The organism is Leptospira sp. B5-022 (assembly GCF_000347035.1).
GTDB classification, from domain to species: domain Bacteria; phylum Spirochaetota; class Leptospiria; order Leptospirales; family Leptospiraceae; genus Leptospira_B; species Leptospira_B cinconiae.
Genome location: NZ_ANIJ01000032.1, coordinates 230,686 through 314,135 on the forward strand (window position 1 = coordinate 230,686; position 83,450 = coordinate 314,135).

General features: G+C 42.9%; 76 protein-coding genes (1 of these 76 running past the window's edge). 19 read left to right on the forward strand and 57 right to left on the reverse strand.

From position 1 onward, the window contains the following. Nucleotides 1-277 carry the final stretch of a pyridoxamine 5'-phosphate oxidase gene (gene pdxH, locus LEP1GSC192_RS14870; protein WP_020770805.1) on the forward strand. Its footprint begins 365 nt before the window's first position, so only the last 277 of its 642 coding nucleotides appear in the window; the start codon falls outside the window, past its left edge; the stop codon is at nt 275-277. Here the strand turns inward: pdxH and LEP1GSC192_RS14875 are convergent. The 13 genes from LEP1GSC192_RS14875 to LEP1GSC192_RS14935 form a co-directional block, all read right to left on the reverse strand. After that, on the reverse strand, nt 274-1,479 hold the full coding sequence (locus LEP1GSC192_RS14875) for a bifunctional 3,4-dihydroxy-2-butanone-4-phosphate synthase/GTP cyclohydrolase II (protein WP_020770886.1): 1,206 nt from the start codon (nt 1,477-1,479) through the stop codon (nt 274-276). The two genes, pdxH and LEP1GSC192_RS14875, sit on opposite strands and share 4 nt — an antisense overlap. A 237-nt stretch (nt 1,480-1,716) precedes the next feature. Further along, nucleotides 1,717-2,322: a riboflavin synthase gene (locus LEP1GSC192_RS14880; RefSeq protein WP_020770716.1), complete on the reverse strand. Its 606-nt coding sequence runs from the start codon at nt 2,320-2,322 to the stop codon at nt 1,717-1,719. Next, a complete protein-coding gene (locus LEP1GSC192_RS14885) occupies nt 2,307-3,626 on the reverse strand; it encodes a bifunctional diaminohydroxyphosphoribosylaminopyrimidine deaminase/5-amino-6-(5-phosphoribosylamino)uracil reductase (protein WP_020770646.1) in 1,320 nt (439 codons plus the stop codon). The genes LEP1GSC192_RS14880 and LEP1GSC192_RS14885 overlap by 16 nt, the downstream gene beginning before the upstream one ends. Continuing rightward, the gene (gene secF, locus LEP1GSC192_RS14890) at nt 3,623-4,561 is read right to left on the reverse strand and encodes a protein translocase subunit SecF (RefSeq protein WP_020770734.1); all 939 of its coding nucleotides are present in this window, start codon (nt 4,559-4,561) and stop codon (nt 3,623-3,625) included. The genes LEP1GSC192_RS14885 and secF overlap by 4 nt, the downstream gene beginning before the upstream one ends. Beyond that, on the reverse strand, nt 4,554-6,497 hold the full coding sequence (gene secD, locus LEP1GSC192_RS14895; RefSeq protein ID WP_020770776.1) for a protein translocase subunit SecD: 1,944 nt from the start codon (nt 6,495-6,497) through the stop codon (nt 4,554-4,556). Before secD ends, secF begins: the two co-directional genes overlap by 8 nt. 10 nt (nt 6,498-6,507) lie before the next feature. Further along, on the reverse strand, nt 6,508-7,218 hold the full coding sequence (locus LEP1GSC192_RS14900; protein ID WP_020770643.1) for an SRP-less Sec system protein: 711 nt from the start codon (nt 7,216-7,218) through the stop codon (nt 6,508-6,510). Between the two features lie 41 nt (nt 7,219-7,259). Further along, nucleotides 7,260-7,598 carry a preprotein translocase subunit YajC gene (yajC, locus tag LEP1GSC192_RS14905; RefSeq protein WP_020770750.1) on the reverse strand — a complete coding sequence of 113 codons (339 nt, stop codon included), beginning with the start codon at nt 7,596-7,598 and terminating at the stop codon, nt 7,260-7,262. Nucleotides 7,599-7,652: 54 nt separating this feature from the next. Next, on the reverse strand, nt 7,653-8,663 hold the full coding sequence (gene trpD, locus LEP1GSC192_RS14910) for an anthranilate phosphoribosyltransferase (RefSeq protein ID WP_020770617.1): 1,011 nt from the start codon (nt 8,661-8,663) through the stop codon (nt 7,653-7,655). Further along, the gene (gene pgsA, locus LEP1GSC192_RS14915) at nt 8,653-9,387 is read right to left on the reverse strand and encodes a CDP-diacylglycerol--glycerol-3-phosphate 3-phosphatidyltransferase (protein ID WP_020770675.1); all 735 of its coding nucleotides are present in this window, start codon (nt 9,385-9,387) and stop codon (nt 8,653-8,655) included. The genes trpD and pgsA overlap by 11 nt, the downstream gene beginning before the upstream one ends. Continuing rightward, nucleotides 9,384-10,709: a 30S ribosomal protein S12 methylthiotransferase RimO gene (gene rimO / locus LEP1GSC192_RS14920; RefSeq protein WP_036090359.1), complete on the reverse strand. Its 1,326-nt coding sequence runs from the start codon at nt 10,707-10,709 to the stop codon at nt 9,384-9,386. The genes pgsA and rimO overlap by 4 nt, the downstream gene beginning before the upstream one ends. An 8-nt stretch (nt 10,710-10,717) precedes the next feature. Beyond that, a complete protein-coding gene (locus LEP1GSC192_RS14925) occupies nt 10,718-11,845 on the reverse strand; it encodes a helix-turn-helix domain-containing protein (protein ID WP_020770794.1) in 1,128 nt (375 codons plus the stop codon). Between the two features lie 25 nt (nt 11,846-11,870). Further along, nucleotides 11,871-12,602 (reverse strand): outer membrane lipoprotein carrier protein LolA, encoded by a 732-nt coding sequence (locus LEP1GSC192_RS14930; protein ID WP_020770625.1) that lies wholly within the window; start codon nt 12,600-12,602, stop codon nt 11,871-11,873. Between the two features lie 100 nt (nt 12,603-12,702). Then, nucleotides 12,703-15,576, reverse strand: coding sequence for a DNA translocase FtsK 4TM domain-containing protein (locus tag LEP1GSC192_RS14935; protein ID WP_020770854.1), 2,874 nt, complete (start codon nt 15,574-15,576; stop codon nt 12,703-12,705). Between the two features lie 280 nt (nt 15,577-15,856). Between LEP1GSC192_RS14935 and LEP1GSC192_RS14940 the strand changes: the two genes are divergently transcribed. Then, the gene (locus tag LEP1GSC192_RS14940) at nt 15,857-16,096 is read left to right on the forward strand and encodes a type II toxin-antitoxin system Phd/YefM family antitoxin (RefSeq protein ID WP_020770823.1); all 240 of its coding nucleotides are present in this window, start codon (nt 15,857-15,859) and stop codon (nt 16,094-16,096) included. Further along, nucleotides 16,090-16,509, forward strand: a complete 420-nt coding sequence (locus LEP1GSC192_RS14945) for a type II toxin-antitoxin system VapC family toxin (protein WP_020770784.1) — start codon at nt 16,090-16,092, stop codon at nt 16,507-16,509. Before LEP1GSC192_RS14940 ends, LEP1GSC192_RS14945 begins: the two co-directional genes overlap by 7 nt. A 195-nt stretch (nt 16,510-16,704) precedes the next feature. On the opposite strand, the gene dut is transcribed toward LEP1GSC192_RS14945, so the two are convergent. The 9 genes from dut to rimP all read right to left on the reverse strand — a co-directional run bounded on the left by dut (nt 16,705) and on the right by rimP (nt 26,935). After that, nucleotides 16,705-17,139: a dUTP diphosphatase gene (gene dut / locus LEP1GSC192_RS14950; protein ID WP_020770690.1), complete on the reverse strand. Its 435-nt coding sequence runs from the start codon at nt 17,137-17,139 to the stop codon at nt 16,705-16,707. A 1-nt stretch (nt 17,140) separates the two neighbouring features. After that, nucleotides 17,141-18,433, reverse strand: a complete 1,293-nt coding sequence (locus LEP1GSC192_RS14955) for a pitrilysin family protein (RefSeq protein WP_020770621.1) — start codon at nt 18,431-18,433, stop codon at nt 17,141-17,143. 42 nt (nt 18,434-18,475) lie between these two features. Beyond that, nucleotides 18,476-20,563: a polyribonucleotide nucleotidyltransferase gene (pnp, locus tag LEP1GSC192_RS14960; RefSeq protein WP_020770709.1), complete on the reverse strand. Its 2,088-nt coding sequence runs from the start codon at nt 20,561-20,563 to the stop codon at nt 18,476-18,478. Nucleotides 20,564-20,574: 11 nt separating this feature from the next. Further along, nucleotides 20,575-20,841 carry a 30S ribosomal protein S15 gene (rpsO, locus tag LEP1GSC192_RS14965; protein WP_020770754.1) on the reverse strand — a complete coding sequence of 89 codons (267 nt, stop codon included), beginning with the start codon at nt 20,839-20,841 and terminating at the stop codon, nt 20,575-20,577. Nucleotides 20,842-20,892: 51 nt separating this feature from the next. Then, the gene (truB, locus tag LEP1GSC192_RS14970; protein WP_020770624.1) at nt 20,893-21,819 is read right to left on the reverse strand and encodes a tRNA pseudouridine(55) synthase TruB; all 927 of its coding nucleotides are present in this window, start codon (nt 21,817-21,819) and stop codon (nt 20,893-20,895) included. Then, a complete protein-coding gene (gene rbfA, locus LEP1GSC192_RS14975; protein WP_020770775.1) occupies nt 21,776-22,129 on the reverse strand; it encodes a 30S ribosome-binding factor RbfA in 354 nt (117 codons plus the stop codon). Before rbfA ends, truB begins: the two co-directional genes overlap by 44 nt. A gap of 7 nt (nt 22,130-22,136) precedes the next feature. Then, entirely contained in the window at nt 22,137-25,067 is a 2,931-nt protein-coding gene (gene infB / locus LEP1GSC192_RS14980; protein ID WP_020770733.1) for a translation initiation factor IF-2, read from the reverse strand. A 69-nt stretch (nt 25,068-25,136) separates the two neighbouring features. Next, entirely contained in the window at nt 25,137-26,507 is a 1,371-nt protein-coding gene (nusA, locus tag LEP1GSC192_RS14985; RefSeq protein WP_020770631.1) for a transcription termination factor NusA, read from the reverse strand. Nucleotides 26,508-26,509: 2 nt separating this feature from the next. After that, nucleotides 26,510-26,935 (reverse strand): ribosome maturation factor RimP, encoded by a 426-nt coding sequence (rimP, locus tag LEP1GSC192_RS14990; protein WP_232421038.1) that lies wholly within the window; start codon nt 26,933-26,935, stop codon nt 26,510-26,512. Nucleotides 26,936-27,295: 360 nt separating this feature from the next. Here rimP and LEP1GSC192_RS14995 point away from each other — a divergent pair, with 360 nt between their 5' ends. Together LEP1GSC192_RS14995 and LEP1GSC192_RS15000 are read left to right on the forward strand one after the other, a co-directional pair. Then, nucleotides 27,296-28,450, forward strand: coding sequence for a lipoprotein (locus LEP1GSC192_RS14995; RefSeq protein WP_036090364.1), 1,155 nt, complete (start codon nt 27,296-27,298; stop codon nt 28,448-28,450). A 1-nt stretch (nt 28,451) separates the two neighbouring features. Then, nucleotides 28,452-29,912: an NAD(P)H-hydrate epimerase gene (locus LEP1GSC192_RS15000; RefSeq protein WP_020770660.1), complete on the forward strand. Its 1,461-nt coding sequence runs from the start codon at nt 28,452-28,454 to the stop codon at nt 29,910-29,912. Here the strand turns inward: LEP1GSC192_RS15000 and LEP1GSC192_RS15005 are convergent. Then, nucleotides 29,909-32,632, reverse strand: coding sequence for a TonB-dependent siderophore receptor (locus tag LEP1GSC192_RS15005; protein WP_232421031.1), 2,724 nt, complete (start codon nt 32,630-32,632; stop codon nt 29,909-29,911). The genes LEP1GSC192_RS15000 and LEP1GSC192_RS15005 overlap by 4 nt on opposite strands. A 449-nt stretch (nt 32,633-33,081) precedes the next feature. Between LEP1GSC192_RS15005 and LEP1GSC192_RS15010 the strand changes: the two genes are divergently transcribed. Next, nucleotides 33,082-34,014 (forward strand): hypothetical protein, encoded by a 933-nt coding sequence (locus LEP1GSC192_RS15010; protein ID WP_157186916.1) that lies wholly within the window; start codon nt 33,082-33,084, stop codon nt 34,012-34,014. A 1-nt stretch (nt 34,015) separates the two neighbouring features. On the opposite strand, the gene LEP1GSC192_RS15015 is transcribed toward LEP1GSC192_RS15010, so the two are convergent. Genes LEP1GSC192_RS15015 through LEP1GSC192_RS15025 form a run of 3 tightly spaced genes read right to left on the reverse strand, consistent with a single transcriptional unit; the run spans nt 34,016 to nt 37,892 of the window. Further along, nucleotides 34,016-34,645, reverse strand: a complete 630-nt coding sequence (locus tag LEP1GSC192_RS15015) for a CDGSH iron-sulfur domain-containing protein (RefSeq protein ID WP_020770829.1) — start codon at nt 34,643-34,645, stop codon at nt 34,016-34,018. Between the two features lie 53 nt (nt 34,646-34,698). Beyond that, nucleotides 34,699-35,745, reverse strand: coding sequence for a hypothetical protein (locus tag LEP1GSC192_RS15020; RefSeq protein WP_020770847.1), 1,047 nt, complete (start codon nt 35,743-35,745; stop codon nt 34,699-34,701). Then, nucleotides 35,742-37,892, reverse strand: coding sequence for a carboxy terminal-processing peptidase (locus tag LEP1GSC192_RS15025; protein WP_020770780.1), 2,151 nt, complete (start codon nt 37,890-37,892; stop codon nt 35,742-35,744). Before LEP1GSC192_RS15025 ends, LEP1GSC192_RS15020 begins: the two co-directional genes overlap by 4 nt. A 100-nt stretch (nt 37,893-37,992) precedes the next feature. Here LEP1GSC192_RS15025 and LEP1GSC192_RS15030 point away from each other — a divergent pair, with 100 nt between their 5' ends. After that, nucleotides 37,993-38,586: a hypothetical protein gene (locus tag LEP1GSC192_RS15030; protein WP_020770749.1), complete on the forward strand. Its 594-nt coding sequence runs from the start codon at nt 37,993-37,995 to the stop codon at nt 38,584-38,586. Nucleotides 38,587-38,592: 6 nt separating this feature from the next. Continuing rightward, complete coding sequence (locus tag LEP1GSC192_RS15035) at nt 38,593-38,829, forward strand: hypothetical protein (protein WP_020770642.1); 237 nt, start codon at nt 38,593-38,595, stop codon at nt 38,827-38,829. A 178-nt stretch (nt 38,830-39,007) separates the two neighbouring features. On the opposite strand, the gene LEP1GSC192_RS15040 is transcribed toward LEP1GSC192_RS15035, so the two are convergent. After that, the gene (locus tag LEP1GSC192_RS15040) at nt 39,008-40,144 is read right to left on the reverse strand and encodes a DUF1343 domain-containing protein (RefSeq protein WP_020770860.1); all 1,137 of its coding nucleotides are present in this window, start codon (nt 40,142-40,144) and stop codon (nt 39,008-39,010) included. A gap of 175 nt (nt 40,145-40,319) precedes the next feature. Here LEP1GSC192_RS15040 and LEP1GSC192_RS15045 point away from each other — a divergent pair, with 175 nt between their 5' ends. After that, entirely contained in the window at nt 40,320-42,854 is a 2,535-nt protein-coding gene (locus LEP1GSC192_RS15045; protein WP_020770789.1) for a Crp/Fnr family transcriptional regulator, read from the forward strand. 247 nt (nt 42,855-43,101) lie between these two features. Here the strand turns inward: LEP1GSC192_RS15045 and LEP1GSC192_RS15050 are convergent, their stop codons facing one another. Next, nucleotides 43,102-43,980: an SDR family oxidoreductase gene (locus tag LEP1GSC192_RS15050; RefSeq protein ID WP_020770707.1), complete on the reverse strand. Its 879-nt coding sequence runs from the start codon at nt 43,978-43,980 to the stop codon at nt 43,102-43,104. 437 nt (nt 43,981-44,417) lie between these two features. Further along, nucleotides 44,418-45,104 carry a hypothetical protein gene (locus tag LEP1GSC192_RS15055; protein WP_020770770.1) on the reverse strand — a complete coding sequence of 229 codons (687 nt, stop codon included), beginning with the start codon at nt 45,102-45,104 and terminating at the stop codon, nt 44,418-44,420. Between the two features lie 277 nt (nt 45,105-45,381). Between LEP1GSC192_RS15055 and LEP1GSC192_RS15060 the strand changes: the two genes are divergently transcribed. Further along, a complete protein-coding gene (locus tag LEP1GSC192_RS15060; protein ID WP_232421032.1) occupies nt 45,382-45,750 on the forward strand; it encodes a hypothetical protein in 369 nt (122 codons plus the stop codon). After that, on the forward strand, nt 45,747-46,247 hold the full coding sequence (locus tag LEP1GSC192_RS15065; protein ID WP_020770840.1) for a hypothetical protein: 501 nt from the start codon (nt 45,747-45,749) through the stop codon (nt 46,245-46,247). Before LEP1GSC192_RS15060 ends, LEP1GSC192_RS15065 begins: the two co-directional genes overlap by 4 nt. A gap of 178 nt (nt 46,248-46,425) precedes the next feature. Here LEP1GSC192_RS15065 and LEP1GSC192_RS15070 read toward each other — a convergent pair whose 3' ends face one another. From LEP1GSC192_RS15070 to LEP1GSC192_RS15200, 27 genes are all read right to left on the reverse strand, one after another. Continuing rightward, on the reverse strand, nt 46,426-47,481 hold the full coding sequence (locus LEP1GSC192_RS15070; protein WP_020770714.1) for an alcohol dehydrogenase: 1,056 nt from the start codon (nt 47,479-47,481) through the stop codon (nt 46,426-46,428). A 4-nt stretch (nt 47,482-47,485) separates the two neighbouring features. Further along, nucleotides 47,486-48,427, reverse strand: a complete 942-nt coding sequence (locus LEP1GSC192_RS15075; RefSeq protein WP_020770740.1) for an alpha/beta hydrolase — start codon at nt 48,425-48,427, stop codon at nt 47,486-47,488. A 96-nt stretch (nt 48,428-48,523) separates the two neighbouring features. After that, complete coding sequence (locus tag LEP1GSC192_RS15080) at nt 48,524-49,144, reverse strand: GNAT family N-acetyltransferase (RefSeq protein WP_020770692.1); 621 nt, start codon at nt 49,142-49,144, stop codon at nt 48,524-48,526. A 138-nt stretch (nt 49,145-49,282) separates the two neighbouring features. Beyond that, nucleotides 49,283-49,753 (reverse strand): tetratricopeptide repeat protein, encoded by a 471-nt coding sequence (locus LEP1GSC192_RS15085; RefSeq protein WP_020770601.1) that lies wholly within the window; start codon nt 49,751-49,753, stop codon nt 49,283-49,285. 46 nt (nt 49,754-49,799) lie between these two features. Continuing rightward, a complete protein-coding gene (dxs, locus tag LEP1GSC192_RS15090; RefSeq protein ID WP_020770673.1) occupies nt 49,800-51,713 on the reverse strand; it encodes a 1-deoxy-D-xylulose-5-phosphate synthase in 1,914 nt (637 codons plus the stop codon). A gap of 24 nt (nt 51,714-51,737) precedes the next feature. Beyond that, entirely contained in the window at nt 51,738-54,065 is a 2,328-nt protein-coding gene (locus LEP1GSC192_RS15095; RefSeq protein WP_020770720.1) for an adenylate/guanylate cyclase domain-containing protein, read from the reverse strand. 285 nt (nt 54,066-54,350) lie between these two features. Then, on the reverse strand, nt 54,351-55,157 hold the full coding sequence (gene trpA, locus LEP1GSC192_RS15100) for a tryptophan synthase subunit alpha (RefSeq protein WP_020770814.1): 807 nt from the start codon (nt 55,155-55,157) through the stop codon (nt 54,351-54,353). Next, on the reverse strand, nt 55,154-56,368 hold the full coding sequence (gene trpB / locus LEP1GSC192_RS15105; RefSeq protein WP_020770597.1) for a tryptophan synthase subunit beta: 1,215 nt from the start codon (nt 56,366-56,368) through the stop codon (nt 55,154-55,156). Before trpB ends, trpA begins: the two co-directional genes overlap by 4 nt. A gap of 17 nt (nt 56,369-56,385) precedes the next feature. After that, entirely contained in the window at nt 56,386-58,122 is a 1,737-nt protein-coding gene (locus LEP1GSC192_RS15110) for a proline--tRNA ligase (RefSeq protein WP_020770820.1), read from the reverse strand. A 9-nt stretch (nt 58,123-58,131) separates the two neighbouring features. Further along, nucleotides 58,132-59,823 (reverse strand): site-2 protease family protein, encoded by a 1,692-nt coding sequence (locus tag LEP1GSC192_RS15115; protein WP_020770713.1) that lies wholly within the window; start codon nt 59,821-59,823, stop codon nt 58,132-58,134. After that, the gene (dxr, locus tag LEP1GSC192_RS15120; RefSeq protein WP_020770838.1) at nt 59,817-60,986 is read right to left on the reverse strand and encodes a 1-deoxy-D-xylulose-5-phosphate reductoisomerase; all 1,170 of its coding nucleotides are present in this window, start codon (nt 60,984-60,986) and stop codon (nt 59,817-59,819) included. The genes LEP1GSC192_RS15115 and dxr overlap by 7 nt, the downstream gene beginning before the upstream one ends. 7 nt (nt 60,987-60,993) lie before the next feature. After that, nucleotides 60,994-61,908, reverse strand: a complete 915-nt coding sequence (locus tag LEP1GSC192_RS15125; RefSeq protein ID WP_020770618.1) for a phosphatidate cytidylyltransferase — start codon at nt 61,906-61,908, stop codon at nt 60,994-60,996. Beyond that, a complete protein-coding gene (locus LEP1GSC192_RS15130) occupies nt 61,901-62,626 on the reverse strand; it encodes an isoprenyl transferase (protein WP_020770882.1) in 726 nt (241 codons plus the stop codon). Before LEP1GSC192_RS15130 ends, LEP1GSC192_RS15125 begins: the two co-directional genes overlap by 8 nt. A 2-nt stretch (nt 62,627-62,628) precedes the next feature. Then, nucleotides 62,629-63,183, reverse strand: a complete 555-nt coding sequence (gene frr / locus LEP1GSC192_RS15135; protein ID WP_020770650.1) for a ribosome recycling factor — start codon at nt 63,181-63,183, stop codon at nt 62,629-62,631. Next, nucleotides 63,173-63,925 (reverse strand): UMP kinase, encoded by a 753-nt coding sequence (pyrH, locus tag LEP1GSC192_RS15140; RefSeq protein WP_020770666.1) that lies wholly within the window; start codon nt 63,923-63,925, stop codon nt 63,173-63,175. Before pyrH ends, frr begins: the two co-directional genes overlap by 11 nt. 3 nt (nt 63,926-63,928) lie before the next feature. Then, nucleotides 63,929-64,528: a translation elongation factor Ts gene (gene tsf, locus LEP1GSC192_RS15145; protein WP_020770773.1), complete on the reverse strand. Its 600-nt coding sequence runs from the start codon at nt 64,526-64,528 to the stop codon at nt 63,929-63,931. 11 nt (nt 64,529-64,539) lie between these two features. Further along, nucleotides 64,540-65,409: a 30S ribosomal protein S2 gene (gene rpsB / locus LEP1GSC192_RS15150; RefSeq protein WP_020770855.1), complete on the reverse strand. Its 870-nt coding sequence runs from the start codon at nt 65,407-65,409 to the stop codon at nt 64,540-64,542. Nucleotides 65,410-65,416: 7 nt separating this feature from the next. Next, a complete protein-coding gene (locus LEP1GSC192_RS15155) occupies nt 65,417-65,677 on the reverse strand; it encodes a hypothetical protein (RefSeq protein WP_024864096.1) in 261 nt (86 codons plus the stop codon). A 22-nt stretch (nt 65,678-65,699) separates the two neighbouring features. Beyond that, nucleotides 65,700-66,083, reverse strand: coding sequence for a polymer-forming cytoskeletal protein (locus LEP1GSC192_RS15160; protein WP_020770824.1), 384 nt, complete (start codon nt 66,081-66,083; stop codon nt 65,700-65,702). 9 nt (nt 66,084-66,092) lie between these two features. Further along, nucleotides 66,093-66,314, reverse strand: coding sequence for a tetratricopeptide repeat protein (locus LEP1GSC192_RS15165; protein ID WP_020770751.1), 222 nt, complete (start codon nt 66,312-66,314; stop codon nt 66,093-66,095). Nucleotides 66,315-66,320: 6 nt separating this feature from the next. Next, nucleotides 66,321-66,701: a holo-ACP synthase gene (gene acpS, locus LEP1GSC192_RS15170; protein WP_020770763.1), complete on the reverse strand. Its 381-nt coding sequence runs from the start codon at nt 66,699-66,701 to the stop codon at nt 66,321-66,323. Next, on the reverse strand, nt 66,698-67,762 hold the full coding sequence (locus tag LEP1GSC192_RS15175; protein ID WP_020770691.1) for a hypothetical protein: 1,065 nt from the start codon (nt 67,760-67,762) through the stop codon (nt 66,698-66,700). Before LEP1GSC192_RS15175 ends, acpS begins: the two co-directional genes overlap by 4 nt. Beyond that, the gene (cdaA, locus tag LEP1GSC192_RS15180) at nt 67,755-68,594 is read right to left on the reverse strand and encodes a diadenylate cyclase CdaA (RefSeq protein ID WP_020770781.1); all 840 of its coding nucleotides are present in this window, start codon (nt 68,592-68,594) and stop codon (nt 67,755-67,757) included. Before cdaA ends, LEP1GSC192_RS15175 begins: the two co-directional genes overlap by 8 nt. Before the next feature lie 12 nt (nt 68,595-68,606). Further along, entirely contained in the window at nt 68,607-69,413 is an 807-nt protein-coding gene (dapB, locus tag LEP1GSC192_RS15185) for a 4-hydroxy-tetrahydrodipicolinate reductase (RefSeq protein ID WP_020770701.1), read from the reverse strand. 10 nt (nt 69,414-69,423) lie between these two features. Continuing rightward, nucleotides 69,424-70,308: a 4-hydroxy-tetrahydrodipicolinate synthase gene (gene dapA, locus LEP1GSC192_RS15190; protein ID WP_020770836.1), complete on the reverse strand. Its 885-nt coding sequence runs from the start codon at nt 70,306-70,308 to the stop codon at nt 69,424-69,426. Nucleotides 70,309-70,348: 40 nt separating this feature from the next. Continuing rightward, nucleotides 70,349-71,530, reverse strand: a complete 1,182-nt coding sequence (locus LEP1GSC192_RS15195; RefSeq protein ID WP_036090446.1) for an MFS transporter — start codon at nt 71,528-71,530, stop codon at nt 70,349-70,351. A 109-nt stretch (nt 71,531-71,639) separates the two neighbouring features. Next, nucleotides 71,640-72,491: a hypothetical protein gene (locus LEP1GSC192_RS15200; RefSeq protein ID WP_036090371.1), complete on the reverse strand. Its 852-nt coding sequence runs from the start codon at nt 72,489-72,491 to the stop codon at nt 71,640-71,642. A gap of 579 nt (nt 72,492-73,070) precedes the next feature. Between LEP1GSC192_RS15200 and LEP1GSC192_RS15205 the strand changes: the two genes are divergently transcribed. The 3 genes from LEP1GSC192_RS15205 to LEP1GSC192_RS15215 all read left to right on the forward strand — a co-directional run bounded on the left by LEP1GSC192_RS15205 (nt 73,071) and on the right by LEP1GSC192_RS15215 (nt 76,720). Continuing rightward, entirely contained in the window at nt 73,071-74,345 is a 1,275-nt protein-coding gene (locus LEP1GSC192_RS15205; RefSeq protein WP_020770649.1) for a hypothetical protein, read from the forward strand. Between the two features lie 84 nt (nt 74,346-74,429). After that, nucleotides 74,430-75,110: a hypothetical protein gene (locus LEP1GSC192_RS15210; protein ID WP_020770868.1), complete on the forward strand. Its 681-nt coding sequence runs from the start codon at nt 74,430-74,432 to the stop codon at nt 75,108-75,110. After that, nucleotides 75,107-76,720: a HEAT repeat domain-containing protein gene (locus tag LEP1GSC192_RS15215; RefSeq protein ID WP_020770718.1), complete on the forward strand. Its 1,614-nt coding sequence runs from the start codon at nt 75,107-75,109 to the stop codon at nt 76,718-76,720. The genes LEP1GSC192_RS15210 and LEP1GSC192_RS15215 overlap by 4 nt, the downstream gene beginning before the upstream one ends. Nucleotides 76,721-76,855: 135 nt before the next feature. Here LEP1GSC192_RS15215 and LEP1GSC192_RS15220 read toward each other — a convergent pair whose 3' ends face one another. Further along, nucleotides 76,856-77,242: a DUF1304 domain-containing protein gene (locus tag LEP1GSC192_RS15220; protein ID WP_036090449.1), complete on the reverse strand. Its 387-nt coding sequence runs from the start codon at nt 77,240-77,242 to the stop codon at nt 76,856-76,858. Between the two features lie 392 nt (nt 77,243-77,634). On the opposite strand from LEP1GSC192_RS15220, the gene LEP1GSC192_RS15225 reads away from it, so the two are divergent. From LEP1GSC192_RS15225 to LEP1GSC192_RS15245, 5 genes are all read left to right on the forward strand, one after another. Further along, nucleotides 77,635-78,903 (forward strand): response regulator, encoded by a 1,269-nt coding sequence (locus LEP1GSC192_RS15225; RefSeq protein ID WP_020770799.1) that lies wholly within the window; start codon nt 77,635-77,637, stop codon nt 78,901-78,903. Nucleotides 78,904-79,461: 558 nt separating this feature from the next. Then, nucleotides 79,462-79,824, forward strand: a complete 363-nt coding sequence (locus tag LEP1GSC192_RS15230; RefSeq protein ID WP_020770679.1) for a response regulator — start codon at nt 79,462-79,464, stop codon at nt 79,822-79,824. 29 nt (nt 79,825-79,853) lie between these two features. Continuing rightward, nucleotides 79,854-80,162, forward strand: coding sequence for a lipid asymmetry maintenance protein MlaB (locus LEP1GSC192_RS15235; RefSeq protein ID WP_157186917.1), 309 nt, complete (start codon nt 79,854-79,856; stop codon nt 80,160-80,162). Beyond that, a complete protein-coding gene (locus tag LEP1GSC192_RS15240; protein WP_020770872.1) occupies nt 80,152-82,179 on the forward strand; it encodes a chemotaxis protein CheA in 2,028 nt (675 codons plus the stop codon). The genes LEP1GSC192_RS15235 and LEP1GSC192_RS15240 overlap by 11 nt, the downstream gene beginning before the upstream one ends. Nucleotides 82,180-82,213: 34 nt before the next feature. Further along, nucleotides 82,214-83,450 (forward strand): MCP four helix bundle domain-containing protein (locus LEP1GSC192_RS15245; RefSeq protein ID WP_020770788.1); only part of this gene is annotated, 1,237 nt, incomplete at its 3' end.

Sequence of the window (83,450 nt, forward strand, 5' to 3'; positions counted from 1 at the left end):
AGAATATTTCCACTCTAGACCTTTCGCAAGCCAAATAGGAGCTCTTGCTTCTTCTCAAAGCGATCCGATAGACGACAGATCTATTTTAGATAAACATTATGAAGAACTGAAACTAAAATACGAAGGAAAAACGGTTCCCCTGCCTGAAAACTGGGGGGGATATATATTGGAAGCTTCTGAAATGGAATTTTGGCAAGGGCGAAGAAGTCGCCTACATGATCGGGTCTTATTCCGAAAAGTAGGCGCCGCTTGGACAAAAACCAGACTACAACCTTAGTTTAGTCCGAGTAGATGCCCCATTCTCATTTTTTTAGTGAATAAATAATGGTGATTATTCCCCGTAGGTTTGATCTCGATAGGGATACGATCCGTAACTTCCAGACCGTAACCTTCCAAACCCACGATCTTACGAGGATTGTTGGTTAGAAGTTTCATCTTACCGACGCCAATATCTTTCAAGATCTGAGCGCCCACTCCGTATTCTCGGAGATCGGGAGCAAATCCTAATTTCTCGTTTGCCTCTACAGTATCCAAACCTTGGTCCTGCATATTATAAGCCTTGAGCTTATTGATAAGACCGATCCCTCTACCCTCTTGTCTCATATAAAGAAGGATCCCCTTCCCTTCCTGAGCGATCATAGATAGAGCGGAATGGAGCTGAGGCCCACAATCGCAACGTCCGCTTCCGAAAATATCCCCGGTAAAACACTCGGAATGTACACGGACCATTACAGGTTCGTCTTTATCAATTTTACCTTTTACTAATGCAACATGGACCTTATCGTCTATGATAGTAGAATAAGCTCTGACGGAAAAATCCCCATACTCGGTAGGAAGAGTTGTCTCCACTTCCAGATGGATTAAATTTTCCTTTTTCCTTCTGTAACGGATCAGATCCTCGATGGTGTAAATATTTAGTCCGTGTTTCTCTGCGAATTTTTCCAGATCAGGAAGACGAGACATGGTTCCGTCATCGTTCATAATCTCGCAAATCACCGCGGCAGGATAAAGTCCCGCAAGTTTTGACAGATCCACCGAAGCCTCGGTATGACCTGCTCTTCTGAGCACTCCTCCGGAAACGGCCTGTAAAGGAAATAAATGACCGGGTTTCATCAGGTCGCCCGGAGTAGTATTCGGATCAATCAGGACTTGGATGGTAGTAGCTCTATCCTGGGCGGAAATCCCGGTAGTAGTCCCGTGTTTTGCATCGACGGAAACGGTAAATGCAGTCCCGTGTTTGTCACCTAAACTTAGGTCGTCCACCATTCTGTTCAGGCCGAGTTGCCTGAGTCTGTCCCCCTCCATCGGAAAACAGATGAGCCCCCGTCCGTAGGTGGCCATAAAATTTACCTTTTCTTTGTCGGTGAATTGGGCGGCACAAACCAGATCCCCCTCGTTTTCCCTATCTTCGGAATCAACGAGAATGATCATCTTCCCCGCTTTTATATCTTCGATTGCCTGTTCAATGGAGCCGATCATGATTCCACCTCATCTCTTGGACTGTTTTTTTTCCATGATAAATCCGGGCCAACTCGGAAAAGTGAGACTGATAGTTGGTAAATCGAACCAAGAATACCTGTCGGGGAATAAACTTCCGACCCTCTAATTTCGCACAGAGGTCACGGAGATCACTGAGGGGGAAATCGGAAAGTTCTCGATGTAGGAGTTCCTACAACTCTTTCTCTCCGTGCACTCTGTGTTCTCCGTGCGAACCCCTTAGCTGTATTTCCCGAGTTGCTCTAAGTATCTCGCAATCAGGTCTACTTCTAAGTTTACCTTGGCTCCGACTTTCCAGGCTTCGGAGGCGTTTGTGACATGTAGAGTTTCGGGGATTAAAACCAATTCGAATTCTCCCGGCTTGGAATCCACAATAGTGAGAGAGATCCCGTCCACAGTTACACTACCACGGACCGCAAAATATTTGGTGAATGAAGGATCGTGAGAAATTACAAACCTTCTTACATTGCCTGAATCTTTTTCCTCGGAAAGTAGAATCGTCCCCGTTAAATCCACATGGCCAGTCACAAAATGACCGCCCATTCTTGTATGGGGTTGGACTGACCTTTCTAAATTGATCTTTGTCCCGACTTGAAAACTTCCGAAATTGGTAAGTTCCAAAGTTTTGTAAGAAGAATAAAATTCGAATTTGTTCCCATTCTCTTGGAAAGAAGTTACGGTATGACATGCTCCGTTGACCGAAATAGAATCCCCATTTTTTAGGTCAGGATCTTTCCAAACGGTGGCTACTTTAAAAATTTTACCGTCACCTGTGTCTTGGACGGATTCGATTCTTCCGGTACATTCTATCAGTCCTGTGAACATCTTCCCACCCCCCAAAGATCGGAACCGAGTTCGGTCTTCCATTCCATGGAAAATTTCCCTGTCCATTCCGGCAAGATTCCTTTTGGAAAAGAAACAGTATTCGATTGGATCTCTAAGATCGCATCATCATCGATAAGGGCGGGAGAAAAAAGTCTGTATAGAAAATTTCCCCCTTCTACAAGCGCTGTGTTGATCTCCCAAAAATATAAAACCTCAAAAATCCTGGAAACATCCGAGTAGTCGACCTTCTCCAAAGAAAATTTGGAAAGGGTTTCTAACTTGCCGACAAAACTTGCATCGTACGTTTTTTTCTCATCCATAAAGAAAGCGGCATTCTTCTTTCCAATTCTATCGTTGATCCGATCTTGTTTTTCTAAAAAATTTTCACTGACGGAATTTTGTTCCGGCAAAAAGAAAACTCTTAGAGGTTGGTAATCCTTCTCTTTATCTTTATGGATCTGGAAAATATCCGGATCGGTAGAATGTTCCAAAACCGCTGCGACCAATCCGGAAAATCCTTTGTAGGAGTTCCTACTGAAGCTTTGATCCGCAGCGGCATTTAGGTTAGTATTTACATTTTGATGAATACCGGAATTTTCGGGCCCATACAAAATTTTCGGCGCGAGCTGCGGTAAAGCAGAAGGTATTCTAAAATCCAAACCCGGTTCATCCACTTTTACAGTATTCGGCCCGACCAAGATCGCATCCACCTTAGCTCGGATCATAGAGAGAAATATATCCGACTCAAGCGAGGAAATTTTCTCCCGGAGCCCTTCTCCTGAACTGAAATAACCTTCCTTGCTGAGAGAAGTTTTTAGCAATAGAGCCGGTCTTTTTCTTTCTATCCTGGACTTAAACCCGAATAAAAATCCGGAAGCAATTTCGGCTAACTCAGGATTTTCGAAAACTTGGATACCTATTTCTGCGAGTTTATTCAAACCGGAATGGGTAGAAACCAAAGGATTCGGATCCTTCCATCCGTATTCCAAACGAACCGGTTTTTCTTCTAAGAATAGATCGATACAAGGAGGAGTTTTACCGTAATGAGAACAGGGTTCTAAGGTTACATACGCATTATGAGAAGGTTTTTTTCCGTTCGGAAATTTTTCCCGAAACAGACGATAGGCTTCTCTTTCAGCGTGATTCTGTCCTGTTTTTTGTGTGGAAGCGGAAGCTAAGATCTCTCCGGTGTTGGCATCCTCCAAAACGCATGCCACCGGAGGGTTCGGACTGGAATATCCGGTGGAGACAAAGGAATAACGGATCAGTTCCTCCCGAATTTTTTCCGGGAGGAAAGAGTTCAAGAGCGTTTCCACCTCTTGTACAACGAATCGTAGATGTCAACGAGAGGTGCCGCGATAAATACCGAGGAGAATGTTCCAAGGATGATCCCGAAGGTAAGAACATAAGCAAAGTCATACAACTCCACAGCTCCCCCGATGATAATCGCAACCACGGAGATCAATGTAGCCACGGAAGTATTAAAGGTCCTCGCAAGTGTTTGGTTAATCGAAATATTGATCACTCGGGAGAAAGTATCTCTTAAATTTCCGGCATTTTCGCGGATCCTATCGAATACCACGATCGTATCATTGATCGAATAACCTAATAAGGTAAGAAGCGCCGCAATGATAGGAACGCTAGGTTTGATCTGGAAAAATCCGATAAACGCGATCGTAATCACTAAGTCGTGAATGAGAGCCAAAATCGCACCCAAGGCAAACTTGAATTGGAAACGGAAACTCAAATACAACATGATAAAGAAAAGAGTTAAACTTAATAGAGAAACCCCTGTGGAAGTCAACTCGGCTCCTACTACGGAACCGACTTGATTCGCGGAGAGGATTTTCTTTTTTTCTAATTTAAAGTCTTCTTGTAAAAGTCCGATCAAAGCATCGATCGCGGATGCTTGTTTTGCTTCTATACTGTCTTTCCCTTTTCTTTCGTTATAAAGTTCTTTGATCTGATCTACGGAACCAAGGCCAATATCGATCTGGTAATCGTTCTTTTCCTTATCCATTAGGACCAAAACAGCTTCCAATTTTTTTGAGGAGAAATACTCCTCCAAATTTTTACGTTCCACATTTTCAGGAAACTCTACAACGGCTCTTAAACCGCCGTCAAAATCCAAAGAAGTAGCGAATCCGCCGTATTTTCCGAAAGTAACTCCGAATCCGACTATCATCAGAATAGCAGAGAAAGTAATGGATACGTATTTATATTTTATAAAATCAAACATTTTTGGACTCCAAAGTTCTGAATCCGATCCGGAGATTACGAACTCCGAATTTGTTTACTAATAAATCCATGATCATTCTACTCAAGAACAAGGATGTGAACAAAGAGGTTACGATACCCCAGCAAAGAGTGATCGCAAATCCTTTGATCGGTCCGTTCCCTAGTTTGATCATCAAGATCCCGGAGATCAAAGTGGTTACGTTACTGTCCATGATCGTCCAGAAAGCGTTCTCAAAACCTTGGGCAACCGCGGCCGAAACATGTTTTCCGGATGCCAATTCTTCTTTGATCCTTTCATAAATAATCACGTTCGCGTCCACCGCCATACCCACAGTTAGGATGATCCCTGCAAAACCGGGCAAGGTCAAAGTGAATCCCATCAGTGAAAGTAGAGCCATAAGTATGATAACGTTCACAAGAAGCGCGATATCCGCAACCAAACCGGACAATCTGTAGATGACCAGCATGAACACGATCACAAGAGCAAATCCTAAAAGGACCGCTTTTAATCCTACTTCGATGGATTCGATCCCTAAGGTAGGACCGATAAATCTCATCTCTAAAACGTTTAATGGGATCGGAAGCGCTCCCTCACTGATCACATTTGCGAGATCCGTGGCTTCTTTTTGTCCGAATTCTCCGTCTATCTGAGCGTTACCGCCAGCGATCGGACTACGAATTACAGGATCTGAAATGACCTTGTCTCCCCAAACGATCGCAAGTTGTCTTCCTACGTTTTTAGAAGTGATATCAAAAAACTTTTCCGCACCTTGAGAAGTTAAGGAGAAGGAAACGTAATACGAAAGTCTGTTCTGGTCGTAACTCTCTCGAGCATTTCTCATGTCCTTTCCGTCTAGGGAAATCGCTCTTTCCAAAACCACAAATTCTCTAGGAAGAAGGGATGCCTTAGGATTATTCGCTCTGGACCATTTTACGTACAGTTTATATTTTTCAGGAATATTATACTTCTTCTCCATAGCTACCAGGAATCTGTCCTGCTCGTCTCTTCCTAGTTTCTGTTTTACGATATTCTGGAATTTTACGATCTCGGTTTCTTCCCTTTTTCCCTGGCTCATGAGTTTCATTTCTTCAAACTCAATGGCATCGTGGTACGTACCTCTGGAATTCGGATTATTAGGATCGGAAGGCTCTCTCAATCGGTATTCTACGGTTTCAGTGTTTCGGATAATGTCTAAGATCTGAGAAGAGTTGCTTACTCCCGGTAAAGAAACCTCGATTGAATCTTGGTCCTTTTGGATACGCACCTGAGGTTCGGTCAGGTTTTGGTTGGTTAACCGATTGTCTATGATCAGTTTTGCTTTTTCCAACTCTGCCAGTTTTCTGCTAGGAGTTAATTCGAAATAACTTTCAATCTCCTGCAGTTTGTCCTGAGCTTCTTTTCTTTCTTTTTCGGAAAGACCAGGATCGTCTTTTTTACGAGTAAGTTCTTCGATCTCTTTCGAATAAGAATCTTTTAATTTGGAAGTATAATCGTCGAAATCACCTTTCAGAACGACTCTCATTCCACCTTGTAAATCCAATCCTAAACGGATCGCAAGCGGTCTTCCGCCGAAAATATATTCTTCTACCCAAGTAGGCCTAAGTTTGTTCTTAGGTTCTAAGATCAATTCCTGGTTTTCCTGAGAAAGCTGGTTGATCTTTGCGGAAGTGATAAATCTTCCTTTGACTAAATAATAATCCTGCTCCGGAAATACGCTTGGATCAGGCTCGATCTGCCATGCGCCTTGCGGGTTATAATCGGCTTTCCATCTTTCCGCAAAATTGGAAAGTAATTCTTTGCGGGTATTTTCCGGTAATTGTTTAAATTCTTTTCTTACTGCTAGTTCCAACTCCCTTTCGGCGAAGTTCGGGTAAAGAAGCGTCAATGACGCTGCCACTACCAATATTGGAACGAAAATCCATTGGACAGATTTCAAATTCGGACTCCTAGTCTCTTCTCACTTTGTTGATGGTCACCGGGGAACGCCGAGTGACGCGTGCGCCTTTGGCTCTGAATTGGTATAAAGCAAAAGCAAGTATAATGGCGATGATGATGATCGCTTTTTTATGTTCGGAGAAAAATCCGGCTATGGCTCCCTGCTCTTTTTGTTCCGCAGCCTTTTTTTTCTCTTCTTCTTTTTTCTTATCGTCTCCGAGTTTTAGGATCTCTCCCAACTTCTCACGGATAGAAATATCTTCCTTAGGTAAAGAAGAAACGTTTGCGTTATATCCCGGAAGATTTCTCGGACTTAAAGTTGTTTCTTCATTGAGCCAGTACGGCTTTTGGATCTCCGCGGAAACTTCCGGATTAGAAACTTCTTTGTTTAAATTTCTCTCGGTGGTCTCGTTCGGTCCGTTGGGATCCCCGGAATTTTTTCCCTGAGTCGGATCTTCCGGTGCGATTTCCGGATCTACTTTTTTCTTAGGCTCGGATTCTTTCTGCTCGGTCTCTTTGGACTCTACAGCCTTCTTCTTTTTGCCTGCATTCTTCTTTACTTTTTTCTTTCTAGAAGCTTTTGCAAGAGGAGTTTTTTTGGAAGAAGTGGTTGTCTTCTTAGGTTCGGAAACCTTATCCAAAAAATCGATTTCTTCTCCGTCCTGTCCGAAAATCGGAAAGGCCAAAGAGATGGAAAGAAGGAAGCATAGGATCTTATTCATGATACGCACCGGTTATACTGATACTATCGGAAAGACGGAAATTACGCCTCTTTCTCTTTTTCCTTCTTCCTTAAAATCGTGCTGGAATTGAAGGTAACATTGGTGTCTTTCGCGATTGCCAAAACCACTGACTCGTTATTATCCTTAAATTCCACGACCTTGCCATGAATCCCGGAAGAAGTGATAACCACGTCCCCTTTTTGTAGACCCTCGATCATCGCCTTTCTTTTCTTTTCCTCGTTTCTTTGAGGACGAATCACGATAAAATACAGGATGATAAATAGGATCGGGATAAATAATAGAGTATTAAATCCGCCTCCCTGAGCTCCTGCCGGATCCGCTTGGGCTAATAAGAATACATTTTGAAAATTGCTAAGCATGTTGAAACCTGTGCTTCCTTTTTTGGTCCTTTTTGAGACCAGTATTTTCCTTTATTATCCCTTGGTAATTAAATTTTGAAAGAAGGCGCCCGTTTTTCCGGAAGCCAACTGTTCTAGTGCAATTTTGTATCCATCTAGGATAGATGGGGCCTTTCCCAAGGTAAAAAGCCCTGCTCCCGCATTTAAGGCGACCGCATGAGTGCCGGCAATCTTCTCCCCGGCTAGGATTTTTCGAGCCAAGGACTCCGCTTGGTCCGGGCCGCTCGTAAATACTTCCGCAGGATTTAGATCTTTTAGGCCTAGATCTTTCGGATCAAAGTCTTTTCGCGAGATAATTCCATCTTCCAATAGAGTATAGTCCGTTTTTTCGAAAATGGAAAATTCGTCCAAGCCGTCTCGGGAATGACATACTAAGGCCCTTCTCAAACCTAAACCTTGTAGAACCCGGATAAAAGTTTCCGTCAATTCGGGTTCGTACACTCCAATAATCTGGTATTGAGGTGAGAATGGATTACTTAACGGCCCGATCATATTGAATAAGGTCCGAAACCCCAATTCTTTTCGGACCGGACCTGCAAACTTCATGGACGGATGCCACATCGGAGCGAATAAAAAAGCAAATCCGTTTTCTACTAAGTGGGTCTCCACTTCCTCTTGGGTCTTCTCCGTATTATAACCTAATCTTCCGAGTATATCGCTGGAACCGGTATGAGAAGAAACGGAACGATTTCCATGTTTTGCCACCTTGATCCCTAAAGAGGAAAGAGTGATTGCAGAAAGTGTGGAAATATTCACGGTTCCTTTTCCGTCTCCGCCTGTCCCACAAGTGTCCAGCATATCGAAAGGAAAAACGGTCTTCGGTTTAAGCGCGTTCCTGCGAAGCGCTAGACAAAAACCCAAGAGTTCGTCTACGGTTTCTCCCTTTGCTCTCATTGCGGTCAAAAAGGATGCAAGAAGGATCTCCGACACTTCTCCCTTCATTACGGAATTGATCGAAGTTTCCGCTTCCGAAACTGTAAGATTCTTTTTTTCCAGGACTTTGATGATAGCTTGTCTAATTTCCATTTTTACCGAATGCCCTCCGTATAGAGCTGTAACGGATCACTTCCCTGTTCGAGATCAAATAACGTATTCCGGAAAGTACAGTGATGAGAGTGGTCAAAAGCATTCCGAAATACGGAACAAATCCACCCAATCCGAAAACCAATTCGTTCCAGCCGGGGGCACCGTTTTCCTTCCAAACCTTCACGAATGCAACCGCGTTTTCGGAAGCGATCCCAAAAACGGTCATACCGGCAAGTTTGCCGCTTTGATAGACCTCGTTGATCAGTATTCTTTTATTCGAAGAAACTAATATGAAGAAGATCAAGATCAGAATAATCGCTCCCATCTGGAAGGCGGTTTTTACCTTTCCAAGCATGGTAGTCCGGATGGATTTACCCAAACGGATCGCAAGATATCGTAAAGTGGTAATGAGCATATCCCTTCCGATGATCAGGATAACCATCCATAGTTCGATTTGTTCATGCAGAAAAATGAATGTGGTAAAACAACCTACAACAATGATCTTATCCGCAAGAGGATCCAGGAACTTTCCGAACTCGGTCTCTTGTTTCCATTTTCTGGCCAGATAACCGTCTATAAAATCGGTGATCGATGCCAGAGAAAATAAGACCAAAGCGGCAATATGATACGCCTGTTCCTTCTGGTACAAAAACCAGATAAAAAAAGGAAGAGATGCGACTCTTAGTACGGTAAGAGTGTTGGGTAAGTTTATATTCGGATTCAAGATTCCAACCAAGTTCCCATCATGTCGTATTCGTAGAAGGATTCGATTTTCACTTTTCCGATCGTTCCCGGCTTCAAGGAAGGATCTTCCACATACACCACTTCGTCTATTTCGGGAGCGTCTTGTAAACGTCTGACGATTGCGGTGTTTCCTTCGAGTCCATCCACGATCGCAGTATACGTTTTTCCGATCCTAGATTCATGGATCTCTTGCAGGATTTTCAAATGAGCGTCTCGGATCAGATTGATCCTTTTGGCCTTCTCTTTATCGGAAACCGTTTGGGTTAGATCCGCACCTTTGGTTCCTTCTTGGGGAGAATAAGAGAATAAATTCAGTTTTTCCGGGCGAGTTTCTTCCACAAAACGTAAGATCTCATCCACATCTTCTCCGGTCTCTCCAGGAAAACCTAAAATGAAAGAAGTTCTGATCTCCAAGTCCGGTCTCACTTCTCTTGCAAGAGAATACAGATCCCTGAATTGGGAATATCCACCGCTTCTATTCATGTTTTTTAATACTCTTTCGGAAACATGTTGGAGAGGGGATTCCAGATAAGGAGCGATCTTTGGAGTTTCTCCCATAAGCCTCAGGATCTTTTCCGTCTTCTTGTCAGGATATAGATACAATAATCTTAATATTTCCAGGTTCTCAATATCCGAGACCGCTTTGATCATCTCCAGAAGTTTGTCCGAGTCCTTTCCGTAATAGACAGTATCTTGAGAAACAAGACAAATCTCTTTTGCTCCTGCCGCGATTGCTCTTTTGGTATCTTGGATGATCTCAGCCAAAGGAGAATCCACGAATTTTCCACGAAGAGAAGGAATGATACAGAATGCACAACCTCTATTACATCCGTCGGAAACCTTTACATAAGCGTAAGGTTTGGAGTAATTTTCTATCTCGGGAGAAAGTTTCATTCTCTCAACGATATCCGAATTAAATTCGGTTTTTGCAGGAGAAGAGATTTCTCGGCGGAAAGCTTCTTTGATGATCTTTCCGGCCTGGGAATATTTTCCGGTCCCGAAAACCAGATCCACTTCCGGAATTTCTGCGGAGATATCCTTAGGATATCTTTCCGCAAAACATCCTACAACGACCAGTTTCTGGCCTTCTTGTTTTTTAGCTTGGGCAGCGCCCAAAATTGTTTGGATGGTTTCTTCCGTTGCCGAGCGAATAAAAGTACAGGTATTGATCAGATGGAAGTCGGACTCTTCCGGTTTTGTAGCCGGAAGAAAACCTTCCTCCAAAAGAGAATGGTGCATGCTCATGGAGTCCACGGTATTTTTGGGACATCCAAGAGTGGTGATGTAGAACTTTTTATCCAACCGAAGCCTTACTCGCCCAACTCCTTAATGATAAACTGTGTGCTATCGTAAGGGTTTGGCGTTTTTATATAAACTTTCTTCACTAATTTTCCGGGACGGCCTAAGACAACTTTCGGTTTGCCGTTTTGGATCATCTCCACCGCTGAACCGTCTCCTACCTTGATCTCAAGACGATCTTTCGCTTCTAGGGCTTTGTTCTCTCCACCTTGAACAAGGCCTCTAAATCCCATCTGACCGTCGATGATGAACTCTGCATAACTTGGTTTAGAGAAAAATAATGTGACTTGGATCGGAACATCACCCAAAGTTTTTGTGGAATCCTCCCCCTGAGGGTTGGGCTGAACGGTTGTTCCTTGTCTCTCTTCTTCACTTAAGGAAACTAGGACTTTTGCGGAACTTCCGGTCACACTTTGAGCGGAAATACGGATACTTCTGCGTAAGGAAGAAATTTCCGGAATAGAATAGCTAAGGACTTTTTCCTGTCCTTCGGATAATCTGAATTTATAAACAGTCAATTCAGGATACACATTGAAGGCAAGAACGGCAGTATTCGTATCGGATCCTTGTTCCACGGAGGAAATGAAAAGTTTACATTGTTGGTTGGAAGCGCTAAAGCTCACACCTTGGTTCGCAGTTAAGATAAAACTTTCCGGTCTCGTTTCCGGAACGGAACGATTGATAAAATCTATATTTTCGGGGATCTCCAACTTTCTTCTACTTTCTTCCGTAATCTCGTCATCCGAAGAAGATCCGTCGATAAACGTATAAAGTAAAACCGCGGCAATTGCCACCATCAGGACCGAGATAGCGGTGATCAGTTTGTTCTTATCGAAATTTAGATCATAATAAAAATTAGAAGTAGGTTTGGTTAATTCTTCCAAGGGAGCTTGCGACTCTTCGATCTTTTCCCCTCTGTATAAATTGATCAGCATCCCCGTGTCTAACTTCAAGTAACTACCATAGTTCTTTAGAAAACCGATGGTAAAAGTTTCTCCCGGAAACTGAGCATAGTCCTCTGTTTCCAACGCGAGAATGTATTTAACGGAAATATTCGTATCCTTGGATACGTCCTTTACAGTGAGCTTTTTTTCTTCCCTAGCCTCTCTAAGGATTTGCCCTACTCGTTTCTGATTCAATTTCGCTCTCCTTTCCTAGGAAGATTTATTCTTCCGAAACCAAGGGGTTATTTACGATTTTAGAATTACCATCCGGACGGAAATTAAATACCCCGTCCTCGATATCCGCATTCGGATCTACTCCGAAAAACTCCACAGTGGTGGTCTTACCTCTTCCGTCGCTTGCAACCGCTTTTTTAATGAAAGAAGTCTGGGCATCCACATAAAGAGTCATTGTTTCGTATCCGCCGATCTTTTCTCTTTGCTCCAAAGCCAAAACGAAATATTGGCGATTGTCCTTAGGAGAGATCTGAGGTTGTTCTATGGATTCGAATTTATAATGATATTTTCTGAAAATCCTGGAAAGCCCCTCTTCCGTCATTGGCGAAAAGATAGGACCGGATTTATTAGATTTATTTAATGTAAGGTCCTGTTTACCGGCAGCATTCAATCTTTTTATAAAGATCCAAAGAGTTTTGCCGTCGGAAACGATCTCGTCTCCGGCAGGATCCGAAAATTCGTATTTGATCTTTCCGCCCTTCTTATAATAGCAGATACCTTTTTTAGTGACTACCTTTTTGTTCGCTTCCGTTTGGATCACGAAATCGGCCTTATAGGATTTCAGGTCCGAAAAAGTTTTTCTGACTTTTTTAACCACTTCCGATGGGGAATTCCAATGGTGTTTCGCGGAGGACTGAGCGCCTAGGGAGAAGCTGCCGAATAAAACGACAAGGCCGAGGGCGATAAATATAGAACGATTGCTTCTGTTATCTTTCATTCTCGAATAATGCAGGGATTTTTTTCCAGGGTGGCGGGTATCCGCCCCCCTGTCACTTGGTTTCTTTTCCCGGTCTGGAAATTCCTAAACCGGTCAATTTTTAAGCGGACCTTAAAATTTCCCGTCCCTTAGATCCCAGGATCGGAGAAACGTATCCCCGTTCTTCCATTAATTCCATGATCCGAGCCGCCCGATTATAGCCGATTTTTAAACGTCTTTGCAAATAGCTTGCACTTGCTTTTCTATCCGTTCTTACGATTTCCCAGGCCTTGTCGAATAGCTCCTCGTCCATCTCTTCGCCGGATTCCGATTCGGTTTCTTCTTCCAGATCGAATTCTACGTAGGTAGGAGCTCCGTATTTTTTGGCCTCTTCCACGATCTTCTCGATCTCTTCTTCCGAAATAAACGGAGCCTGGATCCTTGCTAGGTCCGCGGAAGTAGGAGATTTGTACAACATATCTCCTTTTCCTAAAAGGGATTCCGCTCCGTTCATATCCAGGATGATCTTGGAGTCCGTTTTTTGGGCCACATGGAATGCGATCCTGGCAGGACAGTTGGCCTTGATAAGACCTGTAATCACATCCACGGAAGGCCTTTGGGTCGCCATCACTAAGTGGATCCCCACCGCTCTGGACTTCTGGCTGATACGAGTGATCGCATCTTCCAGATCTTTCCCGGATACCATCATCAAATCCGCAAGCTCGTCTATGAACACCACGAGATACGGCATTTTATTATAACCTTCTTTGTGATAATGTTCTTCGACCTTCTCGTTATAAGAACGGAAGTCCCTACATTTTAATTGGGAAACGGCCTCATAACGTGCTTCCATCTCCTGGATCACCCAAGAAAGGGATTTGGTCGCCTTACGGGCATCCTTGATCACAGGCATAAGAAGATGAGGAATATCCTCGAACAGAGTAAGTTCCACCATCTTAGGGTCGATCATGATAAAACGGACTTCTTCCGGAGAAAGATTTAAGACCAGAGAAGCGATCATCGCATTCAAACAAACGGATTTACCCGAACCTGTAGTTCCCGCTACCAGCAAGTGAGGAAGTTTATTCAGATCGATGGAGACAAGTTTACCGGAGATATCCTTACCGATAACTATGTTCAGGTCCTTTTTAGGTTTAGGAGCCAAAGAAGAACGTAAAATATCTCCAAGGAAGACATCCTCTCTATGTTTATTCGGAACTTCTATACCGATCGTGGATTTGCCCGGGATAGGAGCAACGATTCGTATATTTTTAACGGCAAGGTACATCCTAAGCTCGTCCGTCAAAGAAGTGATCCTTCCCAGTTTTACACCTGGAGGAGGAGTGAGTTCGTAACGAGTGATGATCGGACCTCTTTCCCAACCCACAACTTTGGCTTCGTAACCGTACACTTTCAGAGCATTCTCGATCTCGAAAGCCACCTTTTCGGATTCCACTTTAAAAAGTGCATCCTGTACTTTTGTAGGATTACTTTTCAAACGGTTTAAAGGAATATGATATACGGAACGTTTAGAACGGAATATCGGCACCATGGAAACAGGTGCAAAAGGAAGTTCGGATTGTTTTGGTTTCTCCGATTTTTTTTCGAATGCCGTTGTGGGAGCTCCAACAACAGGAGAAGGTAACGTACTTGGGACTACCGCCTCCGGCACGGCGATCACCTCAGGCTTTTCGACCTCCACAATTTCTTGCAATTCGTCGGATCCTTCCGTTTCTTCCTCATCGTCTTCTTCCGAGTCTTCCAGTTCTTCCGAAAAATCTTCCTCTTCGGTCCATTCTTCAAACTCCTCGCCTTCTTCTCGGAAGTCTTCCTCTTCTGCGGAAACTTCTTCTATAATTTCTTTGTTAGAAACGAACGGCTGGACTTCTTCTTCCAACTCTTCTGTCTCCGAAGCGACAGGCAAAACTTCCTCTTTATGGAAAGAAGTAAGAGGAGAAGTTTCACTCCTAAGATCCAGGATCTCCCAGGCTTTTTTAGAAACGGAAGGAACTTCTTCTTTTCTTTCGGGCGCTCCGTACACCTTCTCCACCAGACGAGTGGAAGCGCTTTGGAATTGGAAAATTTTTCTATCTTCTTCAAAAAAGCCTTGGAGAAGACCAGAATTTTTATATTGCACGTTAGCTTCTCTTAAGGAAGCGACCTTAGAGTTCCCTTTTACTTTCTGAATATACGATTCCAAATTAGCAGGAGTTTTCACAGAGTTCTGCTTGTCCGAAGAATGACCCGAAACCTCTCTGCGAAACCAAGGAGGAACATTCTCTTCCGAAATTTCAGAGTCGGTTTGTTTCCATGAATTGATGGAACCCATCATACCGGATAATCCTTTGGACCAATCTGTAGTTTTGGTTTTCGGAAATGTAGATTCGAAATTTTGGATTTCTTCTTCTTTTTTGGTTCTTCCACTCATATAACCGGAAAGCCATTGCTCCTTCCAGTCCCGACCGCTTTGTGCAAGTAGCCTTCCTAAAAAATGGACCGGAGATTCGTTCAGATACACAAGAATGCCGTAAAAATAGACCACAAAATGGATGAGAAGCCTCCCCGTTGAACCGAGAAGATATTCCAGAGCAACAGCTAATGCTTGGCCAAGCACCCCACCGTTAGATGCAAAAGGAACCGTGGAAATATTTCCGAAAACGTTCAGGCTCACCGCGACTGCGAGTAAGAATAAAGGAATCGTAAGAAGTTTGTTCGTAATATCCTGAGCAGGTTTCGCGAGAAGGATCCCACCAGTAAGAATGAGCATGATCCCGGGAACGAAGGATGCATTCCCGAATAGATACAAAAATCCCCAGGAAAGGTAATGACCAAGCCTTCCAAAAAGATTGGCCTGTACCCCATTTTCAGCGATGGTAAAAGAACCCAAGGAAAGGGTCAGAAAAATCCCTGTAAAAAGAAGAAGATACGGCAATGCGGCCCTTCCTTTTTCCCAAATCACAAAATTTTGTCCGACTATTTGGTCCTTTCTATCCATACTCTCTAAGCATCGGCAGAAAATTAAAATCCGAAAAGAGACTTAATCCGTGAAAAAGTAGCTAAATACTCAAAAAAGAAAGCTACGAATTTCGCACAGAGCACACGAAGAACACAGAGCTTTGATTTGTTCAAAAACCCAAAATTACCCCGCTCCGTGGCCTCCGTGCGAAACATTTTTCTCGATTCATCCGGAATCAGTTTTCCGGTCTTGTTTCGGTTTTTTAGTTGAAAATTCGAATCAACCAGTTAATAGACTAGTGTTTACGATGAACGTAAACATGGAATCGGTTTCCGCCTTCCAAGCGAAGACCCATTTATCGGAATTACTCAAAAAAGTCCAAGCAGGAGAGGTTTTTGTGATCACTCATAGAGGCAAACCTATTGCAAAATTGGTCCCCTTTTCGGAAGAGATCGAATTCGATCCCAAAGAGGGGCTTAACACTTTAAAAAAAATCAGAGCTAGCATTTCTTCGAAGGTAAATATTAAAGAATTTATCAACGAAGGCCGCAAATGGTAAAACTTTGGGTATTAGATTGTTCCTTAGCAGCCGCAAGTTTTCTACCGGACGAAAAGTCTCCCAAGGCCGATCAATTTTTACAATCGATCGGTAAGACCGTCCGTGCGGTGGTTCCCAGCCTTTGGTGGTACGAATTCAATAACGTACTGCTAGTTTCTAAAAGAAGAAAAAGACTCACAGGTCCCCAAAGCAAACAGATCGTTTCGATTTTCGAATCGCTTCCGATCGAATTCGATATCAATCTTTCTTTCGAAGTGTTTCGACATATCCAAGAGTTGGCAGTCAACTACGAACTTTCTTCTTACGATGCTTCTTATCTGGAACTTTGTATCCGTAAAGGCGCTGGTTTAGCGACCCTTGACGAAAAAGTTTCTGCGGTAGCTAAAAAATTAAAGATAGAAGTTTTTAAATAAGAGACGTCCGCACAGAGAACACGGAGTTTTTTGGAAAATAAATTCGGGATCTTTTCTTCTTTGCGGCTTCGTGTAAAATAAGATTAGAATAGATTTGGATTCGCGCTAAGATATGAAGGGCTTTAATTAACGTATCCAAAAACTTTCCCCTCTGTGAACCCAGTGGTCTCTGTGCGAAACAGACATTTCTAAGTTTTAGAACCCAGTGCTACCGAAGCCGCCTGCTCCTCTTTCGGATTCAGGTAGTTCAGTTACAAGTTCCCAATCGGTATGCCAGGTACGGCGGATCAAAAGTTGTGCAATCCTAGTTTTATCTTCTAGTAGATATGGCTCTTTTCCCAGATTTAAAAGAGGGACCATCAATTCGCCTCTATAATCGGAGTCGATCGTACCTGGAGTATTCGGGATCAGGATCTTAAACTTAGTGGAAAATCCGGATCGTGGCCTGATCTCAAAATGAAATCCTTCCGGGATCGCGAAAGAAAGCCCGGTAGGAACTAAAACGACTTCCCCCGCCGGGAGCTCCAGAGTGGAATCCAAACAAGCTGCAATATCATAACCTGCGGAACCGGAAGTTTTGATCTCCGGCAGAAGAGCCTTCTCTTTTAGTTTTTTCACCGGAATTTTCATATTAGTACGAGTAGGATCCGAAAATGGATTTTATTTTTTGCTCTTCTTTCGCTTTTAGTTTCGCCAAAACGGAAAGATGTAATTTAGGAAGTGCGAATATTTTTCTGACAGTTTGATTAATTTCCTCTTCCGTAACGGAATGGATCTCTTTGATCCTGTCTTCTAAGGAATTATACTTTCCGTAATATAATTCCTGGAAAGCGATATTGTTCATTCTACTTTCGGTGTGTTCATAACCGATAGAAAGACTACCTTCGTGGTTGGTCTTTGCGTCCTTCAATTCCTGGGAGGTCACGCCCTTATCCACGAATAGCCTCAATTCTTCCAAGATCAGTTCCAAACTTTCCGCAAACCTTTCTTTGGAAGTGGAACAAACAATCGAATTGATCCCCACATCACGATACGAAGAAGGATAACTTGTGATATGATAACAAAGTCCTTTTTCTTCCCGAACTTTTTGGAATAAACGAGAAGACATTCCCCCGCCTAAAACATGCGTGAGAAGGGATAATCTTGTCGCATCATGAAAATTTCGAGGAAAACCTTCTCCGCCTAAAATGAAATAGGCTTGTTCCGTCTCCTTATTCCCTTTGCGAAAATATCCGAACTCTTTTTTAGGAGTTTCGAATGTTCCTTCTTTTCCTTTTTTAACGGATTGAGAGAAGTATTTGGAGACTAGATCGAAGACGAACTCGGGCTCGTAATTTCCGGAAAGAGAAAGTATCATATTTTCCGGATGATAATAGGTCTCGTAAAATTTCCGAAGACTAGAAGGAGTCACTCCTCGGATAGAAGTTTCCGTCCCGATAATATCTCTTCCTAAAGAATTTCCCGAAAATAGATTATTATAATAGAAATCGTGAATCGCGTCTTCCGGAGAATCTTCATAACCTTTCATTTCTTCCAAGACAACTTCCGCTTCGGTACGGATGTCCTGGTCCCTGAACAAAGGACGGAACATCATCTCCGAAAGTAATTCCAATCCTAATTCCAGATCTCTGGAAGCTAAGGTTGCATGAAAGTAAGTGTATTCTCTAGAAGTGGCTGCGTTTGAATAAGCGCCTACTCTTTCCCAATCTTCCGCTTGTTGTTTTGCGGTCCGCTTTTCCGTGTCTTTGAAAAGCATATGTTCCAAGAAATGACAGTAACCTGCAGTTTCCAAAGTTTCTGATCTGGAGCCTACTTTTACGTACACTCCCATAGACACGCTTACCGAATAAGGAGCTCTTTGGAACAGAACAGTAAGTCCGTTCCCTAATTTTATTTTATGATTTTTTTCTTCTAGAAAAACCAATGTACTACCCGGCGAAAAAATTTCGCCGGTCTAATTCGTTTTTTAAACTTCGAGAGCGTCTCTTCTGGAAAGATCGATCTTTCCGGTTTTATCCACGTTCAACACGCGGACACGGATGATCTCACCTTCTTTCACGATGTCTTTAACCGAATTCACACGCTTTGAATCCAGCTTGGAAATATGGCAAAGTCCTTCTTTGCCCGGTAGGATCTCCACAAAGGCGCCGAAATCGGTAATACGTTTTACTTTGCCTTCGTAAATTTTCCCTACTTCCACTTCTGCGAAGAATCCTTCGACCATTCCTGCGGCTTTTTCAGCCTGCTCTTGGTTGACACCCGCGATAGTGACTTTTCCATCATCGTCTATATTGATATCCGCTCCGGAAGCTTCGATGATCCCGCGGATATTTTTACCGCCTGGACCGATCAGTTCCCCGATACGATCTTTCGGTATATATTTTACGATAATTCTCGGCGCTGTGCGAGAGACTGTATCCGCAGCTTTGGAGATGGATTTTTCCATCACATCCAAGATATGGAAACGAGCTTTTTCCGCTTGAGTAAACACCGCTTCTAAAACGTTAAACGCAACACCCGTTACTTTTAAGTCCATCTGGAATGCAGTGATCCCTTTCCTGGTGCCTGCAATCTTACAGTCCATATCGCCGAAATGGTCTTCCAATCCTGCGATATCGGATAATACAGCGAATCTTCCGGATTCGTCCGAAAATAATCCCATTGCGATCCCGGAAACAGCAGACTTGATCGGAACCCCTGCTGCCATAAGAGCCAATGATCCGGAGCATACGGAAGCCATGGAAGAAGATCCATTGGATTCCAAAATTTCGGAAACCACTCTGATCACGTAAGGGAAATCATCTTGCTTAGGAAGTACGAGTTTTAACGCTCTTTCCGCCAGATTTCCGTGACCGATCTCTCTACGCCCCGGCCCGGAAGACCTTCTAACTTCTCCCACTGAGAATGCAGGAAAGTTATAATGAAGCATGAAGTTCTTTTCTTTTTGACCTTCCAATGTTTCGTAACGTTGATTGTCGGCCGCAGTTCCTAAGGTTACAGTTCCAAGGGATTGGGTTTGCCCTCTGGTAAATACCGCAGAACCGTGAACTCCGGGAAGAGGACTCATTTCTACGCTGATATTTCGGATCTCGTCCAACTTTCTTCCGTCGAAACGAACTCCCTCTTTTAATACCTGCTCTCTTACGATCTCGTATTCGAGTTCATGTAAAAAGTTTTTGATGTCCTTGATCTTTTCGGATTCGGTTACGGTCTCTTTGAAGTGTTCAACCACTTCTTTGTTTACATTAGAGATCTCTTTATTGCGAGAAGCTTTGTCGGCAGTTTTATTTGCTGCGGAGATCTTATCGAAAGCGTATTTACGGACTTCGCCTAAAAGAGTTTCGTCTTTAACTTTAAGTTTAACTTCTTTTTTGACTACTTGCAGTTGTGCAGCCCAGGTTTCCTGAAGCTCTACGAATTTTACGATATGTTCGTGGGCAAATTTTAATGCTTCCAACATTTCGGAGTTGGATAATTCCTTCGCCTCACCTTCAATCATTACGATATGGGTTTTAGTACCTGCAACTACCAGATCCAGATCCGAATTCAGGATCTCCTTATTGCCTGGGTTGATTACGAGTTCTCCGTTAATTCTTCCTACTCTGGCTCCTGCAATCGGACCATTGAAAGGAATATTAGAGATCGTTAATGCTGCGGAAGCTGCATTTAACGCATGACCTGCAGTGGAAATTTCATTGTCCGCGGAAAGAACGGTTACCTGCAATTGTACTTCGCAGAAATATCCCTCCGGAAAAAGAGGACGGATCGGTCTATCGATGATCCTGGAATTTAAAACCTCATGCTCATAAGGTTTCGCTTCTCTTTTGAAATACCCGCCAGGAAATCTACCTACAGAATAAACTTTTTCGGAATATTCGCACGTTAGCGGAAAGAAGTCTTGTCCTTCTTTAGGTTCATCGGCGGCACAAACGGTTGCTAATAGAACGAGATTTCCGGTTTTATATACGACGGACCCGTGGGCTTGCTTCGCCCAATCTCCCGTTTCGAGAGTGATGGAATCACGGCCAAATTGGCCATTAATAGTTTTAGCCATGAACGGACCCCTTACTTGCGGAGTCCGAGAGTTTCAATTAGCTTTTTGTAACGTTCTAGATCTTGGCGTTTTAGATATTCCAATAATTTTTTACGTTTGCTTACTAATTTAAGAAGGCCTGTTTTAGAATGAAAATCTTTCTTATGAGTTTTAAAATGCTCGTTCAGATCTTTAATTTGAGCATCTAGGAGGGCGACTTGAACTTCCGTTGAACCGGTGTCCCCCTTTCCTTTTGCAAATGTGGAAATAATTTGCTGCTTTTGTTCCGTAGTTACCATAGTTTGATTGTACCTGTTGCCAATTTTCGGGGGCCTAGGCCCCTGTCCAAGCTAAATTTTCGAAAAGACCTTCAAATATTTATAGGAAAGGCTGCCAGGCAGACCTTCCCTTCTGCAATATGCCAAAATCTCTCCCTCAGGAGAGGTGAGTAGGAACTCCTGGGCCGGGATCCAGTCCAATTTGATCTTTTTTCCATGAAAAACGTCTTTTACTTCGGTGCTTGGGATTTCAACCGAGGGAATGTCCAGGATCTCTTCCGGGGGGTGGATGATCGCTTTCCCGAGCAATAACGCTTCGTAGGTATCCGCTTGCTCTAACTTCAGTTTTCCCACTTTGGTTCGGTTCAAGGATTTGAGGCACATCGGAATCCCAGCTACTTCTCCGATATCCATCACAAGCTTTCGGATATACGTCCCGCCCGAAACCCTGGCCCTCAATTTGAAACCTTCCGGGCAAAAGTCTCCCGCTTCGAATTCGAATATTTTGATCTTACGAATGCTTGGTGGAACTGAAATTCCTTCTCTAAACAATTTAGCCCTTCTCTGTCCCTGAACCTTAAGTGCGGAAACCTCGGGTGCAATCTGTTCTTCCCAACTGCACACCTTGGAAAGTATTTCTTCCAACTTGGGCATGGATTCTTGGTACCATTTTTGGATCTTAGAAGTTTCCCAATCCTCGACTACCAGACCTTCTCGATCACCAGAGTCGGTGGAAAAGCCGAACTGCACATCTGCCTCATACTCTTTGTCTTTCCCTAAAAATACTTGGGAGAAGCTAGTAGAAGTTCCGACAGGTAGTACCATTAAACCGGAGGCTGCCTTGTCTAAGGTTCCGGTATGACCTATTTTCCTTAGTCCAAGAGTCTTTTTGGCTTTTAAAACCAGATCGGAAGAAGTCATTCCAACCGGTTTATCCAAGAGAAGAAATCCGAATTCAGTCCGGATTTGTTGGTTTTCTCGTAAGTCGGAGGGATTCATCTAAACCTTGGATATATTCTTCGTCCCAAACAAAACTCATCCTGGGTGTGACTCTAAGATTGAGTTTTGTGGAAAGAGTAGCGGCAAATTTACCCGAGGCACTATTTAAGCCGGCGAGTAATTTTTCCTTCTTTTTGTCCGTGCAGATAGCGGTAACGTATACTTTCAGATTTTTGGAATCGTCCGAGAGTTCCGATCTATGAACGGAAACCATGTGGACCCTGGGGTCCTTGACTTTTCCGGCCAGGATCATCATGGCGACGGTTCGAACCGTCTCCGCTTCGATTTTCCTTTTACGGATCGGATTCACTCTAACACTACTCCAGCTTCCGTTTTACTACTGTGACAGTATAAGCTTCGATCGTATCGCCGACTTTGAAGTCGTTGTAGTTCTCCAACTGGATACCACATTCGAAATTGTTCACCACTTCGTTTACTTCGTCTTTGAATCTTCGAAGAGACTTGAGTTTTCCGTCGAATACTTGAACTCCGTCGCTGATCACACGGATACCGGAAGCTTTCGTGATCTTTCTGGAAGTAACCATACAACCCGCGATATTTCCGATCTTGGAAACCTTGAAAACTTCTCTGATCTCTGCGGTTCCGATAACTTCTTCGATCCTTTCCGGTTCGAGAAGTCCTTCCATCGCCATTTTGATCTCGTCCACAACTTGGTAGATGATGCTGTAATACTTGATCTGAACGCCTTCTTTTTCGGCGAGTGCGATCGTTTTCGGATTCGCACGAACATGGAATCCTATGATGATCGCATTGGATGCAGATGCAAGCATCACATCCATATCGACGATAGCTCCCGCACCGGACTGAATTACGTTCAGTTTTACATCCGAAGTGGAAAGTTTTTCCAGAGCTTCCTTGATCGCTTCCGCGGAACCGCGAACGTCCGCTTTGATGATAACTTTCAGTTCTTTTAATGCACCCTGTTTGATGAACTCGTTCATGTTTTCCAGTGTGACTTTGGAACCTGTAGCTCCTGCGTTTCCGATCCTTTCAAATTCGATACGGTGTTGAGAGATATTTCTCGCTTCTTTCTCGTCTTCTACGGAGTCGAAAGGTGCTCCCGCATCGGGCACTCCGTCAAGTCCGGTTACCTGCACTGGGAAAGCAGGTCCTGCTTCCTTGATCAGATGACCGTAATCGTCATACATCGCGCGAACCCTACCGGAGAATACCCCGGCTACGAATGGATCTCCCACTCTCAGTGTTCCGTTTTGGATCAGAACTGTCGCAACCGCTCCGCGGCCCGGATCCAGTTTTGCTTCAACGATTGTACCTTTAGCTCTACGTTTAGGGTTAGCTTTCAGATCCAGAACTTCCGCTTGTAGAAGCACTGACTCTAAAAGTTTATCGATCCCGATATTTTCCTTCGCGGAGATCTTACAATACATCGTATCCCCGCCCCATTCTTCCGATTGGAGTCCGTGGTTTGCCAGTTCCTGCATGATCTTGTCCGGATTTGCAGTAGGTAGATCCACTTTATTGATCGCAACTATGATAGGGACTTTTGCATCTTTTGCATGAGATAATGCTTCCAAAGTTTGGGGCATTACTCCGTCATCCGCAGCAACTACCAGGATTACTATATCCGTAACCTTGGCTCCCCTTGCTCTCATAGAAGTAAACGCTTCGTGACCAGGAGTATCCAAGAAGGTGATTTCCCCTCTGGAAGTTTTTACCTGGTAAGCGCCGATATGTTGTGTAATTCCACCCGACTCGGTATCGATGACCGAAGACTTACGGATGGTATCCAATAGTTTGGTCTTACCATGGTCAACGTGACCCATGATGGTAACGACCGGAGGTCTATGGATATAATCTTCCGGGCTGTCTTTTTCTTCGTCGATTAGGGTTTCTTCATATAGAGAAACTACTTTTACCTTACAACCGTATTCGTCTGCGAGAATAGAAGCCGTTTCCGCATCGATGATATTATTGATGGTCACCATCATACCCATTTTCATGAGTTTTCCGATAACATCTCCCGGCTTAAGATTCATTTTCTTAGCCAGTTCTCCTACTTGGACATTCTCCAAAAGAGTTATCTCTTTCGGTACGGATACGCCGGTAGGTCCGCTTACTTTAGGTTTTCTGAATGTTTGTCGGAAGAATTTAGAATTTTCAGAACCGTCCTGTCCATCCGGTCTTCCGCCTTTATCTTTATCATTGCGTTTTTTGCCTGAAGGAACTCCTCTTCCTCCCTCAACAGGTCCTAAACCTGGAGGTGGGGCTCCTGCACCAGGACCACCTCTAAATCCGCCACCCTGGCCGCCTGGACCACCACGGAATCCACCGCCTGGACCACCTTGGCCACCGCGATAACCACCACCGCCTGGACCACCCTGGCCCCCGCGATAACCACCACCGCCTTGACCGCCTTGGCCTCCACGATAACCGCCACCGCCTTGACCACCCTGGCCCCCGCGATAACCGCCGCCGCCTTGGCCACCTTGGTATCCACTACCTTGACCACCCTGGCCCCCGCGATAACCGCCGCCGCCTTGACCACCTTGGTATCCACTACCTTGGCCGCCCTGGCCTCCACGATAACCGCCGCCGCCTTGACCACCTTGGTATCCACTACCTTGGCCGCCTTGGCCTCCACGATAACCACCACCGCCTTCGCGATTCTGACCACCTTGATAACCGCCACCCTGGCCGCCACGATATCCACCACCGCCGCCGCCTTCTCGGTTTTGGTATCCGCCACCTTCGCGATTCTGGCCACCTTGGTAACCACCACCCTGGCCGCCGCGATATCCACCGCCGCCGCCTTCTCGGTTTTGGTATCCGCCACCTTCGGGGCGATTGCCTCGATAATTACCGCTCGATTCTCCAGACTCTCTGTTCTGATTGGAATAAGTCGGTCTTTGGTTCGGACGAGATACTATAATATTATTGTCTTCTCTTTGGAAAGGAGTTCTACCTTCTCCTAATATATGTTCCGGAGGAGCAGATCTTGGAACCGGAGGTTCTTGTCGAGTGCTTGGTTCTGGAAAGAGAGGTTCTTTTTTAGGAGGATTAGGATTAGATTTCGGGGCACTTGGACCGGAAGAAGCCGCAGCGGCCGGTTTACCCGAAGCCGGTTCGATGGGAGCTTCTTTCTTTGCAGAGGCAGAAGGTGTCTTCTCATCCGGCTTCTTCTTGATAACCAGCTTCTTCTTCTTACTTGCGTCGGTAGAAGCAGTACCCTGGAGCTTTTCCTTGATTGATTTATTCTTTTCTTCCATATAATGTCCTGGTCAAGTACGGGATGTACTGAAAACGGGTCTTAAAGCCCTACCCTCAAATTGAGGAGATCAGCTTTCCTCCACCCACTCTACAGATTCCGCCAATATCCTTAAGATCTGAGCGGCGGTAGTCTGTCCTATGCCGGGGAGTTTTGCCAAGTCATCCTGGCTGATCTCGATCAACGTCTCGACGTTATTGATCCCTGCGCTCCTTAATAGGCCAATCAAGCGGGTAGAAAGTCCAGGTAGATCCTCTAGAGCAGTTGCTCCATCGTCGTCTTCTTCTTCCGTAGTGGCAGCTGGAGGACTGAATAGTTTATCCAATCTCTCTCTTGCTTCCGGAGAAGAGAACTCTTCATTGTACTGGGCTATCGTTTTGATATCGATCCTAAATCCGGTTAATTGTGACGCCAACTTTACATTGGAACCGTTGATCCCGATTGCAAGAGATAATTGTTCCTCTGGAACGATTACCATTGCTTCTCTACCCACGGAATCCGCCTTTACATCGTAAGGTTTTGCCGGAGAAATCGCGTTTGCGATGAACTCCGTCGGGTCCGAAGAGTATTGAACGATATCTATTCTTTCGTTTCCTAATTCTCTGACAATGGATTGGATACGCACCCCTTTCATACCAACGCAGGCACCCACAGGATCTATATCTCCTCTGGTAGCATAAACTACAACTTTGGTACGAATGGACGGTTGACGAGCCACGTTTACGATTTCTACGAGTCCGTCGTAGATCTCCGGGATTTCCATTTCGAAAAGTTTACGAACAAAATCCGCAGAGGCTCTTGAAAGAGTGATCACAGGGATCGGTTCTCTAGGACGAAGTTCCACTTTTTGTATAATTGCTTTCAGGCGGTCCCCGCTATGATATTTTTCTCCGGGGTTTTGCTCACGTTTCGGCATGATACCTTCGACCTTACCAAGATCGATGGACATAGCGTCTTTTTTCCAACGTTGGAAATATCCATGAGTCAGTTCGCCTTCTTTTGCTTTGTATTCCTGATATAGAAGTTCTTTTTCCATATCTCTCAAGCGTTGGAATACCATTTGTTTTGCTTGAGAGGAAATGATCCTGGAAAGCTCCATCGGCTTTTCTTTAAAATCCAGAACTTCACCCACAGTTGCGTTAGGATAGACAGCTTGCGCGTCTTCCAAAGAAATTTCCAAACCGTTCTTAGGAGAGGATTCCACAACTTTACGGGATACTACGATTACGACATTTTCCCCATCTCCGGAGGAAGCAAATTCTACCTTGATCGGATTCTCATCTTCTTCCAAAGTTTCGATGCCCGACTTCTTCTTGTACGCGGTAATCAAGGAATCACGAATGACTCCCATCACGGCTTCCCTGTCTAGGGACTTGTCGGCACAAAATTGTTGGATTGCTTCCAACAGATTGACTTCGGCTTCTTTCTTCTTAACTGCCATAATCAAATACTTACGTACAAATTTCCTTTCAGTATATCCTTCAATTCCAGAATGACTTCCTTTTTTTTAGAACCTTTGGCCTTCCTTTTGGAAAACGGCTCTAAAAAAATCCTGTCTTCTTTCCTATCCAGAATCTTAAAGATTCCTTCCTTATCGCCCGACCCTTCCGCTTTAAAGACGAGTCGTACCGGTATTCCACGGAATCTATCCAGATCCTCGGGAATCACCAGTTTTCTTTCCGCACCGGCGGAAGAAACCTTGAGAGTATAGTTCAGATCCGGTGAGATCCGTTCCAACTCTTCATTCAGTTTTCTGGAAACTTGCTCACATTCCAGAAGGCTGACGGAACCGTACGGGTGCTCGAGGTGATCCAGCTCTACCTCGATCAGCGTATGGTTTGGCCTTTGGCTAACCATGAGTGCATACAGCTTGACGGGAGCGAGAAGGATTCGATCTAAGATCGTTTCGATAACTTCTTTACTGACTGTCACGCCGGCCTTACAGAGAGTCTCTGAACCGCTTCGTTTTGCCTCAAAAAAGAGGAAAATACAACCTACAAAAGTTCGGATCATCCGAATTTTTCAGGCTTCCCATACAAATTCAATGGGTGGTTCCCGATACCAATTCAAAATATTTTTACCTTACCCTAGTGTAAAGTAAAAAATAACCTCACTTCCGAGCCATCCTCTTGTTACGAGCGAAATTGCTTGTTTTCTTATACTAAAAAGAAGGATGGTAACGAAATGTCCCGGGCAAACCGAAAAAAGGCTCGGGTTTTTATAAGAACCATGCAAAATTCCTCCACTTCCAAGATCGGGACCTCATCTGTCCGCAAATACCTTTCCTTTTTCTTATGTTCTATCTTAGTGATAGGGGCTTGTTCCAAATTCCGAGTGGATGATTACAATCCATATCTATATGGAAGAGTTAAATTAGGGAAAGATCTAAAAGAATTACAAGTGAGTATAGTCAATCGGGTTCCGACGAACGTTCCGAACCAAGTAGCTGTCGCTTCCGGAGTAATTTACGTTCCGGACTTCGAACAATCTTTGATCAAAGCATTCAACTCCGACGGTGATCTCAAGTTTGTGATCGGTAATTCCAAAGAAAAACAGGACAAGGTCAAAAATTTCAATGTCAAATTAGGAAGGATCGGTTTAGTTACCGTTTCCGACAACGATGATATCTATGTTCAGTCCAGAGTTTCCAAAGAAGATGCAAAGTCGGACAAAGTAGCTGAGAATATTTACGCTAAAAAATCCGGAGAATTCCGCACGGACGCGGAAGAAGCCATTCCTTCCGTGATATTAAAAATAAACGATTCCGGAAAACTTTCTCAAACGATCTATGCGGACGGTACGGGAGGTTCTATTCCTTTCGGATATGTGGAAAGAATGGAAGCCGGAAATAACGATCTATTATTCGTATTTCATAGACACAACGGAGCGATGAGGCTTAGCGTTTTTGACGAGTTAGGAAAATTAAAACAAAAGGTAGAAGGTATCGATTTCAAAGATTCTCTAAATCAAGGAGAGGCTTACACTTGGTATGTGGATTCATTCTTTTCGCATCCTGATGGAGAATATATACTCGGTTCCTTTAGTTTTTACGAAACCAAATCCGGAAGATTCAAAAATCGAAAGATCCTAAAATACGAACTTAAAGACAAGAGGATCACTCCGATAAAAGAGATCCAAGATCCGTCCGAAACGTTATACTGGGTCCTAAACAACGATAATTTTTTTATCTGGGAAACGGAAGTGGAAGAAGGAAATTCCATCCGGCTCCAAGTACATGACGAGGACGGGAACCATGTGAATAATATCCGCCTAAACTATCCTCCTCCTCGCGGACTTTGGAGAGAAACTTGGATGGATACGAACGATGAAATCTATTCCATGAAGATCAGATCCGGTTATTTAGAGATCCATAAATGGAAATAAAATGAACGGATCTCCTAATTTCCAGGTATTATTTAACGAAGAAGAAGCAAAAATCCTAGATGAGCAAACCATCCGAGATAGAAACATTTCGGGGACTTCACTCATGGGATTTGCCGCACTTTCCATCTTCCAAACCTGGGAAAAAGTTTTTAGATCCGCAAAGAAGATCATTGTATTTTGCGGATCCGGAAATAACGGAGGAGATGGATACGCCTTAGCCCAATTCTTAAAGGCAGAAGACCTCGAAGTCGAGATTTATTCAAAAGAGGGCAATTTCTCCGAAGAAACAAAATATTATAAAAATCTAACAGAAGAACTGAAAATCCGAAATTTCCCTTTAAAAAAATTTAAAGCGGATCTCGTAAATCCCGGAGAAGTATTAGTGGACTCCCTTTTAGGAACCGGATTTAAGGGCCCATTATCCGGAGAAATTTCTACCACAATTATCGAGATCCACTCTGCCAAAGAAAGATTAAAAGATTCTTTATTAATCGTAAGCGTAGATGCGGTTTCCGGCTATTCTCCGGATGAAAAAATCCCATTTGCCGCGGATATTTTAGCGGAAATCGGATCACCTAAACTCAAAAACGTATTCTATCCTTTATCGAAAGAAAAAAAATCGTTTCATCCCATCGGGTTCTTGCGACAAAAATCCCTTACTTCCAAATATCTTTTACCAAGAGCGAAGAGAGAAGAGTTAGTATCTAAACTTTCCAGAGAAAAAGATTCCCATAAATATAAAAACGGCTCGGCAGTATTCGTAGGCGGATCCGAAGGAATGTCCGGAGCAATCCTATCCTCTGCGCTTGCATTCCAGGAATTGGGAGGCGGGATTTCCCAAATACTCACTCCGTCCGCGAATACTCTTACAAAAGTCCTGAAAAAAGATCCCTCCTTTATGGTCTCCCAATTGGAAACTTCTAAAAAATCTTCGGATTATCCGTTTGTCCAAAAAGCAAGTGTAGTATGTGTCGGGCCAGGGCTTGCCCCCGCCGATCTTCCTTCATTCTCTTTTTCGAAAGAAACAACCCTGGTGTTTGATGCGGGCGCATTCAAGTATTTGGATGAAAAATATTTAGGTCCTAGCACAATACTCACTCCTCACTTAGGTGAATGGTCTTATATCATTGGAAAAAAATACCAAAGCCAATATTCGGCATTGGAAGATGCAAAAGTTTGGGCAAAGGAAAAAAGAACCTACCTACTTTTGAAAGGATCGGTTTCTATTCTTTTCACTCCCGAAGGAGACTCTTACTTCTGGGAATTCCAAGAACCCAAACTGGCAGTTATGGGAACAGGAGATCTTCTTGTTGGAATTCTAACATTCTTCTTATCCAGAGGCGAAGATATAATAGAATCGGTCAGGTTATCTCAAAGCTTACTACTTTACTGCGCAGAATTGTGCAAAGGGTATCCTACTGCAGGTAGGATACGTAAGAAAATCCGAACGTTGATCGATTAAAACTTGGCCTGCATTCCCACACTGATCAAAGGAAGATAATAAACGTTCCCGCTTCCCGTTTTGGAATTGATATAATTGGAGTTATAGATCGGTTCCGGGTTTGTCGGCTGAACCATATTTCCAGTTAACGGATTTTGTAGGGAGTATGTGGAATAAGGATATAAATTATTGAAGTTCTGACTGATCTGATTTCTGTTTCCGAAGAAGTTTATGAATTCGATATAAACGTTCATATAACCCCATTGATAATTATAAAAGCGGTCCAAACGTATATCCAATTGGTGAAAGTCGGGCCATCTTGCGGAATTATAATCCTTGGAATACGTAGGCAGATACAGATTAATCCCTGTGGAACTTCCCGCGGAAGCGTTTTCGGAACCTACGATGGGAGTGATAGGTACGTTGGTAAGGTACATGTATTTTCCGCCGATCTGCCAATCATCCAAAAACTTCCAACCTCCCACGAAACTTAACATATGAGTACGGTCGTAATCGTAATATTCCTCCTTATCATTATCGTATAAAATTTCGTAATTTCCATCGTCATAAAAATTGATATAGTTCCCTTCATAATTCGTCTGGTAAATAAGGGTCCTCATACTATTGTCGATCGTTCTTTGCCTTTGCTCGTCGTCCGTTAATCTGGCCTGATGATTATTCCGTTTCGAGATCGAATTCGTATAGGAAAGCCAACCGAATATCCTTTTTATACCGTTATGATTCTTTTTAAGGAATATCTCAATACCTCTGGAATATCCGTCTCTTAGATTCGAATAATTCAAGTTAGTTACTATATAAGGATTTTCCATCACGTAAGTCGGATCGTTCACGATATCTCGGATCTGATTATTGGGTGTATAGGGATTTTGGATATTGGAATCGGGAGTCACCAAGTTGGAATAAGTATTATGGAAACCTTCTATCTTTATCAGATAATCGGTCCCGAAACTTTGCTCGATGCCTACGGAAGAATGGACAGAATATTCCATTTTTAAGTTAGGATTTCCCGATTTGGAGGAATATTGTTCTATTCTAACCGGTGCGTTATAATGTTCTCCCGATCCTGCAAGAAGTTTCGTTCCGGTTTTAACAAATTCGTATTCGATCCTAGCTCTGATGGAATCTTTTTTTTCACCGGATTTATCATAGTAGTCGTTGCGATAACCCGGTAAAAAACGAAAACCTCCCAGCCTAAATTCTAATTCCGCAAATTGCGCAATCTCCTTGGTATGGATACGGTCACCCTCGAATAAGGCCCTGAATTGACGGTTGGAATCGAGCAAGTCGTTGAAAATTTCCAGGAATTGAGAATTATTCGTTTCGATATCCTGTCCGTTAAGCTTGATATTTGTTTCACGATACTGGGCACCAAAACGAAAATATAGATAATTTTCCAGGATCCGGATCTTGTTGTTGTTTTCCGCAAAAGTAAGATTTTGCCTCGTAACGTTCCCAAAACCGAATATCCTCTCACCGCTCAGGGGATTATCGTATTTCATTTCATAATTTTCTTTAAAAGAATTATTTGAAATAGAGAAAGAACTCTCGATCCCGGAACCATTGTTAAAAACGTATCTAAGTCCGCTCGTTCCGAAACTTCTATCGATCCCTACCGGCGGACGGCTTAGGGCGTTACCCAGATCGAACTCGTTTTCCATCGTTTTCGAATATTTCTGCAGGTCCTTTGCTCCGAAGAACATTGCTGTGATCGTATGATTTTCACCGGGTTTCCAATTAAATTTAGTCTGAAAGTCCTCGTAATCAGCATACTTTGCGTCTTGAGGGATCCCGTCCGGATAAAACTGCATGAGAGTATAATTCGGATAAGACTTTCTTGCGGAAACTATCGCAAATGCGTTTTCGGAAAGTTTATGCTGATGATAAACGTCCGACAAAAATGTATTCACGTTTATAATAGAATGATTTTTTTTAACTTCATCCGGAGTCCTTATATCGATGATCCCTCCCGTCGCGAATCCGTATTGGACAGGAAAGGCCCCCGAATATACGTTGATCGATCTTATGATATTATTGTTTAATACGGACGATTGGTCCCCTAAGTGGTACGGATAAGACATCGGGAACCCATCCAAATAATATCCGTTCTGCAGAGTTCCCCCTCCCCGAATTACCAGGAAACCTCTATCGCTATTGGAATATGGACTGGAACCTGCAAGATTACCTAAATTGGTTAGATTGGAAAAACTGGAGGAAGTCAAACCGACCGGAGGTACTGCAGAGATCCCGGGTAAAGTTTGTAACGCTTTTAACGAATCGTTTTGTGCTCCTGGAAGTCGTATAATCTCTTCTTGCTGTAGTGAATATCTGGATAAGGACTCGGATTCTTTTTTAGCAACAATATGGATACCGGAAGGAGTCTCCGGCTTGATCGTAAGTACGATTTTTTGCCGATCGGAAGTTACGATGATCTCCTTACTTATGATCCTGTCCGAAGAAACGATTCTCAATTCGTAAGATCCGAACGATTGGACCCCAATAATCGCTTTTCCGAAAGGGTCCGTACTATAGGACCTATCGGTCTCCTTCAATAAGAACCTAAGGTTCGAAATCGGAGATTTGTCCTTTTCGGAGAGAAAGAACACTTCGACCGTAACTTTGTTTTCCGAAAACAATGGAGTTTGGACCAGAAAAAGTAAGACACCCAGAAGAAATTTTCTTTTAACTATGTTGTTTTTCTCTAGGAATTTTTTTACGGACATTCTCCCTCTTTTTAGATCCATCGATAAGATTCGTAAATATGAAAAATCCAACGAAATCCCAGATATTAAGATAAATCTCCCGATTTCTTTTAGAAATTCAATCTTCCACAAGTTTCCCAAAAATTTCAAAAGCCGACCTTAAATAGTAAGAGAAAGTCCGGAAAAAGGGGACATACTCAATAAAAGTAAAATGGAGAAGTTTTCCCGAAACAAAGGACATTTTTCGTAGTAGATTTTAACTCAATTGTATCACTCAGAATAATCCTCTAAGCCCACTTATACTAAGAAAAGAACTGCCACATTTCATTACTCGTATTGTGACCGCAGATGAAAGAAATATACCACATAACAATAGTTATATGAAACTTGAATAAAGATTTCCTCTTTATAACGAACGCTATAAGATTCGAGGCGAATCGACAAAAAGCCAGGAGAAAATTATGGGCTCGATGAAAAGAATATCACTAGCTCTTCTTCTTTTCTTCTTTGCATGCCAGGGAAGTAAAAAGAACGATATCAACGGTTTTCTGGGGATTGTGATCGCGCAAGCGTTAAGCAATCATTGCGCGCAAGCCACGTATAGGAGCGAGGTGAATAGATATGAAGTTACTCTTACCGGAGTTCCGAATGCGGGCTGCAATCAAGCGAACCTAGAAGGAAACACTCATACGGAATATGCCGCTAAAGAAAGAGCGGACTACGTAAGAGCCAAGGCGATCACGGATGCAATAGGATCAGGAACCGGGGAAGCATGCGAAAGAACATCCGCGTTATTCGCAACTTGGATACAAGCCATCGACGATCAGAATTGGAATGCTCTACCTGATGTGGATTCGCCCGACGAGTTCGCAGCAAGAATGACAAACACTAGATTCTATCCGGTCACAAGTTTCCTTACGGAAAGCCAAACATTTCTGACCAACGGTTTGGGTGCAGGTGATCCGTCTGTAGGAGATGCTTGGGTGGTTTTACATGCACCGTTAGGCTTCGGAGGTCCGGTAAAAGCGACGGCGTATAGCCAAACACAAGTGGATGCTTCAACGGTGGCTGATCTGGGCCTGTACCAAAACGGAGATCTGACCGCTCATCTATTAGCGATCGGCAATGCTTTTAGTCCGCTCGTAGGAGGCGGAGTGGAAAATCCATGCGTCCAAGCGGTCCATGCTTTGATCCAACAAAAATATGCAGGAGCATTCGCGGCAGTCAGAAGAAATTCCGAAACAGGAAACTTGTTCACCGTTAGTGCCGCTTACCAAGATCCAAACGTTTTTGATACAAGCTTAAGTCTGAATCCTTTTATGTATCTTAGCTATTGTGAATATGGTACGGATGCGGAAGCGACTCATTTATGCGCTACCTTAAACGATAGATTCGCTGAATAAGTCACTCGGACTTAAATTTGATCTTGCGATGAGTTCCATCGCAATACGGTTTATTGGAAGAACCACCACAACGACAAAGGTACGTTTCGGTGGTTCTATTTGTTACTTTTCCGGTCCCGGAACAAATTTCTAAATTCCCGCTCGCCTTCAAAGGACCGTTTTTAGTGGGTTCTATTTTTAGAATTCCATTACGAATCGGTAGAGATTGAGATTCTTGGACAGGCGGTTCTCCAGTTGCCGTAAATCCGATACTCACATGAGTCGCATCGCAAAAAGGTTTATGGGTAGAAGCTCCACATCTACAAAGTGCGAGTCTAAATTGTTTCTCCACACCTTCTAACTCGATGTCCGCATGGATCGCAAGAGGGCCATTTTCTCTCACTCTCAAAACATTTACGAACGGAGCAGCTTCTTTAAAAGAAGGATCATTCGATTCGAAACGGATCGCGCCGGATGGACAATTCAAAGCTAAAGATTTAATCTCTTCTACACTTGCTTTGTCAGGATAGATCCATTCTCCTTCCACATTCGGAACGAATACATCCGGTCTACTCAATACACAACTTCTGGAATGAATACACTTCTTTCCGTCGAAAAGAATGGTAGCTTCCTTTCCTTTTACGATTTCCATGTCATTGCTCCCGACACCAAGTATGCACGATTTTTAAGAACAATGCAACAGAATCATTTAGGAACATACCTGGATAAAAAGGTAGAATTCGCCTTATTCCATTGCGCAATCAAAGTGGACCTTTGCTTGTTTAATGTCTGGTTGGTCTTATTGAACTTATCCGCCAATTGATTGGTCTCGGCTACAAGTTTATTATATTGATCCACATCTTCTTGGGTTTTATCCTTGGCACTTTTCAAATCGAACGCTTTTTTGTATTTTTCGAATTGTTCTTTTTTTAGTAAAAACTCGGTTAAAACAGGAAATTGTTCGGACGCCTCCGTTTTATAAAAAATTAAGGCATTTTTGCAAGCGACAAGTAAGCTGGAATCTCCCTCATACGCAGGAATTTTTTCCAATTCGGAAAGACCTTCTTCTGCATATTTCTCGAGAGTTGAACGGTTCTGCTCTATACCGTTTAGATCGTTCTTATTAAGAGCATCCAATAGATACATTTCCTGTTTGTAACTTTTGAAATCGACCAAGTAGACTACTCCTTGGTAATTCAAAACTTCCGACGCCTTTTTCAATTTAATGCTAGTAGGGTCCTGTTGTTCTATGAGTTTAATATTATTATTAGAGGCGAATTCTTTTTCTTTTTCTTTCAGCTCATCGCCTATCTCTTTCAGTTTTTCGTTGGCCTTTTTTTTGGCCAACATATAGGCCTCCATCGCGTCGTAAGATTCCTCTGCAACTTCCTGTAAGTTGACTAGTTTTCCGTAATCCTCTCTTAGAATAGTGTACATGGTATTCAGATATTTTAGTACAGAATTTTTATAGTCGGAATTTCCATCGTATGGAACGGCTTGATTCGCATTTAAGATCGCTTTTTCGACGGAAACGATGATCGCTCGTCTTTTGTTTTCTACCAAAGAGGGATTTTTACTATGAGCGATTGCCTGCACATAAGCTAAGGTTTCTTTTCCGATCTGCTCACTCGGACCGGTGAGTTCGTTCATATGTTTTAAAGCGGACGCGGAGTCTTTAGCGAAAATTTTTCCAGTGAGAATAAAACCGAAGATTATGAATAGAATGAATGTTTTTTTAAGTGATTGTTTCATTTTTGACCTTTCCTTACGTATGTTTGCATATAGTCCTGCATAATTTTATATGCTTCGTCTATGTATAGATCCTCTTCCAATCTTGTTTTTCTTTCCGAATTGATCTCTTTCGTATAAGAATCCATCTTTTCCAGACTTTGATCGAAAGAATGAGTATCTACGGTAAAACTATTCGATTTCCTCCTGGTTGCGGCCTGATACTCCTCGTAAAATTTTGCTAATTCCGAAAATTCTTCAAAAAAATCCCCACTATCCAAAGAGATGAGATCCATAGATTTTATTTTTTTTCGAAGTTTAGAAGAAAGTGAACCTATCTTGGAAAAATTCGGATCGTCGTCGACTCGATCCTCACTATCGTCTTTGATATCCGAAAGGCCCAGATCGGGGAATTTTTTATAAGTTATTTCTTTATAGATCTGTTCCGTTCGGATCGCTTCCGGCACGTCCTTTTCCCTTCCGGACAGATCGGAAAGATCAGGCAAAGGAATATCGGGAATGACTCCCTTTTGCTGGTGGCTCATTCCCTGGACACCAAAATACAAATGAGTGGTCAATTTTAGAAAATCAGAATTTCCTTTCCTATTCTCTTCTAGAGGGAGAAGGATTTGAGAAGTTGCCTTTCCATAACTCGGACTTCCGATCACCAAAGCCCGATTGTAATTTTGTAATGCAGAAGCTAAAAATTCGGAAGCGGAAGCGCTTTGCCCGTTCAGCAAAACGAGCATAGGCCCGTCATATATAGTCCCCCGATTCGTATCCTTTATTATGATCAATTCTCCATTTGATGATTTTTGCACGAATAAAGGCCCTTGGTCTACGAAAATCCCAGCAAGATCTATCGCTTCTTCCAAAGAACCTCCTCCATTATTTCTCAGATCCAGGATCAGCCCTTTAATATTATCTCTTTTTAATTTAAGGATCTCTTTTGCAATATCCTGAGCACAACCTCCCCCCTCCGTTTCCCATTCCGTATAAAATGCCGGTAAATACAAATAACCTATTTTGTGTTTACCGTTCAAAATGTAACTGGAAATGGAATTTTCTTCCAGACCCATTTTTTCTTGGATCAGGTGAACATTTAAGACTTGTCCGTCACTCTTTCTGACTTTAAATACTGCCTTTTTAGTCTTAATCCCGGAAAGTATGGATTCCATTTCTCCAGGAGAAAAATCGGAGGTAACAACCGTTCTATTCTTATCATCAGGAAATCGAACTTCTAAGATCCTATCCCCCCGGTTCATTTTTTCGGACCTCCAAGCTGGACTTCCCGGGATTAATCTTTCTATCTTTGTGTCGCCAAAAAAGCTACGATTAAAAACGATCCCAAAAGAATATCCTTTTGAAGAAAGAGAAGATTCAAACCTTTGTTTTTCGGATGCCGAAAAAAAAGTGCTATGAGGATCAAATTTTTCTAATATAGAATTTAAGAATATAGATTCCAAATAAGGCTCAAAACCGTCAGGATGCTCCAGAATATTTTTGATCCTTTCTTTCTCCCTTTGAATGACTTCCTTTCTAAGTATTTTTTCCGAGGCAAGCAAACCGTTTTGAAAGTCCTCCTTTTTGGAAAAAGGTTCCGAGTAAAATTTAGAAGATAAAACCTTGTATCTAAGATAACTTACCCATCTATCCTTCCAATCCTCCTTATTTTTAGGAAATACCGTTTTTCTTTGGGGATAAAATTCGAATTCTCCTTTCGTAACGAAAGGGGAATTCGATTTTTCTAATTCATTTAGGTAATCCTCAGTGGCCTTAAGACGCTCTTTAAAGAGATTTAATGAATTTGAGAAGAAGGAGGAAATTTGGCCTACTTCTTCCGACTCCAATCGAAAGGACCTTCTTCCCAATAGATCCAGATCTTCTTTGAGAAAATAAAATCCCTGCGGATCCAGACTCATCCAAAAGGAACGTTTGACTTCCTCTGATAAACTGGGTTGGATCCTGGATCTTGCCAAATAGTGATGCTCTGCCACTATGGAAAGGACCTTTTTGACCTTTTTTTCCGTGTTTGAACCCTGGCCGGTCTGCGCGGGAGCGGAGATAGAAAAGAGAAGAAGTATAAGTAAGACTTCCTTCTTACGTAAATATGAAAGTTTGGAAAAGTACACTGAAATACGTATCTCTATCGGAGCAAAAAATTCGATCAATCCATTTACAGGTCCACTCTTTCCAAAAACGGATCAGGAATGCTTGCAATCTTTTCTATTAGAAAGTATTGTATGGAAAAAGGACCTAGGAATATCTAATATGAGTAAAGGTTACCATTCCCGCTCTCCGGAAGAATTCCAGGATTTCCTGCGCAAAAGTAGGGATGCAGGCAAATCCAAAAACCGTTCCAAGTTAATCCTTTTTTTTGACGTTATACTATTACTGTTTATTTTCTCCGTAGTAGCCAAACTTTTAAATCCTTTGGCTTTTAGCGGACAAACCGAGTCCAAGGAAATTTCTTCCGGTTTTGTGAGTTATCGTCTTTCCTCCAGTAAGGAAAATTCCAAGGAATTTCCGATCTTCTTCCTTTTTTTGAAGAACAAAGGAACGGAACGTCTATCTTTTCCGAACGAGGGAACCAGGATCCGGGTTTTTATAAAAAGCGGAGATCTGAATTGTTTGGAAGATTCTTGGACCTTAGCATCTAAAACTTTGGAACCTGGTAGTACGAATTTTTTCCGGTACGAAATTTCTTCCGAACGTTTCTCCGCTCTTCCTCCGGAATGCAGAACTCACGAAAAGTCCATGTGGAATAATATTACCGGCGCCTTCCAAGGGGTAAAAAAAAGGTCCTTTCATGCGGAAATTCTACGAAAAAACGAAAACATTTCTTTAGAAATCCCTAATTTTTGAGATATCATGAACGAAGAGATCCAAACATTAAACAAGATAGTCGCCATTGTTGACGAAAAAGCTTCCTTATTCAAAAAAGATTGGAGTCATATGCCTAAGATTAGGGCAGTAACCGAGAAAAAGTTGATCTTGGATTTGATAGAGAATGCTCTTCAATTAGCAAAGAATATCCGTCCTACTCCCACGGATCTTTTGGGAGATTTGCAAAAATTAAAGGCAGAGTTTTCTAGACTTCCACTTTGATGATATCGACGTTGGAATTCCAACAAAGTAAGATCTAAAAATTTGTTGTATAGATTTGAATTGTATGATAAAGGAGCAAGGGCTCTCCCACGGGCCCTCCTCCACCACCCGAACCTGGGCGGGGGCGATCTCCGTACCCAAGTTGGATCTCCTACATCAAAGCGACACGATTATACTTTTAACAGTAATGTTTTGTGACCTTCTTCCATTTTTTTTCCGTATCTTCCAGATAATCTTGGATCTCCGAGTAGGATCTTTTTCCATCTAGATAATCCAGAAGGAACCGGTCTCCTACCAAAAGTTGGATCGCCGGTAGATCGGATCTGAATTCATAAGGGCCTTGTAGGAATTCAAACTGATTCGGATAGAATTCTCTCAATATGCGAATAAGCGATAATCCGAATAGCAAGCTATGGAATTTTTTAGGTTTATCTAATAAGATCTGGTAACCTCCGCAAACTTTTCCCGCATGTTTATGGAAAGTCGGAATAAACTTTAAAGGTCGAAGTCGAAAGATCCCTTTTTGTTTTTCTTGCAGTTTTTCCAATAATGATCCGTCCAGATCGTCGATATATGGTGCACCGAATGTTTCGAATGGCCGAGTTGTCCCTCTCCCTTCCGATAGATTGGTTCCTTCTAAAAGACAAAGCCCAGTATAAACGTAACAAGTTGTTTGGGCGGGAATATTAGGAGAAGGCGGGACCCATAAGAACTCGGAACTCTTTTTTGGATACAGATCCAATCGATACAGTTCTAGATCCAGTTGGAATGTATCTTTATAATATTCCAGAAGGCCCGCGGCAGAGAGGCCATGTCGGTGTAATGTGCCTTCTACGCCGACGAATGATGAAAATTTTTTTTCTAAGGGAGTCCCTTCTATTTTGGGGCCTGCGGGATTTTTTGCATTCGATATTAAAATCCGAGGTCTTGGTTTTCCTTTTTTGGCGAGACGATCCGCCGCCTGCATCGCGTACAATGCCGAGGTCAAAAACGTATAATAACGAGCGCCTACATCTCGGATGTCTACGATCAATGTGTCCAGATCGGATAGGGCATCTTCGGTAGGAGTAAGAGTTTCCTCGTTATCTCCGTACAAATTTAATACTTCCGTTTCTCCCATATTATAAATAAGCCCGCTTCCGGAGACCTGGTCTTGTAGCTCTGCAAAAAGTCCATGTTCGGGTAAAAAGAGTTTTTTGAGTCCGAACTCTTTCTGAATAATCCGGAAATGATAGTCGCCTTTCCAACCGTATGCGCTTTGGTTGGTGAGCATTCCGATGGATTTGGCATCGGAGAGAATTTTGTTTTTTTTCATTTTCTAAAGAGGTTTTTTCCGGGAATCTATAGGAGTCAAGCAGGACTATCTAGCGCCTTAGTCTTGGAAATCTTTTGCCTTATCCGCAAGGTCCTTTTTAGAGATTCCTTTAAAAAAGAGTTTCCATTCTTAGGGAAGGATAGTTTTCTTCTTAATTTGCCCCAACAGCAATCGTATGGCATTAGATACAAGCGTACCAAATCAAAAAGTAACAATAAAAGCCGGGACGGTTTTATTTCCGGAAGGAAGCGCCGCGAATTCTCTCAACGTATTGCATAGCGGAGCCTTGCGTTATTTGGTAGAAGCTCCCGGTTCCAGAAAACTGGAGTTATTCAAAATTTCAGGAGCGAATTTGACTCCTGGTGCCTCTGCACTTTTCGGCAGCGGACGTTATCCGTTTACTATTGTTGCGGAACAAGACTGTGTGCTCTCTACGTATGTTATGTCCCAGTCTACTGTTGGTCGTTCTCTCGCAGCCAGAAGTTCCTTGGGCATCATGGTGGGTCGTTCCCTTTTGAGAGAGATCACCGAGTCTTTCAAAAGAGTGAACCAACTCAGAAAGATCGCTTCCGACATGGGAAAGACGAACGATAATCTTTCTCTTCTGTATTATCAATTCAACCCGAGTGTTTTTCCGGATATCAAACCCGGACAACCGATCGCGGATCCAAGTTCCGACATTGTGGATCCGGTACTCCGACTAACTCGGGAAAATTTAAAACATTATTTCGATAATGGTGGAATTCTACCGGAGAGACCGACTGCAAATTATGTAGAAGAAGATCATTCTCAGCTTTTGGTCAAATATTATCCGGAAGAAATAGAATTCCAAGACGGGGAATTTAATTTTGTCCGTAAGATCATCTTAGCGGACCCGAATCTTCTGGCACAATTATTCGCTCCCGACCCGACTATGGTTTCCTATGTTTGCGACAAACTCGGAAGGGTGCAGAACAATATTACGGAAAACGCGAGAAACATATTAGAAGAATTAGATGAAAATTTCTCTCTTCTATTAGGCGGAGTAGAAAGCCTTACTGAAAAATATTTCCTAATCTTGGATATGGCGGCGAACGGTTATGCAACCGCTCCTCCCGAGTTTGTGGTCCCGATTTTACAGGTTGTTTCCCAAAAAATAGAAAGGGCTCTTGCAGGTCATCAGGCACTTTTCGGTTCTGCTGTCCCAACCCCTTCTCCTAATATTAAACCGTTTTTAGAAAAGACAATCGGTCTTGCTAAAAAATTCGAAACATCTAATCCGACTGCAAAAGCGGCCTCGAACGGGGGTGGAGTTTCCGTCGATGGTTCCGCAGATGCGACTGCAATTCGAAAAGAATTGGCAAATTCCGCATCCACGATCATCCAATTCTCAGGTATGGGTGGAGATGCTATCAAAGAGTTTTCCGCGATGATGGTAAAACTCAAGTCCTTAAAGAATCCATTGGATTCCGACAACGATACTCGTAAATTAAGAAGGTCCATTACAAAAACTTACTTCGATATTTACGCTGCATGCTTCCAAAAGTATATCAACTCAGGGAAGAATGTCCCAAAACCGGTAGACCTGATGTTGAAATACGGTTTCTTCGACGAAACTTTACTAGATGATTCGCAGTTGGTATTCATGTCCACGTTCAAGGACGCGATCACCTCCGCTTCGGATATTCCGATCCATTACGGAACGGAATGGTTGGAAAAAATTTATAAAAGAGAATGCCCAACTTCCCTGGACGAACTCGGTCAGAATTTCTTCGACAAAGTCAAGATGGACAACCGAAATGCGGTTTTCAAAAAAGAATCCGATCTTCCCCCGGATATAGATAATCCGGAAGCCAGATTAAAGTTCGAGTTCGGTGCAATGTATGAGGCGAACGTTAGACTCACCACCGGTTCCTTGGCGACTTATTTGCCGATCCTCACAAAGTATCACTCTCAAATCCCTCTAGGCAAAGCGTACGTGACTAAAAAAATGCTGACGGATACGATCCACGATATTATGGCTGTGGACTTCTCCGTATTCAACAGAGAGGTGATCTATAATAATCCGGAAATGGGGATCAATAAGGAGTTCGTTCAAAGGGCGATCGTTCCGGATTTTGTGATCGTTCCTTCGATCGGCAGCAAGATCATGATGTGGCAGGAACTTTCCATTCACAGAGGTTCCGGTTCCAAAGAAAGTAGAGGTAGGATCGTTCTCCCTATTTTTGTCCAAGGTGATCTAAAGTCCCTTTTAATCGATGCGTTTGCAGCATTCCGATGGGAGCTTTGTAAAACGATCTTAGGTCCTGAATGGAATAACGTAGGAAATCCATCCATCACTGCAGACTATATGGACTATGTTCAGTTCTACAAGAAAAACAAAGACCTTTCCATAGAGATCAAAGAAAAGTTAGCTGCCGAATTCAAACGTTTCCGAAACGAAAGAGATATTTTTGCAAACGATTACCAACTTTGGATCAAGTACGAAGCGGAAGGTGTGCAACGGTTGAACCGAGTGGTCCGCGGGATTTTTTATCGACATATTCCGTTTGCAAGAACGATCCGGGAGAAGGTCTCCAAAATGCCTGCCTTCGGAGAGATCAATAATAGGTTCGTGAATATTCGGACCCGAAAATTTACCGAGCTGGAAAACAGATATAAAAAATATATCAATGCTTTGGGTAGTCTTCCGGATCCGCTTCGCGAAAATTTGGAATTCTATCGAGTTTAATGGGGCGACTCTTCGCTTCGCGAAGATCGCGCTGCTTCGATTTCGCTAACGCTCATCCCGGGCTTTGCCCGGGACTAAAGATCTACGCATCGCTGTCGCTTCTGAACTCCAAGATACAACTCTCAATACCGTGTTGGAGTTCAGACACTTCATTTGGACCTCTTGTAGGAACTCCTACATACGATAATTCTGTCTAAACTCCGGTTTGTAGGAGCTCCTACAACTTAATCGAAATCTGTTTTCTATCTTACGAGACTAAAACTGATTTATTTTCTTTGAGTAACTCAGTCACGTCCTGAAGCGCTTCTCCGATCAGATCTTTTGCGGACGAATTTACTTCTTTCAAATAACCTTCTCGAATAGAAACGTCGAAAGAAGCCAAAGCATCCGCCATCGGTTTTGGAATTCCAGCTCCGATGAAGGCCTTCGAAAGGTCTTCCGCAGAAATGTCCACGTAGGAAACGGGTTTGTTCACTAGATCCGAAGTGAATTTTGCAAGTTCCGAATACGTCCAAGCCTTAGGTCCGCCGATCTCTAAAATTTTATTTCCGGAATCGGAGGAAAGTAAAGCAGCGGCTGCCGCCTTAGCACAATCCTTCCTGGATATATAGGCACAGGCCCCATTTCCACCCGAACCGTAAATGGAACCGCTTGCAACTGCATGTTGTAATTTTGGGATCAAATAATCAGAATACATATTGTTCCGAAGAATTGTGTATGCGATTCCGCTTTGTTTGATCTTCTCTTCGGTTCCCTCGTGCTCGAATGCAAAGGTGACCGGGATTTCGTCGGCTTTTGCCAGAGAAGTATAAAGAATTCGTTTTGCTCCGACTTTTACTGCGGCATCGACCGCATTACTATGTTCTTCTATCCTATTTCCGATATTGTCCGTGCTAATGATCAGGATCCGATCCGCGCCTTGGAATGCGGAAACAAGACTTGTCGGATCGTCAAAGCTTGCCTTTCTTACAGTTACCCCTTTTTTTGCAAAGTCCGCTAAACTTTCCGGCTTACGCGTTGTAGCAATGATCTTGCTATGACCTTTTTTTAATAATTCCTCTAGGATAATTCTTCCCAGATGGCCGGAAGCTCCGGTCACGAGTACTGTTTCGGATATTGTGCTCATTTGGATCCTTAAACCTGATTCGGTCTCGAGTTAGATTTAATTTGTTAGACTACTTGAAACAATAAAAGTTACAAGTAAATTTTAAGCTTCCTGATCTATGTGTGAGATTGTTCCTCTTTTTTAGTTCGCACAGAGGGCACCGAGATCGCAGAGTTCTTTTCGCTGCGGCCAAATTCAGAGTGTTAATTTTAGCAAGGCTTTCGATTCAGATGAATGGTTTTGATTATAACTCTTCTCTCGTTTGGCCTTTGGCCACCGACTCGCTAAAGCCGTCGGTGCCTCGCTCCCTATGGGGTCGCTGCGGCAGGGATACGAAGGGCTTTAGTCCAGGCAAAGCCTGGATGAGCGTGAGCGAACCCGAAGTAGCCCGTCCGAGCTTTGCTCGGAGCCGCCCCGTTACGTTTGCAGGAACTCCTACAAGCGCACTTAAAAGGAGGTTAAACTTCTTCCAATAGATAAGGACGAGTGTATTCTCTTACGATCTCCACCACGAAACGTCCCCAAGACTTAGGATCTTCTTGGGAAATTTCTACCTGGCGGACTTTCGGGAAATATGCCTGAGGTTTAAATGCAGTATGAGTGAGTTCCATGGCTCTTAGATAATTATCTACTCGTTTGACCCGTACGAAGTTCAGCAATTCACCTTGGATCTTATCTTGCGGTATATAACCGATGATGATCAACCTGGGAAATAACGACTTTTTAAGAAGATTGATGAAGTCTCCGAAACTATCCACACGATCTATAAATCCCTCATAAGCTCCACCGCCCAAGTTCATGATCTGGGTTACGATATCCATGGTGAAGGAAACACCTTCCGCGGAGGTCATGTCGGAGATGATTACGATACCTTCGTCAGGTTGGAACGTTTTGAATTCGCTGGTTGGTTTAAAATGACGTCTAAGTAATTTTGCAGTGGAGATATCTATCTCCGCCGCTTTTGGAACTAAAACTTTTCCAGCGGAATCGGAGATTGGTTCTCTAGTAATCAGGTATCTTTTTTTAGCTGCGTTCTGGTTCATCACCCGGAAGGCTTTCACCTTCTCTTCCAGCTCGTCCAGAGTACAATACCCTATTTTTAAAACGTTTTCTCTCGCGCGTTTTTTGAGATCTATGTCTTCCATACGAGTTTTTGGTGGCCCGGAGGAACCAGCTTAAACGAGGTTCCGAATTTCGCGAGAATTTACCGGGGATCCGGGGAGAGTATATAAAAAAAAACCAAGTCTGAAAAGCCCTCTTTTGGCTATGCAAAAAAACCGCTTGTCCCCGGAATGTGCGCTCCTTGAATGGGGAGGAATGGTCATTCTCCCCATTTTAACTCGCTCAAAAGCCGGAATAAAGATTCAGTTTTGGAAGGGAATCCTCCTTCTATCCTGCCTAACCTTGGTTTCCTGCTTTTCGGTGGAATTTATCCAGGAAGGAAAACCGGGAGAGACAACACTTGTATCCCATAAAGCGGGATGGGAGCAGATTGAGATCCTGAAACATCCCCCAAAACGTAGGAATTACAAAACATACGGAAGACTGATCGTTCGGAACTTCGGGGACGGTCGCATAGAAAAATTCTATTACGAAAAGATTAAAAAAGAACTTTTTGACAGAGGTATGGACGGAATGTATCTCGCAAATGTAGGAATGGTCCCCATTCCCCCCACAATTTTTCAAACCGGCTCCGCGGAAGGGTATACTACTAATATGGCGGAGATCTCAAAGGATGCAAAAGTTTTGGAAGGGGTCGCATTCCGTTACAGAGAAAGGGAAGAAGAATGACGGCGAGACGTTTGGACAGCGAGATAAAGGTTTTGCCTAACGGAGATTGGATCTTCCGCGAGGCCAAGATAGAACAAAAAGACGTACTCGAGTATTTCCGCAAGAATCTAAAGGAGGCGGAAGACGGGATCTACATTGACAATCAGTACGGAGAATTTTCCGAAAACGGATATTTGGAATTATTCGGTTATCCGTTAAATCTGATCCGGATCTGGGAAAAGGACGGAGAATTATTTTTTTTAAGCGATTCCGGAGAAGAATTACCACTCTCATCTTTGCAGATCGCAGCGGATTCCGAAGGAGAATTATTCGCCAAGAAAAAGGATCATCTTTTTCTAAAGTATAAGATTGCGAGAAATGTTTCTTCCACTTTAAGCGAATATTTATCCGAATCCCCCCAAGGCCTAAAACTTGTATTACAAACCGGGGAAATTCCGATCTTAGAAACCAACGAAAATCCGAAGGTATCTCTTCCTCCTGAATTTCAAAATTTGTAGGTTTTGTTTCGCACTGAGAACACAGAGCTCACTGAGCTTTGTAAAATCATAATTCTTCTTAGTTTAGTGTTTTTTTGGAATGAAACAATCTGCATAAGAATTCACACACTAAGCCGCAAAGTCCTTAACCAACCCTCCGTGTTCTTTGTGAACTCTGTGCGAATATAAAAAAATAGGTTCATTTCCGGGATAGAACCAGTCTTCCCAAAACTTTCCCGGAAGATAGATCGTTCAAAGCCGAATCCGCATCTTTTAAATCCCGGACCTGTACCGGAACAGGACAGATCTTTTTCTCGGATACAAGTTGTAGTAGTTCTTTCAGCTCTCTCGGAGAACCCGTATAACTTCCACGAATTGTCAAACTTCTGAGAGAAAGGATCGGGGTCGGGATCTTTAACTCTCCACCAAAAAGCCCGACCCCGATCAAGATCCCATTCTTTTTCAAAAGTGAAAATCCTAAGGAAGAAGTGGCGCTATTATTCACAAAATCGATGACTGCGGAAACTCCCAGGGAGCCTGAGATCTTCTTTATCTCGGTCGCAGCATCTGGATGAGAAGAAGGAACTGTATAAAATCCGAGCCCTTTTAGTTTTTCCAAACGGGACTCTTCTAGATCCAAAAAGATCACCTTTGTATCCGTAAGAAAGGGAATCAATTGAGAAGCGAACATTCCAAGGCCGCCCGCTCCAATGATCACCAAAGTATCCGTTTTTTTAAGCGGCAGTGCCTTCTTCAAAGCGCCATAAGCTGTGAGTCCTGCACACGCATAAGAACAAGCGTATTCGGGAGAAAGATCGTAAATATCTAAAAGCCATCTTTCATCCGGGACCAAAATCCGATCCGAATAACCTCCGTCTTGATAAATTCCCAAGGATTTAGGAGCGGAGCAAAGTTGAGGATTTCCGGATTCACATTCTTCGCAAGTACCACAACCGATCCAAGGATAAACTAACTTGATCTCTCCAACGGAAACGGAAGTGACTTTAGGTCCTTTTTTTAAAACTCGGCCGACAACTTCATGACCTGGAGTTAGGGGAAGTTTAACCCCTCTGTCTTTTACGAATAGTTTGTCTTCTCCGCCTATTTTATAGTATCCGTCTCGTAAGTGAAGGTCCGAATGACAGACTCCGCAAGAGATCACTTCCAATAATACCTCGGTATCTTGCGGCTCCGGATCTTGTTTTTCTTCCCATTGTAAAGAAGAACCGAATTCCACCAATCTAACACTTTTCATTTTTTTAAAGTAACGCCTCTTTTCGTCTGAAAACACGATCCATTTCTGCAGAAATCATTCTCAAACCTTCTTCCGGAGCCTTGAGAAGATTCACCTTCGTAAAAAATCCATGAGTATATCCTTTAAATTCTTTGAACAATACGGATACGCCGGCTTCTGTTAGTTTTTCTGCATATAGTTTTCCATCATCTCTAAGAGGATCGATATCAGCTATAAATACAATCGCGGGAGGAAGATCCTTCCAATCTTTTTGAAATAAAGGAGAAGCTTTCGGATCCGATCTAGTATTCGGATCAGGAAGATATTGAGTGATAAACCATTCCATATCTTTTTTTGTAAGACCGGGGCCGAACTCGAATTCCTTATAAGAATCAGTATTACAGATCGTTTCGGTAACAGGATAGATCAGGATTTGCAGATCGATTTTCGGACCGAACAGTTCTTTGGCTCGCATAATGGTAGAAGCAGCCAAATTCCCACCTGCACTATCGCCTGCCACCACCAAGGGAAGATCTTTCCAAATATTTTCCTTTTGATTTGATATCCATTCCAAAGAAGTATAAGCATCTTCCAGTGGTAGAGGAAACGGGAACTCTGGAGCCAATCTATAATCTACAAGTGAAACGATACTGGAAGTGATTTCAGCAAGTTTGCGTGCGAATGGATCGAAATCTTTTAATCTTCCGACCACCCATCCGCCTCCGTGGAAGTAGAGAATTTTGGATTTAGGTTCCGTTCTTGGGATATAATTTTTTATGAATACGCTTCCGTCCTTAGAAGGAATGGAGAAATCCAGGATCTCCTTCACGAGCGGACCTTCCCCCAAAAGTTCTCCGATTGCGGAATAACCTTCCCTTCTTTCCTGGACGCTTCCCTGAGTAAAGCCCGTAAGCCCTTTTGAGGAAATTAGGTTTGCATATTCCAACATCTCCGGAGCAAATTCCATTCTTTTCTCCCTTTCGAACGAGTAAGAAGGAAAAGTATATTAGAAATCCGACGATTTGTCGTTCCAGATTATAGATCGGGATGCAATTAAATGGATTTAGAAGGAGGAACGATCCGCTTCCATATAATAATGGTTGGGAACTAACCCCTTAGGCCCGGAAAAATTCCTGGCTTCCACGATCTCGAAACCTAATTTTTTATACAGACCTTGTGCATTGGGATTCTCTTGGGAAACATCGAGAGAAATTTTTTCGTAACCTGGGTATACTGAAACGGCAAACCTTATCAGCTTCTCCGCTATTCCTTGTCTTCTTTCTTTCCCCGGAACCGCTATATGTCCCAGATATAATCTTCCAGATTTAGGCGGTTGGATCATTCCCTCCATACTCAATCCGCGGACGGCAACCTTAGGCGCTCTGAGTTTGTAGATCCGGAAAATATTTCCTGCAGTCGCAGCATTTTGAAAGAAGAAGTTCTCGGAACGGAAAATAACGATACTTCCGACAATCTCTCCGTTCTTTTCTGCCACATAGTGATTCTTATGGCTGAACGTATTTTTTGTCCCTTGGAAAGATTTGGTCAAAAAGTCCTGAGAGGAAATTTTTCCCTCATTAAACACGTAATCCCAGGCAGCCGGACCGGAACTATAGATCAAAGGAACGGTGGCCGCCACGTCTTCCGGCTTGGCAGGGCGAATTGTAATAAGAGAATTTTCCATCGGTAAGGGATAAAATAGAAACCGGTAAATCGGATGAAAAGATAAATTTTGGGGTTCGCAGGGAGAACACAGAAATCACCGAGGGTAAATCACAACTCTGTGTTCTCCGTGATCTCTGTGCGAAATAAGCTTCTCGCGTTAGATAGCCGAATTTAACTCTTCTCTCAGGCGTTTTGCCTCTTCAAAATCGGGTTTCATTACGATTGCCTTATGCAGATATTGTAGGGATCTTTCGGGACGATTCCAGATCTTGTAAAGAGTTGCTAGGTTAAAAAGCGAAATATGAGGTGCGTCGTTTAAAGTACAACGAAGCGATTTTTTCAGCCAGAAAACGGATTCTCTTTCTCTTCCCATACGAAGCAGAAGGATACCTATCTCATTGCAAGGATTCCCATATTCGGGATTCACTTCTACCGAACGGTAGAAATAATACAGACCTTTTTTCCAGTTGTTTCTTTGGTTTTCGATCAGACCTAGAAAAAAATAGGTCTCATGATTTTCGGAATCTTCCAAAGAGGATTTTAGTAGGAATTCCGCACGATCCAAATCGCCGGTTCTATAAAAAAATTTAGATGCTTCGAGTTTGTCTTCAGGCGTCAGGTTTTCCAATTATCTACCCGTTTTATTTTTATTTTCGGACGCCTCTTGAAATAGCTTAATTCCGTTTTCCGTGTAGGACTTCCTTCTTTACATTTTCCCGAAGAAACTTGGATATACTTTGAGCATCCAAACCGTACTCCGCGAAAATTTCCTTCCTCTCTCCGTGGTGGATAGTCTCGGGGGGAAATGCGAAAGTTTTGATAAAACGTCCCAGATATTCCGGAGAGATCCGGTTCAACAAGTATCCGGAGGCCCCACCGTCTATGTAACTCTCATCCAGAATTGCAAAATGTCGAACATGGGAAAGTTCCTCGTCCAAAGCCTCTTTTCCAAGAGGTCTTAGCCAAACCAGATCGATCAATGTGACCGAATACCCTTCTTGTTCCAGGAGATTTGTCGCCTTCTTGGCTTCTTCCAACATGGAACCGATGGAGAGAATAGCGATATCTGTTCCTCTTTGCAGCACTCTAAAACTTCCGGGTTTTAGATCCTTCTCCACGTTAAAATTTAAATTGGAAAGTTCCACACTTGCTTTCGGGAATCGGATCGCGATCGGAGACTTATCGTAATGCTCCATATAACGAAGTGAATCCACCAAATCCTGTCCGGAAGAAGGTACAAACACATCCATATTCGGTAAGGATAGAAGATAACTTAGATCGAATAATCCTTGGTGAGTTTCTCCATCCGGCCCAACACAACCTGCTCGATCGATCACAAAACGGACAGGTAGGTTCATAAGAGAAACATCCTCCACCAGTTGGTCCATTCCTCTGGTCAAAAAGGTGGAATAAATACACATATAAGGGATCACATCCCCGTTCGTCATTGCTCCTGCAAAAGCAACAGAGTGTTGTTCCGCAATCCCCACATCATACACATGGTCCGGAAATTTGGAAACGTATTCCCCCAGTCCGGAACCTTCTATCATTGCAGGAGTGATCGCTGCAATCCGCGGATTTTTTTCGGTGAGATCGGAAAGCACCTTACCAACGATCTTAGAGTATGAAATTTTAGAAGAATCGCCCGAATCCATGGCCCCATCTTCCTTGCGGAACGGAGTGACCCCATGGTATTTGATCGGATCCTTTTCCGCCGGGACATACCCTTTCCCTTTTTGGGTGATCGTATGGAAAAGAACAGGACCTTTCATAGTCTTGATCTTTCCGAGCATTTTCACCAGACGGATCACATCATGACCGTCTTCCGGTCCTATATAGATAAAACCTAAATCCTCAAATAGACCGCCCGGGGTGAAAACGTCTTTAAACCCTTTTTCAACCCTTCTAAAAAAACTTTCCATCGCGGGTCCTACTATAGGAAGCCATTTTAGGAAAGTATAAAATATCCTTTTCCAATTCAGATAAAAATGAGAGCTGATGATATTATTCAGATAATTGGAGATGGACCCTACATTCTTGGAGATGGACATATAATTGTCGTTCAAGATCACAAGCAGGTCTTTTTTAAGATGTCCCGCATGATTCATCGCTTCCAAAGCCATTCCCGTTGCGATGGATGCGTCCCCGATAATAGCTGCGACAGCGTAATCTTTTCCGGTCAGATCTCGAGCAACCGCTTCTCCGAGCGCTTGCGAAATAGAAGTGCCGGCATGTCCCGTATTGTATAGATCGTAAACCGATTCTTCCCTTTTAGGGAATCCGGAAAGTCCTTTAAATTTTCTGACGGTGGAAAGTTTTTCCTTTCTGCCGGTCAGGATCTTATGAGGGTATGTTTGGTGTCCTACATCCCAGATCAATCTGTCTTTTGGAGTTTCAAAAACGTAATGTAAAGCGACGGTGAGTTCCACCACTCCCAAGTTACTTGCGAAATGCCCTCCGATCCCGGAGAGAGTATCGATGATATAATTTCGGATCTCGGAACAGAGTTTAGGCAGTTCCTCCAGAGGTAATTTTCTGAGATCCGCCGGAAGGCGGATCCCGTTCAATAACGAATCTTCCTGTTGCATGTATTCCGTCTTTTTTAACGGTCATCAGGACTGCTCTACCGAATGCAAAGGTCTCCTCAGAAGTTTTAAGTCTTCTTCGTTCACTAAGTCGATCAGTTCATAGATCCGGACAGGTTTGGTTTTACCTTTTACCTTGACTAGATCCAGTTCTCTGGCAATAACGCGGTCCTTGACCTTTTCGTATGTATATTCCGAAATAATAATATTTGTGGCATATTCCTTGTTGGATCCTTCCAGACGAGATCCCAAGTTAATGGTATCTCCCATACAAGTATAGTCCATCCGGTGGGAACTTCCCATATTCCCCACGACAGCAGGACCGGAATTTAATCCGATACCGATGTCCATAACGGGAAGATCCCTAGCTTTCCATTCTTCCTTCAGGACTGCGAGTCTTCTCATTTGTGCAATGGAAGCAGCGCAGGCATAGTAAGCATGGTCTTCGAGGGGAACCGGAGCCCCCCAGAAAGCCATGATCGCATCCCCCATGTATTTATCAATCGTTCCCTTAAACTCGATAATGATCTCGGTCATTTCCGAAAGGTATTGGTTCAGGAATTGAACCAGTTCCTCCGGACCCATTTTTTCGGACATGGTCGTAAATCCGCGGATATCCGAGAAGAAAATGGTGATGTCTTTCTTAGATCCTCCCAAGTTCAGATTTTCAGGATTCTTAAGAAGTTCGTCCACAACGTCTTTGGAGACGAATTTGGAGAATGTGGTGCGGATATATTTTACGTTTTCTTCTTCCGTTAAGATCTTATACACGATGATCCCCACGAATATAAAGAACTGCTCAATTACCACGGATGGGAATACATGAACTATATTGAATTCGGAGAAATCGTATAATGTGATGACGCTGTATAGAAGTGCGATCCCTATAATGAACAAAAATCCCCAAGAGGTTTTCATCCTAGGCAAGATAAGTCCCACAACGAACGCCATGGAGAAGAAGATCAGGAAATTCCCAGCAAGAGGCATGTCCCAGAGAAAGTCCTGGTTCAGGATGGTATTGATCGCGTGAGCGTGGTGTTCGATCCCGGACATATCTCCGAAAGGAGACAAGTGGGTATCTTTTGCGGCCCCTCTTCCTGTAGCGTAGAACATCGCCACTAGGAAGATATTATTGTTTACCTGAGTAGCGGTTTCGTTATCCCAACCTTCCGATACTTCGAAGAATTCGGTAGTATTATAAGAATATAATCCTCCCGGGAAGTTGATCTCCATCTGCCCATACTCGTCGATCGGGATAGTGATCTCACGAGTTTCATTCGGCTTTGCCATAATATCTTCCGTGACCATTTTTAAGGTCTTACGGTCGAAATAGCTGATATTCTTTTGGGGAATATTTTTGATCTTCACATATTCGCCCATAACCACTTCTACATCTTTTTGCACGTCGACGCCGTAATAATTACAAGCGATAACGAGATCGATAGAAGGATAATATTCGTCTTGTCTTCCCGGCCCCGAACCCAGGATCTTGGCGACGATCGGCATTTTACGGTTCAGACCCGATTCGTCTTTTTTAATATTCGCAAAACCTAAACCGGAGGATTTTTCCGCAATTGGTTCGATCGGAGATTGTGGGAATTTTAACCAGGAAAGTCCCGTTTGCTCGTCCTTTACATTTTCTAATTTGAATTTGCGTAGGATCTCCGTCCTTTTTTCCAAATTGATGATCGTGCTCTTGGATTCCAAGCTGGTCTCCATAGGATAGTCGAACATAACTCTTGGATTTCCGGAAAGAGCCTTTGCCATTTCATCCGTCTGTCCCGGTTTATAGTCCAGGAAGAAAACGTCGAACATGAGATGGTTGGTAGAAGAAGCGAATTTATCTATTATCTTTGCGTAATATTTCCAAGGTAGAGGCCATACGCCACCTAGTTGATCCAAGGTTTTGGTAGTGATCCCGATGATATTGATGTCCCTTCTAGCTTTTTCAGGGGGTTTCAATTGGATCTGTTCCAAATCTCCCTTGTCCGACTCCTTCTCCACTCTTGCGTCCGTTTGGTTACGAAGAACGTTAAATCTCCAAGAGATGGAATTTTCTTCCAACTCGGAGACAGGAGTAAATGCTACATATAGATCGAACCAAACTAAGGATACGATGATCGCTAACCAAAGACTTCCGATTAACTGAGGATTCTTCGCAACCTTAGTAATCGTCTTATAGAAGAAGTAAGAAGAAGAAAATAAAAAAAGTGCGCCTAATAGCAGAAGTTGAAGTGAATACTCAGCTTCGGAAAAAAACGCGTAATAAAAATGTGCCAGAATACCGAGGGCTGTAGTAACCCCGAAAATAATATCCAGTACGGTAAATTTCTGGGCTGGTTTGGACTCGCTCATTCTTTCCTCCGATCCGGAAGATTCTCTCTACCAGGACGGTTTCGTCAATTTTCTTCCCACATTTGGAAAGAAAATATCGACTAGGAGGATGAAATCTTAGAGGTGTTTCTCACATAGATTCTGAGGAATTCAGTCAGATTTTTCGAAAGAATTCCTATAATACAGCCTACTCTACTTCACACAAGAGGAGGTCATTTTTCATTGGTTCGCATGGAGAACACCGAGATCAGTTCATTCGTTTTCAACTCCGTGTGCTCTGTGAGCTTTATACGAAATTTTGCGGCTTTAGGAATTTTTTCCTCTCAAAGATCCGGAAATCGATTGTGCATACTCTTCCAGTTTTTTTCTACAAAGACTAGGATTGGACCCGTTCTCTTCTATGATCCTTTGTACAGCGGAACCTATGATGATCCCGTCGGCATACCGGGAAATTTCTTTCGCCTGGTCCGGAGCCGATATCCCGAATCCTGCGCTCACAGGAAGGGAAAAAACTTCCTTAGTTGTTTTGATCCTATCTTCTAGATCCGAAGAAATGGATTTTCTTTCGCCGGTCACTCCATAGGAAGTCACATAATAGATAAATCCGGAAGCAAAATCACGAATTCCCTTCATACGATTCAATGGAGTCGCTGGAGTGACTAGATGGATCAGATCCACTCCTCTTCTTTTCAAGGATTTGAATAGTTCGTCGGTTTCGGGGGTATCATAAGGAAGATCAGGGATAATCATTCCTTGGATACCAGCGATCTTTGCTTTTTCCGCAAACTTTTCAAAACCGTAATGAAAGATCGGATTAAAATACGTTAAATACACCAGCGGAATATGCGGATGTAAAGCATGTATCTTTTCCGTGGTTTCCAAAATTTTATCCATGGAGAACGGATTGGCAAGAGCACGTTTGAATGCCTTTTGGATCACAGGTCCGTCCGCCACAGGATCAGAGAATGGGATCCCAAGTTCTAAAATATCCGCACCACCTCTGATAAGAGCGTCCGCCCAATCCACACATAGATCGTAGTTCGGATCACCGAGAGAAATATACGGAATGAATGCGCTTTTGGAATCTGAAAAAACGCTCTTAATCGCGCTCAAATCGAATCTCCTTGCATAAGACCAACAAGTCTCGCTACTTCTGCAACATCCTTGTCTCCCCTTCCGGAAAGACAGATCAGAATATCTTTTTTCTTTCCAAGTTCTTTTGCAAGGTCCTTGGCAAATCGGAAAGCATGAGCGGTTTCTAATGCAGGAATGATACCTTCTACCCTGCAGACTTCCATAAATGCGTCCAAGGCTCCTTGGTCGGAAACGGTTTCGTATTTCACTCTTCCGGTAGAATGAAGATGAGCATGTTCAGGCCCCACTCCGGGATAATCCAATCCGGCGGAAACGGAATGAGCCGGAACTACCTGTCCTCCGTCGTCTTGGATGACTAGTGTCTTAGTACCGTGTAAAAATCCCGTCTTGCCGAAAAGCATCGTAGCGGAATGTTCTCCGGGAGAAGAGCCTCTTCCGCCGGCTTCCACACCGTAGAGTTTTACTTTTTTATCATTTAAGAATCCGTAAAACATTCCTATTGCATTGGATCCGCCGCCTACACAAGCGACAACCGCATCCGGGAGTTTATCGTTTTCTTTTTTGAACTGCTTTTTGGACTCTTCTCCCACCACTTTTTGGAAATCCCTGACTATTGTCGGAAAAGGATGAGGCCCGATCACCGAACCCACGATATAATGAGTATTAGAAACATTTAATGCCCAATCTCTCATCGCTTCGGAAGTAGCGTCCTTTAAGGTTGCAGTCCCGGACGAAACTCCGATCACTTTTGCACCAAGCATCTGCATACGGATCGCATTCAGTTTTTGGCGACGAAGGTCCTCTTCTCCCATAAAGATGGCGGTCTCAAATTCGAATAATGCACCTACAGTCGCAGTTGCCACACCGTGTTGACCCGCTCCGGTTTCTGCGATGATCCTACGTTTGCCCATTGCCTTTGCGATCAGCGCCTGGCCGATAGTATTATTGATCTTATGAGCGCCTGTATGGTTTAAGTCCTCGCGCTTGAGCCAAATTTTAGCTCCACCCCAAGCCTTGGTCAACTTCTCCGCATAGGTAAGAGGAGAAGGTCTTCCGATATAATTCCTTCTGTAAAACTCCAGATCCTTTTGGAATTTTTTATCCTTACGGAGTTTATTGTAAGTATCTTCCAACTCGATCAGGGCTTCGGTCAATATCTCAGGGGAATATCTTCCGCCAAAATCTCCGAAGTATCCTTCTTTTTCCGTGAAGCTGCGTTCTTTAGCCATGACAGTATTTGAAGGGATTAATCTCCCAACAACTCCTGGTATAATTCCTGACGTAGGTTTTCCACTCTGGTGTTCAGATCGTCGAAATCCGTAAATTGGAAAGTCTCATCCTTATCGTATTTACGATTATAGATGGAAATTTCTCCGGACTCGAAAAACTTTTTACCGACGGTAATACGGATCGGGAAACCGATCAATTCCGAATCCTTGAACTTAAAACCCGGTCCCAGGTCTCTTTCGTCCCAGAAAACCTCAAAACCCTCATTCTTTAGATTTTCATAAAATTCTAATGCTTTTGCATCCTGCTCAGCACCTTTTGTGAGGGTCACAAGACTGATCTCAAAAGGAGCAATACTGATAGGCCAGTAGATCCCCTTATCATCGTTACATTGTTCGATAACTGTGGCCATAGTACGGTTCACACCGATACCGTAACATCCCATGGTTAGCGTTTTTGCCTTACCTTGTTGGTCTAGAACCTGGATCTGGAAAGACTTGGTATATTTATCTCCCAGTTTGAAGATATGACCGACCTCGATCCCTTTTTCCGCCTTTAAGGTCTTTGCACAGGTAGGGCAAGGGTCCCCTTCTCTTGCGAGAGCCACATCCGCCGTCTCGTATTGGATCTTGATCTCGGAGGAAGGAACATATCCTTGGATATGGAAGTCTTCTTTTCCTCCACCGACCACATACGCTCCGTCTTTTTGGATAGAAGTATCCAAAATCACCTTAAATCCAGCGCCTACGTCGGAAGGCCCGATAAATCCGGGAACTAAATTCAAATTTTTTAATTCAGGTTCCGGGATCATGTCCAGATCGGACCATTTTAAATAAGACTTAAGTTTGTGCTCATTCAGTTCAAGATCTCCGCGTAGGAATACCAACAGTTTCTCTTTTCCGTTTTGGAAAGCGACCGCCTTGATCGTATCTTGAGGGCGAACGTTTAAAAAAGCGGCTACATCTTCGATGGATTTTTTCCCCGGAGTCGCGACCTCTTTTTTGTCTTTAGGACCTTTGGGAGAATCTTCCGCTTTGGCAATAAAAGGGGTTTTTTCGCTATTGGAGTTATAACCGCAGTCGCTGCAAAGAAGAAGTGTCTCTTCTCCGATCGGAGAAACCACCATAAATTCCTCGGAAGCGGAACCGCCCATGGTCCCCGAATCCGCTTGCACAGGGATCGTCTTCAAACCGCAACGTTGGAAAATTGTACGATACGCGGTTCTCATATCTTGATAAGTGGTTTCCAAAGAGGCTTCGTCCAGATGGAAAGAATATGCATCTTTCATAATAAACTCTCTGGAACGGATCACTCCGAACCTAGGACGGATCTCGTCTCGAAACTTAGTATGGATCTGATACACATTGATCGGCAGATCCTTGTATGATTTCAAAAGAGGTTTAACCAAGTAAGAAAAGGATTCCTCATGAGTGGGACCGAGCGCGTACCATTGGTCATGACGGTCTTTGACTCGCATCATTTCCGGTCCCATGGCGCTCCATCTCCCGGATTGTTCCCAAAACTCGGAAGGAGTCATGATCGGAAGTTCGAATTCCAATGCACCGGTTGCGTCCATCTCTTCGCGGACAATGTTTTCTATTTTTTTTAGGATCCTAAGTCCTAATGGCAGAAAAAAGTAAAATCCTGAACCTGATTTTCGGACCAGGCCGGCACGTATCATTAGCCTATGGGAAGCGACTACCGCGTCCGAAGGATTTTCTTTTTCCGTAGGTACTAAATATTTAGATGCTCTCATGACTCTCGATTATCTTAAGAAATCGTGATAAGTCACATAGAGGCCCAAGGATAAAAGGAAGAAGAATCCCAATCTCAAAACTTGTTCTTGAACAGCCATCGGTAGAGGTCTACCGGCGATCGCCTCGTATGTGAAAAAAACGATATGTCCACCGTCGGCCACAGGAATCGGAAGTAAATTCATTATCATTAAAGCGATCGAAATAAATGCCACGAACTGAAAGTAAGAATAAAAACCGTCTTCTAAGAATTGAACGGAGACTTTGGCAAGTCCCACCGGACCAGAAACGCTATCCTTTACCTTCAATCGTCCGGAAAAGATCATCCCAAGTCCTCTTAGGTTATCGCTAATCATTTTCCCCACGTCTTTGCCGGATTGTAAAAATGCCTCTCCAAAGGAAAGTTTTCGATCCATACTTTCCTCTTTCACATGCATCTTAGCTGTGAAACCTAAAAGACCGATTTGATAAAATCCTAGGGTGGCATCCCAAACTTGGCCTTGGACTTCCAACTGCACTCTTTTACCGATTTTAGCCTGGACGGTTCTCTTAAAATCTTCCAGATCCGCAAAAGCTTTACCGTCCATTTTCAAACTTAAAAGTTTCAGTTTGATCTCGGGGTCATGGCTTCTGAGGCTAATCGTGCTAATTGGAATCTCGGGATATTTTCTATCTCGGACATCTTTGAGCTCCACAACGAACGCGGCAAGAGGTGTCATCTCCACTTCCGCTTTTTCACGAGTCCATGGATTGAGTAGTGGATACGTCTTACGGTCTACTTCTAATTTTACTTTTTCATTTTGGAATTTTCCAAGAGTACGTTGCAGTTCCGGAACAGTATGCACTTCTATTCCGTTTACGGACAAGATCCTGTCCCCATCGTTCAGATAGTCTAAGGCCCTAGATTCGATCGCTTCCTTGTTCAACCTGGCTTCATGCAGGGCGAGTTCTCTGGGAGAAAGTTTCGGATCTAAAGCGGCTTTTCTTTCTCTCTCTTTTCTATATTCTGCCGCTTCTCCGTTTGGATCCAAAAAAGAAAGTTTTTTCAAGAACCAATGACTCAGCATGGATCCGTAAGCGAAGTCCACTTGTACGAGCCTTTCTCCTGCAAAGTCTACTCCGATCTGAGGATCTGCAAAATGAAATTCCAATTCTTTTCCATCTCTTTCTACTTTGAGTTGGATATCTTTTCCTCGGGCAAGTCCAAGTTCCGATAATAATTCGTATTTGGATTCCGTTTTGGTCCCGTTTACGGAGATGATCTTATCTCCGGTTCTTAAACCTGCTTGGTATCCGGAAGAATATTCGTACACTGCCGGCTCTATATAAATTTTAGTCCCGGTAGGAGCATAGCCGATGGCATACAAACCGAAGATGATAAAAAAACCGAGGATCAAATTGAATAACGGTCCACCGAAAACCGGGATCATTCTTTTTAACGGAGGAGTGGATAAAAATTCTCCTTTCTCCCCTTTTAATGCTCCACTCTCGTCTCCCTTGAATAAAACATAACCGCCTAACGGAATACCGGTGACTTGGAAAGTGGTCTCACCGATTTTCTTTTTCCAAATCCCTTTTCCGTAACCGATGGAGAAGATCCTGGCCTTCACCCCCACGACCCAACCCATGATGAGATGTCCCAACTCATGGATAAAAATACAAAGGGCCAACATGAAAACGATGCCTAAAATATCTGCTAACATAAATGCACTACCTTATCTTTAGAGAAATGGAAGGCCAACTCTCTTGCCTTTCTATCCGCTTCTTCGTATCCTTCCAAATCACCGGGAAACGAATTTGGAATTTTTTCCAAAACGTTGCGGATCAGAGTCGGGATCTCGGTAAAAAGAATTTTACCCTGTAAGAATAATTCCACAGCCACTTCGTTCGCTGCATTAAAAATCGAAGGAGATATTCCGCCTGCCTTTCCTACCTCGTATGCCAAAGCCAACCCCGGATATCTTTCCAAATCCGGTTCCGAAAATTCCAGATTTCCCCAAGAAGTGGCAGGATGGGCTCTTAAAACTTCAGGGACTACATTAGGATAAAATAATGAATGCGCCACAGGAAAGATCATATCGGGATAAGAAGCGTACACAAAACTTGCTCCATCCTTCGACTCCACAAGACCGTGAGCCACACTTTGGGGATGAATGACCACACCTATCTTATCATAAGAGAATCCGAAAAGAAAATGAGCCTCGATGACTTCCAATCCCTTATTGATCATTCCTGCGGAATCTATCGTGATCTTAGGACCCATATTCCAAGTAGGATGTTTTAAAGCCTGTTCAATGGTTACTTTCGGAAGATCTTCGATCGGAAGTTTACGAAAAGGGCCTCCGGAAGCGGTCAAAACGATCCTCTCCAGTGAATCCTTCTTCATATTTTCCAAAAGTTGGAAGAGTGCATTATGTTCCGAGTCCACAGGGACCAGATATGATTTAGATTTTTCTAATAAACTTTTGATATAGGGTCCGCAGCTTACCAGAGTCTCCTTGTTTGCGATCCCGATCTTTTTACCAGCTTTGATTGCGGCAACAGTAGGACGTATCCCGCTTGCACCTACGACTGCAGTAACGACGGTCTCTATTTCCGGAGCAGAAACGATCTCTTCTAAACTTTTGGATCCGTACAATACTTTCGTATTTCCGATCTTATTTCCTAGCACGCTGCGGTCCGCGGTTTCGGAACTGATACATAGAATATCCGGTTGAAATTCCTTCGCGACCTGTTCCGCTTTTTGCAAATTGGAATGAACGCTAAAGGAAGTTAACCGAAACTCTTCCGGAAATTGGCGGAGTATTTTGAGAGTAGACTCTCCTACCGATCCGGAGGCACCCAGTATAGAGACGCCTCTTCTCATATTGTTATTAGACCGGAAATCCCAGGGCGAGCTTTATCTGGAGATAAAAATAAAGGATAGGGACGGTCAAAAGTAAAGCATCCGCTCTGTCCAAAATACCACCATGGCCCGGGATCAAATTCCCGGAGTCCTTTACTTTAGCATCCCGTTTCATAGCGGATTCCAATAGATCTCCTACGACTCCCACCAAAGACAAAATTAAAGAAATTAGGAATACTTCCGCTCCGGAAACTAAAGGAGCGACTCCGGTGCTTCTCTCCCAAAGTATGTTCAGAACGAATACGGAGATCATTGCCACTATGATCCCGGAAACGTATCCTTCCCAGGTTTTTTTAGGGGAAATGGCAAGTCCTGCAGGATTTCTACCGAACCAACGCCCGCCGAAATATCCGCCTACATCCGTTAAGAATGTCGCAACGGATACTAAGAATACATAATAGATCCCTTCGTTCATTCCCAATAGAAGAAGTAAATGTCCGAGTGGGATCGCAGCATAAACAACTCCCAAGATCGTGGAACTAACGGAGAAGATGGCGCCATCCAATGGTCTTCTCAAAATTTGGAGAAGGAAACTGAATAGGAAAAGTAATACAAAAGAGAATATGACCGCATCGAAACTAGGCACAAACAATTTAAAATGTGTTTGAAAGAAAATTGGCGGCTCGAATTTATTCTGGGAGGCTACAAATCTAAAATAATAAATCAATAATATTATAATAAAGAAGAATATCCCGGTCCCCTTAAAAGGTCTTCCGTCCTGGCCTCGATCGGAAAGCCTGTAAAATTCAGTCAGACCTATCACTCCCCCGATGAGAAGTATCGCCAACGTTTGTAAATAATAAAAATCCCTGTAAAAGATCATGAACAGGTAGAGGGCTACGAGCACAGCCGCAGAAAGGATCCTTTTTGTAGTTTCACCCATTCTCTAAACCTCCGAATTTTCGGGTCCTTCCCCGGAACCAATCCAGCGCCTCTCTCAGATCCTTGTCTCCGAAATCAGGCCAAAGATTTTCCGTAAAAAAAAGCTCCGCATAAGCGGATTGCCATAGAAGGAAATTGGATAATCTCCTCTCCCCGGCGGTTCTAATCAATAAATCTACCGCCGGAAGGGGGTACGTATACAAATATTTTTCGAGTTCTTTTATGCTGATCGGTTTTTGGATGGAGATGGACTTCTTCTTTCTTTCTTCCACTAATCTGGAAAATGCGTTTAAAATCTCTTCTTGAGACCCGTAATTTAAACAAAAGTTCACCGTTAATTTACGGTTTTTGCGGGTAATTTCTGCCGCATGATCGATTTTAGATAAAACTAAGGAACTAAGCTTTTTCTTAGAACCGGAATGTAATATCCTAATTCCTTTGGCGTGGATCTTGTCCAAACGAGAATCTATAAATTCCACCAATAGATTAAATATGGATCGGATCTCAGTGATCGGACGCTTCCAGTTTTCGGTAGAAAATGCGTATAAGGAAACTACCTCTAAACCTAAGGAAAGACTAGAGTCCATAAGACGATCGATCGCGTCCGCCCCTGCCCTATGTCCTTCGGACCTGGAGAGTCCCTTAGATGTCGCCCATCTTCCGTTCCCATCCATGATGACGGCAACGTGACGGGGAATTTTTTTTTGGGAAGAAGCCAAACTTAGACCGTAGTGATTTCCTTCTCTTTTTCGGCGGTAATTGCGGATAATTTGTCAATGTAAGAATCCGTAATTTTTTGCACCTGGTCTTGCAGAGTTTTTAATTCGTCCTGGGAAATTCCTTCGGAATGTTTTTTAAGATCTTCCATCGCATCCCTGCGGATGTTCCTGATAGCGACCTTTTTTTCTTCCGATTTGGATTTCACCACTTTTGCCAATTCTTTACGTCTTTCCCCTGTCAGTTCCGGAATGATAATACGAATGACTACCCCGTCGTTCGTAGGTTGTAAGCCTAGTCCCGAAGCTTGGATCGCCTTTTCGATATCTTTCATGATTCCCTTATCATAAGGAGAAACCACTAGAAGCCTTGGCTCCGGAGCGGAGATATTTCCCAATTGATTGATCGGAGTAGGAGTTCCGTAATATTCCACTCTCAGATCTTCGATCAATGCCGGATTGGCCCTTCCAGTCCGGACTCCCGCAAAGTCCTTTTTTAGGAGTTCCACGGTCTTATCCATCTTGGATTTCATTGCGTTGATTAATTCTTCATTCGCCATCGATCCGAATATCCTCCGAGTTGGAAATTAGGGTACCTATTTTTTTGTCCCCAAGAACCAAATCTTTTAAATTGCCCCGCTTAAAAATGTCAAATACGATTATCGACATATTGTTTTCCATGCAGAGGCTGAGGGCGGTAGAATCCATAACCTTCAGTCTACGTTTGATGGATTCCATAAAGGAGATATGAGTATATCTTTTTGCGCTAGGATCTTTTTTAGGATCCGCTTCGTACACACCGTCCACCTTGGTGGCTTTTAGGATGACTTCGCATCCAACTTCTACCGCTCTTAAACTTGCCGCGGTATCAGTGGTAAAGTAAGGGTTACCGATCCCGCCTGCAAATATCACGATCCTTTTCTTTTCCAAGTGTCGGACCGCTCTTCGGCGGATATAACTTTCTGCGATGGAATGGATATCGATTGCGGATTGAACCCTTGTATAGAGTCCCTTTTTCTCGCAGGCATCTTGTAGAGCCAATGCGTTTTGGATGGTGGCAAGCATCCCCATATAATCTGCGGTGGCTTGGTCCATTCCCATCTTAGCAAGACTCGCTCCGCGGATCAGGTTTCCCCCGCCGACAACCAGAGCGATCTCAACTCCTAATGAATGAACTTCTTTGATCTCTTCCGCAAGAGAATGGGCCTTATTGCTATCGATCCCGAATTCTCCCTCTCCGGCAAGTGCCTCGCCGGAGAGTTTAATCAAAATTCTTTTGTACTTAGAAGTTTCCTGAGACAAGGTTTAGAGGCCGCCAACCTGGTAACGAGTAAAGCGGGCAACAGTGATATTCTCACCGAACTTCGCGATTGCTTCCTTAACCAGATCATCAACCGTCTTGTTATTATCCTTGATGAACGCTTGGTTCAAAAGACAAACTTCGGAGAAGTATTTTTTGATCTTTCCCGGAACGATCTTTTCGATCTGCTCAGGTTTTTTACCTTCTTCCTTAAGTTGTGCTTCGATCACCTTTTTTTCGCGTTCAATATCTTCCGCAGGGACTTGTTCTTCGCTCACGTATAATGGAGACATTGCCGCAATTTGCAGACAGATCTCTTTTCCGAGCGCTTCAAAAGCCTCGTTACGTGCAACGAAGTCGGTCTCGGAGTTTAATTCTAAAAGAACTCCGATCTTTCCGTCTCCGTGGATATAGGAAATATTTCTTCCTTCTTTGGTCACACGTCCCGCTTTTTTAGAAGCCTTAGCGATCCCTTTTTCACGCAACCAATCTGCGGATTTATCTAGATCGTTATTGTTCTCTTGAAGAGCTTTTTTACAATCCATCAATCCCGCACCGGTGCGGTCTCTCAGTTCCTTAATAAGGTCGGTAGTAGATGCTGACATGATCTTCCCTCTTACTCGCCTTTATCGATTTCAATAGTGGTAGTAACTTCCGCTGCTGGAGCCGATTCTTCTTTTTTAGGAGTAACCGGATCCTCGTCCATGATGAACTTACCACTTTCGTCGTACTCACCTTGGTATTCCAGAGCAAGCGCTTCCGAATCCAGATCTTCGCTGAAGCGAGGCTGCTCCACAACTCCTCCGGTTCCTTCGATTACCGCGTTAGACATGGTTTCGAGGAATAAGGAGATCGCACGGATTGCGTCGTCGTTACCTGGAATCGGATAGTCGATCAATTCAGGATCACAGTTGGTATCCACCACTGCGAAAATTTTTAGACCAAGTTTACGAGCTTCTTTTACGGCGATCTCTTCCTTTTTAGGATCGATCACGAAAAGAACTTCGGGAATGCTGGTCATGTCCTTGATCCCACCCAAAGTTTTGCGGAGTTTATCCAACTCTCTGCGAAGAGATAATACTTCTTTTTTAGTTTTTACTTCTTTTTCGAAGGTGTTATCCGTTTCCATTCCCTCTAGTTTTTTCAAACGAGCGATGGATTTTTTTACGGTATTCCAGTTGGTTAAAAGTCCGCCCGGCCAACGGTTATTAATGAAGAACATACTACAACGGAGTGCTTCTCTTTCGATCGCTCCTCTCGCTTGTTTTTTCGTTCCTACGAATAGGACTTTTTTTCCTTCGGAAGTAACCTTCTTCAATGCGTCATAAGCTTCTTTCGCTTTTTGAACGGTTTTTTGAAGGTCGATGATATGGATCCCGTTTCTTGCAGTGAAGACATAGGGAGCCATTTTCGGATTCCATTTTCTTGTCTGGTGACCGAAGTGTACTCCGGTTTCCAGTAAATTCTTCATGGAAATTACTGACATGAGTTGTTTACCCCTTTTTTAGTACGAAGAACAATGTCGCCACAAGTCCCAAAAGACTTGCAGGGGTAACTTGTGCTTCGACTTTAATTACGTAAAGTTCCAGCCGAACCGGTTCTTGTAAGAGGTAGACGGAGAGGATATGGACCCCAAAAACGTTGTCGATGATTACTCCGACTACGGCTCCGGCCAAGGTTCCTAAAAAGATGGCTAATGCGATTTTGGCCGCTTTTCCGCCGTCCATAGGTCGTTTCGGGCTAGCAGATACCAATGTTCCAGGTTGGACCTAGGGGTCAATCCTTATTAGGAAGGATCATCTCGCAGTTGCCTTCGAAGATCACGCCGTCTGCGATCTGCAGTTTGGCAGTCTTAATGTTTCCGTTTACTTTTCCGCTTGGAAGCATTTCCAAGCGCTGGGTAGCGATCACATTTCCTGTGATTTCTCCTCCGACGATTACTGTACCGGCTTTGATATTGGCTTTGACCTTGGCTCCCTCGCTGACTAATAGAAATCCTTCGGATTCTATTTCTCCTTGGAACTCACCGGAGATCTCCAACGGTTTTTTGAAATTCAGAATGCCAGAGAAATGCGTGCCTCTTCCTAAAACAGTGGAGATAGTCCCGAATTCGGTTACAGTGCGGCTTGGTTTGGATGCAGTTGCGGCTTTTTTTGACATGATACCAGATTATTTCGTTTTCATCTCGAAAACCCCATCCCAATCTTCCGGAGGAGGATTCGCTATAAATGCTTCGCAGCGTCCTATATATTTTTTAGATGGTCCGTCGTTTGGAGTGATCTCTACTGCTTTTTTGAACAATTCCCAAGCTTCCTTGAACTTTCTATTCTTGTACAATGCGAGACCTTCGTCGTACAATTTCAGAGTTTGTTTAAAAGACTCGGTAATCATTATAGCTCACTCCTTATAGAGAACGACAATTGCAGTGGAATAATTTTCCGCATGGCTGATGGATACGGAAACACCACTATAACCTTTCTCGAGGAACAATTCTTTCGATTTTCCGTGAAGTACCAATTCTTTTTTTCCGAATTCCTTCCCGAAAAGTTCGATTTCTCTCATGTCAAGAAGGACCTTGTGTCCCGGCTCTATCGCCTTGATAAATGCTTCTTTTACACAAAATCTTCCACTAAGATGTGGTACAGGATCCTTCCTTCCTGAGCAGTATGCGATCTCGGTTTCGGAAAACACTCTTTTCAGAAATCTTTCGCCGTGTTTATTGAGTAAGTCCCTGATCCTGGAATTTTCTACTATATCATTCCCTACTGTGATCTTCATTCTTCCTCAGGCTCCGGCAGAGGTTCTTCCGAGCCCGGATCCGAGTTTCCGTCTCCCCCTTCTTCGCTTCCGGTTCCATCCTGACCGATATCCGGGCGGACTCTATACAAAATGGAAATTCGATCGGGAAAAACTCCCTGGATCTCGACGGATTTTAAACTAGGTGCTTTTTCCAAACGGATTTTTGCAACCACCGGTTTGCTATCGGGCAGGATCTTTTTTGTTTTGGGATCGTATTTATGGGAACAGAACACACTCGCATTTAGACCCTTGATGATCTGGATACTTCGTAGCGGAGTTTTCGATTGTAATTTTACTGAAACTTCCTGTTCGGAAAATTCGGCTTCCAGATTTTTATCCAGGTTCTGGCATTTTACGGGAACTCCTAAAACGATACTCTCTCCCGGAGTGGAAGAATCCGCTACAATATTCACCGTTACGGAAACTTCTCTTATATTGTCCCTGTATTTTAATCCCGCAGGAAGATCCGGTACCTTAAATTTCTGAGTGAATGTTTTCGTTTTATCCTTCAAAGAGATAGCAGGCAGAGCGGCTACCCTACCTACTTTATCGAACTCGGATGGATTACCTACAACGACTAGGCTAGTGGGAGAAACGAAATGAGAAGATTTGATATAATCCTTAGGCGGATCTCCTTGGAATCTTGGCTCAAGCACCAGTGTCCTGCTGACATTGGACTCGACAATGATCCGGACCTTCTCCTTTCCCGGAATTTTAGAGATCCTTAATCCTGGAGTTGTTCCTCCAAATCGGACCACGTTTACAATATTTTCCCCGGGATGAAGATCCGCCGGAGAAATGTAAGCCTTCAAGGAAGGAGTGTAGAAGTTTACGTAATCCCGCACCCCTTCCACTTTAACCGGAAAAGTAGTATCCGACCCCTTGGCGATGATCAATCCGTTACTTAATTTAGGATATTCAATCTTGATGTTTACTTCTCTTACAAGAATTTTAGAATTTTGTAAATTAATATAGAATAATGTGGCAAGAATGATAGAGCCTAATTTTGCCTGCCAATTGTTCAGAAGGGCCTTAATCATTCGAGTCCCCTGCTTCTTCCGATTCTAACCTTTTATCGGAATTCGGATTTCCCGGTCCTGATTTCTTTTCATGAAGAATAGTGTTCAAAAGATTTTTTAATTCGATCGGTTTGACCGGATGGATCATTTCCCCGTCATAACATACTGAAATCTCTCCGGTTTCTTCCGAAGTGACGACTACAACGGCATCCGATTCTTCCGCGATCCCTAGGGCCGCCCTATGTCTTGCTCCCATACGAGCATCGTCCAAATTTTGGGCCATCGGTAAGAATGCTCCCGCGCATGCGATACGGTTCTGCTCAATGATGACTGCTCCATCGTGAAGTGCAGTATTTTTTTTGAATATGGTAAGAAGAAGACTCGTGGAAAGAATCGCATCCAGTTGGACTGCTTGCTCTGCGATATCCTTCAGACTATGTTCTCGAACGATCGCAATGAGAGAACCTGTTTTATTCTTAGCCATGATCTTTGCCGCTTCTACGATCTCGTCCAGATCGGTTACGGTTTTCAAAAGGAAAGGACGGAATAATCTTAGCCTCGCCATATCACCCGTGATCTTGCGAAGTTCCGGCTGCAGAAGTACTATGATCGCAAACACAAGCGCCGGACGGATATTATCTATGATCCAATCCAAAAGTTCAAAGTTCAAAGTTTGGGCGAAGATCCCGAGCACCCAAATAAAACCGATCCCCAAAAGAAGCTGCACCCCTCTTGTTCTGCGAAGGGTGGAATAGAATTGATAAATTAAAAAACTAACGATCAGGATATCCAGGATCATCACGATCCCGAACTTATCACTTTGGAATAAACTGATGTTTTTTAAAAAATCCATTCCAAGAACCCTTTATAACCCTAATACGGAAAACATATCATAAAGGCCCTTTTCTCTTCCGATCAAAAATTCGGCGGCTTTTACCGAGCCAACTGCAAAAGTTTTTCTATCCTGGGCTTTATGCGAAATTTCCACTCTTTCTTCCGGAGTAAAAAAATAGACGGTATGATCTCCCACTACCTCTCCCGCTCGAAGAGTATGGATCCCGATTTCTTTAGGGTCCCTTTCCGGAAGAATTCCATGGCGACCGTGTACAATATTCGACTCCGTCCTGGAAAGAGTCTCCAAAAGGATTGCTTTGAGTTTTTCCGCAGTTCCGGAAGGTGCGTCTTTTTTATGACGATGATGGATATCTTGGATCTCTATATCCGCCAGGTCCCCCATCACTTTCGCTGCGATTTCGGTCAGTTTAAAAAGTAAATTCACACCGATCGACATATTGGGAGAATACACGATCGGAATTATTTTAGAAGTTTCTTTTAACAATTCCTTATGAGAATCCGCAAGACCTGTAGTACCTACAACAACGGGTTTTTTGGATTCCTTGCAGATAGATAGAACTTCGGGTAATACTTCCCGGATAGAAAAATCGATCACCGTATCCGATTCGGCGACGGATTTGGAAAGATCGTCAGAAAACAAAATTTCATTTTGTTTGAGTCCGGAATGTAAACCGGAATCCAAACCCAAATAAACGGAACCTTTACCTACTACCGCAGCGGAAAGTTCCGAAATTTTCGATTGGGAAAGCACTTGGATAATAGCCTTCCCCATTCTGCCGGAAGCGCCAATGACTGCGACACGATTCTTGCGGGCCAAATCGAATACCTTATTTATAACCTTTCGCCAAAAGGTCGGAAACTATTTTTTTCAAACGATCCGCGCCGGGACCTACACTCAAAGAAGTCAGCGGAAGACGGATCTCAGCCGAGCAGAATCCGTTCCAGCTCATCGCCGCTTTAATCGGAATAGGATTGGTCTCGATGAACGCCAACGCGAATAATTCCAAGAAATCATAATGGATTTTTTGAGCGCCTGCCAAGTCTCCTGTTTGGAAAGATTCGACAAGCTTCACCAAACTTTCAGGAAATAGATTCGAGATCACGGAAACCACGCCCCTTCCACCTAAGGAGAGAAGAGGCAAAGTCAAATTATCGTCTCCGGAAAGAACAGTCATCTTGTCCCCAACCAGAGAAATGAGCTTGGACATCTGTCCCAGGTCCCCCGTAGCTTCTTTCATGGATCTGATCTTAGGATGTTCCGATAAACGAAGAACGGTTTCCGGCAATAAATTCACGGAAGTCCGACCGGGAATATTGTACAACATCACAGGCACGGAAGAATGATCCGCGACCTCTTTAAAATGAAGGAATAAACCCTCTTGAGTAGGTTTATTGTAATACGGATTCACTTGGAGTATACCGTCGACTCCGTCCTTGCAGGCTGCCTCTGTCAGTTCCACAGCCTCTCTGGTGGAGTTGGAACCTGTACCGGCCACGACCAAAATCCGCTTTTTGACATGTTTCACGGTTTCGCGGATCAGTTCCGCGTGTTCTTCATGGGAAAGAGTGGGAGATTCGCCGGTGGTACCGCATGGCACAACCCCGCTTACCCTCGCTTGGATCTGTTTGTCCAAAAGCGAAAAATAGGAATCATAATCTATTTTCCCGTTCCTAAATGGGGTAATAATGGCAGTAAATACGCCTTGAAACATAATATATAAATTCCTGATCCCTGGACGATTTGGCAACCGTTTAATAATGACTCCTTACCTGATCCATTCTCCAGCTAAGATAGATTAATACACCCATTTCCAAAAACCCGGACCATACGAATGTGGAAGGAATTCCGATCCGGTCCGAGAAAAATCCGGACAAAATTCCGGAGAATGCAGGAACCAAGAGAAAAACCAGGCTATATAAAGAGAGGATCCGACCTCTGATATGATTTTCCGTATTTTGTTGGATCCCAGCCGGGATAAGCGTGATGATCACTCCGGTCACAAAGCCGAACAAGAAAAAACATATTACGGTCAGCACCAAACTGTCGGCAAGAAAAGGAACCAAAGAAAAAAGTAAACAACTGAAAAGGGCCGATCCAAAAAGAATATGCCCCTTCTTTTTTAAACCATGAAGAAGAAACGTAACTCCTCCTCCGATCACAAGCCCGATTCCAAGAGAAGAAAGTAATGCGCCCCTTGCTCCTTCACTTAATCCTAATATTTCTTTAGCATATTTAGGAAGAAGTACCTGGACGGGACCGACTAACAGGACAACTGCGCCCATAAGTAAAAGGAATTGAGAAACCAGAGTGGATTTTTTTAAATAAGCAACTAGTTCCGAGATCCCCGGGCCGGAAACAGTGTGACCTCTTTCTCTCATCTGTACCGGGATCAATACCAAAAAGAAAACACTCAGAATATAAGCGGAACCAATTCCCATAAAAACATATTTAAAGGAGAAGTATTCCTTAAAATATCCGGCCACCAAAGGCGCAAGTCCGTATCCGAAAAGTACAAGAGTGTTCAACCAAACACTGTGTTTTCCTATTTTAGAATGTTCTAATAGATCGCCGAGGATCGCAAATCTTCCGGGCATCACAAAAGAAAGCCCGATCCCGGAAAGCACCGAAGATACTAAAAGAAGATACGGTTTTCCGGGAGAGATCCAACCCAAATGTAAGGCCAAAGCGGCAAATCCGGAACCGCAGGCCATTGAGATCTGAGCCGCTGCAAGTAACCATTTCCTGGAATACTTATCCAATAATCTCCCCGCAGTGAAACTCAAAAACAGCAAGGGAAAACATACGAAGAAGAATACGTAAGCCGAAAACGTATCCGAATCCGATATACTTTGGGAAAGGATTATGGCGGTGTAATTGAACATATTTCCCGCAAGTAGACCCAGGATAGAAGAGAGATAATAGAAAAGTATCACGGTAAGGATCTTGAGAAAGATCAACTCCCCCGGCAAGCGGAATTCGCAAGATTTCGGTTCGTATCGAGACCGCGGAATTCATATAGGAACAATAGAAGTTTTTAAAAATTTATCTCTTTCCGCCGTAACTGGGTCCAGCGATGATTAATGCAATCGTATAGACCGGGGTTAGCAGTATATCTCCTAAATATGTAAAAGGATACAGTATATAAAAGAAAGGTTTTGCAGGATCTTTTCGTTCTATACGATCGGGAATTACCGCCGTTATTTTATTGTTTTCACGATTTTTTAATTTTTCATCTGCCTCTATCCAAACGTAATTGGCTGTAGTTCCAATCCGGACCCGAACTCCGTCTTTTGGAGCCCATTTAGTCAAAGGGATGGGAATTTTCCAATCCTTGAGAAAATACTCATCATGCTGGAATGGTCGACAAAACTCATTTCCACAATCCATCAAAACGATCTTTTTGCCATCAGACTTTTGCAAAAGAAGAAAAGAACCTCCATCCCATTTCGCCGATTCAATATCTTTAAATGTAACCTCTTCACTTAAAATATTTACTCCAACTTCGTATAAATTTTTTCTAATAGTAGTATTCGTCATATCTATAATAATATCGCCGAACAATAAAGGGATTTGACCTTCTCGGAATTTATGGACCGAAGATTTAATAAGAGAACAATCCGTACACACTTCGAATATTCCTTTGGCAAAATCTTCCTGAGAAATTAAAGAATTGGAATTTGGGATTTTTAGATAAAATTCCTTTTCCAAAGCATCTTCATTTTTTCCCAAAAACTTCACATAAAGCTCGGATTCTTTATCTTTATATAACCCTAATATGTTCTTGAATTGAATAGGATCATAATCGACTCTTTCTATCCTTCGATTTAAGGACACGGTTAAACAATCGATTTGAAATAAAAAAAGCAATAAGACGATCCGGGACAGTTTAAACATAATTTATTTCTTTTTAAATATGATCTTAGGCGAAAACAAGATCGGTTCAATCCATTATTTGGATGTTCTGGCAATAAAAAACCGCAAAAACGACAGCACGATAAACAGCTGATCACTTTTTGTAATGTGGACAATTTCTTAGGACAAGGCATCACCGTGGACCTTCCAATACAATCTTCCGATATTCTACAACACTTTCGACTAACTGCACTGCGAAGGGCCACACTCTTAGTCGTTTGGGGATACACTGCAAACCGAAGTAAAAGTATACACAAAAGAGGCGCCTGCTCGAGCCCTTAAGTAGCAGATCCATGGAACGAACAGTGTTTACGATCATATAGCCTGCCATCGAATCACTTACACGAGGGATACAAAAATATATTATAAAAATTTAATTATATATCAAACATTAACTACTAACACCGTTCGCTCAAAGCTGTCACTTTGTAATATTACGAATGTTCAATATAGAAAAAAATATTTTCCATTTGGAAATTGACTTCATAACTCCACCTTATATGATTTGGCTCGAAGAGAATATAGAAATCTCCTTCAATAGAGAGTGGAGTTAATTTAAAAATGAACATTCGAAACTTTCGGAAAATCCTAAGCGGGATTTTCCTAATCGTGGGGGCTTCTACGCTTTCGGCACAAAGCCAAGTGCAGATGTTTTCCAGACCCGGAGTAATCGGCGACTCCTTAAGCCAGGGTTTTTATGGCGCAACCGTAGAAGAAAAAACTCAAAACTGGGCTTATCCGGTTTTAGTTTCCAAACAAGCGGGCTCCAACGTTTCGTATAACGTGTTAAATGGGCCCTATTTGAATTTCGAAGACGTGCTCAAAGGTGATTGTGGGGTATTCTGCATCGCTGCTTCCATTATCGGAGGGAACGGATCAACTGTTGGACTTCCGACGCATGCAGGGATCACCGGTGCGGATTACACTACGGTTCTGCAAACTTCCGGTAAGTGTGAGAACATTAACGCAACGACATGGGCCAAGGAATGGTACTGGGCTACTTGGTATTGGTATACCTATCGTTGGGTCCAAGTTCCGGATTGTCAATCTCCGGATAAATTCCATCAATTCGGTTTAAGAAGTTCCGGGACTCAGATGCAAGTTATGCAGGCCGTAAAACCTAGCTTCTTATTCGGGACGGCGGCTGCAAATCATGTACTTTGTACTGCGTTGAGCACTTCTACGGACTGCTTGGACCAAGCAAGATTTCTCCGAGATATCCGTTCCACTATGTCCAAAATGGCTGCGATCGGATCCATTAAAGGTGGAGTACTGTTCACCGTACCGAATGTGACCTCTATCGCATTTTTGGAAAACTATAACGATCCTCAAGGTAGAACGAACTACTCCGGTCTTAAGGCCTTCTTCCGTTCTTCAGTTTCCGATCCTTCTCAAGTTTTAGATAAGAATGAAGTGAATACTATTACGAATTTCTTAACTTCCATAAACAACGAGGTGAAGGCTCAGGCTGTCGCTATGGGATTTGCATTAGCGGATCTTAAAGTCCTTTTCGATGATCTGAAAGAGAACGGTCGTTTGATCAAAAGTCCTTCCGGTTATAGTCCGGGCTATGCAAAGGCAAACTGGCCTCTCCCCGGCCAGCCGGGAATTTTCGGTTTGGACGGTGTCCATCCGAATATGTACGGTCATGCAGTCTTTGCGAACGAATTGATCAAAGCGATCAATTCCAGATACGGTTATTCCATCCCGCAAGTGAGCGAATACACCGCTTGGTATTACGATTCCTTAAATCGTAATCCGATTGACTTGAAAAAATTCCTGACGGACACTCTGTTCGGCCAGTTTATTTCCTGGGTCATCGGGATATTCGTTTAAGAGTTCGAAGTGTTTCCCGCTCGGTTTCGGGCGGGAAACGGTCTATAAATCAATTTTCCTAATTTCAGTTTCCTTTTTATTAAAATGCAATTCTTTCGTTCTTACTGGCCCTGGATCTCAGGAGCGTTTATTCTTATTCTTTGTTTTTTATTTATTATTTGGCCGGAAAAAAAAGCACCGTCTCCCAGTCTAGGAGAAGAAGCTTCCGAAGCAGTGGATCGAAAATACGGCAGTGATACCTTGGAATTCCCGGACGCTCCTCACCCTTTCGAGGAAGATCCAGACTTGGAAGGTTCCGCTAAAAGACTTTGGCCTGCGGCATTTAGAGAAAAAAAATCGGAAGAAGAAAGAGAAAAGATAAGAGAGGAATGGATCGACTTTGCGGCAAGATTCCCGCGTAATATATATATTCCGAAAGAATTTCGCCCTCCGCTTACTTCGGAAGACGAAAAAAAAGCAAGAGAACTATTGGATAAGATCACTTCTGCCGAATCCAAGTTTGCATTATCGAGAAATGCAAGCAAATATGACCAACCCGGTTCCGTCCCCACTAGGCCGACAGATCCGAACGTAACTCCGGAAGAACAGAGGGCCTATTTTTCTTATAAAATTTCCGAATTAGAATCCAGGATCCAATTGGTCCAATACGCGATCCAACAAGGTAGAATGGATACTTCCCAGATCCCTCAAGCAAATTCCGATCTTGCAGCTTGGCAGAAGGAATTAACACAACTGATACAAGCTTCCGAATCGGTGCCTAGATGATATTAAAGAAGTTCAAATTACATTCTGTTTTTATGATATTTAGATTATCTCTCATATATGCTACGATGGTGTTCGGATCGACTTTTGGATGTTTCGGTCCTCCTCGCCCAGAACTTTTACCCGAAGTCCAAGAAGAAGAAGGACCAAGCCTGGAACAATTGGTATCCGATCTAAAAAGCCAAAATCCGAGGATGAGATCCCAGGCAATTTTGGAATTAGCATCCAGAAACGAAAGGAAGTTCATTCCAATCGCACGAGAATGGATGAGATCCTCGGAAGCGATCACAAGAGGACCTGCAATCCTGGCATTAGGGATCTGGAAAGACAGATCTTCTCTTCCTGAAATTCTAAACTTTCTGGATCCTAAGTCGGGCATTGATCTAGGAACCGTTTTGGAGTCTATTTCACGAATGGAAGATCCTCAAGCGGGAAATCGTGTGGCGAGCCTTTTAAATCATGAAGACGCGAGTATTCGTTTACTGACTGTAGATACTTTAGTCCGGATCAACGCAAGGCAATCCGGAAACTTCATTTTGACCCGGGCAAAATTGAATAAGGACTCGGACAAGGCCAAAACTTTCGCTATGGCATTAGGAAAATTGAATATTCTCGAAGCAGAAGATTATCTCATCGATCTCGCCTCACATTCCGAGCCCGGCCCCACGTTGGCGGCCTCCTACCTGGCACTTGGAAAGGTTAGAAGCAAAAAATCCATTCCACTTTTAGTAAAAGCTTTACAGGCGGATTTTGATAAGGGAAGGGAGAACTCTTCCATTGCTCTCGTTGAGATCAAGGACCCTAAAATTTTGCCCCTAGTGCTTCCCATTTTAGAAAACCAAGACAAGGAGATCCGATACAGGGCGGCAGATGTTTTGATTGGAGTTCCGGATCCTAGTTTTTCTACCCGTATTTTAGAGGTTTTAGTGAAAGGGAAACCCCTAACAAAAGCTCCCGCATCTCATGTTTTAGGTCGTATCAAATTTTCCAAAGCAAGAGAAGAGATAGAAAAAACGTTGTTAGATCCTACCATTCCCGATAGAGAGATCATCGCACAGTCCTTGGGATATTTGGGCGATAAAAAAAGTATCCCGGTTCTAGTTAAGACACTAAAAGAAGATCTAACGGAAGCAAAATACGGAGCCGTTTGGGCATTAGGCGCAATAGGTTCGGAAGAGGCTCTTCCTTATGTGGAGGAGGCATGCAGATCAAATGACCAAAAACTTGCCAAGATCGCTTCTGAAAGTTTAGGAATGATCGCTTCCCCAAAGTCTTTATCTCTATTAGATAAAAAAACGGAAGATTTTCCGGATCTAGCTCCGATTACATTATCTGCGATTACCTCCATTCGGGGAGAGGAATCTCGCAAAATTTTGGAAAAATATGCGGAAAGCGAAAATATCAATCTTCATCAGGTGGCGGTTTCTCAATTAGGAGCAAAAAAAGATCCGGCAAGCGTTCCGATCCTTATTAGATTGCTGCAAGAAAATTCTCCGTTTCGAAACAGAAAGTTGATCATTTCCGCACTAAAATCCATAACAGGACTAAAGTTCAACTCCAGGAACGAATGGGTCAATTGGTATATATTAGATTTTTCTAAAAATCATCCGTAATTTTCGAGAGACTTGATTGATTCGGATCTACTTTCCGCAATATTTTGTATCGAGTGATCTTAAATAAAAATCGATCCACCCGAAGGTAACCTTCAAGTTGCCCCCAGAACTTTCAAGTGGATCGATCATAAAAATTTATCCGTTGCAGGAAATAAAATACAGAACAACTGCGATCAAAGGAGGAAGTCCTTGGATAATCGCAGCCCTTGCCATTGCAGGTTTAGAAACTAACAACACAAGCCCTGCTCCGAAAACGGAAAGACAAGAGAATGCCAAGATCGCCGGAGCATAACCGGGATGGATCTCGAAAAAGATCGCTCCGTACAATGCTCCAATGGCAAGAAATAAATTATAAAAACCTTGGTTCAAAAAGACAGCCTTCATCGCCTCTGCCGTTTTTGTATCCGAAACTCCGAATCTTCTATGAATGCGAGGTCGCATCCATAATACACTTTCCATAATAAAGATCCAAACATGCAATAGGCCGACGATACCTGCCAAAATTCTTGCGGCAAAAATCATTACGTTTTCCCCCCGGATTAAAATCCCGGGGAGTTTTAATATATGATCCTTTTTTGTAAAGAGGATTCTTTTAAAAATTAACGTTTGTTCGGTAAAGAGCCATAGAAGAGGTGGATTGAACCGGATATAATGTACTTCTTCGATTTTCCCAGCGGAACTTTCTATAATTAATTGTGATTTAACCAGGACCAATTCCATGCATGAAAGGGAGAATGACGTAATGATCCGAGATCCATTATATTAATTATTTATGATTTAATATAAAATATTTCATATTTTCATCTTTACAACGTTTAGGAAATAAATTTCAATAGGTCCGAAAAATGGAAGTTTAAAGCCCCGAATTTAAACATTCTATATGTAAAATTTTTGAAACACGCACTGTTTTGACCATGGCATTAAGATTAAACCTACATAATCCAATTTTGATCATAGAAGATCAGGAGGAAAATCGAGAATTGATCGCTAGATTAGCCAGAAGTTTCGGCGTGGAGGCGGATACTGCTCCAGACGGGAAAATCGGCAGCGAAATGGCCGAAAAAGCCGACTATTCCCTCTATTTAGTCGATCTAGAAATGCCGGTAATGAACGGATTTGATTTTATCAAAAAGATACAAGAGAAAAAGCCCGAGTCTCTATTCATCGTAATTTCCGGGAACGATGTTCCTGAAATTATTATCGAAGTGATGAAGTTGGGGATTTTCGATTATCTTATCAAGCCGATCAATAGGGAAAGATTATACCAAGTCTTAAACAGGATTTCGGAATTTATACGCTTAAAGGAGAGTGAAAGGATCCTGATACAGGAGAACGAAGAACGTCTTAAAGCCCAACTGAATTGGATCCTGTACAAACAATCCTGGCTGACCGATCTGGAAAAGAATGTAGATCTTTCCAAGAGTACTCTCAATAATCTCAAACAAAGCTTTTTTAGCGGAGGAGGCTTCGGAGCAATCGTAAGTATAGTCGAAATGCTCCAGGCGAGCGCTAAAAGGGAAGAATCGGGCTATAATTTCTCCTCAGACGTTATAGAATTACTTTTTGAGAATACATTTTATGTGAAAAAAGGGCTTAGCTCTCTAGAAAAGAGTTTATCGATTCTCAACAAGGACTTCCAAAATTCCTTGAGAAAGACGAATAGTTCAGAGATCTATGATCTATTGGAAAAATCCAGATTACATTTGGAGAACTCCAACCAACAATATAGGGAAAAAAAGAACGTATTCATCCCTCAAATAACACCTCCTCCCAATGGGTTCAATCTAGATGTGGACGCGGATTCACTTTCCAGAATATTCAGCGAATTGTTGGTAAATTCCCTGAAATATTCATCTAATAATTCTGTCATAAACATTTATCTTTCCGTTTCCGGGGGATACTTGAATATCAATCTGAAAAACGAATTCGATCTGCGATCGGTCCCAGGTATCCCTAAAAACAAAGAACTACTGGTCAAACAACCGTTCTATCGACTCGCGGGTTTCGTGGATGAAACCTTGGAAGGTGAGGAATATTTTACCGGTTTAGGGTTAACGATAGTCGATTTTGTAATAAAAAAACACGGTGGGATATTCAGCATACATAACGTTCTTGATCATTCTATAGGAGAAAAACCTGTAGAAGTAGTACTAGCAACAGTTTCTTTGCCTATTAAAAATTAGAACACGCTAATTCTATTATTCCAAACACGTAATCCTCATTTTCGGGAATCGTGTCTCCAAAAAGCAAATTATACAAAAAATGTTTCCTATTCATATAAAATGTTTGATACCAAATCAAAAGAATCCCTCGAAATATATTTCATACTTTGGAATAACAAACGAACGCCAAAAGGACATGACGTACTTTTCGAACAATCATACCTCACAAGGGATAAATCCAGAATGCAAATCAGACGAATTTTGCCTCATTTGACATTCAATGAACTTTAAATTAAATATTACAAAGGAAGCTATCGTTCATTCAGAAAATAATTGAGTCACGTTATACGGTTTCCAAGCAACCCGTTCTATAAAAAAATCATTCCGCAAAGAAATATTTCTATTAAACGAAATTTATTGAATGATTTTGCTTCTCCCATCGTCTATTTCATTCGGGAAAGTTAAGTAACAATCCTCTTCCGAAATAAAATCCGGAATAAGCTCCAATTACATAAAGAGTATCTAATGCAACTCAATCGGATTAGATACGTAGACTCTGTTGAGTGTGAGGTATATTGTATGTCTAAAAAAATATTGATCGTAGATGATTCTCCTGCCCAGAGAAAATTAGTGAAGGTAACCTTGGAATCAAAAGGTTACGAAGTATTGGAAGCGGAGAATGGAGCTCAAGGTTTAGAGTTACTGAGCAACGATCTTAAGCTGGTCGTTTGCGATGTGAACATGCCTATCATGGACGGAGTAGAGTTCGTTGAAAAGGTCAAATCTTCCGGTAACTATCAGTTCCTTCCGATCGTAATGTTAACTACAGAATCCCAAACTGCAATGAAGGAAAAGTTAGTAGCTCAAGGGATACGGGCATGGATCACAAAACCTTTCAGTATGGACCAACTACTTTCCTCCGTTTCTAAATTAGTGGTTTAAAGAACAAACTTTTCATTTTGTCGATGGATATGAACCGTAAAAAAAAAATAAAAATCAAGGGAGAATTAAGAGCTCGTAAGTTAGCTGCAATACGCTCCCGGCTCCTTCCATACACGGACACCGATCTGAGTTTGGATCTTTCTGAAATTAACGAGTTCGACACATCCTCTTTGCAATTTTTACTCTCAATACGTAAGGAACTTGAGGCAAACGGAAACAAACTAGTCGTGATGTCTCCTTCAGAATCTGTGGAAAGAATAATAAGATTTTATAATAAAGATTTTCTATTAGGTTCGTATCTCGGAACGGCAAACGAAGGAATAAACCATGGATCCTAGGGAAAAACCCGGCTTTACGGATTTCGTTTCCGAGACCAGGGACATGCTCGAGTCTCTCGAAAGAGACTTAGTTAAGATCGGTGAAGGGAACAGAGAAAAGGAACTACTGAATTCGTTATTCAGGTCGGTCCATACAATTAAAGGGACCGCCGGTATGTACGATTTCTCCAAAATTGCGGACTTCGTACATTTTTTAGAAGAAACCTTAGATAAGGTACGTTCCGGTAATTTGGAACCCTCAAGCAATCTGATCCGAATTATTCTACAATGTAAGGACCACTTATTTTTACGCTTGGAAAATTTCGAATTAGGAGAATTCGAAAGCGAGGAGATATTAAAAGAAGGTGAAAATCTTATTTTCGACCTTTCCAAACATAGCCCCGGCTCCCTAACTTCGGTCAAAATAACCCCCGAAAAAAATTCGGATAACGACAATTACAAAACTTGGAAGATATATATTTCATGCGGTAGTAATTTATTCGTTAACGGATTGGATCCATACCCTTTCCTAAGATATCTTTCGGAAAAAGGTACGTTAAGCGAGATCGTATTGGATGAAGAAAAGATCCCTAAATTTTCTGACCTGGAAGCATCCGGTTGCTTTTTCGATATAGAAGTTGTTTATAAGTCGGATCTTACTGAGGAAGAGATCCTAGAATCTTTCGAATTTGCCGGCTCGGATATGAAAATCAGACTCGAATCCGTTTCAGATCCTTCTTCTATTCACTCCGATCAAAATGGGATCACTTATCAAAACGGATTTCAGGAAAAATCGGAAACCGGGCCTAAAAATAAAAGTTCGGCCTCCAGAAGTATACGGGTCGATGCGGATAAGTTGGACTTAGTAGTAGATCAAGTGGGAGAAGTTGTAGTTATCTCTTCCGCCCTTCATCAGATAGCTCTAAACCTAAAGGACGAATTCTTAGAGGAACTCACGCATAGGATGTCTCGTCTCTTAGAAGAAATACGTTCCAATAGTTTAAAACTCAGAATGGTCCCCGTCCAAACCCTATTTAACAGGTATTCTAGAGTGGTCTTCGAACTGGGAAAACAAACCGGAAAATCCATCCGATTGGAGATCAGGGGCGGAGAAACCGAACTTGATAAAAACTTAATAGACAATCTAGTCGATCCGTTAACGCATATGGTCCGAAATTCTATAGATCACGGAATCGAGTCTTCGGAAGAAGAAAGGACAAGTTTAGGAAAACCTTCCGAAGCATTGATAATATTAGCTGCTTCGCATAAGGCCGGCGAGATCTTTATAGAGATATCCGATGACGGAAGAGGAATAGATCCCGAATCAGTCCTTAAAAAAGCGAAGGAGAAAGGCCTTTATAAGGAAGGAGATGCGATCAAAGAGGACCAGATCTATTCACTTTTATTCGAACCTGGATTTTCCACGGCTACAAGCGTAACCGAACTCTCAGGAAGAGGGGTTGGATTAGATGTGGTCAAAAAAAACGTAGAGTCGTTACGAGGTAGAATAGAGATCAGCTCAGAAAAGGGAAAAGGGACCACATTTAAGATCATACTTCCACTTACTCTCGCGAATATCGACGGATTCCTTTTGAGGATCGGAAAAAACAAATATGCGATCCCTTTAGACATGGTGAAGGAATGTATGGAATTCCATCCTAAGGAATTCCTAGTCGGAGAACAAAATTATATCAAGGTTCGCGACAAAGTCCTGCCTTGCGTTGATATGAACGACTGGTTCGGAGAACCGATAGGAACGGAAGGAAGAAGGAACCTAGTCATCGTAAACTCGGGGAATCTTCAAGCGGGATTGATCGTTAACGAACTTTTAGGTAGGATCCATTCCGTCATAAAACCGTTAGGCGGACTTTTTGAAGATGCCCAGGGTGTTAGCGGATTCGCTCTTATGGGAGACGGTTCCGTAGCAATGATTATAGATACTACAACGTTGCTTTCCAAAGTCAGGTTAAACAACGAAAACACACTAAACAATGAACTGAATCAGCAAATTACCAGCCTCTCGGGGGCTTCGAATTAATATTGACGTCCCAACCGGGAGTCGGAGGAAAAATATGAGCATTGCACAGAAGTTACTTGCAATTATTCTAATAGGTTTAGTCGGTCTTGGAATTATAGACGGACTTTCCATCTACCAGATGAATCGCATCCATAAAGACGGAAGTAGTTCGCCCTCTTCTTCAAATTGGGAAAACATATCGGCTTCTTTTTCGGAATTAAGGTCGTTGGTTCTAGAAAATTATTCGAATACGGATCAGAACCGTAGGTCGGAAATCGTGTCCCAAATCAGAAAAAATCGGGATACGATCTCTTCCTACTTATCCGAAAGTGCCGCTCGCGTCTCGGATAAAAAAGAAGAAGAACTGATCTCATCCGTTAAATCCTATTCGGAAGAATATTTACAAACCTTCGCAAACGGGATCCTACTCGAAAACGCTAATACTTTAGAACAAAACGAATTCAAAGCTAAAGAAGAGATAGCAGCCAAGAAGTTTCTTACTTCTCTAAAAAACAGATCGGAATATGCCACAGCGTCCTTTAAACAAAAAGGGGTGGAAACTGAGTCTTCCGTTTTAAGCGTATCCATCCTATTGATCTCGCTTTCGTTAGGAATAATAACGTTATTTGCCATTCTTAGTTGGAGGATCGGAATACAAATCCGCCAACAATTAGGCGGAGATTATTCTCTTTTGTCAAAGATAACGAAAAAGATAGCGTCAGGAGATCTATCTAGTGAGATCGATTTGGATCATTCGGATCAAAACGGTCTACTATTACAATTATCCATGCTCCAAACATCTCTGAAGGACCTTTTATCCGAAATGTCGAAAATGTCCAAGGAACATGAAGCCGGGGATATCGACGTTAAGATCGACAGTTCTAAGTTCAAGGGCGCCTTCAAAACCATGTCCGAAGGTATTAATGATATGGTCTTTGCTCATATCGCCGTTAAGAAAAAAGCGATGGAGTGTTTCAAACAATTCGGCGAAGGAAATATGGATGCCGACATCGAAAAACTTCCCGGTAAAAAACAATTTATAAACGAGACAATCGATCAAGTCAGAGCGAATATCAAAGGGCTAATAGCCGAAATGTCAAAAATGTCCAAGGAACACGAAGCCGGAGATATTGACGTTAAGATCGACAGTTCCAAGTTCAAAGGCGCCTTCAAAACCATGTCCGAAGGTATTAATGATATGGTCTTTGCTCATATCGCCGTTAAGAAAAAAGCGATGGAGTGTTTCAAACAATTCGGCGAAGGAAATATGGATGCCGACATCGAAAAACTTC

Bases quoted from the DNA above. Each gene is read 5' to 3' on its own strand.
- dut (WP_020770690.1), bottom strand. From the start codon at position 17,139: ATGAAAATTCCGGTGAAAAAACTAAAAGAGAAGGCTCTTCTGCCGGAG.
- rpsO (WP_020770754.1), bottom strand. From the start codon at position 20,841: ATGGTAACTACGGAACAAAAGCAGCAAATTATTTCCACATTTGCAAAA.
- LEP1GSC192_RS15010 (WP_157186916.1), top strand. From the start codon at position 33,082: ATGAAAAGAATATCACTAGCTCTTCTTCTTTTCTTCTTTGCATGCCAG.
- cdaA (WP_020770781.1), bottom strand. From the start codon at position 68,594: ATGGATTTTTTAAAAAACATCAGTTTATTCCAAAGTGATAAGTTCGGG.
- rpsB (WP_020770855.1), bottom strand. From the start codon at position 65,409: ATGTCAGTAATTTCCATGAAGAATTTACTGGAAACCGGAGTACACTTC.
- LEP1GSC192_RS15235 (WP_157186917.1), top strand. From the start codon at position 79,854: ATGAACCGTAAAAAAAAAATAAAAATCAAGGGAGAATTAAGAGCTCGT.
- LEP1GSC192_RS15160 (WP_020770824.1), bottom strand. From the start codon at position 66,083: ATGTCAAAAAAAGCCGCAACTGCATCCAAACCAAGCCGCACTGTAACC.
- LEP1GSC192_RS15215 (WP_020770718.1), top strand. From the start codon at position 75,107: ATGATATTAAAGAAGTTCAAATTACATTCTGTTTTTATGATATTTAGA.
- dapA (WP_020770836.1), bottom strand. From the start codon at position 70,308: ATGTTTCAAGGCGTATTTACTGCCATTATTACCCCATTTAGGAACGGG.
- LEP1GSC192_RS15030 (WP_020770749.1), top strand. From the start codon at position 37,993: ATGAGTAAAGGTTACCATTCCCGCTCTCCGGAAGAATTCCAGGATTTC.
- LEP1GSC192_RS15075 (WP_020770740.1), bottom strand. From the start codon at position 48,427: ATGGAATTTGCTCCGGAGATGTTGGAATATGCAAACCTAATTTCCTCA.
- infB (WP_020770733.1), bottom strand. From the start codon at position 25,067: ATGGAAGAAAAGAATAAATCAATCAAGGAAAAGCTCCAGGGTACTGCT.
- LEP1GSC192_RS15005 (WP_232421031.1), bottom strand. From the start codon at position 32,632: ATGTCCGTAAAAAAATTCCTAGAGAAAAACAACATAGTTAAAAGAAAA.
- LEP1GSC192_RS14940 (WP_020770823.1), top strand. From the start codon at position 15,857: ATGGAATCGGTTTCCGCCTTCCAAGCGAAGACCCATTTATCGGAATTA.
- LEP1GSC192_RS14875 (WP_020770886.1), bottom strand. From the start codon at position 1,479: ATGATCGGCTCCATTGAACAGGCAATCGAAGATATAAAAGCGGGGAAG.
- LEP1GSC192_RS14930 (WP_020770625.1), bottom strand. From the start codon at position 12,602: ATGAAAGATAACAGAAGCAATCGTTCTATATTTATCGCCCTCGGCCTT.
- LEP1GSC192_RS15020 (WP_020770847.1), bottom strand. From the start codon at position 35,745: ATGAAACAATCACTTAAAAAAACATTCATTCTATTCATAATCTTCGGT.
- LEP1GSC192_RS14935 (WP_020770854.1), bottom strand. From the start codon at position 15,576: ATGGATAGAAAGGACCAAATAGTCGGACAAAATTTTGTGATTTGGGAA.
- nusA (WP_020770631.1), bottom strand. From the start codon at position 26,507: ATGGCAGTTAAGAAGAAAGAAGCCGAAGTCAATCTGTTGGAAGCAATC.
- pnp (WP_020770709.1), bottom strand. From the start codon at position 20,563: ATGGCTAAAACTATTAATGGCCAATTTGGCCGTGATTCCATCACTCTC.
- LEP1GSC192_RS15065 (WP_020770840.1), top strand. From the start codon at position 45,747: ATGACGGCGAGACGTTTGGACAGCGAGATAAAGGTTTTGCCTAACGGA.
- LEP1GSC192_RS15110 (WP_020770820.1), bottom strand. From the start codon at position 58,122: ATGAGAGCATCTAAATATTTAGTACCTACGGAAAAAGAAAATCCTTCG.
- acpS (WP_020770763.1), bottom strand. From the start codon at position 66,701: ATGAAGATCACAGTAGGGAATGATATAGTAGAAAATTCCAGGATCAGG.
- LEP1GSC192_RS15175 (WP_020770691.1), bottom strand. From the start codon at position 67,762: ATGATTAAGGCCCTTCTGAACAATTGGCAGGCAAAATTAGGCTCTATC.
- LEP1GSC192_RS15115 (WP_020770713.1), bottom strand. From the start codon at position 59,823: ATGTTAGCAGATATTTTAGGCATCGTTTTCATGTTGGCCCTTTGTATT.
- LEP1GSC192_RS15015 (WP_020770829.1), bottom strand. From the start codon at position 34,645: ATGGAAATCGTAAAAGGAAAGGAAGCTACCATTCTTTTCGACGGAAAG.
- LEP1GSC192_RS15125 (WP_020770618.1), bottom strand. From the start codon at position 61,908: ATGGGTGAAACTACAAAAAGGATCCTTTCTGCGGCTGTGCTCGTAGCC.
- LEP1GSC192_RS15230 (WP_020770679.1), top strand. From the start codon at position 79,462: ATGTCTAAAAAAATATTGATCGTAGATGATTCTCCTGCCCAGAGAAAA.
- LEP1GSC192_RS15035 (WP_020770642.1), top strand. From the start codon at position 38,593: ATGAACGAAGAGATCCAAACATTAAACAAGATAGTCGCCATTGTTGAC.
- LEP1GSC192_RS15045 (WP_020770789.1), top strand. From the start codon at position 40,320: ATGGCATTAGATACAAGCGTACCAAATCAAAAAGTAACAATAAAAGCC.
- LEP1GSC192_RS15210 (WP_020770868.1), top strand. From the start codon at position 74,430: ATGCAATTCTTTCGTTCTTACTGGCCCTGGATCTCAGGAGCGTTTATT.
- LEP1GSC192_RS15040 (WP_020770860.1), bottom strand. From the start codon at position 40,144: ATGAAAAAAAACAAAATTCTCTCCGATGCCAAATCCATCGGAATGCTC.
- LEP1GSC192_RS15225 (WP_020770799.1), top strand. From the start codon at position 77,635: ATGGCATTAAGATTAAACCTACATAATCCAATTTTGATCATAGAAGAT.
- trpD (WP_020770617.1), bottom strand. From the start codon at position 8,663: ATGGAAATTAGACAAGCTATCATCAAAGTCCTGGAAAAAAAGAATCTT.
- yajC (WP_020770750.1), bottom strand. From the start codon at position 7,598: ATGCTTAGCAATTTTCAAAATGTATTCTTATTAGCCCAAGCGGATCCG.
- trpB (WP_020770597.1), bottom strand. From the start codon at position 56,368: ATGGCTAAAGAACGCAGCTTCACGGAAAAAGAAGGATACTTCGGAGAT.
- LEP1GSC192_RS15165 (WP_020770751.1), bottom strand. From the start codon at position 66,314: ATGATTACCGAGTCTTTTAAACAAACTCTGAAATTGTACGACGAAGGT.
- LEP1GSC192_RS14880 (WP_020770716.1), bottom strand. From the start codon at position 2,322: ATGTTCACAGGACTGATAGAATGTACCGGAAGAATCGAATCCGTCCAA.
- LEP1GSC192_RS15070 (WP_020770714.1), bottom strand. From the start codon at position 47,481: ATGAAAAGTGTTAGATTGGTGGAATTCGGTTCTTCTTTACAATGGGAA.
- LEP1GSC192_RS15200 (WP_036090371.1), bottom strand. From the start codon at position 72,491: ATGTTTAAACTGTCCCGGATCGTCTTATTGCTTTTTTTATTTCAAATC.
- LEP1GSC192_RS14945 (WP_020770784.1), top strand. From the start codon at position 16,090: ATGGTAAAACTTTGGGTATTAGATTGTTCCTTAGCAGCCGCAAGTTTT.
- LEP1GSC192_RS14900 (WP_020770643.1), bottom strand. From the start codon at position 7,218: ATGAATAAGATCCTATGCTTCCTTCTTTCCATCTCTTTGGCCTTTCCG.
- LEP1GSC192_RS14995 (WP_036090364.1), top strand. From the start codon at position 27,296: ATGCAAAATTCCTCCACTTCCAAGATCGGGACCTCATCTGTCCGCAAA.
- LEP1GSC192_RS15240 (WP_020770872.1), top strand. From the start codon at position 80,152: ATGGATCCTAGGGAAAAACCCGGCTTTACGGATTTCGTTTCCGAGACC.
- LEP1GSC192_RS15055 (WP_020770770.1), bottom strand. From the start codon at position 45,104: ATGGAAGACATAGATCTCAAAAAACGCGCGAGAGAAAACGTTTTAAAA.
- secF (WP_020770734.1), bottom strand. From the start codon at position 4,561: ATGTTTGATTTTATAAAATATAAATACGTATCCATTACTTTCTCTGCT.
- LEP1GSC192_RS15050 (WP_020770707.1), bottom strand. From the start codon at position 43,980: ATGAGCACAATATCCGAAACAGTACTCGTGACCGGAGCTTCCGGCCAT.
- LEP1GSC192_RS15220 (WP_036090449.1), bottom strand. From the start codon at position 77,242: ATGATTTTTGCCGCAAGAATTTTGGCAGGTATCGTCGGCCTATTGCAT.
- frr (WP_020770650.1), bottom strand. From the start codon at position 63,183: ATGGCGAATGAAGAATTAATCAACGCAATGAAATCCAAGATGGATAAG.
- dxs (WP_020770673.1), bottom strand. From the start codon at position 51,713: ATGCAACAGGAAGATTCGTTATTGAACGGGATCCGCCTTCCGGCGGAT.
- dxr (WP_020770838.1), bottom strand. From the start codon at position 60,986: ATGAGAAGAGGCGTCTCTATACTGGGTGCCTCCGGATCGGTAGGAGAG.
- tsf (WP_020770773.1), bottom strand. From the start codon at position 64,528: ATGTCAGCATCTACTACCGACCTTATTAAGGAACTGAGAGACCGCACC.
- truB (WP_020770624.1), bottom strand. From the start codon at position 21,819: ATGAATCCCTCCGACTTACGAGAAAACCAACAAATCCGGACTGAATTC.
- LEP1GSC192_RS15095 (WP_020770720.1), bottom strand. From the start codon at position 54,065: ATGAGCGAGTCCAAACCAGCCCAGAAATTTACCGTACTGGATATTATT.
- LEP1GSC192_RS15205 (WP_020770649.1), top strand. From the start codon at position 73,071: ATGAACATTCGAAACTTTCGGAAAATCCTAAGCGGGATTTTCCTAATC.
- LEP1GSC192_RS15000 (WP_020770660.1), top strand. From the start codon at position 28,452: ATGAACGGATCTCCTAATTTCCAGGTATTATTTAACGAAGAAGAAGCA.
- LEP1GSC192_RS15080 (WP_020770692.1), bottom strand. From the start codon at position 49,144: ATGGAAAATTCTCTTATTACAATTCGCCCTGCCAAGCCGGAAGACGTG.